The organism is Citrobacter sp. Ce119, from assembly GCF_030334525.1.
GTDB classification, from domain to species: domain Bacteria; phylum Pseudomonadota; class Gammaproteobacteria; order Enterobacterales; family Enterobacteriaceae; genus Citrobacter; species Citrobacter europaeus.
On sequence record NZ_JAOWDR010000057.1, the window covers coordinates 57,672 to 152,674 of the forward strand.

At 52.5% G+C, this 95,003-nt stretch carries 93 protein-coding genes, 2 tRNA genes and 1 other RNA gene (1 of these 96 only partly in view); 46 read left to right on the forward strand and 50 right to left on the reverse strand.

Translation table 11 applies throughout. The annotated features are described in order from the left end of the window. The 3 genes from codB to gltB all read right to left on the reverse strand — a co-directional run. Positions 1-570, reverse strand: the start of a protein-coding gene (gene codB / locus OGV80_RS15920; protein WP_043017806.1) for a cytosine permease. It extends 681 nt beyond the left edge of the window; 570 of the gene's 1,251 nt are visible here — the first part of the coding sequence; the start codon lies at positions 568-570; the stop codon falls past the left edge of the window. 271 nt (positions 571-841) lie between these two features. Next, a complete protein-coding gene (locus tag OGV80_RS15925; RefSeq protein ID WP_003828781.1) occupies positions 842-2,260 on the reverse strand; it encodes a glutamate synthase small subunit in 1,419 nt (472 codons plus the stop codon). A gap of 12 nt (positions 2,261-2,272) precedes the next feature. After that, complete coding sequence (gltB, locus tag OGV80_RS15930) at positions 2,273-6,733, reverse strand: glutamate synthase large subunit (RefSeq protein ID WP_123915741.1); 4,461 nt, start codon at positions 6,731-6,733, stop codon at positions 2,273-2,275. Between the two features lie 684 nt (positions 6,734-7,417). Between gltB and mnmL the strand changes: the two genes are divergently transcribed. The 4 genes from mnmL to mtgA all read left to right on the forward strand — a co-directional run bounded on the left by mnmL (position 7,418) and on the right by mtgA (position 12,487). Continuing rightward, a complete protein-coding gene (gene mnmL, locus OGV80_RS15935) occupies positions 7,418-8,347 on the forward strand; it encodes a tRNA modification radical SAM protein MnmL/YtqA (RefSeq protein WP_100194892.1) in 930 nt (309 codons plus the stop codon). A 203-nt stretch (positions 8,348-8,550) separates the two neighbouring features. Beyond that, entirely contained in the window at positions 8,551-10,887 is a 2,337-nt protein-coding gene (arcB, locus tag OGV80_RS15940) for an aerobic respiration two-component sensor histidine kinase ArcB (RefSeq protein WP_043017804.1), read from the forward strand. Positions 10,888-11,117: 230 nt separating this feature from the next. Next, positions 11,118-11,771: an isoprenoid biosynthesis glyoxalase ElbB gene (gene elbB, locus OGV80_RS15945; protein WP_200001384.1), complete on the forward strand. Its 654-nt coding sequence runs from the start codon at positions 11,118-11,120 to the stop codon at positions 11,769-11,771. Beyond that, positions 11,768-12,487 (forward strand): monofunctional biosynthetic peptidoglycan transglycosylase, encoded by a 720-nt coding sequence (gene mtgA, locus OGV80_RS15950; protein ID WP_047408325.1) that lies wholly within the window; start codon positions 11,768-11,770, stop codon positions 12,485-12,487. Before elbB ends, mtgA begins: the two co-directional genes overlap by 4 nt. Before the next feature lie 66 nt (positions 12,488-12,553). On the opposite strand, the gene npr is transcribed toward mtgA, so the two are convergent. From npr to OGV80_RS16005, 11 genes are all read right to left on the reverse strand, one after another. Beyond that, positions 12,554-12,826 carry a PTS phosphocarrier protein NPr gene (gene npr / locus OGV80_RS15955; protein ID WP_003828770.1) on the reverse strand — a complete coding sequence of 91 codons (273 nt, stop codon included), beginning with the start codon at positions 12,824-12,826 and terminating at the stop codon, positions 12,554-12,556. Further along, positions 12,823-13,677, reverse strand: coding sequence for an RNase adapter RapZ (gene rapZ, locus OGV80_RS15960; RefSeq protein ID WP_286515296.1), 855 nt, complete (start codon positions 13,675-13,677; stop codon positions 12,823-12,825). Before rapZ ends, npr begins: the two co-directional genes overlap by 4 nt. Positions 13,678-13,722: 45 nt before the next feature. Beyond that, the gene (ptsN, locus tag OGV80_RS15965) at positions 13,723-14,214 is read right to left on the reverse strand and encodes a PTS IIA-like nitrogen regulatory protein PtsN (protein ID WP_006687857.1); all 492 of its coding nucleotides are present in this window, start codon (positions 14,212-14,214) and stop codon (positions 13,723-13,725) included. Positions 14,215-14,297: 83 nt separating this feature from the next. After that, the gene (gene hpf, locus OGV80_RS15970; protein WP_003025078.1) at positions 14,298-14,585 is read right to left on the reverse strand and encodes a ribosome hibernation promoting factor; all 288 of its coding nucleotides are present in this window, start codon (positions 14,583-14,585) and stop codon (positions 14,298-14,300) included. Positions 14,586-14,607: 22 nt separating this feature from the next. Beyond that, the gene (rpoN, locus tag OGV80_RS15975) at positions 14,608-16,041 is read right to left on the reverse strand and encodes an RNA polymerase factor sigma-54 (RefSeq protein ID WP_043017801.1); all 1,434 of its coding nucleotides are present in this window, start codon (positions 16,039-16,041) and stop codon (positions 14,608-14,610) included. Positions 16,042-16,087: 46 nt separating this feature from the next. Continuing rightward, positions 16,088-16,813, reverse strand: a complete 726-nt coding sequence (lptB, locus tag OGV80_RS15980; protein WP_003828761.1) for an LPS export ABC transporter ATP-binding protein — start codon at positions 16,811-16,813, stop codon at positions 16,088-16,090. Between the two features lie 6 nt (positions 16,814-16,819). Then, the gene (gene lptA / locus OGV80_RS15985) at positions 16,820-17,368 is read right to left on the reverse strand and encodes a lipopolysaccharide ABC transporter substrate-binding protein LptA (RefSeq protein ID WP_032945118.1); all 549 of its coding nucleotides are present in this window, start codon (positions 17,366-17,368) and stop codon (positions 16,820-16,822) included. After that, positions 17,337-17,912: an LPS export ABC transporter periplasmic protein LptC gene (lptC, locus tag OGV80_RS15990; RefSeq protein WP_043017800.1), complete on the reverse strand. Its 576-nt coding sequence runs from the start codon at positions 17,910-17,912 to the stop codon at positions 17,337-17,339. The genes lptA and lptC overlap by 32 nt, the downstream gene beginning before the upstream one ends. Next, a complete protein-coding gene (gene kdsC / locus OGV80_RS15995; protein ID WP_087052965.1) occupies positions 17,909-18,475 on the reverse strand; it encodes a 3-deoxy-manno-octulosonate-8-phosphatase KdsC in 567 nt (188 codons plus the stop codon). Before kdsC ends, lptC begins: the two co-directional genes overlap by 4 nt. Positions 18,476-18,495: 20 nt before the next feature. Beyond that, positions 18,496-19,482 (reverse strand): arabinose-5-phosphate isomerase KdsD, encoded by a 987-nt coding sequence (gene kdsD, locus OGV80_RS16000; RefSeq protein ID WP_043017798.1) that lies wholly within the window; start codon positions 19,480-19,482, stop codon positions 18,496-18,498. 13 nt (positions 19,483-19,495) lie between these two features. Then, a complete protein-coding gene (locus OGV80_RS16005; protein WP_043017797.1) occupies positions 19,496-20,473 on the reverse strand; it encodes a calcium/sodium antiporter in 978 nt (325 codons plus the stop codon). A 214-nt stretch (positions 20,474-20,687) separates the two neighbouring features. On the opposite strand from OGV80_RS16005, the gene mlaF reads away from it, so the two are divergent. The 7 genes from mlaF (at position 20,688) to murA (ending at position 25,536) form a co-directional block, all read left to right on the forward strand. Further along, on the forward strand, positions 20,688-21,500 hold the full coding sequence (gene mlaF, locus OGV80_RS16010; protein ID WP_006687865.1) for a phospholipid ABC transporter ATP-binding protein MlaF: 813 nt from the start codon (positions 20,688-20,690) through the stop codon (positions 21,498-21,500). 7 nt (positions 21,501-21,507) lie between these two features. Next, the gene (gene mlaE / locus OGV80_RS16015; protein WP_003025053.1) at positions 21,508-22,290 is read left to right on the forward strand and encodes a lipid asymmetry maintenance ABC transporter permease subunit MlaE; all 783 of its coding nucleotides are present in this window, start codon (positions 21,508-21,510) and stop codon (positions 22,288-22,290) included. 4 nt (positions 22,291-22,294) lie between these two features. Beyond that, positions 22,295-22,852, forward strand: a complete 558-nt coding sequence (gene mlaD, locus OGV80_RS16020) for an outer membrane lipid asymmetry maintenance protein MlaD (RefSeq protein WP_003025050.1) — start codon at positions 22,295-22,297, stop codon at positions 22,850-22,852. 18 nt (positions 22,853-22,870) lie between these two features. Continuing rightward, on the forward strand, positions 22,871-23,506 hold the full coding sequence (gene mlaC / locus OGV80_RS16025) for a phospholipid-binding protein MlaC (RefSeq protein ID WP_043017796.1): 636 nt from the start codon (positions 22,871-22,873) through the stop codon (positions 23,504-23,506). Further along, positions 23,506-23,799 (forward strand): lipid asymmetry maintenance protein MlaB, encoded by a 294-nt coding sequence (mlaB, locus tag OGV80_RS16030; protein WP_005121315.1) that lies wholly within the window; start codon positions 23,506-23,508, stop codon positions 23,797-23,799. The genes mlaC and mlaB overlap by 1 nt, the downstream gene beginning before the upstream one ends. Positions 23,800-23,968: 169 nt before the next feature. After that, positions 23,969-24,223 carry a BolA family iron metabolism protein IbaG gene (ibaG, locus tag OGV80_RS16035; protein WP_003025040.1) on the forward strand — a complete coding sequence of 85 codons (255 nt, stop codon included), beginning with the start codon at positions 23,969-23,971 and terminating at the stop codon, positions 24,221-24,223. Between the two features lie 53 nt (positions 24,224-24,276). After that, positions 24,277-25,536: a UDP-N-acetylglucosamine 1-carboxyvinyltransferase gene (gene murA, locus OGV80_RS16040; RefSeq protein WP_003839949.1), complete on the forward strand. Its 1,260-nt coding sequence runs from the start codon at positions 24,277-24,279 to the stop codon at positions 25,534-25,536. A gap of 59 nt (positions 25,537-25,595) precedes the next feature. On the opposite strand, the gene sfsB is transcribed toward murA, so the two are convergent. Next, entirely contained in the window at positions 25,596-25,880 is a 285-nt protein-coding gene (gene sfsB, locus OGV80_RS16045) for a DNA-binding transcriptional regulator SfsB (RefSeq protein WP_043017795.1), read from the reverse strand. Positions 25,881-26,101: 221 nt separating this feature from the next. Continuing rightward, entirely contained in the window at positions 26,102-27,073 is a 972-nt protein-coding gene (gene ispB / locus OGV80_RS16050) for an octaprenyl diphosphate synthase (protein WP_043017794.1), read from the reverse strand. A gap of 258 nt (positions 27,074-27,331) precedes the next feature. Between ispB and rplU the strand changes: the two genes are divergently transcribed. From rplU to cgtA, 4 genes are all read left to right on the forward strand, one after another. Further along, positions 27,332-27,643: a 50S ribosomal protein L21 gene (gene rplU / locus OGV80_RS16055; RefSeq protein ID WP_042325074.1), complete on the forward strand. Its 312-nt coding sequence runs from the start codon at positions 27,332-27,334 to the stop codon at positions 27,641-27,643. Positions 27,644-27,662: 19 nt separating this feature from the next. Next, positions 27,663-27,920 (forward strand): 50S ribosomal protein L27, encoded by a 258-nt coding sequence (gene rpmA, locus OGV80_RS16060; RefSeq protein ID WP_003025030.1) that lies wholly within the window; start codon positions 27,663-27,665, stop codon positions 27,918-27,920. A gap of 127 nt (positions 27,921-28,047) precedes the next feature. Further along, positions 28,048-29,013 (forward strand): DMT family transporter, encoded by a 966-nt coding sequence (locus OGV80_RS16065; RefSeq protein ID WP_043017793.1) that lies wholly within the window; start codon positions 28,048-28,050, stop codon positions 29,011-29,013. 15 nt (positions 29,014-29,028) lie between these two features. Further along, complete coding sequence (cgtA, locus tag OGV80_RS16070; protein WP_043017792.1) at positions 29,029-30,201, forward strand: Obg family GTPase CgtA; 1,173 nt, start codon at positions 29,029-29,031, stop codon at positions 30,199-30,201. 105 nt (positions 30,202-30,306) lie between these two features. Here cgtA and dacB read toward each other — a convergent pair whose 3' ends face one another. Next, entirely contained in the window at positions 30,307-31,740 is a 1,434-nt protein-coding gene (dacB, locus tag OGV80_RS16075) for a serine-type D-Ala-D-Ala carboxypeptidase (protein ID WP_047408339.1), read from the reverse strand. Between the two features lie 248 nt (positions 31,741-31,988). Here dacB and greA point away from each other — a divergent pair, with 248 nt between their 5' ends. Beyond that, positions 31,989-32,465 carry a transcription elongation factor GreA gene (greA, locus tag OGV80_RS16080; protein ID WP_016154674.1) on the forward strand — a complete coding sequence of 159 codons (477 nt, stop codon included), beginning with the start codon at positions 31,989-31,991 and terminating at the stop codon, positions 32,463-32,465. Between the two features lie 153 nt (positions 32,466-32,618). Here greA and yhbY read toward each other — a convergent pair whose 3' ends face one another. Next, positions 32,619-32,912, reverse strand: a complete 294-nt coding sequence (gene yhbY / locus OGV80_RS16085) for a ribosome assembly RNA-binding protein YhbY (protein WP_003025016.1) — start codon at positions 32,910-32,912, stop codon at positions 32,619-32,621. Between the two features lie 125 nt (positions 32,913-33,037). Between yhbY and rlmE the strand changes: the two genes are divergently transcribed. The 4 genes from rlmE to glmM all read left to right on the forward strand — a co-directional run bounded on the left by rlmE (position 33,038) and on the right by glmM (position 37,978). Next, positions 33,038-33,667: a 23S rRNA (uridine(2552)-2'-O)-methyltransferase RlmE gene (gene rlmE / locus OGV80_RS16090; protein WP_003025015.1), complete on the forward strand. Its 630-nt coding sequence runs from the start codon at positions 33,038-33,040 to the stop codon at positions 33,665-33,667. A gap of 99 nt (positions 33,668-33,766) precedes the next feature. Then, positions 33,767-35,701: an ATP-dependent zinc metalloprotease FtsH gene (ftsH, locus tag OGV80_RS16095; protein ID WP_043017790.1), complete on the forward strand. Its 1,935-nt coding sequence runs from the start codon at positions 33,767-33,769 to the stop codon at positions 35,699-35,701. A gap of 98 nt (positions 35,702-35,799) precedes the next feature. Then, positions 35,800-36,648, forward strand: coding sequence for a dihydropteroate synthase (folP, locus tag OGV80_RS16100; RefSeq protein WP_087052962.1), 849 nt, complete (start codon positions 35,800-35,802; stop codon positions 36,646-36,648). Continuing rightward, complete coding sequence (gene glmM, locus OGV80_RS16105) at positions 36,641-37,978, forward strand: phosphoglucosamine mutase (RefSeq protein ID WP_043017789.1); 1,338 nt, start codon at positions 36,641-36,643, stop codon at positions 37,976-37,978. Before folP ends, glmM begins: the two co-directional genes overlap by 8 nt. A gap of 45 nt (positions 37,979-38,023) precedes the next feature. Here the strand turns inward: glmM and dcuC are convergent, their stop codons facing one another. Beyond that, positions 38,024-39,490 (reverse strand): C4-dicarboxylate transporter DcuC, encoded by a 1,467-nt coding sequence (dcuC, locus tag OGV80_RS16110; RefSeq protein ID WP_043017788.1) that lies wholly within the window; start codon positions 39,488-39,490, stop codon positions 38,024-38,026. 10 nt (positions 39,491-39,500) lie between these two features. Further along, the gene (iadA, locus tag OGV80_RS16115) at positions 39,501-40,634 is read right to left on the reverse strand and encodes a beta-aspartyl-peptidase (RefSeq protein WP_087052961.1); all 1,134 of its coding nucleotides are present in this window, start codon (positions 40,632-40,634) and stop codon (positions 39,501-39,503) included. A gap of 148 nt (positions 40,635-40,782) precedes the next feature. On the opposite strand from iadA, the gene OGV80_RS16120 reads away from it, so the two are divergent. The 3 genes from OGV80_RS16120 (at position 40,783) to OGV80_RS16130 (ending at position 42,272) form a co-directional block, all read left to right on the forward strand. Beyond that, positions 40,783-41,676, forward strand: a complete 894-nt coding sequence (locus OGV80_RS16120; RefSeq protein WP_043017786.1) for a LysR family transcriptional regulator — start codon at positions 40,783-40,785, stop codon at positions 41,674-41,676. 167 nt (positions 41,677-41,843) lie between these two features. Beyond that, the gene (secG, locus tag OGV80_RS16125; protein WP_003025000.1) at positions 41,844-42,176 is read left to right on the forward strand and encodes a preprotein translocase subunit SecG; all 333 of its coding nucleotides are present in this window, start codon (positions 41,844-41,846) and stop codon (positions 42,174-42,176) included. A 9-nt stretch (positions 42,177-42,185) separates the two neighbouring features. Then, positions 42,186-42,272 (forward strand) — tRNA-Leu (locus OGV80_RS16130). A gap of 197 nt (positions 42,273-42,469) precedes the next feature. Here the strand turns inward: OGV80_RS16130 and argG are convergent. Then, complete coding sequence (gene argG / locus OGV80_RS16135; protein WP_286515298.1) at positions 42,470-43,813, reverse strand: argininosuccinate synthase; 1,344 nt, start codon at positions 43,811-43,813, stop codon at positions 42,470-42,472. Positions 43,814-44,147: 334 nt separating this feature from the next. Here argG and OGV80_RS16140 point away from each other — a divergent pair. The 12 genes from OGV80_RS16140 to mtr all read left to right on the forward strand — a co-directional run bounded on the left by OGV80_RS16140 (position 44,148) and on the right by mtr (position 58,148). Beyond that, positions 44,148-44,224 (forward strand) — tRNA-Met (locus tag OGV80_RS16140). A 207-nt stretch (positions 44,225-44,431) separates the two neighbouring features. Continuing rightward, positions 44,432-44,884 carry a ribosome maturation factor RimP gene (rimP, locus tag OGV80_RS16145; protein ID WP_003024996.1) on the forward strand — a complete coding sequence of 151 codons (453 nt, stop codon included), beginning with the start codon at positions 44,432-44,434 and terminating at the stop codon, positions 44,882-44,884. A 28-nt stretch (positions 44,885-44,912) separates the two neighbouring features. Then, entirely contained in the window at positions 44,913-46,400 is a 1,488-nt protein-coding gene (gene nusA, locus OGV80_RS16150) for a transcription termination factor NusA (RefSeq protein WP_043017784.1), read from the forward strand. 24 nt (positions 46,401-46,424) lie between these two features. Further along, positions 46,425-49,115, forward strand: a complete 2,691-nt coding sequence (gene infB, locus OGV80_RS16155) for a translation initiation factor IF-2 (RefSeq protein ID WP_047408348.1) — start codon at positions 46,425-46,427, stop codon at positions 49,113-49,115. A 146-nt stretch (positions 49,116-49,261) separates the two neighbouring features. Then, positions 49,262-49,666, forward strand: a complete 405-nt coding sequence (rbfA, locus tag OGV80_RS16160) for a 30S ribosome-binding factor RbfA (RefSeq protein ID WP_003024988.1) — start codon at positions 49,262-49,264, stop codon at positions 49,664-49,666. Next, a complete protein-coding gene (gene truB / locus OGV80_RS16165) occupies positions 49,666-50,610 on the forward strand; it encodes a tRNA pseudouridine(55) synthase TruB (RefSeq protein ID WP_087051126.1) in 945 nt (314 codons plus the stop codon). The genes rbfA and truB overlap by 1 nt, the downstream gene beginning before the upstream one ends. A 273-nt stretch (positions 50,611-50,883) precedes the next feature. Next, complete coding sequence (rpsO, locus tag OGV80_RS16170; RefSeq protein ID WP_000059465.1) at positions 50,884-51,153, forward strand: 30S ribosomal protein S15; 270 nt, start codon at positions 50,884-50,886, stop codon at positions 51,151-51,153. 246 nt (positions 51,154-51,399) lie between these two features. Continuing rightward, positions 51,400-53,532, forward strand: a complete 2,133-nt coding sequence (gene pnp / locus OGV80_RS16175; RefSeq protein ID WP_200001382.1) for a polyribonucleotide nucleotidyltransferase — start codon at positions 51,400-51,402, stop codon at positions 53,530-53,532. 109 nt (positions 53,533-53,641) lie between these two features. Next, a complete protein-coding gene (gene nlpI / locus OGV80_RS16180) occupies positions 53,642-54,526 on the forward strand; it encodes a lipoprotein NlpI (protein ID WP_003024982.1) in 885 nt (294 codons plus the stop codon). 106 nt (positions 54,527-54,632) lie between these two features. Continuing rightward, a complete protein-coding gene (yrbN, locus tag OGV80_RS16185) occupies positions 54,633-54,713 on the forward strand; it encodes a protein YrbN (RefSeq protein WP_010723222.1) in 81 nt (26 codons plus the stop codon). Next, entirely contained in the window at positions 54,706-56,634 is a 1,929-nt protein-coding gene (locus OGV80_RS16190; RefSeq protein WP_003828643.1) for a DEAD/DEAH family ATP-dependent RNA helicase, read from the forward strand. The genes yrbN and OGV80_RS16190 overlap by 8 nt, the downstream gene beginning before the upstream one ends. 269 nt (positions 56,635-56,903) lie before the next feature. Beyond that, positions 56,904-58,148, forward strand: a complete 1,245-nt coding sequence (gene mtr / locus OGV80_RS16195; protein WP_043017782.1) for a tryptophan permease — start codon at positions 56,904-56,906, stop codon at positions 58,146-58,148. A gap of 88 nt (positions 58,149-58,236) precedes the next feature. Here mtr and OGV80_RS16200 read toward each other — a convergent pair whose 3' ends face one another. The 10 genes from OGV80_RS16200 to ubiU form a co-directional block, all read right to left on the reverse strand. Next, the gene (locus OGV80_RS16200) at positions 58,237-59,244 is read right to left on the reverse strand and encodes a luciferase-like monooxygenase (RefSeq protein ID WP_286515301.1); all 1,008 of its coding nucleotides are present in this window, start codon (positions 59,242-59,244) and stop codon (positions 58,237-58,239) included. Between the two features lie 94 nt (positions 59,245-59,338). Then, a complete protein-coding gene (locus OGV80_RS16205) occupies positions 59,339-60,043 on the reverse strand; it encodes a fimbria/pilus periplasmic chaperone (protein ID WP_181231470.1) in 705 nt (234 codons plus the stop codon). Continuing rightward, positions 60,036-60,569 carry a fimbrial protein gene (locus OGV80_RS16210; RefSeq protein WP_052128040.1) on the reverse strand — a complete coding sequence of 178 codons (534 nt, stop codon included), beginning with the start codon at positions 60,567-60,569 and terminating at the stop codon, positions 60,036-60,038. The genes OGV80_RS16205 and OGV80_RS16210 overlap by 8 nt, the downstream gene beginning before the upstream one ends. 9 nt (positions 60,570-60,578) lie before the next feature. Next, positions 60,579-61,100, reverse strand: a complete 522-nt coding sequence (locus tag OGV80_RS16215) for a fimbrial protein (protein WP_080626044.1) — start codon at positions 61,098-61,100, stop codon at positions 60,579-60,581. 20 nt (positions 61,101-61,120) lie between these two features. Beyond that, on the reverse strand, positions 61,121-61,669 hold the full coding sequence (locus OGV80_RS16220) for a fimbrial protein (RefSeq protein ID WP_286515306.1): 549 nt from the start codon (positions 61,667-61,669) through the stop codon (positions 61,121-61,123). 506 nt (positions 61,670-62,175) lie between these two features. Further along, positions 62,176-64,761, reverse strand: a complete 2,586-nt coding sequence (locus OGV80_RS16225) for a fimbrial biogenesis usher protein (RefSeq protein ID WP_286515307.1) — start codon at positions 64,759-64,761, stop codon at positions 62,176-62,178. A gap of 38 nt (positions 64,762-64,799) precedes the next feature. After that, positions 64,800-65,510 (reverse strand): fimbria/pilus periplasmic chaperone, encoded by a 711-nt coding sequence (locus tag OGV80_RS16230; RefSeq protein WP_081375185.1) that lies wholly within the window; start codon positions 65,508-65,510, stop codon positions 64,800-64,802. Between the two features lie 180 nt (positions 65,511-65,690). After that, the gene (locus OGV80_RS16235; protein ID WP_043017776.1) at positions 65,691-66,248 is read right to left on the reverse strand and encodes a fimbrial protein; all 558 of its coding nucleotides are present in this window, start codon (positions 66,246-66,248) and stop codon (positions 65,691-65,693) included. A 512-nt stretch (positions 66,249-66,760) separates the two neighbouring features. Beyond that, positions 66,761-67,639, reverse strand: a complete 879-nt coding sequence (locus OGV80_RS16240) for a U32 family peptidase (RefSeq protein WP_100194891.1) — start codon at positions 67,637-67,639, stop codon at positions 66,761-66,763. Positions 67,640-67,647: 8 nt separating this feature from the next. Further along, on the reverse strand, positions 67,648-68,643 hold the full coding sequence (gene ubiU / locus OGV80_RS16245) for a ubiquinone anaerobic biosynthesis protein UbiU (protein WP_016154661.1): 996 nt from the start codon (positions 68,641-68,643) through the stop codon (positions 67,648-67,650). Between the two features lie 220 nt (positions 68,644-68,863). Here ubiU and ubiT point away from each other — a divergent pair, with 220 nt between their 5' ends. Beyond that, positions 68,864-69,388: a ubiquinone anaerobic biosynthesis accessory factor UbiT gene (gene ubiT / locus OGV80_RS16250; RefSeq protein WP_043017774.1), complete on the forward strand. Its 525-nt coding sequence runs from the start codon at positions 68,864-68,866 to the stop codon at positions 69,386-69,388. Next, positions 69,382-69,885, forward strand: coding sequence for a GNAT family N-acetyltransferase (locus OGV80_RS16255; RefSeq protein WP_003024966.1), 504 nt, complete (start codon positions 69,382-69,384; stop codon positions 69,883-69,885). The genes ubiT and OGV80_RS16255 overlap by 7 nt, the downstream gene beginning before the upstream one ends. Here the strand turns inward: OGV80_RS16255 and OGV80_RS16260 are convergent. Further along, positions 69,872-70,171: a GIY-YIG nuclease family protein gene (locus tag OGV80_RS16260; RefSeq protein ID WP_043017773.1), complete on the reverse strand. Its 300-nt coding sequence runs from the start codon at positions 70,169-70,171 to the stop codon at positions 69,872-69,874. The genes OGV80_RS16255 and OGV80_RS16260 overlap by 14 nt on opposite strands. Before the next feature lie 52 nt (positions 70,172-70,223). Here OGV80_RS16260 and OGV80_RS16265 point away from each other — a divergent pair, with 52 nt between their 5' ends. After that, complete coding sequence (locus OGV80_RS16265; RefSeq protein WP_047408370.1) at positions 70,224-70,667, forward strand: YhbP family protein; 444 nt, start codon at positions 70,224-70,226, stop codon at positions 70,665-70,667. On the opposite strand, the gene OGV80_RS16270 is transcribed toward OGV80_RS16265, so the two are convergent. Further along, positions 70,647-71,165, reverse strand: a complete 519-nt coding sequence (locus OGV80_RS16270; protein WP_047408372.1) for a type 1 glutamine amidotransferase domain-containing protein — start codon at positions 71,163-71,165, stop codon at positions 70,647-70,649. The two genes, OGV80_RS16265 and OGV80_RS16270, sit on opposite strands and share 21 nt — an antisense overlap. A gap of 128 nt (positions 71,166-71,293) precedes the next feature. On the opposite strand from OGV80_RS16270, the gene OGV80_RS16275 reads away from it, so the two are divergent. Next, positions 71,294-71,929, forward strand: coding sequence for an NAD(P)H-binding protein (locus OGV80_RS16275; protein ID WP_047408375.1), 636 nt, complete (start codon positions 71,294-71,296; stop codon positions 71,927-71,929). 92 nt (positions 71,930-72,021) lie between these two features. Here the strand turns inward: OGV80_RS16275 and dolP are convergent, their stop codons facing one another. From dolP to OGV80_RS16295, 4 genes are read right to left on the reverse strand one after another with little or no spacing between them, the layout of a single operon-like run. Continuing rightward, on the reverse strand, positions 72,022-72,597 hold the full coding sequence (dolP, locus tag OGV80_RS16280; protein WP_043017769.1) for a division/outer membrane stress-associated lipid-binding lipoprotein: 576 nt from the start codon (positions 72,595-72,597) through the stop codon (positions 72,022-72,024). A 9-nt stretch (positions 72,598-72,606) separates the two neighbouring features. Beyond that, entirely contained in the window at positions 72,607-73,197 is a 591-nt protein-coding gene (diaA, locus tag OGV80_RS16285) for a DnaA initiator-associating protein DiaA (protein WP_003024948.1), read from the reverse strand. Between the two features lie 34 nt (positions 73,198-73,231). After that, entirely contained in the window at positions 73,232-73,627 is a 396-nt protein-coding gene (locus OGV80_RS16290; RefSeq protein WP_043017768.1) for a YraN family protein, read from the reverse strand. Next, entirely contained in the window at positions 73,585-75,633 is a 2,049-nt protein-coding gene (locus OGV80_RS16295) for a penicillin-binding protein activator (protein WP_181231030.1), read from the reverse strand. The genes OGV80_RS16290 and OGV80_RS16295 overlap by 43 nt, the downstream gene beginning before the upstream one ends. Positions 75,634-75,696: 63 nt before the next feature. Between OGV80_RS16295 and rsmI the strand changes: the two genes are divergently transcribed. After that, positions 75,697-76,560, forward strand: a complete 864-nt coding sequence (rsmI, locus tag OGV80_RS16300) for a 16S rRNA (cytidine(1402)-2'-O)-methyltransferase (protein WP_003024942.1) — start codon at positions 75,697-75,699, stop codon at positions 76,558-76,560. Positions 76,561-76,701: 141 nt separating this feature from the next. Here rsmI and OGV80_RS16305 read toward each other — a convergent pair whose 3' ends face one another. The 12 genes from OGV80_RS16305 to kbaZ form a co-directional block, all read right to left on the reverse strand. After that, the gene (locus OGV80_RS16305) at positions 76,702-77,421 is read right to left on the reverse strand and encodes a galactosamine-6-phosphate isomerase (RefSeq protein ID WP_043017765.1); all 720 of its coding nucleotides are present in this window, start codon (positions 77,419-77,421) and stop codon (positions 76,702-76,704) included. A gap of 53 nt (positions 77,422-77,474) precedes the next feature. Further along, complete coding sequence (gene agaD, locus OGV80_RS16310) at positions 77,475-78,266, reverse strand: PTS galactosamine transporter subunit IID (RefSeq protein ID WP_286515313.1); 792 nt, start codon at positions 78,264-78,266, stop codon at positions 77,475-77,477. Beyond that, entirely contained in the window at positions 78,256-79,062 is an 807-nt protein-coding gene (agaC, locus tag OGV80_RS16315) for a PTS galactosamine transporter subunit IIC (RefSeq protein ID WP_043017763.1), read from the reverse strand. Before agaC ends, agaD begins: the two co-directional genes overlap by 11 nt. A 54-nt stretch (positions 79,063-79,116) precedes the next feature. Further along, on the reverse strand, positions 79,117-79,593 hold the full coding sequence (gene agaB, locus OGV80_RS16320) for a PTS galactosamine transporter subunit IIB (RefSeq protein ID WP_043017762.1): 477 nt from the start codon (positions 79,591-79,593) through the stop codon (positions 79,117-79,119). A 180-nt stretch (positions 79,594-79,773) separates the two neighbouring features. Further along, positions 79,774-80,649: a tagatose-bisphosphate aldolase subunit KbaY gene (gene kbaY / locus OGV80_RS16325; RefSeq protein ID WP_043017761.1), complete on the reverse strand. Its 876-nt coding sequence runs from the start codon at positions 80,647-80,649 to the stop codon at positions 79,774-79,776. Between the two features lie 12 nt (positions 80,650-80,661). Continuing rightward, a complete protein-coding gene (locus OGV80_RS16330) occupies positions 80,662-81,816 on the reverse strand; it encodes an AgaS family sugar isomerase (protein ID WP_286515318.1) in 1,155 nt (384 codons plus the stop codon). A 300-nt stretch (positions 81,817-82,116) separates the two neighbouring features. Continuing rightward, complete coding sequence (gene nagA, locus OGV80_RS16335) at positions 82,117-83,250, reverse strand: N-acetylglucosamine-6-phosphate deacetylase (protein ID WP_286515319.1); 1,134 nt, start codon at positions 83,248-83,250, stop codon at positions 82,117-82,119. After that, entirely contained in the window at positions 83,247-83,681 is a 435-nt protein-coding gene (gene agaF / locus OGV80_RS16340) for a PTS galactosamine/N-acetylgalactosamine transporter subunit IIA (RefSeq protein ID WP_181231034.1), read from the reverse strand. Before agaF ends, nagA begins: the two co-directional genes overlap by 4 nt. Positions 83,682-83,697: 16 nt before the next feature. Further along, on the reverse strand, positions 83,698-84,576 hold the full coding sequence (agaE, locus tag OGV80_RS16345) for a PTS N-acetylgalactosamine transporter subunit IID (RefSeq protein ID WP_043017758.1): 879 nt from the start codon (positions 84,574-84,576) through the stop codon (positions 83,698-83,700). After that, the gene (gene agaW / locus OGV80_RS16350; protein ID WP_003839998.1) at positions 84,566-85,345 is read right to left on the reverse strand and encodes a PTS N-acetylgalactosamine transporter subunit IIC; all 780 of its coding nucleotides are present in this window, start codon (positions 85,343-85,345) and stop codon (positions 84,566-84,568) included. Before agaW ends, agaE begins: the two co-directional genes overlap by 11 nt. Positions 85,346-85,355: 10 nt before the next feature. Then, entirely contained in the window at positions 85,356-85,829 is a 474-nt protein-coding gene (gene agaV / locus OGV80_RS16355; protein WP_003024925.1) for a PTS N-acetylgalactosamine transporter subunit IIB, read from the reverse strand. 19 nt (positions 85,830-85,848) lie between these two features. Continuing rightward, the gene (kbaZ, locus tag OGV80_RS16360) at positions 85,849-87,174 is read right to left on the reverse strand and encodes a tagatose-bisphosphate aldolase subunit KbaZ (protein ID WP_072033374.1); all 1,326 of its coding nucleotides are present in this window, start codon (positions 87,172-87,174) and stop codon (positions 85,849-85,851) included. 219 nt (positions 87,175-87,393) lie between these two features. Between kbaZ and OGV80_RS16365 the strand changes: the two genes are divergently transcribed. Further along, a complete protein-coding gene (locus OGV80_RS16365; RefSeq protein WP_043017756.1) occupies positions 87,394-88,203 on the forward strand; it encodes a DeoR family transcriptional regulator in 810 nt (269 codons plus the stop codon). A 61-nt stretch (positions 88,204-88,264) separates the two neighbouring features. On the opposite strand, the gene garD is transcribed toward OGV80_RS16365, so the two are convergent. Next, on the reverse strand, positions 88,265-89,836 hold the full coding sequence (garD, locus tag OGV80_RS16370) for a galactarate dehydratase (protein WP_047408409.1): 1,572 nt from the start codon (positions 89,834-89,836) through the stop codon (positions 88,265-88,267). A gap of 403 nt (positions 89,837-90,239) precedes the next feature. Here garD and garP point away from each other — a divergent pair, with 403 nt between their 5' ends. The 5 genes from garP to rnpB all read left to right on the forward strand — a co-directional run bounded on the left by garP (position 90,240) and on the right by rnpB (position 94,901). Then, positions 90,240-91,574 carry a galactarate/glucarate/glycerate transporter GarP gene (gene garP / locus OGV80_RS16375; protein WP_003024898.1) on the forward strand — a complete coding sequence of 445 codons (1,335 nt, stop codon included), beginning with the start codon at positions 90,240-90,242 and terminating at the stop codon, positions 91,572-91,574. A gap of 15 nt (positions 91,575-91,589) precedes the next feature. After that, on the forward strand, positions 91,590-92,360 hold the full coding sequence (garL, locus tag OGV80_RS16380; protein ID WP_005131731.1) for a 2-dehydro-3-deoxyglucarate aldolase: 771 nt from the start codon (positions 91,590-91,592) through the stop codon (positions 92,358-92,360). Positions 92,361-92,390: 30 nt separating this feature from the next. Next, positions 92,391-93,281, forward strand: coding sequence for a 2-hydroxy-3-oxopropionate reductase (gene garR / locus OGV80_RS16385; RefSeq protein ID WP_043017754.1), 891 nt, complete (start codon positions 92,391-92,393; stop codon positions 93,279-93,281). 65 nt (positions 93,282-93,346) lie between these two features. Beyond that, positions 93,347-94,492, forward strand: coding sequence for a glycerate 2-kinase (gene garK / locus OGV80_RS16390; RefSeq protein WP_043018011.1), 1,146 nt, complete (start codon positions 93,347-93,349; stop codon positions 94,490-94,492). 32 nt (positions 94,493-94,524) lie between these two features. Then, positions 94,525-94,901: RNase P RNA component class A (rnpB, locus tag OGV80_RS16395), an RNA gene on the forward strand. The last annotated feature ends 102 nt before the right edge of the window (positions 94,902-95,003 follow it).

A 95,003-nucleotide genomic window follows, 5' to 3' on the forward strand; every position in this document is an offset into this window, starting at 1 on the left:
CGGCGTCTGCGGCACTATCGCTTTTAAATGATCTAAACCGCCTACATCGCTCACCGCCAGCCAGACGGAGTAGCTGCCAAGAATGACGATGGCAGGTACGGCGATGATAGATAAAACGGTCAGGGCCGAAATACCAAAAAAGATGGTCAGGGTCATCAACAGACCGGAAACCGCAATCAGGATATTGACGTCAAGCCCCGTCGCTTTGCCGACCGGGATAGCAAACATGGCTACACCCACGCCAAACCAGCCCACCTGTGTGCCGCCTAACAGCAGTGAAGGAAGCCATGAACCTTTCAAACCAAATGAGTAACGCGCCAGAAGGTGGGTTGAGAGACCTGTTTTTGCGCCGATAAAGCCGAGAAATGCAGTGTAAATACCGAGGAGAAGATTACCGAAGAGAACTGCCAGGAAGAAATCATTATAAGAAAGACCGGTACCGAGTGTGCCACCGGTCCACATACTGGCGGAAAAAAATGTGAGCCCCAACATGACAAACGTTAGTGGAATCACGCCTTTCCGCGCCGCCAGAGGGACGGGGCCCTGGCTATAATTGTTGTCCTGCGACACAACGCCTCCATGAATTTTGCCCAAAAAATCCGCCGCATAATATACAGTTCTCAGAATAAAGCAAACGTTTACGTGTGGTATTTTCTTGATAATTATTCGTGGGGTTAATGGTTCGCTGGTTTTTCTCCGTCGTCAGTGAACCACCGCGTGCGAGTTGAGTTTCCAGTATGGTTTGCGAGCGGTTTTCGAAGAATGATTCCGCATGTATTTTGCGGAGAAATATTGGCTCCCCATCCATCAGCGTCAGGCTGTGGCAGGGGAGCCAGAAGTATTACACTTCCAGGTAGTTCAGGATACCGTCCGCCGCTTTTCGACCTTCGGCAATTGCGGTAACTACCAGATCCGAACCACGCACGATGTCGCCACCGGCGAAGATTTTCGGGTTGCTGGTCTGGAAGGCGTTATCGCTGCGTTCCGGCGCAATAATACGACCCTGAGAATCCAGTTCGACGCTGTGCTCTTTCAGCCACTCCATACTGTGCGGGCGGAAGCCGAACGCCAGTAGCACCGCATCAGCCGGAACAACGTGCTCGGAACCGGCGACGATCTCCGCGCGGCGACGGCCCTTCGCATCCGGTTCGCCCATTTCGGTACGCGCCATTTTCACGCCGCATACTTTACCGTTGGCATTCACTTCCACGCCTAACGGCTGGACGTTGAACTGGAACTCTACACCTTCTTCGCGCGCGTTTTTCACTTCGCGCTTAGAACCCGGCATGTTTTCTTCGTCACGACGATAGGCGCAGATGACGTGTGCTGCGTTCTGGCGAACCGAGGTCCGCACGCAGTCCATCGCGGTATCGCCACCGCCGAGAACGACGACGCGTTTGCCTTCCATGCTGATGTACGGCTCATCGCTGCTTTCGCCAAAGCCCATCAACTGTTTAGTATTGGCGATCAGGAACGGCAGGGCATCAAATACGCCGGAAGCGTCTTCGTTTTCCAGCCCACCACGCATCGACTGATAGGTACCTACGCCAAGGAACACGGCGTCGTAATCCTTCAGCAGGGAGTCGAGCTGCACATCGCGGCCCACTTCCACATTCAGTTTGAACTCGATGCCCATGTCGGTGAAGATTTCACGACGACGGGTCATGACCTCTTTTTCCAGCTTGAAGGCCGGGATACCGAAGGTCAGCAGGCCGCCGATTTCCGGGTGACGGTCAAATACCACCGCCTTCACGCCGTTGCGGGTCAGCACGTCGGCACAGGCCAGACCCGCCGGACCCGCACCGATGATCGCGACGCGCTTGTCAGTCTGGCGCACGCCGGTCATATCCGGACGCCAGCCCATTTCGAACGCTTTATCGTTGATATAGCGCTCGATGTTGCCGATGGTCACTGCGCCGAACTCATCGTTCAGCGTACAGGATCCTTCGCACAGTCGGTCCTGCGGGCACACACGACCACAGACTTCCGGCAGGGTGTTGGTCTGGTGCGACAGTTCTGCCGCTTCAAAGATACGTCCCTCATTTGCCAGCTTCAGCCAGTTCGGGATGTAGTTATGCACCGGGCATTTCCACTCGCAGTACGGGTTGCCGCAAGACAGGCAACGGTCTGCCTGTGCTTTGGCCTGACCTTCAGAAAACGGCTCGTAGATCTCGATAAATTCGATCTTACGGATCTTCAGCGGCTTCTTCGGCGGATCAACACGCTGCAGGTCGATAAATTGGTATACGTTCTGACTCATTGCTGCTACCCCTTACTGCGCCTGCACACGCAGCTCTGCTGCGCTACGACTACGGTGACCCAACAGTGCTTTCACATCACTGGATTTTGGTTTTACCAGCGCGAATTTCGCAGAGAATGCTGGCCAGTTAGCCAGGATCTCTTCGCCGTGTGAAGAGCCGGTATGCTGGACGTGCTCGGTAATCAGACCGCGCAGGTGTTCCTCGTGAATAGCCAGCGAGTCCACGCTCAGCACTTCTACCAGTTCCGGGTTCACGCGTTTGCGGAATTCACCGTCTTCGTCGAGCACGTAGGCGAATCCGCCCGTCATACCCGCCCCGAAGTTGACGCCCGTTTTGCCGAGAATACAGACGATGCCGCCGGTCATATATTCGCAGCCGTTGTCGCCAATACCTTCAACCACGGTGATAGCCCCGGAGTTACGTACTGCAAAGCGCTCACCCGCACGACCCGCGGCAAACAGGCGGCCACCGGTGGCGCCGTACAGACAGGTGTTACCAATGATACTCGCCTCATGGCTACGGAAAGCGGAGCCAACCGGAGGACGCACTGCCAGCAGGCCGCCCGCCATGCCTTTACCGACATAGTCGTTGGCATCGCCGGTCAGATACAGCTCCACGCCGCCTGCGTTCCACACGCCGAAGCTCTGGCCTGCGGTACCGCTGAAGTGCGCTTTGATCGGGTCAGATGCCAGCCCCTGATCGCCATGCGTTTGAGCGATATAGCCCGACAGTGACGCGCCGACTGAACGGTCGGTGTTGCGGATATCGAACCAGAAGGTTTTGCTCTGGCGCTCGTCGACATACGGTTTCGCCTGCTGTAACAGTTGGGCGTTCAGTACGCCGTTATCAAACGGCGGGTTGTTCTCGGTGCAATGCAGCGCTTTACCCGGATGTGGTTCAGCGGTTTCCAGCAGACGATACAGCTCCAGCTTCTGCTGTTTGGCGGTAAATCCTTCCAGCTCTTTGAGCAGGTCGGTACGACCAATAAGATCCACCAGACGTTTCACGCCCAGCTCGGCCATCAGCTCGCGCACTTCGCGGGCGATAAATTCAAAGTAGTTGGTCACTTTGAACGGCAGGCCGTGATAGTGGTTCTTACGCAGTTTGTCGTCCTGAGTCGCCACGCCGGTTGCACAGTTGTTCAGGTGGCAAATACGCAGGTATTTACAGCCCAACGCCACCATCGGACCGGTGCCGAAACCAAAGCTTTCCGCACCCAGAATCGCCGCTTTAATGATATCGACGCCGGTTTTCAGACCGCCATCGACCTGCAGACGAATCTTGTGACGCAGGCCGTTAGCCACCAGCGCCTGCTGGGTTTCCACCAGACCCAGTTCCCACGGGCAGCCCGCATATTTCACGGAGGAGAGCGGGCTTGCGCCGGTGCCGCCGTCGTAGCCAGCAATGGTGATAAGGTCCGCATAGGCTTTCGCCACGCCAGTGGCGATGGTGCCAACGCCCGGTTCGGAAACCAGCTTGACCGAGATCATCGCTTTCGGGTTGACCTGTTTGAGGTCGAAAATCAGCTGCGCTAAGTCCTCGATAGAGTAGATATCGTGGTGCGGCGGCGGGGAGATCAGCGTCACCCCCGGCACCGAATAGCGCAGTTTGGCGATGTACGGGGTGACTTTATCACCTGGTAACTGACCGCCTTCGCCAGGCTTCGCGCCCTGAGCGACTTTAATCTGAATAACATCGGCGTTGACCAGATACGCCGGGGTTACGCCAAAGCGACCAGAAGCAACCTGCTTAATCCGCGACACCTTGTTAGTGCCGTAGCGCGCCGGGTCTTCGCCGCCTTCACCGGAGTTCGAGTTACCGCCGATGCTGTTCATAGCTTCGGCCAGCGCTTCGTGTGCTTCCGGGCTTAATGCGCCGATGGACATGGCTGCGGTATCAAAGCGTTTAAACAGTTCGGTTGCAGGTTCGACTTCGTTAATGCTTACGGCTTCATCGCCAGGCGTAATCGCCAGCAGGTCGCGCAGCGTGGCCGCTGGACGCTCATTGACCAGCCGGGCATATTCCTGATAGTCACTGTATTCACCGCTTTGTACCGCCTGTTGCAGCGTGCGTACCACGTCCGGGTTGTAGGCGTGGTATTCGCCCCCGTGGACGTATTTCAGCAAACCGCCCTGGCTGATGGGTTTACGCGCCAGCCATGCATGTTTGGAAAGATTCAGCAGATCCTGCTGGAAGTCGGTAAACCCTGCGCCGCTGATGCGGCTGACCACGCCCTGGAAACACAGCGCAACGACATCATCATGCAGACCAACGGCTTCAAACAGCTTCGAGCAGCGGTAAGAGGCGATGGTCGAGATGCCCATCTTGGACATGATTTTGTACAGACCTTTGTTGATGCCGTTACGGTAGTTCAGCATCACAGTCCGGTAATCTTTGGCAATCGCCTGAGTGTCGATCAACCGTCCCAGCGTTTCATACGCGAGATACGGATAAATGGCCGTCGCGCCAAAGCCGAGCAGGACAGCAAAATGGTGCGGGTCACGGGCACTGGCGGTTTCAACGATGATGTTGGCATCGCAACGCAGGCTTTGTTCAACCAGACGCGTTTGCACTGCGCCTACGGCCATCGGCGCCGGAACCGGCAGGCGGTTTTTGGCGATGTTACGGTCAGAGAGCACCAGCAGTACGGTGCCGTTACGCACCATCTGTTCGGCTTTATCACACAGGGCTTTGACGGTCTCTTCGAGCGTGGTTTCGGTCACGTCGAAGGTAATATCCAGTCGATCGGCGCGATAATGCTCCTCTTTCATGGTCGTCAGTTGGGTGAAATCGGAGTACAGCAGGATCGGCGATTTAAAGCTCAGGCGGTGTGCCTGGCCTTCGGCTTCGCAGAAGACATTCATCTCACGACCGATGCTGGTGGCCAGCGACATAACGTGCGCTTCACGCAGCGGGTCGATCGGCGGGTTAGTCACCTGCGCGAACTGCTGGCGGAAGTAGTCATAAATGATGCGCGGCTGGCTGGAGAGCACGGCAAACGGGGTATCATCACCCATTGAACCGACCGCTTCCTGACCATTTTCGCCGAGCACGCGGATTACGGAATCCAGCTCTTCGGCGCTGTAGTTAAACTGTTTTTGGTAGCTGGCGAGGGTGTCATCGTCCAGTTCACGGCTGCCGACCTGATCGTCAGCCAGATCTTCGAACGGCACCAGACGACGGACGTTCTTCTCCATCCACTCTTTGTACGGATGACGACTTTTCAAATCGTCATCGGTTTCGGCAGAGTGCAGAATGCGCCCGCTGCGGGTATCGATAACCATCAGCTCGCCAGGCCCGACACGGCCTTTCTCAACCACTTCATCCGGTTGATAATCCCAGATCCCAACTTCAGAAGCGCAGGTAATCAGCTTGTCTTTGGTGATGACGTAGCGCGCCGGACGCAGGCCGTTTCGGTCGAGGTTACAGGCGGCAAAGCGACCGTCGGACATGACGATGCCAGCCGGGCCGTCCCACGGCTCCATGTGCATGGAGTTAAAGTCAAAGAATGCGCGCAGCTCCGGATCCATATCCGGGTTGTTCTGCCAGGCCGGCGGCACCAGTAAGCGCATGGCACGGATGATGTCCATCCCGCCTGCCAGCAGCAGTTCCAGCATGTTATCCATTGAACTTGAGTCGGAGCCGGTTTCGTTAACGAACGGCGCAGCGTCGTGCAGATCCGGGATCAAAGGCGTCTGGAATTTATAGGTACGTGCGCGTGCCCACTGGCGGTTGCCGGTGATGGTGTTGATTTCACCGTTGTGCGCCAGGTAGCGGAACGGCTGCGCCAGCGGCCAACGTGGTACGGTGTTAGTGGAGAAACGCTGGTGGAACAGGCAGATGGCCGATTCCAGACGCAGGTCCGCGAGGTCCAGGTAAAAGCGCGGCAGATCCGCCGGCATACACAGACCTTTATAGATATTGACCAGGTTCGACAAGCTACAGACGTAAAAGTCTTTATCTTCCTGGAGACGTTTTTCAATACGACGGCGCGCGATGAACAGGCGGCGTTCCATATCACGCGGGCGCCAGCCCGCAGGGGCGTTGACAAAAATTTGCTCGATACGAGGCAGGGAGGAGAGCGCAATTTCACCGAGAACACCTTCGTTGGTCGGCACGTCGCGCCAGCCGACAATCGACAGGGTCTCCTGCTGTAATTCTTCTTCAACAATGCGACGAGAAGCCGCGGCCAGCTCAGCGTCTTTATTTAAAAAGATCATGCCGACGGCGTAGTTTTTGGCTAAACGCCAGCCGCGCTCTTGCGCCACGATGCGGAAAAAGCGGTCCGGTTTTTGTAACAGCAGGCCGCAACCATCGCCGGTTTTTCCATCGGCAAGAATTGCGCCACGGTGCTGCATACGGGCCAGTGCGTGTATGGCGGTACGCACTACCTTGTGGCTAGGTTCGCCTTCTATGTGGGCGATCAGGCCGAAACCACAGTTATCCCTCTCAAGGGATTTATCGTACAACATATCAGTGAACCTCCCCAGGCTCTGCGGGATTCCCATCTGGACCGTTGCGCACGGGCACACCAAGAGCATGGCGACGGGGTTTGCGTGTCATACGCTTACCTCGCATTCGCCCTCTTTATCCTTTTCGCACAGGTCAAACAAGTTTGAGGACTTGCTTCAGAGGGAATCTCAATTACTGCATAAATATGATGAGCAGACTGCTCATCCAGAAAGCTTCCAGCGGATTTCCAAGTTATCGGGAATCCACACACAGGTCAAATGGCAATCTTATTTATGCAAAAATGTGCTATGGGGTAATTAAATTTATGAATTTATTGAAATAAAAGGGTTTTTTACATTGATTTAACCTGAGGGGAATGCCCTGGGAAGTGTGATCTGTCTCACTGTCAGAAAGGCCGGATATCTCTCGTCCTGCCTTTGTTTATCGAGATGCTTGGCATTTTATGCTGGTTTTTAAAGTTTTGGCGTCTTAAAGATACTGTTTTTACGCTGAGAGTATAAGAAGATAAAAAAAACTGCCGGATATAAGGAAAAGTAATTATATTTCGAGTGAATGAAATTCCGATTATTTTGATTTGTTATGCAATAAATAAAGGCTCGCCAGGGCGATTGATCCAGGTCATCGCCGACTGGGGTAAAAAATGGCAGGCTTTGGCCTCTTTTCAAGGCGCGGTCTACCAGATTATGCAGTTACAGAAATTAGTCAATATGTTTGGTGGGGATCTTTCTCGCCGTTATGGGCAAAAGGTTCATAAACTCACGCTACACGGCGGTTTTAGCTGTCCAAATCGTGATGGCACCATCGGTCGCGGCGGATGCACTTTCTGTAATGTGGCCTCATTTGCTGATGAAGCGCAGCAGCACCATTCCATTGCTGAGCAGCTTGAGCATCAGGCACATCTGGTCAATCGCGCGAAACGCTATTTGGCCTATTTCCAGGCCTATACCAGCACCTTTGCTGAAGTGCAGGTGCTGCGTTCGATGTATCAACAGGCGATCAGCCAGGCCAACATTGTCGGGTTATGCGTTGGCACACGTCCCGACTGCGTGCCGGATGCGGTACTCGACCTGCTTTGCGAGTATAAAGACCTCGGCTATGAGGTTTGGCTGGAGCTCGGTCTGCAAACTGCGCATGACAAAACCCTGCACCGCATTAACCGCGGCCATGATTTCGCTTGCTACCAGAACACCACGCGGCTGGCGCGCGAGCGCGGGCTGAAGGTCTGCTCACACTTGATTGTTGGTCTGCCGGGAGAGGGGCAGGCGGAATGTCTGCAAACCATGGAGCGTGTGGTGGAGACGGGCGTTGACGGTATTAAGCTGCATCCGCTGCATATTGTGAAAGGCAGTACGATGGCGAAAGCCTGGGAGGCCGGGCGACTGAACGGAATTGAGCTGGACGACTATACGGTTACCGCCGGGGAGATGATCCGCCATACGCCGCCAGAGGTGATTTATCATCGCATTTCTGCCAGCGCGCGCCGCCCAACGCTGTTGGCGCCGCTCTGGTGCGAAAACCGTTGGACCGGGATGGTCGAACTGGACAAATACCTTAACGAGCATGGCGTGCAAGGCTCGGCGCTGGGTACGCCGTGGGTACAGCCGGAGAGCTAATCTTCTGTAGGTCGGACGCCGGATAAGGCAAATCCGGCATCAGGCAATCTGCGTCTGCTTGCCTGATGGCGCTTCGCTTATCAGGCCTACGATGAACCACTCCCCGGTCATTTCACCGATAACCTCCGCATTTCTTGCACAATCTTCAACGTCACGCCGAGAATTGAGTATTATTGTGCCAAGTTGTCGTGAAGGAACTCTCTATGAAGCAAATCCGTATGCTGGCGCAATATTACGTCGACCTGATGATGAAGTTGGGTCTGGTGCGCTTTTCGCTGCTATTGGCGCTGGCTCTGGTCGTGTTGGCAATTGTGGTGCAGATGGCTGTCACCATGGTGCTGCACGGCCAGGTAGAAAGCATTGATGTTATCCGTTCTATCTTTTTTGGTCTGTTAATTACTCCCTGGGCCGTCTATTTCCTGTCAGTGGTGGTGGAGCAACTGGAAGAGTCCCGGCAGCGCCTGTCACGACTGGTACAAAAGCTGGAAGAGATGCGCGAGCGCGATCTCAAGCTCAATGTGCAGTTGAAAGACAATATTGCCCAGCTCAATCAGGAAATTGTTGAGCGCGAAAAAGCCGAAGCGGAGCGCCAGGAAACGTTCGAGCAGCTGAAGGTCGAAATTAAAGAGCGTGAGGAAGCGCAGATCCAGCTTGAGCAACAGTCTTCCTTCTTACGCTCTTTCCTCGATGCCTCGCCGGATCTGGTTTTTTATCGTAATGAAGATAAAGAATTTTCCGGCTGTAACCGCGCCATGGAACTGCTGACCGGCAAAAGCGAAAAGCAATTGGTGAATTTAAAACCTGCTGATGTTTACTCCCCTGAGGCGGCTGAAAAGGTTATTGAAACCGACGAGAAGGTATTCCGTCATAACGTTTCGCTCACCTACGAACAGTGGCTGGACTACCCGGACGGACGCAAAGCCTGCTTTGAAATTCGCAAGGTGCCTTACTATGACCGCGTAGGTAAGCGACATGGCCTGATGGGCTTTGGGCGTGATATTACCGAGCGTAAGCGTTATCAGGACGCGCTTGAGCGCGCCAGCCGCGATAAGACCACCTTCATTTCAACTATCAGTCACGAGCTGCGCACCCCGCTTAACGGTATTGTCGGCTTAAGCCGGATCTTGTTGGATACGGACCTGACCGCTGAGCAGGAAAAATACCTGAAAACTATCCACGTCTCTGCCGTGACGCTGGGGAATATTTTCAACGATATTATCGATATGGATAAGATGGAGCGACGTAAAGTCCAGCTCGATAACCAGCCTGTTGATTTCACCAGTTTTATGGCGGATCTGGAAAACCTCTCTGGCCTGCAGGCGCAGCAAAAGGGGCTGCGTTTTGTGCTTGAACCAACGCTGCCGCTGCCGCATAAGGTCATTACCGACGGCACGCGTTTGCGACAGATTCTGTGGAATCTGATCAGCAATGCCGTGAAGTTTACCCAGCAGGGGCAGGTGACCGTGCGCGCGCGCTATGACCAGGGGAACATGCTGCATTTCGAGGTTGAAGATTCCGGGATCGGCATTCCGCAGGATGAGCAGGATAAAATCTTCGCCATGTATTATCAGGTTAAGGACAGCAACGGCGGCAAACCGGCAACGGGAACCGGGATTGGACTGGCCGTATCGAAGCGTCTGGCGAAAAACATGGGCGGTGATATTACGGTCTCAAGCCAGGCTGGCAAAGGTTCCATCTTTACGCTGACCGTGCATGCGCCTGCGGTAGCGGAAGAGATTGAAGACGCTTTTGAAGACGATGACATGCCGCTGCCCGCCCTGAATGTGCTGCTGGTGGAAGACATTGAACTGAACGTTATTGTCGCACGTTCAGTGCTGGAAAAACTGGGCAACAGCGTGGATGTCGCCATGACCGGGAAAGCCGCGCTGGAAATGTTCACGCCGGGCGAATATGACCTGGTGCTGCTGGATATTCAGCTACCGGATATGACCGGCCTGGATATCTCGCGCGAGCTGACGCAAAAATATGCCCGTGAGGACCTGCCGCCGCTGGTTGCGCTTACCGCCAACGTCCTGAAAGATAAAAAAGAGTATCTGGACGCGGGAATGGACGACGTGCTGAGTAAGCCGCTGTCGGTTCCAGCGTTAACCGCCATGATTAAAAAATACTGGGATACCCGAAACAAAGAGGAGAGCACTGTGACATCTGAAGAGAGCAGTAAATCGCAAGCGCTGTTAGATATTCCTATGTTGGAACAATACCTCGAGCTGGTGGGACCGAAGTTAATTACCGACGGGCTGGCGGTGTTTGAGAAGATGATGCCGGGATATTTGAGCGTGCTGGAGTCAAATCTGACCGCTCGGGACAAAAAAGGCGTTGTTGAGGAAGGCCATAAAATTAAAGGCGCGGCAGGTTCTGTTGGGCTGCGCCACCTGCAACAGTTAGGCCAGCAGATCCAGTCGCCGGATCTTCCTGCCTGGGAAGATAATGTTGCTGAATGGATTGAAGAGATGAAGCAGGAGTGGCAGCACGATGTGGCGGTATTGAAGGCCTGGGTGGCGAGCGTGGAAAAAAAATGACCCCGGCTTAACCGGGGTGCGCGAATACTGCGCCAACACCAGGGAAATCGTGGCTGCGCCGTAAATTATTATCATTATTTACAAGGGCGCAGCCCTAATTTTCAGGCCGCACGCAGTTAAGATAGCAAATCTTAAATAATTTGTTACATGAATCAGTTAAATGTGTGAAGCGTAGCATTTAAATCATAATAACTAATATGTTTCAGCCAGCTTAGAAAAGGAGTATCGCGATGAAAAAAGTGGGTGTAGTGCTCAGCGGATGCGGCGTGTATGACGGCGCAGAGATCCATGAAACGGTTCTCACACTTCTGGCCATTGCCCGCAACGGCGCTCAGGCTGTCTGTTTCGCACCGGATAAACAACAAGCGGATGTGATTAATCATCTGACCGGCGAGCCGATGCCGGAAACGCGTAATGTGCTGATTGAAGCCGCACGTATTACACGCGGCGAGATTCGCCCGCTGGCTCAGGCAGTCTCAACGGAACTGGACGCGTTGATAGTGCCTGGCGGGTTTGGCGCGGCTAAAAATCTGAGCAATTTTGCCAGTCAGGGCAGTGAATGCCGGGTTGACAGTGATTTAGCTGCGCTGGCGCTGGCTATGCATCAGGCGGGTAAGCCACTGGGATTTATGTGCATTGCGCCCGCCATGTTACCTAAAATTTTTGACTTTCCGCTGCGTCTGACCATCGGTACTGATATCGATACGGCAGAGGTGCTGGAAGAGATGGGCGCTGAGCATGTGCCTTGTCCGGTTGATGACATTGTCGTCGATGAAGACAACAAAATTGTCACTACGCCTGCCTATATGCTGGCGCAGGATATCGCTCAGGCTGCGAGTGGTATCGATAAACTGGTATCGCGTGTACTGGTGCTGGCTGAATGAGAAAAGGCGTTACCGCTTTTCTGCGGCGTATCTTTCTGCGGACGGTCGTTGTCCTCGCTGTATTCTGGGGCGGGGGCATCGCACTTTTCAGCGTGATGCCGGTGCCGTTCTCGGCGGTAATGGTCGAGCGGCAACTGGGTGCATGGCTGTCTGGTGATTTCGGTTATGTGGCGCACTCGGACTGGGTGAGCATGGATGAGATCTCTGTGTGGATGGGGCTGGCGGTGATTGCCGCAGAGGACCAGAAGTTTCCCGAGCACTGGGGATTTGATGTCTCCGCCATAGAGAAAGCGCTGGCGCACAACGAACGTAATGAGAACCGTATTCGCGGGGCGTCGACGTTATCGCAACAGACGGCGAAAAACCTCTTTCTGTGGGATGGACGTAGCTGGGTGCGTAAGGGCCTTGAAGCCGGGCTAACGCTGGGTATGGAAACTGTCTGGAGCAAGAAACGTATTCTGACCGTCTATCTGAACGTTGCGGAGTTTGGCGATGGAATTTTTGGCGTGGAGGCCGCTGCGCAGCACTATTTCCATAAGCCAGCCAGCCGGCTGAGTTTGTCTGAAGCGGCCTTGCTGGCGGCGGTGTTACCCAATCCTATGCGTTTTAAGGCGAATGCGCCTTCTGGTTATGTACGTAGCCGTCAGGCGTGGATTATGCGACAAATGCGCCAGTTAGGCGGTGAGTCGTTTATGCGGGAACATAAGCTGTATTAGCTGAGTTATTGCCGGATGCGGCGTAAACGCCTTATCCGGCCTACTGGCTACGTTCTGTGTACTCGATTAATCTTCGTCAAAGCCTGAGTTAAACAGGGCAATTACCGCTGCCAGGGCTTCAACTTCCTGTGGACCCGTGGCTTCAACTTCTATCTGACGCCCTTTGGCGGAGTCCAGCATCAGCAGAGCGATAACGCTGTTGGCCTCGGCTTCCGTTCCTTCATCATTACGCAGCAACACTTCTGCTTCGAAGCCCTGCATCAATTCAAACAGTTTCATGGCTGGGCGGGCATGCATACCCAGCTTATTCGTGATTTCAACGGTTTGCTTCACGGTCATGATTTACGTTTTTCCAGCGTGCGATGGCGTGACTGCACGTTTTTACCGCGTGAGCGGAAGTAGTCAGCCAGCTGCTCTGCAATATACACCGAACGGTGCTTCCCGCCGGTACAGCCGATGGCTACGGTGAGGTAGCTGCGGTTGTTGGTCTCCAGCATGGGTAACCATAGCTCAAGATAGCTGCGAGTCTGGTAGATAAAATTGTGTACTTCTGTGTGCCTGTCGAGGAAGGCTGCGACGGGGCGGTCAAGACCGGTCATCGGGCGCAGCTTCGGATCCCAGTGCGGGTTAGGCAGGAAGCGCACGTCAAAGACGTAATCCGCGTCAATCGGGATACCGTGTTTGAAACCAAAGGATTCGAATACCATCGTCAATTCGCGTTCACGCTTGCCCAGCAGTCGGGTACGTAACATTTCCGCCAGTTCGTGCACGGACATTTCGGAGGTATCAACGATCAGGTCAGCGCGAGAGCGCAGGGGCTCCAGCAAATCGCTTTCCTTATCGATAGCACTTTCCAGAGATAAGTTCTTGCTGGAAAGCGGATGCAGGCGACGGGTGTCGCTGTAGCGGCGAATCAGGGTGTTGCGATCGGCGTCAAGGAACAGCAACTGCGGTGAGAAGCCTTCAGGCAGGTTGTTCATCGCCTGCTCGAAAATTTCCGGGGACTCAGGCATGTTGCGCACATCAATGCTGACGGCCGCAGAAATCTGGCGATCGGCCAGAGTACGAGCCAGATCGGGCAACAGCACTACGGGAAGGTTATCCACGCAGTAAAAACCCATATCTTCCAGCGCACGCAGGGCGACAGATTTACATGACCCCGAACGACCGCTGACGATCATCAGTACCATGTACTGTTTCTCCTCACAACGACAAAAAAGGATGCCATTGGGTTGTTATGCCTCATCCTGTCCACCTTCGGTGTCCGTGATGATTTGATACAACTCCTGGTCACTCTGTGCGGCGCGCAGGCGGCGGCAGATGGTTTTATCTGCCAGACGTTTGGCGACCAGTGACAACGTATGCAAATGCGTCTTGGTTTGGTCTGCCGGAACCAGTAGAGCAAAAAGCAGATCGACGGGTTGATTATCAATGGCGTCGAAAGCAATAGGCGTTTCAAGTTGCACAAACACGCCAACCGCGCGCATCGTGTCTTCTTCCAGCTTTCCGTGCGGAATAGCAATACCATTACCGATGCCGGTACTGCCCATTTTTTCACGCGTCAGAATGGCTTCAAATACCACCTGAGAGGGCAAGCTGAGCTGTTTTGCCGCCAGTTCACTGATGATTTCCAGTGCGCGTTTTTTGCTTTGGCAGTGAACGGCCGCGCGTGTACATTCCTGGTTAAGAACATTGCTCAGTTGTAGAGTCGTATCGTTATTTGTCATAATTTCACCTAAGCGCTAACTGTACAAATGGCCTGTTGTGCTACACAACAGGCCGTCCTGCACCCGCTAACTGCCCGGACAAGTTAGTGCTGTTTCAGTTTATCTTTATGTTTTGTTAACTGCCGAGCCAGTTTATCAATTAAACCGTCAATGGCGGCGTACATATCCTGACCTTCCGCGCTGGCATGAATTTCGCCACCGTTCACATGCAGTGTTGCGTCCGAGATATGTGTAACCTTCTCCACTTTCAACACAATATAGACCTGATTAATCCGGTCGAAATATTGTTCAAGCTTGGCGAATTTTGTATTCACAAAATCGCGCAGGGCTTCCGTGATTTCGACGTTGTTTCCAGTGATGTTGAGCTGCATAGTGTCTTCCTTATCGGTTGGGTCAGACCAGCTGTTTGCGCTGGTTAGACGGCGGAATGGATAAAGACTCTCGGTACTTCGCAACGGTGCGGCGTGCCACCATGATACCCTGTTCTGACAGCATAGAGGTTAACTTGCTGTCACTCAGCGGTTTCGCGGGGTTTTCCGCAGCAATTAATTTCTTCACCAACGCACGGATAGCTGTGGACGAGGCTTCGCCTCCGCCTTCAGTGTTAACGTGACTGGAAAAGAAATACTTCAATTCAAAAATGCCGCGCGGACTGTGCAGATACTTTTGCGTGGTCACTCGGGAAATGGTCGATTCGTGCATCTCGACGGCCTGGGCGATATCCGCCAGCACCATCGGTTTCATAAACTCTTCGCCTTGCTCAAAGAAGGCTTGCTGCTGTTCAACGATGCAGCGACTGACGCGCAGCAGCGTATCATTGCGACTTTCCAGGCTTTTAATCAGCCACTTCGCATCCTGCAGATTGCTACGAATAAACTGGCTGTCAGCATCGTTGCGCGCGCTGTTGCACATGGCGGCGTAATGCTGGTTAATCTGCAGCCGTGGAATACTGTCGCCGTTGAGTTCGACCACCCAGCGATCGTTATGCTTACGCACCAGCACATCCGGGATGACGTATTCCGGTTCGCCGGTTTGGATCGACTGTCCTGGGCGGGGATCGAGCGACTGGATGAGGTTGACGGCTTCTTTCAGCACATCTTCTTTCAGCCGGGTCACGCGCATCAGCGTGCGGAAGTCATGATTGGCTAACAGATCGAGATGATCGCTGATGATCAGGCGCGCTTCTTCCAGCCACGGCGTGGCTTTATCAAACTGTGAAAGTTGAATCAGTAAGCAGTCGCGGAGATCTTTGGCCGCTACGCCCACGGGATCAAAACGCTGAACGCGTTTAAGCACGGCTTCGATTTCGTCCATACCGACGTCGTCATCGCCCATGCTTTCGAGAATATCGTCCAGGGTTACGGTGAGATAACCGGTTTCGTCTACCGCATCAACGATGGATGTCGCAATGGCGCGATCGGTATCCGAGAACGGGGTCAGCTCCACTTGCCACATCAGGTAATCCTGCAGCGATTGCGTGGTCTCACCCTGGTACACAGGCAGTTCGTCGTCGATGTAATCTCCGCTGGTGCCAGAAGGCGTACCGGCGGTGTAAATTTCATCCCAACTGGCGTCAAGCGGTAGTTCCTCTGGCATCTCTTTTTGTTCGAGAGCATCTGCGGTGTCGAGGGATTCGCTGTCCTGTTTTTCCTGGGTATCAATTTCGTCGTGAAGATCGGTTTGCTCGAGCAGTGGGTTACTTTCCAGCGCTTGCTGAAGTTCTTGCTGAAGTTCCAGCGTGGACAGCTGCAACAGACGGATAGCCTGTTGTAGCTGAGGCGTCATCGCCAGTTGTTGGCTAAGCCTGAGTTGCAAACCTTGCTTCATGTTCAGAGTTGTTCTCTCCTGCGGTGACGTGAAGTCTTCTACCCTATCAGAGTCTGAAGTCTTCCCCAAGGTATACGCGCTTAACGTGCTCATCCTGCAGTATTTCTGTTGGCGTGCCGTGCGCGATCAGGTGGCCCTGACTCACGATATAGGCGCGCTCACACACTGCCAGCGTTTCGCGAACGTTATGGTCGGTAATCAGCACCCCAAGCCCGCTGTCGCGCAGGTGTTCGATGATTCGTTTGATATCAATAACGGAAATCGGGTCAACACCGGCAAACGGTTCATCCAGCAGGATAAATTTCGGATTAGCCGCCAGTGCCCGGGCGATCTCCACGCGGCGTCGTTCACCACCGGAGAGCGACTGACCTAAGCTGTCGCGCAGGTGTTCGATGTGGAATTCTTCCATCAGCTCGTTAGCGCGATCTTCGCGCTGCTCGCTGGTCAGATCGTCGCGAATTTGCAGCACCGCCATCAGGTTATCAAACACGCTCAGGCGACGGAAAATAGACGCTTCCTGCGGCAAATAGCCGATGCCGCGACGCGCGCGCGCATGCAGAGGCAGCAGGCTGATGTCTTCGTCATCAATGATAATGTTGCCCGCATCGCGCGGGACAATGCCGACTACCATGTAAAAGGTCGTTGTCTTACCCGCACCGTTAGGACCGAGCAAACCGACAATCTCCCCGGAGTTGACGGTCAGACTGACATCTTCCACTACACGGCGGCCCTTATAGGCTTTTGCAAGGTTCTTTGCAGTTAATGTTGCCATAACGAATCAGTTACCTTTTTTCTCTGCCGGAGCCTTGTTTTTGTCCTGCAACTGCGACGGAACCAGAACGGTGGTGACGCGTTTGCCTTTATCGCTGAAGGCCTGCATTTTCTGCTCTTTTACCAGATAGGTGATCTTATCGCCCGTGATGTTGCTATCGAGCTGTTCCAGGTAAGCCTTACCGGTAAGAACGACGAAGTCTTTTGCCAGTTCATAGTGCATGTGTGAGGCGCGGCCTTTCACCGGCTTACCGTTGTCCTGCATCTGGTAAAAGGTGGCGGGATCACCGTAACCATCAATCACTTCTTTACCGTCTTCACCGCCAGGGCGGGTTACGACGACTTTATCGGCGTTAATTTTAATGGTGCCCTGAGTCACAATCACGTTACCAGTAAACGTCACCACGTTGCCCTGCATATCCAGGGACTGCTGGTCCGACTCAATGTGAATCGGCTGCTCGGTATCGCCGGTAACGGCCAATGCCGGGATGCTGGCGGCCAGAAGTGAGCTGGCAAGCACAAGATTAAGGCTGAGTTTGTTTGTTTTGGATTTCATATGAGGTTCTAACCTTTTCAATCAGCTCGGCGTTCTTGCTGCGTAAGTTGCCGCGCATCTTCAGTCCGCTGGAGTTAAATGTTGTGCCATATAACGTGACGAGATCATCGGAAGTGACATCTTGTGTCACCAGGTTAATCTGCGCGTTATCGGTGGTAATTCTGCGTAGTTGAGAGTCGGGCACCAGGGCGTTGACCTCAACATGGCCGTACAAATACAGCATCCGATCGTTGGTCAATTTGGCTTTATCAGCCTTGATCGTCCAGGTCGGTACTTTATCTTTATCAAACGTGGTTAATACTGGTTGAGTAAACCACGAAACCGCTTGTTCCGAATAATATTCAACGTTTTGCGCGATCAAGTGATAGCTCAGTGCGCCTTCCGGACTATACACAACGGTATCAGTATGTTCGCTCTTATAGGTTGGCTCGTTGTTATTGACGACGACCTGAGCGGCGTCGTCTTTGTCAGCCAGATTAATACCAATCATCACAAGGACAGCCAGCGACAGTAGAATGATAACCCAACGTCTGGTTTTGCTCATATCGATTGCCCTTTGGCCTCGTCCAGTTTGCCCTGCGCCAGGAGTAATAAATCGCAGACTTCACGCACCGCGCCACGTCCCCCATCGATGCGGGTAACGTAATCGGCGCGCGGGATCAGCAGAGGATGCGCATCCGCCACCGCCACGCTTAATCCCACTTGCGCCATCACCGGCCAGTCGATCAGGTCATCACCAACGTACGCGACATTTTCAGGCGTGACTGCCAGTTTGCTAAGGAGATCGTTAAAGGCGACCAGTTTGTCTGACTGCCCCTGATACAAATGCGTGATCCCCAATGTGGCACAGCGATCTTCTACAAGTTTAGCCTTTCGTCCGGTAATAATGGCAACCTCGATACCGGAAGTGAGCGCACAGCGAATTCCGTAACCATCGCGGACGTTAAAAGCCTTCAGCTCTTCACCGTTGTTGCCCATATAAATCAGACCATCAGACAGTACGCCATCCACATCCAGGATCAGCAAACGGATGTTCTCTGCCCGGGTGATAACGTCTGTGCTGACGGGTCCATAACAGGTCGCAAGCGACGCACCTGCTTTACTCATTTTCGTTATCCTTGAGTTTCTTACACTACACCTGCACGCAGCAGATCATGCATATGTAACACACCGAGTAACTGGTCGCCATCAGCAACCATTACCGAGGTGATATGGCGGGACTGCATTAAGTTCAGGGCATCGACGGCAAGAATACCCGGACGCACGCGAATGCCTCCAGGGGTCATCACATCGGCAATGCCTAACTGGCGTACATCAACGCCCATATCGAAGACGCGACGTAAATCGCCATCGGTGAAAATACCGTCAATCTTCATGGCATCATCGCAAATGACGGTCATGCCGAGATTTTTACGCGTGATCTCAAGTAAGGCGTCACGCAGGCTGGCGCTTTTAGTCACATGCGGGATCTCATCTCCCGTATGCATAATATCGTTAACGCGCAGCAAAAGCTTACGGCCCAGTGCGCCGCCGGGATGAGATAATGCAAAATCTTCCGCGGTAAAACCACGCGCTTTTAATAATGCCACGGCAAGCGCATCGCCCATTACCAGCGTGGCGGTTGTGCTGCTGGTCGGCGCCAGGCCTAACGGACAAGCTTCCTTGGGCACTTTAACACACAGATGCACATCTGCCGCACGCGCCATGCTGCTTTCCGGACGACCGGTCATGCAGATAAGCGGTACATGAAGACGTTTTAATACCGGGATCAACGCTGCTATCTCATTGGATTCACCGGAGTTAGAGATGGCGATAACCACATCCTGCGGCGAGACCATACCCAGATCGCCATGTGCGGCTTCGCCAGGATGTACGAAAAATGAGGGGGTACCGGTGCTGGCAAATGTGGCCGCCATCTTCCGTCCTATATGTCCTGATTTCCCCATCCCCATCACCACGACTTTGCCCGGGCAGCTGAATATTTTTTCGCATGCGAGAGTAAAATTTTGGTTGATGTACTGATCAAGCTCCGCCAGGCCTTCACGTTCAATTGCCAGGACTTCCTTGCCTGCTTGCTGAAAGTCAAAACCCGGTTGCAACTCTAAGTGCGACATAATGCGTTTCCAGTTATCCAACGAGAAGTGGCGATAACCAATACAACATCGCCAGCCATATGATAAAACCGCCGGTCAGTAGCGCACCCGCGCCGCGACCAATCTGGCGCGGGCGTCGCCAGCAGAGTAGTGCAAAAATTACGCTCACCAGCAGCATGACGCTATAGTCACGGGTGAAGGCCATCGGGTTGACTTCACCCGGCGTAATTAGCGCCGGTAGCCCGAGGACGATAACAATATTAAAAATGTTCGCGCCGATGATGTTACCGACGGCAATATCGTTCTCACCTTTACGCAGACCCGCAATCGCCGTTGCCAGCTCCGGCAGGCTGGTACCAATGGCGACCACCGTTAGCCCGATGGTGAGTTCGCTCATGGCGAAGTAGTTCGCCAGTACGGTTGCGTTATCTACCACCATACGTGTTGCCATTGGCATAATAATCAGCGCAATGCCCAACCACAAAAATGCGACCGGTAACCCGCCTTCGCGCGGTAACTCCGCAATCTGCTCGCGGGTCAGGCTGTCGTTGCCTTGTCGCTCGGCCAGGCGGGCGATTTTAACAATGAATAGCAGCCATAGCACGGCCAGAAGCAGAAGAAAGAATCCATCGCTGCGGCTCAACTGCCCGTCATACAGGACAGATGCGGCTAAAATACTTACCAGCAACATTAGCGGTAATTCACGACGCAGAACATCAGAATGCACGGTAAAAGGATGAATCAGCGCCGACAGGCCTAAAATAAGCAGGATGTTGGTAATGTTAGAGCCGATGGCGGTACCGACGGCTAAATCGAGTTGTCCATTTATTGATGCGGCAACCGAGACAATTATCTCGGGTAACGATGTCCCCATGCTGACCACGGTCATCCCGATGATAATGGGGGGAATACCGAAGTTTCGACATAAAATGGATGCGGCGAACACCAGACGGTCGGCACCGTAGACCACCAGAAGTAAACCAATTATTAACAGCGCCGTCGCTAAAAGCATCTAAAGTCCTTTCTTCAGGTATACTCGCCGGTCCACTTGAAGGATTTCTGGAAGCCGTAACGAATTCTTAATTTTGACTTTATGCGGCTAAAAAGTAAAACAAATGCCAGCTTTCGCTAACCAGGACAGGCAATAATCTGTAAATATGTTGGGTTCAGGGCTAAATTGAGCGCCAAACTCTTCGATTAACGAGGCAATAGTAAAGGATGAATCAATGGGTCAGTCTGTGGCGAATCTAGTCGATATGCGCGATGTCAGCTTTTCCCGAGGCGACCGCTGCATCTTTGATAATATTTCCCTGACGGTGCCGCGCGGTAAGGTAACGGCGATCATGGGGCCATCAGGCATTGGCAAGACAACGCTGTTGCGTCTGATTGGCGGACAAATCTCCCCGGATAAGGGCGAGATCCTGTTTGACGGCGAAAACGTCCCCGCCATGTCCCGTTCGCGTTTATTTACCGTGCGTAAGCGCATGAGCATGCTGTTTCAGTCCGGTGCGCTGTTTACCGACATGAACGTGTTTGACAACGTCGCATACCCGTTGCGTGAGCATACAACGCTGCCTGCGCCGCTACTGAAAAGCACGGTAATGATGAAGCTTGAGGCCGTGGGCCTGCGGGGCGCGGCTAAATTAATGCCTTCTGAATTATCCGGTGGGATGGCGCGTCGCGCCGCGTTAGCTCGTGCTATCGCGCTGGAGCCAGACCTCATCATGTTTGATGAACCGTTCGTCGGCCAGGATCCCATCACCATGGGCGTGCTGGTAAAGCTGATTTCGGAACTGAACAGTGCGCTGGGCGTCACCTGCGTGGTCGTTTCCCATGACGTGCCAGAGGTGCTGAGTATTGCGGATTACGCCTATATTATGGCGGATAAAAAAATAGTGGCCTACGGTAGTGCTCAGGCGCTGCAAGAAAATGCCGATCCGCGAGTGCGTCAGTTCCTCGATGGTATTGCCGATGGGCCGGTTCCGTTCCGTTATCCGGCGGGCGACTACCACATCGATTTACTCAAAACAGGGAGTTAAGCCACCCATGTTGTTAAATGCGCTGGCATCACTCGGGCATCGGGGAATAAAAACCCTCAGGACGTTCGGGCGAGCCGGATTAATGTTGTTCAATGCGGTTGTCGGCAAGCCGGAGTTTCGCAAACATGCGCCGCTGCTGATACGCCAGCTCTATAATGTCGGTGTCTTATCGATGCTGATCATTATAGTTTCTGGCGTGTTCATCGGTATGGTGCTGGGGTTGCAGGGATACCTGGTGCTGACGACCTACAGCGCGGAAACCAGCCTCGGTATGCTGGTGGCACTGTCATTGTTACGTGAGCTAGGACCGGTTGTTGCGGCGCTGCTGTTTGCCGGGCGGGCGGGGTCGGCCTTAACCGCAGAGATTGGCTTGATGCGGGCGACCGAACAGCTTTCCAGCCTGGAAATGATGGCCGTCGATCCTCTGCGCCGGGTTATCTCCCCGCGTTTTTGGGCCGGTGTCATTTCTTTGCCGCTGCTGACGATTATATTCGTCGCGGTGGGGATCTGGGGTGGTTCGCTGGTTGGCGTAAGCTGGAAAGGTATTGATGCCGGCTTTTTCTGGTCGGCGATGCAAAATGCCGTCGACTGGCGTCTGGATCTGGTCAACTGTCTGATTAAGAGCGTGGTGTTCGCCATTACGGTCACCTGGATTGCATTGTTCAATGGTTATGATGCGATCCCGACCTCTGCCGGGATTAGCCGGGCAACGACACGCACCGTAGTGCACGCCTCTCTTGCCGTTCTGGGGCTGGATTTTGTGCTGACCGCACTGATGTTTGGGAATTGAGTTCATGCAAACGAAAAAAAATGAAATTTGGGTCGGGTTATTCCTGCTGGTTGCGCTGCTGGCTGCGCTGTTTGTCTGCCTGAAGGCGGCGAACGTTACCTCAATGCGTACTGAGCCGACTTATACGATTTATGCGACCTTTGATAATATCGGTGGCCTGAGAGAGCGTTCTCCGGTGCGGATTGGCGGGGTGGTAGTTGGACGCGTATCGGACATCTCGTTAGATCCGAAAACGTACCTGCCGCGCGTGACGCTGGAAATCGAATCGCGTTTTAACCATATTCCTGACACCAGTTCTCTGAGCATCCGTACGTCCGGTCTGCTGGGCGAACAGTATCTGGCGCTGAATGTGGGTTTTGAAGATCCTGAGCTGGGAACGTCTATCCTCAAAGATGGCGGTACGATTCAGGACACGAAATCCGCGATGGTGCTGGAAGACATGATTGGTCAGTTCCTTTACAACAGCAACAGTAAAGGTGATGACAATAAGAATTCTGGCGATGCGCCAGCCGCAACGGAAGGCAATAATGAAGCCACTACGCCTGCGGGCGCAACGAAATAATCTCAGGAGAATCGACGTATGTTTAAACGATTGATGATGGTGGCTATGCTGGTGATTGCCCCACTTAGCGCGGCAACCGCAGCCGACCAGACGAACCCGTACAAACTGATGAATGAGGCGGCGCAGAAGACCTTTGACCGTCTGAAGAACGAGCAACCCAAAATCCGTTCCAATCCGGATTATCTGCGTCAGGTGGTCGATCAGGAACTGCTGCCTTATGTGCAGGTTAAGTATGCCGGTGCGCTGGTGCTCGGCCGTTACTACAAAGATGCGACACCGGCTCAGCGTGACGCCTATTTCGCTGCCTTCCGTGAATATCTGAAGCAGGCTTACGGTCAGGCGCTGGCGATGTACCACGGGCAGACCTATCAGATTGCCCCTGAGCAGCCGCTGGGTGATGCGACCATCGTGCCTATCCGCGTAACCATCATCGATCCAAACGGTCGTCCTCCGGTACGTCTGGATTTCCAGTGGCGTAAAAACTCCCAGACCGGTAACTGGCAGGCGTATGACATGATTGCCGAAGGCGTAAGTATGATCACCACTAAACAGAATGAGTGGAGCGACCTGCTGCGTACGAAAGGTATTGATGGCCTGACGGCACAGCTGAAATCTATTTCTCAGCAGAAAATCACCCTGGAAGAGAAAAAATAATGACGCAGTCACTCACCTGGACGCGTGAAGGCGACAAGCTGGTGCTGGTGGGAGAACTGGATCAGGACGTGTTAAACCCATTATGGGATGCGCGAGTTGAGGCGATGAAAGGGGTATCCTGCATCGACCTGAACCAGGTATCCCGGGTGGACACCGGTGGTCTGGCATTACTGCTGCACCTGATTAACCAGGGCAAGCAGCAGGGGAACAGCGTTTCGCTCGCTGGCGTTAACGATAAAGTGTATACGCTGGCGCAGCTTTACAATTTGCCTGACGACGTTCTTCCGCGTTAATTTTTGTAAGCCGGATAAGGTCTTGTAATGCTATCCGGCAACCCCTTTGCGGGGTATCTGCCACTAAAGCCTTGTCTGATTTATCAGCGGGGCTTTTTGCTTATTTATGACAGCGCCACTTTGCTCTAAGATGTTGGGCTGTTTTCACTATCTGACGAATGAAGATCCCATGGAAAATAATGAAATTCAGAGCGTGCTGATGAATGCACTCTCCCTCCAGGAAGTCCACGTTTCTGGCGACGGCAGTCACTTTCAGGTTATTGCCGTGGGTGAGATGTTTGAAGGCATGAGCCGGGTCAAGAAGCAGCAATCGGTCTATGGCCCGTTGATGGAGTACATTGCGGACAACCGCATTCATGCCGTGTCGATTAAGGCGTTTACCCCAGCGGAATGGGCACGCGATCGCAAACTTAACGGTTTTTGAGCTACGGGTGACGTGCCGGTAGCGAAGATAAATTCTTAACAGAGAACAGAATAATGGATAAATTTCGTGTTCAGGGGCCAACCAAGCTCCAGGGCGAAGTCACAATTTCAGGCGCTAAAAACGCCGCACTGCCGATCCTTTTCGCGGCGCTGCTGGCTGAAGAACCTGTGGAGATCCAAAACGTCCCGAAACTGAAGGACGTTGACACCTCAATGAAGCTGCTGAGCCAGCTGGGTGCGAAAGTTGAGCGTAATGGTTCCGTGCACATTGATGCGCGTGACGTGAACGTTTTCTGTGCGCCGTACGATCTGGTGAAAACCATGCGTGCGTCCATCTGGGCGCTCGGGCCGCTGGTTGCCCGCTTTGGTCAGGGCCAGGTTTCACTGCCGGGTGGCTGTACCATTGGCGCGCGTCCGGTTGACCTGCACATTACCGGTCTGGAGCAGTTAGGCGCGACAATTAAGCTGGAAGAAGGCTATGTGAAGGCGTCCGTTGATGGCCGTCTGAAAGGTGCGCATATCGTCATGGACAAAGTGAGCGTCGGCGCGACGGTCACTATCATGTGCGCAGCAACGCTTGCCGAAGGCACTACCATCATCGAAAACGCCGCGCGCGAGCCGGAGATCGTGGATACCGCGAACTTCCTGATTGCGCTGGGCGCAAAAATCACGGGGCAGGGTACCGATCGTATTACCATCGAAGGCGTTGAGCGCCTCGGCGGCGGTGTCTATCGCGTTTTGCCAGACCGTATCGAAACCGGTACTTTCCTGGTCGCAGCGGCAATTTCTCGCGGTAAAATTATCTGCCGTAATGCACAGCCAGATACGCTGGATGCCGTTCTGGCGAAGCTGCGTGATGCGGGTGCGGATATCGAAGTCGGCGACGACTGGATTAGCCTCGACATGCACGGCAAACGTCCGAAAGCGGTCAATGTGCGCACTGCGCCGCACCCGGCGTTCCCGACCGATATGCAGGCCCAGTTCACGCTGCTGAACCTGGTGGCAGAAGGGACGGGCTTCATCACGGAAACCGTGTTTGAGAACCGCTTTATGCATGTGCCTGAGCTGAGCCGTATGGGCGCTCATGCAGAAATCGAAAGCAATACCGTGATTTGCCACGGTGTGGAAACGCTCTCTGGCGCACAGGTTATGGCGACCGATCTGCGCGCATCCGCAAGCCTGGTGCTGGCAGGGTGTATTGCTGAAGGTACGACGGTAGTCGATCGTATTTATCACATCGATCGCGGCTATGAGCGCATCGAAGATAAACTGCGCGCGCTGGGCGCAAACATTGAGCGCGTGAAAGGCGAGTAACCGTCAACATCGCTTGTAACCCCCAGTTCTGTGGGCTGGGGGTTACTCCTCATCGGTGTTCATTCAGAACTCTGTTTCTCTCTGCGTCCTCGCATCATTCGTGTTCTGTCGATGAATTCATGCGTTTTTGCGTCATGGTAACGTGACGGCCAAATCACCCAGGGATCGGTTCCCAGCGCCCGGGCGATAATCAATTCCCCTTTTGGCCATGGTCGGGTTAACGCATTGGCCAGCGTTGATGAACTTAATCCATTTTTGCGTGATTCAGCGGCCATTGAGGTCCCTTTCTTGCGCAGTCCGGCGATGATATCGGCCGGATGCCAGTCAATCAGCTTGCTTTCCATACACTCATCTCTCCTTTGGTTAACGACGTACGGTTCCACGATAGGTTGTGGCGACACTATAACGCCCGGAGAACGAATGTTCTAAAATGTTCACGTAAAGTGTGAGTATATTCAGAATATGCCAAGGTTATGGCTTGTTTGTGGGAAATTTGAAAGTTATTATTGGAGCTTATAAGAGCATCCCGCGCAGAGCACGGGATGAGGGAGGACGCTGAAAGGAATTAACGGTCGCGCTGTACGGCGATATGCGCCAGACCAATCAGCGCTTCTCGCCATGGCGTATCAGGTAGCACCTGCAGCGCAGCGATGGCCTTATCAGCCTCTTCTTCTGCACGTTGGCGAGTCCACTCCAGGGAACCACAGGCGTTCATTGCATCCAGAACTGGCTCCAGAAGGTGACGCCCATTACCTTGCTCAATGGCCTGGCGGATCATTTGCGCTTGCTCCGGCGAGCCGTGGCGCATGGCATGCAGCAGCGGCAGCGTTGGTTTACCTTCGTTGAGGTCATCGCCGACGTTTTTACCCAGTTGCTCGCCATCTGCGCTGTAATCCAGCAAATCGTCAATTAACTGGAAAGCGGTACCGAGATAACGGCCATAATCCTGCAACCCTTTCTCTTGTTCTTCGCTGCAACCTGCCAGAATGCCAGAACATTGGGCCGCCGCTTCAAACAAACGCGCGGTCTTACTGTAGATAACGCGCATATAGTTTTCTTCGGTGATGTCCGGATCGTTGACGTTCATCAACTGCAAGACTTCACCTTCGGCGATGACGTTGACCGCTTTCGACATGACTTCCAGTACTTTCAGCGAACCGAGGCTGGTCATCATTTGAAAAGCGCGGGTATAGATAAAATCGCCGACCAGCACGCTGGCCGCATTGCCAAAGGCTGCATTCGCCGTGGCTTTCCCGCGGCGCATGTCGGACTCATCCACAACATCGTCGTGCAACAGGGTCGCGGTGTGGATAAACTCGATGAGAGCCGCAATCGTAACGTGCGCATTATCCTGGTAACCAACGGCACGCGCTGCGAGTACGGCGATCATTGGGCGAATGCGTTTGCCGCCGCCGCTAACGATGTAGTACCCCAGTTGATTGATCAACTGAACGTCGGAATTGAGCTGTTCAAGGATTGTCGCATTGACCCCCGCCATATCTTGCGCGGTTAACTCATTGATTTTTTCTAAATTCATCGCAAAAGCCGGGCTTCTCGCCCCGATTACCTTACTGTATGAGAAGGTAACGTCGGGTTTAGGGTTATAAATATATGCTGATTGTACTGAAAAAACGCCGTAGATAAACGTTACCGTACATGTTGTGTTTTTTTTCTTCATGTATTGACGGTAGCACTTGTCAAAGGCTCGCGTTTTGCGTAATATTCGCGCCCTATTGTGAATATTTATAGCGCACTCTGAATCATCAAAAAGGTGTGCGCGGAAGCGGAGTTTTTTATGTACGCGGTTTTCCAAAGTGGTGGTAAACAACACCGAGTAAGCGAAGGTCAGACCGTTCGCCTGGAAAAGCTGGACATCGCAACTGGCGAATCTATTGAATTCGCTGAAGTTCTGATGATCGCAAACGGTGAAGAAGTCAAAATCGGCGTTCCTTTCGTTGATGGCGGCGTTATCAAAGCTGAAGTTGTTGCTCACGGTCGTGGCGAGAAAGTTAAAATTGTTAAGTTTCGTCGTCGTAAACACTACCGTAAGCAGCAGGGCCATCGTCAGTGGTTCACTGATGTGAAAATCACTGGCATCAGCGCTTAAGTTAAGGGGAGCAGATTAAATGGCACATAAAAAGGCTGGCGGCTCGACTCGTAACGGTCGCGATTCAGAAGCTAAACGTCTGGGCGTAAAACGCTTCGGCGGTGAAACAGTTCTGGCTGGTAGCATCATCGTTCGTCAACGTGGTACTAAATTCCACGCTGGCTCCAACGTTGGTTGCGGCAAAGACCACACTCTGTTTGCTAAAGCAGACGGTAAAGTGAAATTTGAAGTGAAAGGCCCGAAAAACCGTAAGTTCATCAGCATCGTTGCTGAATAAGTTTTTCGCGTCCCGGTAACGGATAAAAGCCCCGCAACACGTTGCGGGGCTTTTTACATTCGACGGCCGGTAAATACGCTCGTCGCGCCGTGACAACCCGGAAACGAGCCCTTGCAGGGAATACGGCATGAAGCAGCAGGCAGGCATTGGTATTCTGTTAGCACTCACAACGGCAGTATGTTGGGGCGCTTTGCCAATAGCAATGAAGCAAGTGCTGGAGGTGATGGAGCCTCCTACCGTGGTGTTCTACCGTTTTTTAATGGCAAGTATTGGCCTTGGCGCTATTCTTGCGGTTAAAAAAAAGCTCCCTCCGTTGCGTATTTTTCGCAAAGCGCGTTGGTTGATACTGTTGGCTATCGCTACCGGTGGGCTGTTCGGTAACTTCATTCTGTTTAGTTCATCCTTGCAATACTTGAGCCCAACGGCTTCGCAGGTTATCGGTCAGCTGTCACCGGTTGGTATGATGGTAGCCAGCGTCTTTATCCTGAAAGAAAAGATGCGCGGCACGCAGGTTATTGGCGCCGTTATGCTTCTGAGCGGTCTGGTTCTGTTTTTTAATACCAGTCTGATCGAAATTTTTACCCGACTCACCGATTACACCTGGGGCGTTATCTTTGGTGTTGGTGCGGCGATGGTCTGGGTGAGCTATGGGGTCGCGCAAAAGGTGTTATTGCGCCGACTGGCATCACCGCAGATCCTGTTTTTACTGTACACTTTATGTACGATTGCGTTGTTGCCGCTGGCAAAACCCGGTGTCATCACGCAGCTCAGCGACTGGCAGTTGGCATGCCTGGTATTCTGCGGCCTGAATACGCTGGTAGGATATGGCGCTCTCGCGGAAGCGATGGCGCGTTGGCAGGCGGCGCAGGTGAGCGCCATTATCACGCTCACACCGCTGTTTACGTTGTTATTTTCAGATTTATTATCACTGGCCTGGCCCGATTTCTTCGCCAGACCGATGCTAAACCTATTAGGTTATCTCGGTGCGTTTATCGTGGTTGCGGGCGCGATGTATTCCGCCATTGGTCATCGAATTTGGGGCGGTTTACGTAAGCATGAAACGGTGGTTTCGCAACCCCGCTCAGGCGAATGATTTACGGAGAGTAAAATGAAGTTTGTTGATGAAGCATCGATTCTGGTCGTTGCAGGTGATGGCGGTAATGGTTGCGTCAGCTTCCGCCGCGAAAAGTACATCCCAAAAGGCGGTCCGGACGGTGGTGACGGTGGTGATGGTGGTGACGTTTGGCTGGAAGCCGACGAAAACCTGAACACGCTGATCGATTACCGTTTTGAAAAATCATTCCGTGCGGAACGTGGTCAGAATGGCGCAAGCCGTGATTGCACCGGCAAGCGTGGTAAAGACGTCACGATTAAAGTGCCTGTCGGTACGCGTGTTATCGATCAGGGCACGGGCGAAACCATGGGCGACATGACCAAGCACGGTCAGCGTCTGATGGTCGCTAAAGGCGGCTGGCACGGTCTGGGTAACACCCGTTTCAAATCCTCGGTCAACCGTACTCCGCGTCAGAAAACGATGGGTACGCCGGGCGATAAGCGCGATCTGATGCTGGAGCTGATGCTGCTGGCGGACGTGGGTATGCTGGGCATGCCAAACGCCGGTAAATCGACCTTTATTCGTGCAGTGTCCGCGGCGAAGCCGAAAGTCGCTGATTATCCGTTTACCACTCTGGTACCGAGCCTGGGTGTGGTGCGTATGGACAACGAAAAGAGCTTCGTTGTTGCCGACATTCCGGGACTGATTGAAGGCGCAGCTGAAGGCGCAGGCCTGGGTATCCGCTTCCTGAAACACCTGGAACGTTGCCGCGTGCTGCTGCACCTCATTGATATCGATCCGATTGACGGTTCCGATCCGGTAGAAAACGCCCGTATCATTATTGGCGAACTGGAAAAATACAGTCAGGATCTGGCATCTAAACCGCGCTGGTTAGTGTTCAACAAAATTGATTTGCTGGACAAGGCTGAAGCGGAAGAGAAAGCGAAAGCGATCGCCGAAGCGTTGGGTTGGGAAGGTAAATATTACCTGATTTCCGCCGCCAGCCAGTTGGGCGTGAAAGATCTCTGCTGGGATGTGATGACCTTTATCATCGAGAACCCGATTGTTCAGGCTGAAGAAGCGAAGCAGCCAGAGAAAGTTGAGTTTATGTGGGATGATTATCACCGCCAGCAGCTCGCTGAAGTCGAAGACGAAGCGGAAGATGACTGGGATGACGATTGGGATGAAGAAGACGACGAAGGCGTTGAGTTCATCTACAAGCGTTAATCGCATTAAAAACCCCGGCCATGTTGCCGGGGTTGTTGTTTCCAGGTCTCTCTGTAGGCCGGATAAAGCACGTTAGTGCCGCCATCCGGCAATCAAACACCCCATCTAATTGTTCTGATAAATATCCTTGTACAACCGGCTCTCGAAGCGTACCAGAGGAATACGGCGATTACGCTGGTCAGCCGGCTCTACCGCATAACCAGACAAATACTGCACAAATGCCATGCGTTGGCCGCTTGCCGTGGTGATGAAGCCAGCAAGGTTATAGACCCCCTGCAGCGAGCCTGTCTTCGCCGATACTTTGCCATCCACACCAGCCTGATGCAGACCCGCACGGTATTGCAGGGAGCCGTCGTGGCCCGCCAGCGGCAGCATAGTGATAAAGTTCAGCTCGTTATCGTGCTGAGCGATGTATTGCAGCACCTGCATCATGGTCGCCGGGGCAATCAGGTTATGGCGGGAGAGACCAGAACCGTCGGCAATAATGGTGTTGCCGATATCAACGCCTGCCTGCTGACGCAAAATCTGGCGCACAGCATCAGAACCTGCTCGCCATGTGCCTGGCACGTTAAATCGCGCATGGCCAATCATACGGAAAACGGTATCGGCAATCATATTGTCCGATTTTTTCAGCATAATCTTAAGCAGATCATGCAGCGGTGCCGACTGCTTACTGGCGACTATGGTTCCCGGCTCGTTCACCAGCGTCTGGCGCAGCAGAGTACCGCTGTAAGTTATACCTGCTTGTTTTAGCTCATCTTTAATAATCGCTCCGGCATAGCTGGCGCCATCCTGAATGGCGAACGCCAGCGGCAGGGGATCGGCACGTTGGGGCAGGCATCCGGTCAGCGTATAGCGGTTGAGATCGCCGGGAACCACATCCAGTTCACAATATTGCGCTTCGGCAGAGCCACGCGCGAGAGTACGCACCTGGCTGAACATGGTGACCGGGTAGTAAGAGGCCACGCGGATAAAAGCGAGATCGTTGGGTTTTTGCGCGCTGTAAAGTGACACTGAGAAACAGTTACGATCGACAATGGCCGCTGCGGGCGGTGCGCTAAAACACTGCGTCATGTCGTTCCAGGGCCAACCTGGCGCTTTATCATGACTGGCAAAAATAGAGGTGTCGATCAGAACATTTCCGGCAATTTGTGTCACGCCTGATTTTTTCAGGGTCGCCACCATATTGCGAATATCCTGGCGTTTTAGCGTCGGATCGGCACCAAATCGCGCCACTAAGTCACCTTTCAATACTCCGCCTTCCACGTTGCCTTTAGTCTCAAGCGTGGTGGTAAAACGAAAGTCAGGCCCGAGCTGAATCAATGCCGCCAGCGCGGTGATCACTTTCTGGGTACTGGCCGGCAGCGCCATCTGCTGGCTATGAAAATCAATAGCGGGTGCAGGTGCGCCAACCTTCTGTACCATAAGGGCGAGGTTGGCCCCGGCAGGGAGCTGATTGATATACTCGTCGACGTTCGCAGCCTGAACGCTGAACGCTATACTGGCAGTCAATCCGATGGTAAATCTGGAAAATCGCATAATCTCGCGCTAACAACCTGGAAACAGGCCGTCATACTACGGCGCAACGCCCCAAAAAGTAAACGATGACCCATAGGGAACTCCAGGGTAAAATGATCATCAAATAGAGAATTGTAGCTGACCTGGGACCCTGAGCCCCGGGTCGGTATTTTTTTGCTTCTGACTCTGGCATGGCGTATGCCAGAGTGGGCTTAGCAGCCGGGGTGAGAGCAACCACCCCCTACAGGAATGTTCAAGAGGTATAACAAATGCAAGCTATCCCGATGACCTTACGTGGTGCTGAAAAACTGCGCGAAGAGCTGGATTTTCTGAAATCTGTGCGCCGTCCTGAAATTATTGCCGCTATCGCAGATGCGCGCGAGCATGGTGACCTGAAAGAAAATGCGGAGTACCACGCGGCGCGCGAACAGCAGGGTTTCTGCGAAGGACGCATTAAAGATATTGAAGCTAAACTGTCCAACGCACAGGTTATCGACGTCACTAAAATGCCAAACAATGGTCGTGTAGTTTTCGGCGCGACGGTGACCGTGCTGAATCTCGATAACGACGAAGAGCAGACCTGGCGTATTGTCGGTGATGATGAAGCCGATTTTAAACAGAACCTGATTTCGGTGAATTCGCCTATCGCTCGTGGCCTGATCGGTAAAGAGCAGGATGATGTGGTGGTTATTAAAACGCCGGGCGGCGAAGTGGAATATGAAGTAACGAAGGTAGAATACCTGTAATTCGCATCTTGGTTAAGATGTTGATACATTGTAAAGAAAGGAAAAAGGCCGCATAGCGGCCTTTTATCAACGAAGAGAGCGTGGCATTTTGCTCTCCTGCTAGCGGAAAATCCCGCGTTTTACACAAACTTCGTGTGCAACTTTGGGATATTCTTAGCGCGGCAGCGAGATTTTACGTTCTTTAGTCGGGCGATACAGTACCAGCGTTTTGCCGATGACCTGTACATTACAGGCGCCGGTTTCGCGTACGATAGCTTCCACGATCAAGGTTTTAGTATCGCGATCTTCCGAGGCGATTTTCACCTTGATAAGTTCATGGTGCTCTAACGCTTGTTCAATCTCGGCCAGTACCCCTTCGGTCAAACCATTATTGCCAAGCATAACTACAGGCTTGAGCGGATGTGCCAGACCTTTCAGGTGCTGTTTTTGTTTAGTACTCAGATTCATCGTATATTTTTGCTTACGTTGGGATTGAAAACGGGTCATTCTACCGCCATCTCCCATATATCACCAAATAGCTGTGTAGAAATTTACACCATTGGTTACGATGAACTGCCCTTTGGGAATGTGAAATGACAGGTAAAAAGCGTTCTGCCAGCTCGAGTCGCTGGCTTCAGGAACACTTTAGCGATAAATATGTTCAACAGGCGCAGAAAAAGGGGTTGCGTTCCCGTGCCTGGTTTAAACTTGATGAAATACAGCAAAGTGACAAAATTTTTAAACCGGGGATGACGATTGTTGATCTCGGTGCTGCACCCGGTGGTTGGTCGCAATATGCGGTTACGCAGATCGGCAACACTGGCCGCATTATCGCTTGCGATCTTTTACCTATGGATCCAATCGTTGGTGTGGACTTCCTTCAGGGCGACTTTCGTGATGAATTAGTCCTGAAAGCGTTACTTGAGCGCGTAGGTGACAGTAAAGTACAAGTTGTCATGTCTGATATGGCGCCAAATATGTGTGGAACACCGGCGGTGGATATTCCCCGGGCCATGTATCTGGTAGAGCTGGCGCTTGGAATGGCTCGTGATGTATTAGCGCCAGGTGGTAGTTTTGTAGTGAAGGTGTTCCAGGGCGAAGGCTTCGATGAGTATCTAAGAGAGATTCGCTCCCTGTTTACGAAGGTCAAAGTTCGTAAGCCGGACTCTTCTCGCGCCCGTTCGCGTGAAGTGTATATTGTAGCGACCGGGCGTAAACCATAACCGGTAGATTTCAAACGAAAGTTTGAAAGAAACTGGATATAGAGTATCCTGACGCTGTTTTTAACACAGTTGTAATATGAGGTTAATCCCTTGAGTGACATGGCGAAAAACCTAATTCTCTGGCTGGTCATTGCCGTTGTGCTGATGTCAGTATTCCAGAGCTTTGGGCCCAGCGAGTCTAATGGCCGTAAGGTTGATTACTCTACCTTCCTGCAAGAGGTCAATCAGGACCAGGTTCGTGAAGCGAAGATCAACGGACGTGAGATTAACGTTACCAAGAAAGATAGTAACCGTTACACGACCTACATTCCGGTTAACGATCCGAAGCTGCTTGATAACCTGCTGACCAAAAACGTCAAGGTTGTTGGCGAGCCGCCTGAAGAGCCGAGCCTGCTGGCTTCTATCTTCATTTCCTGGTTCCCAATGCTGCTGCTGATTGGTGTCTGGATCTTCTTCATGCGTCAAATGCAGGGCGGTGGTGGCAAAGGTGCCATGTCGTTCGGTAAGAGCAAAGCGCGCATGCTGACGGAAGATCAGATCAAAACCACTTTTGCTGACGTCGCCGGTTGCGACGAAGCAAAAGAAGAAGTTGCTGAACTGGTTGAGTATCTGCGCGAACCGAGCCGTTTCCAGAAGCTGGGCGGTAAAATCCCGAAAGGCGTCCTGATGGTCGGTCCTCCGGGTACGGGTAAAACCCTGCTGGCGAAAGCTATTGCAGGTGAAGCGAAGGTTCCTTTCTTCACAATTTCCGGTTCTGATTTCGTGGAAATGTTCGTAGGTGTTGGTGCATCTCGTGTGCGTGACATGTTCGAACAAGCCAAGAAAGCGGCACCGTGCATCATCTTCATCGATGAAATCGACGCCGTAGGCCGCCAGCGTGGCGCTGGTCTGGGTGGTGGTCACGATGAACGTGAGCAAACGCTGAACCAGATGCTGGTTGAGATGGACGGCTTTGAAGGTAACGAAGGTATTATCGTTATCGCAGCAACTAACCGTCCGGACGTTCTTGACCCTGCGCTGTTGCGTCCAGGTCGTTTCGACCGCCAGGTTGTGGTTGGCCTGCCGGACGTTCGCGGTCGTGAACAGATCCTGAAAGTGCATATGCGTCGCGTACCGCTGTCTCCGGATATCGATGCGGCAATCATTGCACGTGGTACGCCTGGCTTCTCCGGTGCGGATCTCGCGAACCTGGTGAACGAAGCGGCGCTGTTTGCTGCTCGCGGCAACAAGCGCGTGGTATCGATGGTTGAGTTCGAGAAGGCGAAAGACAAAATCATGATGGGTGCGGAACGTCGCTCCATGGTGATGACGGAAGCGCAGAAAGAATCTACCGCGTACCACGAAGCAGGCCATGCGATTATCGGTCGCCTGGTGCCGGAACACGATCCGGTGCATAAAGTGACGATTATCCCACGCGGTCGTGCGCTGGGTGTGACCTTCTTCCTGCCTGAAGGCGACGCAATCAGCGCCAGCCGTCAGAAACTGGAAAGTCAGATCTCCACGCTGTACGGCGGTCGTCTGGCTGAAGAGATCATCTACGGTGTTGAACATGTTTCTACCGGTGCGTCGAATGACATTAAAGTCGCGACTAACCTGGCGCGCAACATGGTTACTCAGTGGGGCTTCTCCGAGAAACTCGGTCCGTTGCTGTACGCTGAAGAAGAAGGCGAAGTGTTCCTGGGACGTTCTGTGGCGAAAGCTAAACATATGTCCGACGAAACGGCTCGCATTATTGATCAGGAAGTTAAACTGCTGATTGAGCGTAACTATGACCGTGCACGTCGTCTGCTGAACGAAAACATGGACATTCTGCACTCGATGAAAGATGCGCTCATGAAATATGAGACCATCGATGCGCCGCAGATTGACGATCTGATGGCTCGCCGCGACGTGCGTCCACCAGCGGGTTGGGAAGAACCGGGTTCTTCTAACAACAACTCTGGCAGCACCGGCAAGCCGAGCGCGCCGCGTCCGGTTGATGAACCGCGTGCGCCGGACTCTGGCACCATGTCAGAGCAACTGGGCGACAAATAAGTTATCGTTGATGATGACCGTGTTCTAATTGAAAACCCTGGGGCTTGCTCCGGGGTTTTTCTTATCTGCATATTCAAGATTTTACCAGGGATAAAACTATGAAACTCTTTGCTCAGGGTTCTTCACTGGATCTCAGCCATCCACACGTCATGGGGATTTTGAACGTCACGCCAGACTCTTTTTCCGATGGCGGGGCGCACAACTCTCTGGTTGAGGCGGTAAAACACGCAAACCTGATGATTAACGCCGGGGCGACTATCATTGATGTGGGTGGTGAATCCACGCGCCCAGGCGCGGCCGATGTGAGCGTGGAAGAAGAGTTGCAGCGAGTGATGCCGGTGGTGGAGGCGATTGCTCAGCGCTTTGAAGTGTGGATTTCGGTCGATACCTCAAAACCAGAAGTGATTCGCGAATGCGCGAGAGCCGGCGCACATATCATTAATGACATTCGCTCACTCTCGGAGCCTGGGGCGCTGGAGGCTGCAGCAGAAACTGGATTGCCGGTTTGTCTGATGCATATGCAGGGGCAGCCGAAAACCATGCAGGAAGCGCCAAAGTACGAGGATGTGTTCGCTGAGGTAAATCGTTACTTTGTTGAGCAAATAGCACGCTGCGAGCGGGCAGGAATCACAAAAGATAAATTGTTGCTCGACCCCGGATTCGGATTCGGTAAAAATCTCACTCACAACTATACATTACTGGCACGCCTGGCTGAGTTTCATCATTTTAATCTGCCACTGTTGGTTGGGATGTCACGAAAATCAATGGTTGGTCAGTTGCTGAATGTGGGGCCATCCGAACGCCTGAGCGGTAGCCTTGCGTGTGCGGTCATTGCCGCAATGCAGGGGGCGCAGATCGTTCGTGTCCATGACGTCAAAGAAACCGTAGAAGCGATGCGTGTGGTGGAAGCCACATTGTCTGCAAAGGAAAATAAACGCTATGAGTAATCGTAAATATTTTGGCACCGATGGGATCCGTGGTCGCGTAGGCGACGCCCCAATTACCCCTGATTTTGTGCTCAAGCTGGGTTGGGCGGCAGGTAAAGTGCTGGCACGTCATGGTTCACGTAAAATTATTATTGGTAAAGATACGCGTATTTCCGGCTATATGCTGGAGTCCGCGCTGGAAGCGGGTCTGGCTGCCGCCGGACTGTCGGCTTCTTTTACGGGCCCAATGCCAACACCCGCCGTTGCGTATCTGACGCGCGCCTTCCGCGCTGAAGCTGGGATTGTTATCTCCGCCTCGCACAACCCGTACTATGACAATGGGATTAAATTCTTCTCCATCGACGGGACCAAACTGCCGGATGCGGTTGAAGAAGCTATCGAAGCCGAAATGGAAAAAGCGATTACCTGCGTGGACTCGGCGGAACTGGGTAAGGCTACCCGTATCGTTGATGCTGCCGGTCGCTATATCGAGTTTTGCAAAGGCACTTTCCCGAATGAGTTAAGCCTGAGCGAGCTTAAAATCGTAGTGGATTGTGCTAACGGCGCGACCTACCACATTGCGCCAAATGTACTGCGTGAGCTGGGCGCAAACGTGATTGCCATTGGCTGTGAGCCAAACGGCGTGAACATCAATGAAGAAGTCGGCGCCACAGACGTCCGTGCCCTGCAGGCCCGCGTAATCGCAGAAAAAGCCGATCTGGGTATTGCGCTGGACGGCGACGGCGATCGCGTCATTATGGTTGACCACGAAGGCAATAAGGTCGATGGCGATCAGATCATGTACATCATCGCCCGTGAAGCCCTGCGTCAGGGGCAGCTGCGCGGTGGCGCGGTAGGCACGTTGATGAGCAACATGGGCCTCGAACTGGCGTTGAAACAGCTGGGTATTCCGTTTGCCCGTGCGAAAGTCGGCGACCGCTACGTACTGGAAAAAATGCAGGAAAAAGGCTGGCGTATCGGTGCTGAAAACTCAGGCCATGTGATCCTGCTGGACAAAACCACCACCGGTGACGGCATCGTGGCAGGTCTGCAGGTACTGGCGGCGATGGTGCGCAATCATATGAGTTTGCACGACCTGTGCAGCGGCATGAAAATGTTCCCACAGCTGTTGGTTAACGTACGTTATACCGCAGGTAGCGGCGATCCGCTGGAACATGAAAACGTGAAAGCGGTGATGGCTGAGGTTGAAGCGGCGCTGGGTAACCGTGGACGCGTTCTGCTGCGTAAGTCTGGTACCGAACCGTTAATTCGCGTGATGGTTGAAGGTGAAGATGAAGCGCAGGTGACTGAATTCGCTCACCGTATTGCCGATGCTGTGAAAGCGGTGTAATCACCTCAGACAGTGAAAGCCGGAGTCTGAGACTCCGGCTTTTTTTTACTGTACGGCAAGCGGCTGTTTACGTCGGCGCTGCCAGACGTAACCGCCGACCATCAGTAGTACAAGGACTGCCAGCCACGGCAGAACCGCCAGCAGATGCCCAGACCGGGCAAAGGTCAGCGCAATCATCAGTAACCAACCGCCCAGCATCGGAATCGCGGTACGCTTAACAATATCCACAGGCGAGACGCCTGCAATTCCCGCGATAGCAATGATGACGCCGGCAATGGGCGATAACGTACGACCAATACCCGCCGAGATCTGGATAGGCAGCATCATGACTGCGATATCGCTTCCGATATGACGACTGATGTCCGGCACCATTGGGGCGAAGGAGAAAAAGGCCGCGTTCCCGGAGCCCATTAGCGCTGAAATTGCAAAGGTGATAAGCGTCATCAGCAAGATAATCGAGGCGGCGCTGAGGCCAAATTCACCGGAAAGCGACAGCAGCGCGTCAACGGCGCCAATGGCTTTCAGTCCGGCTGAAAAGACTTCACCGGCGATAATCAACGTCACGACGGTGGCAAAAACGCTACCCATGCTGTCGAAGACTTTTTGTACGCCAGCCATCACCTCGCGCGCCTTACGATGACGGCAGTATTCACATACAAGGGTAATGGCAAGGCTTATCAGTACGGCGGTATCCAGCGTAATCTTGAGTGAACTGAATACTAAATCACTGCACACCAGCATCAACACCAGCGGCAGCATGGGTAAAAACAGCCAGGCGATAGGTGCGTCGGCTTCATCGGTAGACGTTAATGTCTGCATCTGCTGAGCCACATTGTCACCACTTTCCCGACGGTCGAAAAAGCGTTGCACAACAATATGCAGCAGGGCGATGAACAGAATGACGGGCACGACGATCGGCAATTGATCCTGCACGAAATAGTTCACCACCTCGATACCTGCGGTTTTAGCGGCGAGAACCGAGTTACCAGAACCCGGGCCGAATTCAACCGCACAGGTGCTGGCGATAACGGCGGCAACGGCGGCACGGCTACAGCCAAGGCGGGTTAGCAGCGGGTACAGCGTCGCCATCAACAGCAGACCTAACCCGGTGGCGCTGCTGATAAACAGCGACAGGAATTGCCCCAGCAACAGCGCCAGCCCCAGCAGTAGATACGGTGAGTTCAGGCGTTGCAAAGGGCGAGACGTCACCCGAACCAGCACCTGGCTTGCGCCAATGGCCGACATATACGTGGCGAAACCACCAATCAGCATAATTTGCAGTCCGAGGCCGCCGAGACGCACGCTCAGGGTATCGCGAATAAACTCAAAGACGTCAAAAGGGCCAAATCCGGTGCTCTTTTTCACCAGGCCACTGAGTGAGGTCATCCCGCTAAAATGTGCGATAAGCAACAGCACAATCCCGGTCAATAACAGTACCGATTGGGGGTGATATTTTTTGAGGATCAGACGTCCGGCAAAAATGATGGCGAGTAGCGCCAGTAATAATGACATTTTGGCCCCCTTACTCGAAGTTGCCGGTAACCAGGCATTCGCCATCTCGCAGCAACGGCTTACCCGCAGCAAACAGATGGGACAGCGAGAGGTCATCATTGAGTACACAGATATCGGCACGTTCCCCGGCGCAGAGCACGCCGCCGGAAATACCCAACGAGCGCGCCACGTTTGCCGTCAACATCGCAATTGCCTGTGGCACCGGAATACCAACATCAATCAGGCGAGGAAGCAGATTAAGGTTACCTGCGACCGGTGCCGCGCTTAGGCCTTCCACAATCCCCTGAGCGTTAAAGCGCGGAACGCTGCCATTACCATCAGAGCTTATCGTGATGCGATCGGCCGGCACCTGGGCTTCCAGGGCGTGGAGGATCGCCTGTTCCTGAGGCATAAAGCGACTACCACCGGACGTAACGTCGATATGGCCCCCACGATGAGCGAAAGCAATTGCCTGTTCGAACAAGGACTCTGTTCTCGCAACGTGGGTCGGTGAAATGTGGTGGATCGGAATGCCTGCATCACACAGCTCAAAAAGCGGCGACATCCCTTCCGGTAGATTCCCCAGGTGGACATGCAGCAACCCTTTTTTCCCTGCCAGCAGGGAAGACACGCGGATATCGCTGACTATTCGCAGCAATTCCTGGAAAGAGGGGTAAGAACCACGGTGATCGGCGAGGGCTATTTTTACGCCAAGGATCGCCGGAATGAAGGCCATATCATCGCGGATGGATCGCGTAATGGTTGGGCTGGGAACGGCGTAGGCTCCCGTATGCATAAACGCGCGCAATCCCTCAAGATTGAGAGACTGCATTTTGGCGTAGAGATCTTTGGGCGAACGAGAGATGGCATCGGTGCCTAATACGCCGACAACTGTAGTAATGCCTGCCTGAATCAGATCGCGCAGCTTGACGGCTGGCGTTCGGCTGGCAAACCCGGCTTCGCCACCGCCACCGGTAAGATGCACATGCTGATCGATGATGCCTGGGATAACCCATTTGCCACGACAATCGATAACCTCGTCGACGCCATCAAACAGAGAAATATCTTTTTCTACCGCCACAATTCGGTCGGCATGAATGAGCAGGGAGCAGAGGCCTAAATCCTCAGGAGAAAAAACACGGGCATTGGTCAATAAAGTAAACATATCGGTCCTGTCAAACGTCGAGGGTGAGAGTCGGCAGGTGAAACGGAATATTGTTGTTATGATGGTCACCATAAAGCCATTACTATAATTATGACTATTACCGATTTGTTATTGGAGGATGCGGTTATGGCATGGTGGAGAATTCAACGTGGATTGTAAGTGGCTGGAGGACTTTCTGGCATTGAGCCAGCATGGAAACTACTCCCTGGCGGCGGCGCAGCGGCATATTACTCAACCAGCACTCAGTCGGCGTATAAAGGCGCTGGAAGAGGTGCTGGGGGTGCCGTTGTTTGACAGGACCACGACTCCCGTTACGCTGACGCGCTATGGTGAACGCTTTGAACCCTATGCCCGACACGTCCTCAGTACGTTAACAGAGGCGCGCCACGAATTATCGGCGATGACGCCAGCAACGGATAACACGCTGGTGATGGTCAGCCTGCATACGCTGTCGGTGAATATCCTGCCGGATATGATCAGCTATCTGCGACAAAGTGAACCGCAGCTAAATTTTACGGTAAATGCCAGTATTCAGGGGATAGACAACCACTTTAACGCCCTGATAGACCGGCAAATCGATCTACTGGTGACCTACGATTTACCCTCTGCGCAGCCGGGGTTGGAGATAGCCGGAGGGTTGAAACGTTCACTATGGCGGTATGAGCGATTTATACCGGTTATTTCTGCCCAACTGGCTGATGCGCTTACCGATCCGCATGCGCCGATTCCGTGGCTATGCTACAGCGACTACACCTTTGTCAGACGCATTATTGAGACGGCAGAACAACGCGTCCGCCCGCGTCTGAAAAAAGTGTTTGAGAGTGGTTTAAGCGAAACGATACGAGAAATGGTGCTGCGCCATATGGGAATGGCGTGGTTACCCGAATCGATGGTGGCGGAAGAGCTGGTGAACCAGCAAATTATTCATTGCTGGCCAGAAAACACAGACCTGATTTGTGAAATCCCCGTTGTGGTATGGGCGAATCTTGAAGATCAACGCGCCGTTATGCAGAGATGCTGGGAGAAGTTGCTGCGTTTTTGATTGATATGGCGATTTTTTCCGCAGTTGATACAATGCTAACAAATTGCCCTTGCGAAGGTTATTCGCTTTGGTTAGTATTCACACCCGCTTCAGTGGGAAACAGTAAATATTCCCGCTTTAATGGTCGAAGCATTGTACGCGGCAACTCCGCAAGGAACAGGTTGATTATGCACGAAGCTCTTTTAGTAGTTTTCCTTATTGTGGCAATTGGCCTGGTAGGCTTGATCATGCTGCAGCAAGGCAAAGGCGCTGATATGGGAGCCTCTTTTGGCGCAGGCGCTTCTGGTACTCTGTTTGGTTCAAGTGGTTCTGGTAACTTCATGACCCGTATGACAGCTGTATTGGGAACCTTGTTCTTCATCATCAGTCTGGTGCTGGGTAACATGAACAGCAACAAGACCAATAAAGGAAGTGAGTGGGAAAATCTGAGCGCACCGGCAAAAACCGAGCAAACTCAGCCAGCTGCTCCGGCTCAGCCGACCAGCGATATCCCACGCTAAGTATTCTGTACCGAGGTGGTGGAATTGGTAGACACGCTACCTTGAGGTGGTAGTGCCCTAACGGGCTTGTGGGTTCGAGTCCCATCCTCGGTACCAAATTCCAAAAAAAAGACGCTGAAAAGCGTCTTTTTTTTCGTCTGTAATTTGTGGCTATCCTGTAGGTCGGATAAGGCGTTAGCGCCGCCATCCGACATTATTACAACGCCTGATGGCACTACGCTTATCAGGCCTACAGACACCTTATATTCCGCGCATAAAAAAGGCCGCTTTCGCGGCCTTAAGATGGCGAATCTTTACTTCGACTTATTTTCCAGATTCTCAACCTGCGGCAGGCCGGTTGTGGAAGAGGCGGTCAGCAGGCCAGACTGCGCATAGCCGAATAACTTCTCGCGGGTATCGGTAATGTCCAGATTACGCATGGTCAACTGACCGATACGGTCGTCAGGTGAGAATACGGAATCGCCTTTTTCCATCGTCAGACGTTCTGGTTTATAAGTCAGATTGTCAGACACGGTGTTGAGGATTGAGTAGTCATTACCGCGACGCAGTTCCAGCGTCACTTCACCGGTGATCTGGCTGGCAACCCAGCGCTGCAAACCGTCACGCAGCATCAGTGCCTGAGAGTCGAACCAACGGCCCTGATACAGCAGACGACCCAGCTGGCGACCGTGCGCGTGATACTGCTCGATGGTGTCTTCGTTATGAATACCGGTCAGCAGACGCTCATAGGCGATATGCAGCAATGCCATCCCCGGGGCTTCGTAGATGCCACGGCTCTTCGCTTCAATGATACGGTTTTCAATCTGATCGCTCATACCCAAACCGTGACGGCCGCCGATACGGTTGGCTTCCAGCATCATCTCAACGTCGTCGCTGAAGGTTTTACCGTTCAGCGCAACCGGATGACCCTGCTCAAAACGCACGGTAACTTCTTCTGCCGGGATCTTCACGCTCTCATCCCAGAATTTCACGCCCATAATCGGGTTGACGATTTTGACGCTGGAGTTCAGGAACTCGAGGTCTTTAGCTTCGTGGGTCGCGCCGAGCATATTGGAGTCTGTGGAGTACGCTTTCTCAACGGACATTTTGTAGTCGAAACCACAGGCAATCATAAATTCGGACATCTCATGGCGACCGCCGAGTTCATCGATAAAATCGGTATCCAGCCATGGTTTGTAAATCTGCAATTCGGCGTTGGTCAGCAGACCGTAACGATAAAAACGTTCAATATCGTTACCTTTGTAGGTGCTACCGTCACCCCAGATGTTCACGCCATCTTCTTTCATGGCGGCAACCAGCATGGTGCCGGTGACTGCACGGCCCAACGGGGTGGTATTGAAATAGGTTAGCCCGCCGGTGGTATTGTGGAATGCACCGCACTGAATGGCAGCGATCCCTTCGGCAACCAGCTGCTTACGGCAATCTACCAGGCGAGCATCCTCAGCACCATATTCCATTGCACGGCGAGGAATGGCGTCATAGTCATCCTCATCCGGCTGGCCCAAATTCGCAGTATATGCATATGGGACAGCCCCTTTTTGTCGCATCCACAGCAGTGCTGCACTGGTGTCCAGGCCGCCGGAAAAAGCGATACCAATACGTTGACCTACCGGGAGATGCTTGAGAATCGTCGTCATAAAATAAAACCCTGCTTGATAGACTGGTGAAGAGGTCGGCTTATTATGCTAATTGCATTTTTATGCAAAATAAATGAGTTTTCATTTAATCATCTTTTCTGGATGACAGGAAGAGTTTAGTGATAATTTCGTTAAATAACGGCGTGGGTGGCACATTTATCTTGCTGAACAAGCGCTGGTCAGCATTCATTGATTTGCATAGTCGTAACAAGGTTGACATAACGCATAGTGAATCAATATACTGTGCGCAGATTTTACGTCCCGTCCTCGGTACCAAATCCCAGCAGTATTTGCATTTTTTACCCAAAACGAGTAAAATTTGCCACGTTTCAGGCGCGGGGTGGAGCAGCCTGGTAGCTCGTCGGGCTCATAACCCGAAGGTCGTCGGTTCAAATCCGGCCCCCGCAACCACTTTCCCTTAGAGTTCTTTTTCAAATATACTGTGAAGACTTAGGCCTTCGTAGCTGGATTTGAAAAAAATTCTTTCGGAAGGTTCTCCGAACCGCAGGTGCGGTTATAGGGTTCAGTTATCTAAAGCCCCGATTTATCGGGGTTTTTTGTTATCTGACTACAGAATAACTGGGCTTTAGGCCCTTTTTTTATGTCTTGGGGGTGGGCTTGTCCACATTAGAGCAAAAATTAACAGAGATGATTACAGCGCCAGTTGAAGCCCTGGGCTACGAATTGGTCGGCATCGAATTTATTCGTGGTCGCACATCCACACTGCGCATCTATATTGATAGTGAAGATGGCATCAATGTTGATGATTGTGCTGATGTGAGCCATCAGGTAAGCGCCGTGATGGATGTCGAAGACCCAATCACCGTTGCCTATAACCTGGAAGTTTCCTCTCCGGGTCTCGACCGTCCTCTGTTCACAGCTGAACACTACGTGCGTTTCCTGGGTGAAGAAGTCACGCTGGTTCTTCGTATGGCGGTACAAAACCGTCGTAAATGGCAGGGCGTTATCAAAGCGGTGGACGGTGAGATGATCACGGTCACAGTCGAAGGCAAAGATGAAGTGTTCGCGCTGAGTAATATCCAGAAGGCGAACCTGGTTCCCCACTTTTAACAGTCTGGATTGAGGTGAAAAGCCCGCGATGAACAAAGAAATTTTGGCTGTTGTTGAAGCCGTATCCAACGAAAAAGCGCTGCCACGCGAGAAAATTTTTGAAGCGCTGGAAAGTGCGCTGGCTACAGCAACAAAGAAAAAATATGAGCAAGAGATCGACGTTCGCGTAGAAATCGATCGTAAAAGCGGTGATTTCGATACCTTCCGTCGTTGGGTAATCGTAGAAGAAGTTACTCAGCCGACCAAAGAAATTACCCTGGAAGCGGCACGCTTCGAAGACGAAAGCCTGAACGTGGGCGAATATGTTGAAGATCAGATTGAATCTGTCACCTTCGACCGTATCACCACCCAGACCGCGAAGCAGGTTATCGTACAGAAAGTACGTGAAGCTGAACGCGCAATGGTTGTTGATCAGTTCCGCGAACACGAAGGTGAAATCGTCACCGGTGTGGTGAAGAAAGTAAACCGCGACAATATCTCTCTGGATCTGGGCAGCAATGCTGAAGCCGTGATCCTGCGTGAAGACATGCTGCCGCGTGAAAACTTCCGTCCAGGCGACCGTATTCGTGGCGTTCTGTATTCTGTTCGCCCGGAAGCGCGCGGTGCGCAGCTGTTCGTAACCCGTTCCAAACCGGAAATGCTGGTTGAGCTGTTCCGCATCGAAGTGCCGGAAATTGGCGAAGAAGTGATCGAAATTAAAGCGGCTGCTCGCGATCCGGGATCGCGTGCGAAAATCGCCGTTAAGACCAACGACAAGCGTATTGATCCGGTCGGCGCGTGTGTGGGTATGCGCGGTGCGCGCGTTCAGGCGGTTTCTACCGAACTGGGCGGCGAGCGTATCGATATCGTCCTGTGGGATGATAACCCGGCGCAGTTCGTGATTAACGCAATGGCGCCAGCAGACGTCGCTTCTATCGTGGTGGATGAAGACAAACACACCATGGATATCGCGGTTGAAGCCGGTAACCTGGCTCAGGCGATTGGACGTAATGGTCAGAACGTCCGTCTGGCTTCACAACTGAGCGGTTGGGAACTCAACGTAATGACCGTTGATGACCTGCAGGCGAAGCATCAGGCTGAAGCACATGCAGCCATTGATACCTTCACCAAATATCTCGATATCGATGAAGATTTCGCGACAGTTCTGGTTGAAGAAGGTTTTGCGACGCTGGAAGAACTGGCCTACGTGCCAATGAAAGAGCTGCTGGAAATTGACGGCCTGGATGAACAGACCGTTGAAGCGCTGCGCGAGCGTGCTAAAAACGCACTGACCACTCTGGCACTGGCCCAGGAAGAAAGCCTCGGTGATAACAAACCGGCTGACGATCTGCTGAATCTGGAAGGATTGGATCGTGAGATGGCCTTCAAACTGGCTGCCCGTGGTGTTTGTACGCTGGAAGATCTCGCTGAACAGGGCATTGATGATCTGGCTGATATCGAAGGGTTGACCGACGAAAAAGCCGGTGAGCTGATTATGGCTGCCCGTAATATTTGCTGGTTCGGCGACGAAGCGTAATAAACTGTAGCAGGAAGGAACAGTATGACAGATGTAACCGTAAAAACGCTGGCTGCAGAGATACAGACCTCCGTGGATCGCCTGGTACAGCAATTTGCTGATGCAGGTATCCGGAAGTCTGCTGACGACTCTGTGTCCGCACAAGAGAAACAAACCTTACTGGCGCATCTGAACCGTGAGAACGGCTCAGCGCCGGATAAGTTGACATTGCAGCGTAAAACGCGCAGTACTCTCAATATTCCAGGTACCGGTGGAAAAAGTAAATCGGTACAAATCGAAGTCCGCAAGACACGCACCTTTGTGAAACGCGATCCGCAAGAGGCTGAACGCCTTGCCGCGGAAGAGCAGGCGCAGCGTGAAGCGGAAGAGCAAGCCCGTCGTGAGGCAGAAGAAGCTGCCAAACGCGAGGCGCAACAAAAAGCCGAACGTGAGGCCGCAGAACAAGCTAAGCGTGAAGCCGCTGATAAAGCGAAACGTGAAGCTGCGGAAAAAGACAAAGTGAGCAATCAACAGACCGACGATATGACTAAAACCGCCCAGGCCGAAAAAGCCCGCCGTGAAAATGAAGCCGCAGAACTGAAGCGTAAAGCGGAAGAAGAAGCACGTCGCAAGCTTGAAGAAGAAGCGCGCCGCGTAGCGGAAGAAGCTCGCCGTATGGCGGAAGAAAACGAGAAAAATGGTGTGAATAACGCTGAACCTGTTGAAGATACCAGCGATTATCACGTCACCACTTCCCAGCATGCTCGCCAGGCTGAAGACGAGAACGATCGTGAAGTTGAAGGCGGTCGTGGTCGTACTCGCAGCACTAAAGCAGCGCGTCCGGCGAAGAAAGGCAACAAACACGCTGAATCTAAAGCTGACCGTGAAGAAGCACGTGCAGCGGTTCGCGGCGGTAAAGGCGGTAAGCAGCGTAAAGGTTCCGCTCTGCAGCAGGGCTTCCAGAAGCCAGCTCAGGCCGTTAACCGTGACGTTGTGATCGGCGAAACCATCACCGTTGGCGATCTGGCGAACAAGATGGCGGTCAAAGGCTCTCAGGTCATCAAAGCGATGATGAAACTGGGCGCAATGGCGACTATCAACCAGGTCATCGACCAGGAAACCGCGCAGCTGGTTGCCGAAGAGATGGGCCACAAAGTTATCCTGCGTCGTGAAAACGAGCTGGAAGAAGCAGTAATGAGCGATCGTGACACCGGCGCTGCGGCTGAACCGCGCGCACCGGTAGTGACCATCATGGGTCACGTTGACCACGGTAAAACGTCTCTGCTGGACTACATTCGTTCAACGAAAGTGGCCTCTGGTGAAGCGGGCGGCATTACTCAGCACATCGGTGCGTACCACGTTGAAACTGACAACGGTATGATCACCTTCCTGGACACCCCGGGTCACGCCGCGTTTACCTCCATGCGTGCTCGTGGTGCTCAGGCAACGGATATCGTTGTTCTGGTTGTTGCAGCAGACGACGGCGTGATGCCGCAGACTATCGAAGCTATCCAGCACGCGAAAGCGGCAGGTGTGCCGGTCGTTGTTGCAGTCAACAAAATCGATAAACCGGAAGCGGATCCAGATCGCGTTAAAAACGAACTGTCCCAGTACGGCATCATGCCGGAAGAGTGGGGCGGCGAGAGCCAGTTCGTTCACGTTTCTGCGAAAGCGGGTACCGGTATCGACGAACTGCTGGATGCTATCCTGCTGCAGGCCGAAGTACTGGAACTGAAAGCTATCCGTAAAGGTATGGCGAGCGGCGCGGTTATCGAATCCTTCCTGGATAAAGGTCGTGGCCCGGTTGCTACCGTCCTGGTTCGCGAAGGTACCCTGAACAAGGGCGATATCGTTCTGTGTGGTTTCGAATACGGCCGCGTTCGTGCGATGCGTAACGAACTGGGTCAGGAAGTACTGGAAGCGGGTCCGTCCATTCCGGTGGAAATCCTCGGTCTGTCCGGTGTTCCGGCTGCGGGTGACGAAGTTACCGTTGTTCGTGACGAGAAGAAAGCCCGTGAAGTTGCACTGTACCGTCAGGGCAAATTCCGTGAAGTTAAACTGGCTCGTCAGCAGAAATCTAAACTCGAGAACATGTTCGCTAACATGACCGAAGGCGAAGTTCACGAAGTGAACATCGTCCTGAAGGCCGATGTTCAGGGTTCTGTAGAAGCGATTTCCGACTCTTTACTGAAACTGTCTACCGACGAAGTAAAAGTGAAGATCATCGGTTCTGGCGTAGGTGGTATCACCGAAACCGACGCGACCCTGGCTGCGGCATCCAACGCGATTCTGGTTGGCTTTAACGTACGTGCTGATGCCTCTGCACGTAAAGTTATCGAATCAGAAAGCCTGGATCTGCGTTACTACTCCGTCATCTATCATCTGATCGACGAAGTGAAAGCAGCGATGAGCGGCATGCTGTCTCCGGAACTGAAACAGCAGATCATTGGTCTGGCTGAAGTTCGTGATGTGTTCAAATCACCGAAATTCGGCGCTATCGCAGGCTGTATGGTTACCGAAGGCACGATTAAACGTCACAACCCAATCCGCGTACTGCGCGACAACGTGGTTATCTATGAAGGCGAGCTGGAATCCCTGCGCCGCTTCAAAGATGACGTCAACGAAGTCCGTAACGGTATGGAATGTGGTATCGGCGTGAAGAACTACAACGACGTTCGCGTTGGCGATATGATCGAAGTGTTCGAGATCATCGAGATCAAACGTACCATCGCTTAATCTTCGTCGTCTTTTGGGCCGCAATTTGCAGCCCAAAATCCTTAGAAGATGATTAGGTGTTGGCCGGGTAAGCGAAGCGCCACCCGGCAAGAAATTTAAAAAGGGGCTTATGGCCCCTTTTTTGTCTTTATTCTGGAGAATTTATTATGGCGAAAGAATTTGGTCGCCCGCAGCGTGTCGCGCAAGAGATGCAGAAAGAGATCGCACTCATCCTGCAACGCGAAATCAAAGACCCGCGTGTTGGTATGATGACCACCGTATCGGGCGTTGAGATGTCCCGTGACCTGGCTTATGCCAAAGTATTCGTGACTTTCCTGAACGATCAGGACGAAGCTGCCGTGAAAAACGGCATTAAGGCACTGCAGGAAGCCTCTGGCTTTATCCGCTCTCTGCTGGGTAAAGCAATGCGCCTGCGCATCGTGCCTGAGCTGACCTTCTTCTACGACAACTCGTTGGTTGAAGGGATGCGCATGTCCAATCTGGTGACCAGCGTGGTGAAACATGACGATGAGCGTCGTGTGAACCCAGCGGACGACAGCAAGGAGGACTGATGAGTCGTCCTCGTCGTCGTGGTCGCGATATTCACGGAGTTCTGCTGCTGGATAAACCGCAGGGCATGTCCAGCAATGATGTACTGCAAAAAGTAAAGCGCATCTACAATGCCAACCGCGCGGGACATACCGGCGCGTTGGATCCGCTGGCGACAGGCATGCTGCCTATCTGCCTCGGTGAAGCGACTAAGTTTTCACAGTATTTACTGGATTCCGACAAACGCTATCGTGTGGTTGCCCGTCTGGGCCAGCGTACTGATACCTCCGATGCCGATGGGCAAATCGTGCAGGAGCGCCCGGTAACCTTCACTGCAGAGCAGCTTGCAAACGCGCTGGAGACTTTCCGCGGCGATATCGAGCAGATTCCGTCGATGTATTCGGCGCTGAAGTATCAGGGTAAGAAGCTGTACGAATATGCGCGTCAGGGCATTGAAGTGCCGCGTGAAGCGCGCCCGATTACCGTCTATGAGCTGCTGTTTATTCGCCATGAAGGTAACGAACTGGAACTGGAAGTTCACTGTTCCAAAGGCACCTATATTCGTACCATCATTGACGATCTCGGTGAGAAGTTGGGCTGCGGCGCGCACGTCACGTATCTGCGTCGTTTGACGGTCAGCAAGTATCCGGTGGATCGAATGGTGACGCTGGAACATCTGCGTGACCTGGTTGAACAGGCCGAGCAGCAGAACATTCCGGCGGCACAGCTGCTTGATCCTTTGCTGATGCCAATGGACAGTCCAGCATCGGACTATCCTGTTGTTAATTTGCCTTTAACATCCTCGGTTTACTTTAAAAATGGTAACCCGGTACGGACGTCAGGCGCGCCGCTGGAAGGACTGGTGCGCGTGACGGAAGGCGATGACGGCAAGTTTATCGGCATGGGGGAGATGGACGATGAAGGTCGTGTCGCCCCCCGTCGCCTGGTGGTTGAGTATCCTGCATAGCGCTCTCTGTCTTGCGATAAAAGGGCGCTGCGAGTAGAATACTGCCGCTTAACGTCGCGTAAATTGTTTAACAATCTACGCGACGTATACACAAAATCATTCGAGCTGCATCAAGGCGGCAAGTCTGAGAATCCTCAGGAGCTTACTTAGGTAAGTGACTGAGGTGAGCGGACGCAGCCAACGCAGAGTCAGTTTGAAGGATAAAGTGTATACACTGGGATAGCTGAATTAGAGATCGGCATCCTTTCATTCTTAACACTTTGGAGTTTTAAAATGTCTCTAAGTACTGAAGCTACCGCTAAAATCGTTTCTGAGTTTGGTCGTGATGCAAACGACACCGGTTCTACCGATGTTCAGGTTGCACTGTTGACTGCACAGATTAACCACCTGCAGGGCCACTTTGCAGAGCACAAAAAAGATCACCACAGCCGTCGTGGTCTGCTGCGCATGGTTTCTCAGCGTCGTAAACTGCTCGACTACCTGAAACGTAAAGATGTTGCACGTTACACCGCGCTGATCGAGCGTCTGGGTCTGCGTCGCTAATTCTTTCGAGTTTCAGAAAGAGGGGGCCTTCATGGCCCCTTTTTTCCAGCAGATGGCAGCAATTCGCTGGAAACTAATGTATTGTTGCTATGAATGATCTTCCGTTGCAGAGGTTCGCGCGGCTAATGAGAGGCTTTACTCATGCTTATGGGTTAGGGTTGTCATTAGTCGCGAGGATGCGCAGAAGATCGGGTATTAACGATGGCGCAAAATGTGCCGTCAAAAAAATAGAGAAAGGATATTATTTTGCTTAATCCGATCGTTCGTAAATTCCAGTATGGTCAGCATACCGTTACGCTGGAAACCGGCATGATGGCGCGTCAGGCGACTGCCGCTGTTATGGTTAGCATGGATGACACCGCGGTATTCGTTACCGTTGTTGGCCAGAAAAAAGCGAAACCAGGCCAGGACTTTTTCCCGCTGACCGTTAACTATCAGGAGCGTACCTACGCTGCTGGCCGTATCCCGGGTAGCTTCTTCCGTCGTGAAGGCCGTCCGAGCGAAGGCGAAACCCTGATCGCGCGTCTGATTGACCGCCCGGTTCGCCCGCTGTTCCCTGAAGGTTTCGTTAACGAAGTTCAGGTTATCGCGACCGTTGTTTCCGTTAACCCGCAGGTTAACCCGGACATCGTAGCAATGATTGGCGCATCTGCTGCGCTGACTCTGTCTGGTATCCCATTCAACGGCCCGATCGGTGCTGCACGTGTTGGTTACATCAATGACCAGTACGTACTGAACCCGACTCAGGACGAACTGAAAGAAAGCAAGCTGGACCTGGTTGTTGCGGGTACTGAAGCTGCCGTACTGATGGTTGAATCCGAAGCTGAACTGCTGAGCGAAGACCAGATGCTGGGCGCTGTAGTATTCGGTCACGAACAGCAGCAGGTTGTTATTCAGGCTATCAACGAGCTGGCGAAAGAAGCCGGCAAACCGCGTTGGGACTGGCAGCCAGAAGCCGTCAACGAAGCGCTGAATGCTCGCGTTGCCGCACTGGCAGAAGCTCGCCTGAGCGATGCTTACCGTATCACCGACAAACAAGAGCGTTATGCTCAGGTTGACGTGATCAAATCTGAAACCATCGCGACTCTGGTGGCTGAAGACGAAACCCTGGACGCTAACGAACTGGGTGAAATCCTGCACGCTATCGAGAAAAATGTTGTTCGTAGCCGCGTACTGGCAGGCGAGCCGCGCATCGATGGCCGTGAAAAAGACATGATCCGTGGCCTGGACGTGCGTACTGGCGTTCTGCCGCGTACCCACGGTTCCGCGCTGTTCACCCGTGGCGAAACTCAGGCGCTGGTTACTGCGACCCTGGGCACCACGCGTGATGCACAGAACCTCGACGAACTGATGGGCGAGCGTACTGACAACTTCCTGTTCCACTACAACTTCCCTCCGTACTGCGTAGGCGAAACCGGTATGGTCGGTTCTCCGAAGCGTCGTGAGATTGGTCACGGTCGTCTGGCGAAGCGTGGCGTGCTGGCAGTGATGCCGGAACTGGATAAATTCCCGTACACCGTGCGTGTGGTTTCTGAAATCACCGAATCTAACGGTTCTTCTTCCATGGCTTCCGTATGCGGCGCTTCCCTGGCGCTGATGGACGCAGGCGTGCCGATCAAAGCGGCCGTTGCGGGCATCGCGATGGGTCTGGTGAAAGAAGGCGACAACTATGTTGTTCTGTCTGACATCCTGGGTGACGAAGACCACCTGGGCGATATGGACTTCAAAGTGGCGGGTTCCCGCGACGGTATCTCTGCACTGCAGATGGATATCAAAATTGAAGGTATCACCAAAGAGATCATGCAGGTTGCTCTGAACCAGGCTAAAGGTGCGCGTCTGCACATCCTGGGTGTGATGGAGCAAGCGATCAACGCACCGCGTGGCGACATTTCTCAGTTCGCTCCGCGTATCCACACTATCAAGATCAGCCCGGACAAGATCAAAGACGTTATCGGTAAAGGCGGTTCTGTTATCCGTGCTCTGACCGAAGAAACCGGCACCACCATTGAAATCGAAGATGATGGTACTGTGAAGATTGCTGCGACCGACGGCGAGAAAGCGAAATATGCTATCCGTCGTATCGAAGAAATCACCGCAGAGATCGAAGTAGGCCGTATCTACAATGGTAAAGTGACCCGTATCGTTGACTTTGGCGCATTCGTTGCCATCGGTGGCGGTAAAGAAGGTCTGGTACACATCTCTCAGATCGCTGACAAGCGCGTAGAGAAAGTGACTGACTACCTGCAGATGGGTCAGGAAGTACCGGTCAAAGTTCTGGAAGTTGATCGCCAGGGCCGTGTACGTCTGAGCATTAAAGAAGCAACTGAGCAGTCTCAGCCTGCAGGCGAACCGGAAGCTCCGGCAAGCCAGGGCGAGTAAGGTTGCCATTGCCCTCCGTGAAAGCGGAGGGCTTTTAACCCGGCAGGATGCCTTGTTAGCAACCGGGGAACCTGGACGTTCATTCAATCGTTGTCTTCGGGAGTGGGAAATGAAGCCTTTTTTGCGCTGGTGTTTCGTTGCGACAGCACTCACGCTGGCTGGATGCAGTAATTCCGCCTGGCGTAAGAGTGAAGTCCTCGCAGTACCATTGCAACCGACTTTGCAGCAGGAAGTGATTCTGGCACGTATGGAACAAATTCTTGCCAGTCGGGCTTTAACCGATGATGAACGCGCACAGCTTTTATATGAGCGCGGAGTGTTGTATGATAGTCTCGGTCTGAGGGCACTGGCGCGAAATGATTTTTCACAAGCGCTGGCAATCCGGCCAGATATGCCTGAAGTATTCAATTACTTAGGTATATATTTAACGCAGGCAGGCAATTTTGATGCTGCCTATGAAGCGTTTGATTCTGTACTTGAGCTTGATCCAACTTACAACTACGCGCACTTAAATCGCGGTATCGCATTGTATTACGGCGGTCGCGACAAGTTAGCGCAAGATGATCTGCTAGCGTTTTATCAAGACGATCCCAATGATCCTTTCCGTAGTCTGTGGCTTTATCTTGCCGAGCAGAAGCTCGATGAGAAGCAGGCTAAAGAAGCGTTGAAGCAACGCTTTGAGAAATCGGATAAAGAGCAATGGGGATGGAACATTGTCGAGTTCTACCTGGGCAACATTAGCGAAGCAACGCTGATGGAACGCCTGAAGGCGGACGCAACGGATAACACCTCGCTCGCTGAGCATCTCAGTGAAACCAACTTCTATTTAGGTAAGTACTACCTAAGTCTGGGGGATTTGGACAACGCTACGGCATTGTTCAAACTGGCGGTGGCTAACAACGTTCATAACTTTGTTGAGCACCGATACGCATTGTTGGAATTATCGCTCCTGGGCCAGGACCAAGATGACCTGGCAGAATCGGACCAGCAATAGCTGACGTACACATCAGCCCGTAATCTTTTTTGATTGCCATCACCTTCACGGGTGAGGGCGTTGTTGTTCGTTAATACACCTACTTTGAGCCGGTTCACACTTTTCAATGAAAATTGCAGATCAATTTCATGATGAGTTATGTAGACTGGCCGCCATTAATTTTGAGGCACACGTACTACATGGCTGAATTCGAAACCACTTTTGCAGATCTGGGCCTGAAGGCTCCTATCCTTGAAGCCCTTAACGATCTGGGTTACGAAAAACCATCTCCAATCCAGGCAGAGTGCATTCCGCATCTGCTGGGCGGCCGCGATGTTCTGGGTATGGCCCAGACGGGTAGCGGCAAAACTGCAGCGTTCTCTTTACCGCTGCTCAACAATCTTGATCCTGAGCTGAAGGCACCTCAGATTCTGGTGCTGGCACCGACCCGCGAACTGGCGGTTCAGGTTGCAGAAGCCATGACGGATTTCTCTAAACACATGCGCGGCGTGAACGTGGTTGCCCTGTACGGCGGCCAGCGTTATGACGTGCAATTACGTGCCCTGCGTCAGGGACCACAGATCGTCGTCGGTACGCCGGGTCGTCTGCTGGATCACCTGAAGCGCGGTACTCTGGACCTCTCCAAACTGAGCGGTCTGGTGCTGGACGAAGCTGACGAAATGCTGCGTATGGGCTTCATCGAAGACGTTGAAACCATTATGGCGCAGATCCCGGAAGGTCATCAGACCGCTCTGTTCTCCGCGACTATGCCGGAAGCGATTCGTCGTATTACCCGCCGCTTTATGAAAGAGCCGCAGGAAGTACGCATCCAGTCCAGCGTTACTACCCGTCCTGACATCAGCCAGAGCTACTGGACTGTATGGGGCATGCGTAAAAATGAAGCGCTGGTGCGTTTCCTGGAAGCAGAAGATTTTGATGCGGCGATTATCTTCGTTCGTACCAAAAATGCGACCCTGGAAGTGGCAGAAGCGCTGGAGCGTAGCGGTTATAGCAGCGCTGCACTGAACGGCGACATGAACCAGTCTCTGCGTGAGCAGACTCTGGAGCGTCTGAAAGATGGCCGTCTGGATATTCTGATTGCAACCGACGTTGCGGCCCGTGGCCTGGACGTTGAGCGTATCAGCCTGGTTGTTAACTACGACATCCCGATGGATTCCGAGTCTTACGTTCACCGTATCGGCCGTACCGGTCGTGCGGGTCGTGCGGGTCGTGCGCTGCTGTTCGTTGAGAACCGCGAGCGTCGTCTGCTGCGTAACATCGAACGCACCATGAAGCTGACTATTCCGGAAGTAGAACTGCCGAACGCAGACCTGCTGGGCAAACGCCGTCTGGAAAAATTCGCTGCTAAAGTACAGCAGCAGCTGGAAAGCAGCGATCTGGATCAGTACCGTGCTCTGCTGGCGAAAATGCAGCCGGAAGAAGAGCTGGATATCGAAACCCTGGCAGCAGCACTGCTGAAGATGGCTCAGGGCGAACGTCCGCTGATCCTGCCGCCAGATGCGCCGATGCGTCCGAAACGCGAATTCCGCGACCGTGATGACCGTGGCCCGCGTGACCGCAACGATCGTGGCCCGCGTGACCGTAATGACCGTGGTGGTGAAGACCGTCCGCGTCGTGAACGTCGTGACGTTGGCGATATGCAGCTGTACCGCATTGAAGTGGGTCGTGATGACGGTGTTGAAGTTCGTCATATCGTTGGTGCGATTGCTAACGAAGGCGATATCAGCAGCCGTTACATCGGTAACATCAAGCTGTTTGCTTCCCACTCCACCATCGAACTGCCGAAAGGTATGCCGGGCGACGTGCTGCAGCACTTTACCCGTACTCGCATCCTGAACAAGCCGATGAATATGCAGCTGGTTGGCGATGCAGTTCCGCACACCGGTGGCGAGCGTCGTGGCGGTGGCCGTTTCAGCGGTGAGCGTCGTGAAGGCGGTCGCGGTGAAGGTCGTAACTTTAGCGGCGAACGTCGTGAAGGCGGTCGTGGCGATGGTCGTCGTTTCAGCGGCGAACGTCGTGAAGGCAACCGTGGCCCGCGTCGTGACGATTCTTCTGCTCCGCGTCGTGATGACTCTGCTGGTCGTCGTCGTTTCGGCGGTGACGCATAAACCTCACGGTTTAACAGCGTAAAGTAATATATACAGCCCCGATCGAAATGATTGGGGCTTTTTTTATTTCATTTGTACTCGTGTACTGGTACAGTGCAGCACATTAAACTGTATTAGCTAATTGTTACCCTAAATAATTCGAGTTGTAGGAAGGCGGCAAACGAGGACATTCCGGGAGCTTACTTAAGTAAGTGACTGGGATGGCGGAGTGCAGCCAACGCATCTACAGCTTGAAATATGACGGGGAAATACACTGGAGAGATGGCTAAATGGCAACACTAACCACCACCCAAACGTCACCTTCGCTGCTCGGCGGCGTGGTGATCATCGGCGGCACCATTATTGGCGCGGGGATGTTTTCTCTGCCTGTGGTCATGTCCGGGGCGTGGTTCTTCTGGTCAATGGCGGCACTGATCTTCACCTGGTTCTGCATGCTGCACTCCGGGCTGATGATCCTCGAAGCTAACCTCAATTACCGCATTGGTTCGAGCTTCGATACCATCACGAAAGATCTGCTGGGCAAAGGCTGGAACGTTGTGAACGGCATCTCGATCGCCTTCGTTCTCTATATCCTGACCTACGCGTATATCTCGGCGAGCGGATCGATTCTGCACCACACCTTCTCGGAGCTGTCGTTGAACGTTCCGGCGCGTGCGGCAGGTCTTGGCTTCGCGCTGCTGGTGGCGTTTGTGGTGTGGTTAAGTACCAAAGCGGTTAGCCGCATGACGGCAATTGTGCTGGGCGCGAAGGTGATTACCTTTTTCCTGACCTTCGGCAGTCTGCTGGGGCACGTACAGCCAGCAACATTGTTTAATGTGGCGCAGAGCAACGCTTCGTATACGCCGTACCTGCTGATGACGCTGCCGTTCTGTCTGGCCTCATTTGGCTATCACGGCAATGTCCCGAGCCTGATGAAGTACTACGGCAAAGATCCGAAGACCATCGTTAAGTGTCTGGTGTACGGCACGCTGCTGGCGCTGGTGCTGTATACCGTATGGTTGCTGGGGACGATGGGTAATATTCCGCGTCCGGAATTTATTGGTATTGCACAGCAAGGCGGTAACATTGATGTGCTGGTCCAGGCGCTGAGCGGCGTACTAAACAGCCGCAGTCTGGATCTGCTGCTGGTGGTGTTCTCCAACTTTGCGGTGGCGAGTTCATTCCTCGGCGTTACGCTCGGTCTGTTTGACTATCTGGCGGATCTGTTTGGCTTTGATGACTCGGCAATGGGACGTTTTAAAACGGCATTGCTGACGTTTGTTCCGCCAATTATCGGTGGCCTGCTGTGGCCGAACGGTTTCCTGTACGCCATTGGCTATGCAGGACTCGCGGCAACCATCTGGGCCGCTATTGTTCCGGCGCTGCTGGCACGTAAATCACGCGAGCGTTTCGGTAGCCCGAAATTCCGCGTCTGGGGCGGCAAGCCGATGATTGCGCTGATCCTGGTGTTCGGTATCGGTAACGCGGTTATCCATATTCTGTCGAGCGTTAACCTGCTGCCGGTGTACCAGTAGAACAATTGCCCGGTGGCGCTATGCTTACCGGGCCTACAGAGATTGAGTCGGCCGGATAAGGCGCAGCCGCCATCCGGCACAAACCGCGCTACACCAGCAACTCTTCTTTCACGCCCATCGCCAAATCAAACGAATGTAGACGTGCCTGATGATCAAAAATCTGGCCGTTAACCATAATCTCATTAGCCTGGGTTTCACGCAAAATCGCCTCGAGACCATGCCGCACTTTTGCCTTATCACCGACCAGCGACATACTCAGCGCCTGTTGTACGCCGTACTGCTCAGAAGCGGACCACAGCTGATGCATATTCTCTACCGGCGGCGGTAGCTGGCCGGTTTCGCCACGACGCAGTTTCACAAATGCCTGCTGCATGGAGGTGAAAAGAAACTCGGCGTCGCGATTGCTGTCGGCGGCTATGATGTTGATGCACACCATCGCATACGGCTTTGCCAGCCGCGCTGAGGGCTTGAATTGGCTGCGATACAGATGCAGTGCCTGGTGCAGCATATCCGGAGCAAAGTGCGAGGCGAAGGCAAACGGCAAACCCAGCTGAGCCGCCAGCTGTGCGCTGTACAGGCTGGAACCTAATAACCAGACCGGGATCTGCTCGCCATAGCCTGGAACCGGGCGTACATGGGGATTCGGATCGCGGGCGTCGAACCAGTCCACCAGTTCAGCTACGTCGCGTGGGAAGTTATCAATATCACCACTCATATGGCGGCGCAGTGCGCGCATCGTCGGCTGATCGCTCCCTGGCGCACGGCCAAGCCCGAGATCGATGCGTCCCGGATACAGCGTGTTCAGGGTGCCAAACTGCTCGGCGATAACCAGCGGCGAATGGTTGGGCAGCATAACGCCGCCAGACCCGAGATGCAGCGTGGTGGTATTAGCAGCCAGATAGCCAATCAGCACTGAGGTAGCGGCGCTGGCGATGCCGGTCATGTTGTGATGCTCTGCCAGCCAATAACGTTGGTAACCGCGTTTTTCGGCCAGTTGAGCGAGATCAAGCGAGTGCGTGAAGGCCTCTTTTGCTGAAGATCCTTCAGGGATCGGCGCCAGATCCAGCACCGAGAACGGAATAGTTTTGTCAGTCATAACGGCTCACTTTGTTACCGGTTAATCTTTTAATACTGCATTAAAGATTAGCGAATGTTGTTAACAAAGTGAGCTGTTTATCATTGGGGATTAATCATGGCGCTTGTGTCAATGTGATATTCATTGCGGTGAGTTCTTTACCCACATCATCCAGCGTTCGCCACTGTACTTTGCATAGGGTTGTATTTTGGCACCAGGAAACAGAACGCTGACTAAATGGGGCGACAACCCCGGCATTCTCTTCAATATTCCCATTCACTCGCACCGATGTCAGCGTCACATAATAAGGGGTCGGATTGCCGATCTCCAACGACCCGTCCTGTCGCCACTGCCAGTGAATCTGCTGGTATGCTTGCTCTGGGATCCCAGATAGCCCAGGAGGACGATAAATGAGTTTATAACGTGAGCGCAGGGCGACCTGTACCGAGTTCTTTTCCATTTTTCCAGAAGGAATGGCGGTGATCAGCAATTCATACAGGCTTTCACGGTCGACGGGTAAATCCTCTGCGGTTTTAACTATCCGAATCTTATTTTCTTTTTCTCCCGCAAGCGCAAAAAGGGGCGGCGTTACAGTAAAAGGCGTCATCCCGTGGATCGGTTCGGCCCCGGGCCATTGTAGCGTGTTATTAATGCTGCTTTTGACCAGCCAGGTTGCGCTGTCGGTATTTTTTAAGGTGATGGACAGACTGCCGGCATCGGCATCAAAAATAAACCGTGTGCCACCAGCAACGACGCCAGCATGGCCACCGCAGCTACTCCCGAACAGTAGCAAAGCAATAACGACGTAATAATTATTCATAGTGCAGTTGGAAGGTGGCGGTGGCACCGGCATCGCCCGGCGTTACAATCGTGCGGGTGGAGATATACTGGGCATAAAATTGCAGGTCAAAGATTTGTACCGAATTAGAACTTAACGTATAAGCGGGGCTCTCGGTTTTTAATGGGATAATCGCTCTGTTGCTGTCTAAAATTGCCACAGCAAGCCCGGTAGCGCTTTCGGCTGAAGCATCCACTTTTAGCAGCTCCGGACGGTCGGTGTCGGATTCACCATTGAATGTGACCGTCGCCGTCGTGACTTCATATGCACATTTTTCCAGGGTGATGATAAATCCCTGCATGGAGGTTACGGCACCCGTCTGAAGAAAATCTTGCGGATGAAACTGCCCAAGGGCAACGGTAAAATCTTTCGATGCGGCAGCGACTTCACAGGTATGAGCGTTAATCGAACCCGTGATATTGATGGTTCCGCTGTGATCGTCGGCGAAAGCAATTGAAATGTGGCCCAGCGATAAAGCAGAAAACAGGATAAAAAGATATTTTGTCATTCCTCTGCCTCACTGATAGAGCATATCGAAATACATCACCGCATTGGCACTACCCGGCGTTACCACATTCTGAGTGGCCTTATAGCGCAACTGGTAGCGGAGAGTGTTATCACCGGACTTCAATGTATATAAACTGCTGGCTTGCCCAAGAGGCAGGGGTTGCGGTGCACCTGAATTTAAATCCAATATTTCAATTGCCACACCTGAAGCCCTGTCGCCTTCACCAGTTGCGTTGGTGAGTGCGAGGAGCGCGCCGTTATCCGTATTGGACTCACCTGAAAAAGTAATACTGCCTTTACCAACGCAGTTTTCCAGATTAATCTCAAAATTCTTCGCTGAACTTACGCTGCCTGTACCGGAAAATACGGCAACTGAGAAGTCGCCGATATGTACCGTCTGATTTTCGCTGGCTACCGCTACATCGCAGCCTTCGGCAATAATCGAGCCGTTAAACGTTAAGTTTGGCACTTCGTTTTCCGCCTGCGCGGTACTGGCCAAACCGGCGACCAGAAAGATCATCCATTTTTTCATTTCTGCTTATCCGTAGCGGGTTACTGAAAATCAATACGCATGGTGGTCACCGCGTTATAGCTGCCCGCTTCAGGGGTGCCCTCAATGGTTTTCACCGGCCAGGCCTGCACGTTAATGGTCGTCGCGTAGGTATCATTCAGCGTCAGCAGGATCTTGCCGGTTTCCGGTGGGATTGTTGTTCCCTGCATATCCGCCACAACCACGCCAATCCCGTTGTTGCTGGACTGGATGGCATCCGGGTATTCTGCCGAAGGGGTGGCGACCATACGCCATTCCAGATTCGCCGTAGAGGCCATATCATTACACTGCACCGGGATGGAAAGGGTTTTCGGTGTATAACCCTTGGGCTTTTGTCCCGGCGTTTTAAAGCTACCGGCCCACGTTTGACCCAACTCGACGGTAAGTATTTGTCCGGCGTTAATTTCGCAGCTTTCAGGTACGGTCACCGTACCATTTATTGACAGGCTTGCTGTTGCCTCACCGGGAATAAAGGTATCCGTCACGGTATACCAGAGCTGGGCCATAATGGTTGAGGGAATATTGACCTGGCCGACAAAGGATCGCTTCATATAAAACGTTACCCGGACATGGTTCCCGGTATGATATTCATCGCCTGCCGTGTTACAGGGATATGTCCCGTCATCTTTGGGAATATAATGGTTGTTCCATGGAACAGGGTAGTAAGTACCATTACCTTCATCCTTTATCTCTATCGCGGCCGCAATGTATTCATTGATATTGTAAAAAGTTAATCCATTTGCTGTGGTAAAGATGTCCAACGGGCTGGTTGTCCATTGATGCGTGACTACCCCATTGGGATACAGCGTTGGGTCACATTGGCAATATAGTGAGAATTGACCGCTGCTGGATTCAGTGACAGGTGGCAAGGCACCCGCTCTGTTGTCCTCTGGATTGGTGATGGTTGAATTGACATTAAAGACGTAACTTGTTGTCGTACTACCGTTTGCCGGGCCGCAGGCATTGTTTGGATATGCGGCGTAGCATTCGGAGATGGTGCCGAGAAATAACAGCGTTGCGGTTATTTTTAGAAAGAGATGAAGAGGATATTTTTTCATTATATACACCGAGCGGTAATTTTATTAACGGGGCGAATAGCGTTAGCATCAAGCGCATAGGTTGCATGGCACCGGGCATCGCTACCGGTTCCCCATTGCACATTTAACCCCCCTTGCGGCGGCAGCCCGGCAAGATACACGACGCCGTCATCGCCAACGATACTGCTGCTTTCAGTGTCGTCGTGGGTCACGGTCGCGCCAAATGGAACGGGTTTATTGTGGTATTTCAGCGTAACCAAGACCCGATGTCCGATCCGCGCTTTAAAATCAGCTCTGACTAAGGCGCCATGGGTTGGAATAACCTGTACGACGGCATCATCGATATCCATATCATCGCCAAGAGCGTTAATATCCAGGGCGATTCGGTTCTGACGATAGACGTTGGCATACGGAATAACCGTATAGCCGCGCCAGTCGGTTTTTATGCCCTCGTTGTTTTCTACCGGAACATTTTCTGCGCCCGGAATAGCGACCAGAATATTGGTGTTGCCCAACGGCTGGCTGAGCGTAATGCCTGCGGCATGCGCCACAATGCCCCCTGAAAGCCCATAGTTAACCTGTTGGTAGTTTCCGTTATCACTATAGTTATATCCCACGTTAACGTCGCTATACGCGCCTTTGTAATTCAGGCTGGCCATTCCACTGGCGCCGGTTCCCTGGTTGCCATACCCTTGCTGCAGGTTATAGTTCAGATTGTTGGCCTCAAGCAGCGACCCACTGACCCCCGCGTTTTGCGTGGTATGTCCGTCTTTATCGGTACTGGTGCTAAGTGTGGCGAACATGGAGTTAGTGCGCTGGGTTGGTGAAACGCCGCCGGGGCTCAACCACCAGCCAAGCGGCAGGGAAATATTCAGCGCAACAATTTGATCGGCATTTGGCTGGCCTGGCGATTGGGTATAATTATAACTCAGGCCGATGTTCATATTATGCCATTGGGTATTGTAGCCAATCTGGAATAATGAGTTGGTTTCATCGGTATGCCAGTAGCTCTGTTTGCTACCGGACAAATAAAGGGAGCCATAGCCGTTTAGCTGCTGAGAGATATTAACCTGTACCTTTCCTCGCTTTGAATAATAGAGGTTATAGTAATTTACCCATACAGGCTGATCGTCATCTTCGTCATCAGGGTCGGATGTGTATCCATCCATCTTTTTATAAGTGGTATCGCTAAAGGTATAAAACCCAGAGGTGGAGTAGCGATAGCCTAACAGCTGGAAGTTAGTGCCGATGTTGTTGAGTGATTTTGCGTAGAGAAAACGCAGCGATTGCCCGGTATGGCGACTGTTATCAGCCAGTTCGCTTTGCGCATGCGTCAGATCCAGCGAGACGGCGCCAAAATCGCCCATATTGACACCGAAACCCAGTGCCGACGCGGTGTAAGTGGAGGACAGCTGACCGCCGCCGTATAACGTCCAACCGTGCGGCAATCCCCAACTGAGAGAGAACTGGCCGAAATCCGTTTCTTCCTGTTGCGAACTGTTTGTTCTTGAGCGTCCGACAATCGCCGAATATTTGATCCTGCCTTCGCGCTGTAAAAGCGGCACCGCTGAATACGGTACGCTGTAGCTGGATATTCTGCCATCCGATTCTTTCACTTCTACGACCAAATCACCGCCCGATGAAGTAGGGTAGAGATCGGTAATTTCAAAAGCCCCTGGCGCGACGTAAGTTTGATAAATAATGTAATTATTTTGCCTGACGGTAACCTGGGCGTTACTTTGCGCGATCCCGCGTATTGTTGGCGCAAAGCCTTTCAGGCTGTCGGGTAACATATTCTCATCGGAAGAGAGTTGTGCGCCACGAAAGTTCAGACTGTCGAAGAGCTCTGATGAGGTGTAACCATCCCCAATAGTGAGTTCGCTTTTTAAGGGAATCACGGTGCGTTGAAGATAGGTATTAATATGTTGCCATTTGCTGCTGGTGGTCGATTTACTCCACGTTGAGTTATCGCGTAAGCGCCACGGACCAATGTTGGCCCCGCTGTTTAGCGCCAGAAAATAGTTACTGTTGGCGCCGCTGCTTTCTCCGCTGCCGTCGCGACTGTTTGAGCCTGAAAAATTGTAGTTGACCAGCAGGGCGTTAATCCCTTCGTCCCATTGCTCCGGCGGGATGTATCCTCTGGCATTATTACTCAGTGCAATTTGCGGAATAGAAAGATTGAGGCGGAGTTTTTCAAACTCAAATTCGCTTGCGGCATCGGGGATAGCGATACTGAGGTCAACGCACGACTCGTCTTTTATCGACGCAAACCCGGGGGATTTATTATTAATGCCAATTTTTTGCAAGTAGTCGACCGACAGACAAGGCTGCAGCTGATGGCTTTGAGGATCTCTGGATTCTCTAAACTCGACGTCGCGGGTGCCGGTGAACGTTTCATTAAGATAGATATCTACCCGATAGGTACCAGGCGTTTGTGCGCCGTTGTTTGTAAAACGCGAGAGATCGGCTACCGCGTCCGGATCGTCTGAAAAAAATGCCGGGTTGAAATAATTCTCTGCCTCCGTAAAGAATGACGTGAAGACAGCGATGAGTGCTGTTGTCAGAGGTGCGATTTTAAATTTATTAATATAAAAGTTTGTTTGCATTTATATCAGCCACATCATTATAAATAGTTATATTATTTTTAACTGTTGCATGTTTGTTCTGGCGTCAGTGCGCCAAAATCATTTACCGTCTGAAATTTTATGCTGCCACCCTTGCCGGAAAAGTCGACGCTGCTGGTGGACATCGGCGCCAACATCGTATTTTTGATTTTGTTTTCGCCGATACGGAAATTAACCAGCGTAACGTAATAGGGGGAAGGGTTGTTCATGCTGGCCTTTCCGCCTGCAATACTACAACGCAGAGTGCGCGGGGCATCTACCGACGCGCTGGCTAAATTTTCCGGGCGCATAAACAGTTTGATTGTGCTTTGAGTGGCAATCTGTAAGGTATTTTGCTTAATCTTTTCTTTGGCAACCGGTGGTATGGCTTTACTGTTAAAATAGAATACTGTTTCGCGATCGGTCGGTAGTGGTTTACCGATATACATGATACGTACGATATTTTCATGTTTTGCCGAAATGGAAAAAAGCGGTGGCGTTACGACAAATTCATCAGATTTAGTGTCATCCGGATTGGACACCCATGACTTAATTAAAAACGTATTTTGGCTATCAGAGTTTCTGACGGGCAGTGAAACCTGTTGCGCAGTCAAGGGGTAGACAATGCGCGTTGCGCCAAGTGAAACGCCCCCGGCGCTGGCGGCAAAAGAAATTATTGATAACGCGCCCACGGTCATGTGGACTAAACCTATTTTAACGGTCTGCTTTCTATTAGCAAATGAGATAACCATGACATATTCCTTTATATCAAAAATAACATTCAGAAGTGCAATATAAATGGACGCGAAGCCTGTATAAGCTAATGGATTAAATAAATCCGGGGGCGCTATAACAGAAAACGCTTCGGTCCATGGGGAGAGTCAGTGCCACTCTGCGCCATCATTGCGCAAAGCGGCAAAGGCTGAACTACATTACGCGTAGTTCATGTGGAATGTTGCGGTGGCTTCTACGCTACCCGCTTCGCCTGCGGCGTCGGTGGCAATGTAGTCAACGCTCATCGGAATGGTGTTTTCACCATCCAGTACGGCGATAGAGCTTGATTTTACGCCCATATCAACGGCTTTGCTGTCCGGTCCGTACAGTTGCAGTGCAACGTGTTTAGCCGCGCCTGCGCCTGCGGTATTCGCCAGTGCAGCCGGTACATCAGCGTCAGTCTGGCCGGTGAAGGTGACGGCCGCAGTTTTAACAATGCTGGCGTCGCAATCTACCAGGTGAATTTCAAAGCTTTTTGGCTGACCGGCAGCTGTGCCTGCTGTGGCTAAATGCGTTGCACGAACCTGGTCAAGGTAAACGGTAAAATCGAGAGAATCAGAGGCTACAGAGCAGCCCGCATTCACTACCTGCCCAACAAAATGTACAGTGCCACCCGGTGCAGTGACATCTGTCGCTGTTTCTTCTGCTTGCGCAGAGGTCATTCCAAAAAGACTCAAAGAGGTAGCAAATACGGTCGCAATTAACTTCTTGTTCATAGATATTTCCTGACTACGAATTAAATACATCCAGGATTGAATATTATATGTATTTCCATTTAAATATTCTTTTCCATTCCTGTTCGAGAATCTTAAATAATCTAATTTAAGTTTAAGATTACATCTCAAGCTGGGTGATTTTATTTGCATGGTAATATTTATAAACGTATTTAAACTTAATATCGATTGTCAAAATAATGGTTGTACATTTCATTTTTTTTGTGTTAATTGGATGTCTTATGTTGTTGTTATATATTGTCTTTTTCTCGCAATAAAGGTAGTGCATAGCTTCGGTTGTATTTGTTGAGTGGATGGCTGTGGGGGGCTATATGTTTTATTAGAATGTATTTACGTGGTGATGGCTAATAAAAATAATGTCAGAATGTTATTAATAGAGGAGCTAATTAATTAAAATAATATGCAGGAAAGTATTTATAACGCTTACTAAAATAGTGCCAAATATTGAGATGTTAAATATCCGGCACGATTAAATTATCAGCAACTTGTTGAATTTAAGTTAGTAACTCCAGCCCTGCCAGTCGTTTCCAGTAGCCGTTGCAGTCACTGTGGGCGGCAAGCGGTAATGGGGCCGTACCATTTTCATTGGCGCGGAAGGCATCAAGCATGGCGAATGTTTCCGTGCCAGAAGGGGACAGACGCACAATATCAACCAGCCCCTGCATCGACGTCAGCTCGTTGCCAAGGTTGTAAACATAGCCGCTCATGGTCTGGATCCCGTTGAGGACAAAGACCTGCTGATTCTCCTGCGACAGTACATCGCGCCCGTTCGGGTACTTGATGCAGCAGGTTTCACACTCGTCCTTCGGACGGTCCTCAGAGCGTGCGGTAAAGCAGCGTGCAGAGTACGCCAGCGGCAGATGCCCGTAGCTCAGCACCTCTACTTCAAACTGATTGCGAATACCCAGCTCATCACACTGGTCGAGCAGATTTACCAGCCAGTCGCGGGACAGTTCTACCGGCATACACCAGCGCACCATACCTTGTTTGAGCAGCAAACGCAGGGTTACCGCGTTGTAGCAGTTGAGCGCATGTCCGGCGACAAACGGCAGCTTACGCTCGGCGCACATGTTTACCACGCCAAGATCGCTGGCTTCCACCAGAAAATCGCCGTTTTCAACATAGCGTTTGAGTTCGCCCAGCTCCGACGATGCCTGCACCAGCGCGAGGGTCGAAAGCACCACCTGCTTGCCGCTACCGGCCAATGATTTCGCCATATCCAGCCAGTCGCCCACTTTGGTGGCACGGCGTTTACTGCATACCGCTTCGCCAAGATAGATAACGTCGGCCTGGCTTACGGCGGCCTGCTGATAAAAATCTTCCAGCGTTTCTTTTGGCCAGTACCACAGCACCGGCCCTAAGGAATATTTCATTGCTTCTCTCACTGCCATTTACGGTGATACGCGCCAAGCGTGGTCTGCGTGCCTTCGGACATTGAACCGAGCGTTTCCATCCACGCGGCCTGTGGGGCGTAGTTTTGCGGGTCGGCCATACAGCGGTCGATCGCCTGACGCCACACTTTCGCCACCTGGCTAACGTAAGCCGGACTACGCTGACGCCCCTCGATTTTCACCGAGGCAATATTGGCCGCCAGCAGCTCCGGCAGCAGCTCCAGCGTATTCAGGCTGGTGGGTTCTTCCAGCGCATGATAGCGCTCGCCGTCAACCAGATAACGGCCTTTACACAGCGTGGGATAACCCGCGTTTTCTCCGTCCTGATAGCGGTCGATCAGCACTTCATTAAGGCGGGATTCCAGCCCTTGCTGGGTTTGCTGCCAGCGTACAAAACGGGCTGGAGAACAGGCGCCAACCGTGTTAGGCGACTCGCCCGTCAGATAGGACGAAAGATAGCAACGGCCTTCCGCCATAATGCACAGGCTGCCAAAGGCGAACACTTCCAGGGGAACTGGCGTGACGCGAGCGAGCTGCTTCACCTGATGAATAGACAGCACGCGCGGCAACACCACGCGGGCGACGTCAAAGTTGCGATGATAGAAATTAATCGCCTCTTCATTGGTTGCAGATGCCTGAACAGAGACATGGCGCTCAATATGCGGGTAGCGCTCTGCGGCATACTCAAGCATGGCGAGGTCGGCGAGGATTAGCGCATCTGCACCCAGTTGCGCCGCCATATCCACGGCACGTTGCCAGCGCGCGTAACCATCCGGATGCGCAAAGGTGTTAATCGCGATGTGCAGCTTACGGCGGTGCTGATGAACAAAACTCACCGCTTCCTGCAATTTTTTCTCGGTAAAATTAAGGCCGGCGAAATGACGGGCGTTGGTATCATCTTTCAGCCCGATGTAGACAGCATCAGCGCCGTTCTCGATGGCCGCCTTAAGCGCCGGGAGGTTTCCGGCAGGGCAGAGCAGCTCCATAATTTATCCTGAACGTTGCGCCGTGAAGGGCGCAGAAATGTTAACGAAGAGGGATTTTAGTTAACCTTGCTGAGACAATTTTTGATTTGAGGCAGTTAAAGTCGTATTGGTGACACCAATAAAGAGGTAACAATTTCGTAGCGAATTGTTGATTTATGCCGCTATGTCGTTTATTTGATATGGCAAAATAGCAGGACTATTGAAACAGGGAGTAAAGCTCGTGTTGGATAAACTGCGTTCACGCTTAGTACATTTTGGTCCTTCTCTGATGAGTGTACCGGTTAAACTGACGCCCTTTGCGCTAAAGCGCCAGGTTCTGGAACAGGTCCTGAGCTGGCAGTTTAGTCAGGCGCTGGCCGATGGGGAGCTGGAGTTTCTCGACGGCCGCTGGCTGAGCATTCATGTGCGTGACATTGGCCTCAAATGGTATACCTCTGTTGAGAACGATAAACTTATTGTCAGCCAGAATGCAGATGCGGATGTAAGTTTTAGCGCCGATGCCAGCGATCTGCTGATGATCGCGGCGCGCAAGCAGGATCCGGATACGCTTTTCTTCCAGCGTCGCCTGGTGATTGAAGGTGATACAGAATTAGGGCTGTATGTAAAAAATCTGATGGACGCCATCGAACTGGATCAGATGCCTAAAGCGTTGCGCGTCATGCTGATGCAGTTGGCGGATTTTGTTGAGGCGGGGATGAAAACGCCGCCAGAAACCAAACAGACTTCGGTAGGTGAGCCATGCTGATTCGAGTTGAAATTCCCATTGATGCCCCTGGTATTGATGCGCTGCTGCGCCGTTCATTTGAGAGCGATGCGGAAGCGAAATTAGTGCACGACCTGCGTGAAGATGGCTTCTTAACGCTGGGTCTGGTTGCGACTGATGACGAAGGTCAGGTAGTGGGTTACGTCGCGTTTAGTCCTGTCGATGTTCAGGGCGAAGATCTGCAATGGGTCGGCATGGCGCCGCTCGCGGTGGATGAAAACTACCGGGGGCAGGGGCTGGCGCGTCAGCTGGTCTATGAAGGACTCGATTCACTGAACGAGTTTGGCTACGCCGCGGTGGTCACACTGGGGGATCCAGCACTGTACAGCCGCTTTGGCTTTGAGCTGGCAGCACATCATGACCTGCGCTGCCGCTGGCCGGGCACCGAAAGCGCGTTCCAGGTTCATCGCCTGGCGGACGATGCGCTGGAAGGCGTGACGGGCCTTGTGGAATACCACGACCACTTCAATCGTTTTTAAGCTCCGGGGTTTGCAGGCTGCTCAGTAGCGCCTCAAACCCTTCGCCTTCGACAAGGCGCTCTTTCTGCCGCTTGGTGAGCTGTTTGACGCGATACTCTATGCGCAGGGCCAGCGAACGGTCGCCAACCTGCGCCGCAAATGCCAACGTGAGTTCCCCCTTTCCGCGTAGCGCCTTCGCGCCTTTCCCACTTTGATGCTGCTTATAGCGGCGTTGCACATCGGTGGTTATTCCGGTGTATAAGGCGTTGTCCGCGGTACGGATCAGGTACAGATACCAGGGTGTCATTGTCACCATCGACGTGATAATTTTCAGGCCTACAGTATAAAAGAGAACAGAAATGGAAACACTGACTGCGGTGACCCGCTGGCTGGCAAAGCAGCACGTCGTGACCTGGTGCGTACATCATGAAGGTGAATTATGGTGCGCCAATGCGTTTTACCTGTTTGATGCGCAGAAGATGGTGTTTTATGTGCTGACTGAAGAGAAAACGCGCCATGCGCAGATGTCCGGACCCCGCGCACCGATTGCCGGCACGGTAAATGGTCAGCCCAAAACGGTCGCCCTGATTCGTGGCGTACAGTTCAAAGGGGAAATCCGGCGTCTTGAAGGGCAAGAGAGCGAAGTTGCGCGTAAGGCCTACAACCGCCGTTTCCCCGTCGCCAGAATGCTGCCTGCGCCCGTGTGGGAGATTCGACTGGATGAAGTCAAATTCACGGACAACACGCTGGGCTTCGGTAAAAAGATGCTCTGGCTACGTGACTCACGCGCCGAGAATACGTAATGCCTCACGGTTAAACGCCGGGAGATCGTCTGGGGTACGGCTGGTTACCAACTGATCGTTATCATTCACCATTTCCTGATCGTAAAATTCGGCGCCGGCGTTTTTCACATCGATGATGATAGGCTTCACAGCGGTAAGCTTACGTCCGCGAATGACATCCGCGCTGATAAGCAGCTGTGGACCGTGGCAGATAGCAAACACCGGTTTGCCGCTGTTAACAAAATCCCGGGTAAAGGTCACGAAACGCTCGTCACCGCGCAGGTAATCCGGTGAGTGACCGCCAGGCAACAGCAGGGCGTCAAAATCAGAAGGGCGTACATCTTCGATCGCTTTGTCGATGGTTACGCTGGCCTCTCCTTTTTTCCCCTTCACCGTTTTGCCCGCCTGTTTTTCAATGGTGATGACTTCATGCCCGGCCTGACGAAATTCTGCAGCTGGCGATGTAAATTCTGAATCTTCAAACTCATCAGTGATTAAAACGGCAATTTTCTTGCTCATGTTTCCTCCGTTGAATGGCATGCGGATGAGGCAGAATTTCCATGTTGATGGATAATTACCTCACGAACTATTAAGTCTGGTCGCTGAGGCTGAGAGCGCAAGACGGACAAATCTGTAAAGGAGCGAGGATGAGTCAGGTGTTAATAACGGGCGCAACGGGGCTGGTAGGCGGAAATTTGCTGCGTATGCTGCTCAATGAACCCCGGATCAATGCCATCACGGCACCAACGCGTCGACCGCTGGCTGATACGGTTGGCATCTATAACCCCCATGATCCGCAGCTAACCGATGCTCTGGCGCAGGTTACCGAACCGGTCGATATTGTCTTTTGTTGCCTGGGGACCACCCGACGTGAAGCGGGCAGCAAAGAGGCGTTTATCCATGCTGACTATACGCTGGTGGTGGATACGGCCCTGACGGGACGCCGGTTAGGCGCCCAGCATATGCTGGTGGTGAGTTCGATGGGCGCCAATGCGAATTCACCGTTTTTCTATAACCGGGTGAAAGGTGAAATGGAGCAGGCGCTGATCGCGCAGAATTGGCCACGGCTGACGATTGTCCGACCTTCAATGCTACTGGGGGATAGGGACAAACAGCGGACGAATGAGATGTTTTTAGCGCCGTTGTTCAGGCTGCTGCCGGGTAACTGGAAGTCGATTGAAGCACGCGATGTTGCGCGGGCAATGCTGGCGGAGGCACTGGCGCCTGGGCATGAAGGGGTTTCGATCCTGACCTCTTCCGAGCTACGCGAAAGGGCCAAATAAAATGCCGGATGGCGCTGGCGTTTATCTGACCTACAAACGATTATGCCTGTAGGCCGGATAAGACGCCCATGCGTCGCTATCCGGCATCTGTATTACTTAATAAACGTAAAGGCCGTAGTGACGCGTTTCACGCCGCTTACCCGGCTGGCGATGTCCGCCGCCGCCTTCGCTTCACGCTCAGTTACCAGACCCAACAGGAACACTTCCCCGTTTTCGGTGGTGACTTTCACATTAGAGGATTTCACCTGATCGCTGGTCAGCAACTGGGAACGTACTTTGGTGGTGATCCAGGTATCGTTGGACGCATCGCCCAAGCCAATTGGCTGGCCCTGACGGATCTCATTAAAGACCTCAGTCGTACCTTCTACGCCCATCGCAATCTGTTTTGCCCGCGCAGACAGTTCGCTATTCGGCGACTGACCAACCAGCAGCACTTTACCCTGATACGCGCTCACGTTGATTCGCGTTTCCTTCTTGATTTGGGCATCTTTCGACAACGCCGTATTGACACGTAATTCCAGGGTTCCATCATCTACCTGGGTGCCGACGCTGCGGGGATCCGTCGCGGCTTTGGTGCCGACAGCAGCAGTTCCGACAACGGCAGCAGCGACACAGCCTTGCAGCAGCAGTGCAGCGATAATCACAGCAAGCGGCGAAAATGCCTTCATGTGTACTCCTTAATCATCCTGGTGAGGGAAAAGCGTGTTATCGATGAGATCGCAAAGGCAGTTGACCGTCAGCATGTGCATTTCCTGAACGCGGGCACTGTGGTGTGAGGGAATACGGATTTCAACATCCTGCGGCCCCAGTAATCCGGCCAGCTCCCCTCCGTCATACCCGGTCAGCGCGACGATTGTCATGTCGCGTGTTACGGCGGCTTCAACGGCTTTTACGATATCGCGGCTATTACCACGCGTAGAGATTGCCAGCAGAACATCACCTGCATGTCCCAGCGCACGGACTTGTTTTGCATAAACTTCGTCGTGCAGGCGATCGTTGGCAATCGCAGTTAAGACCACATTATCAGTGTTTAGTGCAATCGCAGGTAAACTTGGCCGTTCTGTTTCAAAACGATTGATCATACTGGCAGCAAAATGCTGTGCATTGGCAGCGGACGTCCCATTACCACAACAGAGAATTTTGTTGCCATTGAGCAGGGACTGAACCAGCGTCATGGCTGCACGGGAGATCGCATCCGGAAGAGCTTCAGCCGCAGCTATCTGAGTTTGAATGCTTTCTGTAAAGCAGACTTTAATTCTATCTAACACGCTAATCCTTAAGAACCAGGCTCTGAATCTTCAACTATGAGCGGTCGTTGAACGCGTCCTTAAACCACTCAACATCATTTCCGGTGAAGGCTAACACATCGAACCGGCAATCCACAGTATCAAAACTCCCATTGTGGCGCGCAAGCCACAAGCGGGCGGTCTGTAATAATTTGTGTTGTTTGCTCCGGGTCACACTCGCCGCCGCACCGCCAAACAAGGCTGAGCGTCGGTAGCGAACCTCAACAAATACGGTGGTGTTGCCTTCACGCATTATCAGGTCAATTTCGCCGCCACGTTCACGCACGTTGGCGGCGATAAAATGCAGTCCTTTGCTCTGCAGCCAGTCACGCGCGGTGGATTCCCACGCGTCACCGGTCTGTTTACTCGTTAACTGGCGGGGACGACTTGTCCTTGCTGGTATTTGAGCCATGATAACTTCCTGTTAATCACACAATCCTGCGTTGCGGTTAAGGCCCCGGTGTTGCCGTTAATTTCGAAACCCTGCACCTGACGCATTTGCGAGAAGTGGTTGGCAAGCGACCAGGCATCGACGCCCATGGCGTACATACGCGCCAGCGAGTAGTCGTTACGCACCGCGCCAAGCGCTTGCTGCATAAGAGGCGCATTAGCGCCTGCCAGCATCGGAATTTCGCTGTACTGCAAGCCTTCCATCTCCAGACGGAAATCCGGGCCGGCAGTTCCCTGCGCGCTGCGGGAGCTGGCGTACAACGTGGCACCGCTCTGGCTGCCGTTACGCATAGCGATCATCGGCTTAATAAATGCAATTTCTTCCGGCGTCGCCAGAATATACACGGCATCAACACGACCACCGCCGGTGATTTGCGCATCGGTTGGCGCTGCCGGTATCGTCAGACCGCCAATGGTTACGCCAGGCTGCGTGGGTACAGAGGAGGCCACCGGGCTGCCCGTCAGGGAAATCCCCGAGCCGCCGTTGACGCCCATTTTCAGCTCAGCAGTGGAGCCGAACTTCTGCTGCAGCACTACGCCGCCACCAAGCTTTTGCCACTCCTGCGCAAAGGCGTTGGCAACGCGATCGCCTAACGCACTCCGCGGGGTCAAAAGCAGCGGCGTCTGTTTTCCTTGATCGCGGATGTGACGCGCGGCGTCGCGCGCTTCATCTTCTGGCGACAGGGCGAAGTAGCAGACGTTCGGCAGGTTTTTCACCGCCTCTGGCTGATTAAGCGCCAGGACGTTTAATGGCGTGTTGCTTTTCATCAGCTCTTCAACATTATTCTTCAACAGCGGGCCAACCACGATGCTGGCGCCATCCTGCTGAACCTGAGCCAGGATCTGATTCAGCGGCTGTGATGAGGTGTCGTAGATTTTCAGCTCAGCGGACGGATTCGCCGGCGCGCTGGCGGTCGTTGGCTGTGCAGGCACTGTTGGCTGCGGGGCTGCAGCTTCTGGTTGCGCTGACGTCTCGTTGGTTAGATCGCTTACTGACGCCTGAGAAGGGCTGGCAACACCGTCAGTCGTTTGCGGCTGTTCTGTGGTCGCCATGGCTGCTGTATCAGCAGCAGGCGCGGCAACAACTGGGGCTGCTACGGGTTGAGTGCCCATGTTTTTCGCAGCTTCAAAGCCTTGCTGGATAGTACGGCCAAATACAGCGGCCTGACCGTTTAGCGGCAGCAGCAGCGCAATTTTGCTGGTGGAGGCGGGCTTAAAGCTCTGCACGTTAACCAACTGCGTTGGCAACAGTTTTGCCCCCGGGTTCTGTGGATAACGTTTTTGCCAGTCAGCAATGCCGGCTTTCATCATGTCCGGATCGTTACGGTTATCGAACCAGACGCGCTGGAGATCCAGCCAGCCTTGCAGCACGTTTTCATCCGCATTGATGACCAGCGCCTGCGCTTGCTCCTGGGTCATGGATGACAGCGCCTGCCAGGTGGCGTCCATGTTTTTCTGCTTAGCATTTGCGGCCAGCAACGGCTCCTGGGCGATCAGGGCGCGCAGTAGTGTCAACGACGGGCGACCCTGGTTGACGTCGATTTGCGCCTGCCAGTACCGTGCCTGCTGGTTTTGATCGAAATCGGCAGGGGTGAGTTTGTCCAGCAGAGCCTGTGCGCCAGCGACATCTTTCTGCGCAAGCTTAATCTCGACGGCCAGCAGTGACTGCTCACGACGCTGGGTATCGCTTAGTTTCTGCGGTAGCTGGTTGAACAGCTCGATGGCCTGCTGGCTCTTGCCTTCTTTCAGCAGTGCACGAATGGCGAGTAATTGCCAGTTGGTCTTGCTATCATCTGAGCTTTGCTGCATTTGTTGCAGATAAAAGCCGGAATCAGCCTGCGCAGTGCCCTGCATATGGGCTGCACTCTGGTCTGGCGCCTGGGTGCCACAGCCTGCGAAAATCAGTGCTGCCAGAATGACTGGCAGCGCGCGTGCGGCTTTCAAACGAGAAAATGTTGAGGGTACCATACTGTATCCAGTGATATTTTTTTACTCAATGCTCAATATTAAATCGGCAATACGGACGACACAATGAAACAACACGAATCGGCGGATAATTCTCAAGGCCAACTCTTTATTGTACCTACTCCTATAGGAAATTTGGCTGATATTACCCAACGAGCGCTCGAAGTTTTACAAGCCGTTGATTTGATTGCCGCTGAAGATACTCGTCATACAGGACTATTGTTACAACACTTCGCGATTAACGCGCGATTGTTCGCCCTGCATGACCACAACGAGCAGCAAAAGGCCGAAACGCTGGTGGCAAAGCTCAAAGAAGGGCAAAACATTGCTCTGGTTTCCGATGCCGGAACGCCGCTGATTAACGATCCTGGCTACCATCTGGTGCGTACCTGTCGCGAAGCGGGGATCCGCGTTGTTCCCCTACCAGGCCCTTGCGCGGCGATTGCTGCCCTGAGCGCTGCTGGTCTGCCTTCAGACCGCTTTTGCTATGAAGGTTTTCTGCCTGCCAAGTCGAAAGGGCGTCGTGATGCGATGAAAGCCATTGAGGCCGAACCACGTACGCTCATTTTTTATGAATCCACCCACCGTTTGCTGGATAGCCTGGAGGACATGGTTGCCGTCTGGGGCGAATCCCGCTACGTGGTGTTGGCGCGTGAGTTGACCAAAACCTGGGAAACTATTCACGGCGCACCGGTTGGCGAACTGCTGGCGTGGGTCAAGGAAGATGAAAACCGTCGTAAAGGCGAAATGGTGCTGATCGTCGAAGGGCATAAAGCGCAAGAAGACGACCTTCCTGCCGATGCGCTCCGTACATTGGCCTTATTGCAGGCAGAACTGCCGCTTAAAAAGGCCGCCGCGCTGGCCGCTGAAATCCATGGCGTGAAGAAGAATGCATTGTACAAGCACGCGCTGGAACAGCAGGGGGAGTAAGAGGGCCTGTATTAATTGTCGGCTTGTCGGAAGAAATGTCGGAAGAAATGTCGGAAGAAATCGCTGAAAGCGTTGCAGCTAAAAGGCAAACTGCAACGCGTTGGCGCGACAAAAGGGGGGATGTGGCAAGTGTTGTAAATTCTATTTATCAGGATATTGTGAGCCGTCAATGAGGCAACTCACATTGCGGTGTAACCATAAAAATGAAGCAGGAATAGTCGTAGTAACGGTGGCGGCCAGGTAATTTTCTACCGCGTCGTGCTTCCCTTCACCTGCTATCAGCAGCAAGATCTCTTTTGCATTCAGGATGTCCTTCAAACCCAGCGTAATACCGTGAGTTACGCGATTAGCCGCCGTTTTTAACATGTCGTGATGGCGCGTTTCTTCGTCAAGGACGCTGATATGGCAAAACGGTTCCAGGGACTCTGCCGGTTCATTCAACCCCAAATGACCATTTTTTCCGATTCCGAGCAGACATAAATCGAGGCCGCCCCGGCTGGCAATAATCTCTGTGACGCGTTCGCATTCCTGCTCGTTAACATTTTCAGATTGAAAACCGACCAACTGTTCTGCTCGTAAACCCAATGGTTGAACGATGTGTTGTTGCAGGAAAGATTCACACGTTGCAGGTGAGTTCAACGGAATACCGACCCACTCGTCCAGTTTCACGAAAACCACCTGCTCATGATCGATCTTACGTTGGTTAATTTTCTCGACAAAGTAGCGATAGGTGAGAAGCGGCGTGCCTCCTGTTGCCAGACAGATGGTTGCATCAGGTTTGTTCTGTATCAGCGTAATTAACAGTTCGCTGGCGCGATCGCTTAATACGTCATAATTGTCGCAGTACTGGGTATATTGCATTTTTCGAGTCCTTTTGAAGGAGGATGTTGCAGGCCGCTTCATCCTCTTTTCGTTTAAAGAATGCCAAGTGCTGACGAGATAATAGACAGTACAAACGTCACTGCGATTAACAGTACTGGATGTGCTTTTTTCACTCTTAACAGGTAGTACATCAGCAACGTGTAGCCCATCGGTAAAATATTCGGGAATACTTTATCGAAGAAATCCTGCTGTAATGCCACGCTGTGGGTGCTATCGATCGCAAAAGAAGTTACAACGCTAATGTGCACATAGGATGCGATTAGTCCGCCAATAACAGTGATCCCGAGGATCGTTGCTGAGCGGGCTATCATCTGCGAATTTTCACGTACTTTATCGATGGCCTTTATTCCTACTGAATAACCGACATGCGTCCAGCCGACGCGCAGGAAAAAGATCATCAAATAAACGGCGAAAAACAAAATGGGACCCAGTATGTTTCCCTGGCTGGCGAAAGAGGAACAGATCCCCGCCATAATAGGCAGTAAGGTGAACCAGAAAATGGCATCGCCGATCCCGGCGATAGGTCCAAAAAGCGCCACTTTCAAGCCTTTAATGGTATCTCGGTTTTCTCCCTTTTCTTCCATTGAGATTAACAATCCCATCAGAAAACCGACCAGGTTAGGGTGGGTATTGATAAATTCTAAATGATCTTTCATCGCCGCGCTGAGACCGGCTTTATCACCCTTATAGATTTTTTTCAGTACCGGGAGCATAGCCCAGGTAAAACCACCTGCCTGCATCCTTTCATAGTTAAAGCTGGCCTGAAGAAGTGACGAGCGAAAGCCAAGGCGAGTAATGTCTTTTTTACTGATTTCAGATCCCATTGCTATAGTCCTCTTCTTCATTGTTTTTATTAGTGACAGGCTGAGGTTGAGCCTGCTGTTTGGCTTTCGCATTGAAAAACTCATATACGGCGAAGCCTGCGCCCAATACCGCGACGGGCAGAAGGTTATTAACCTGGATGTAGCAAACGAAGAGGAAGCCAGCTATCAGATAAGGTATGTACTGTGCTTTGAACATCACACGGAGCAACAAACCAAAACCGACTGCGGGCAAAATGCCTCCGGCCACTTCAAATCCATGTGTTAACCAGGCGGGCATGGCTTTTACCAGAGACTGCATAGCGCCCTGGGCCAGATATGTACATAAGAAGGCGATGATGGCGTATGAAGAAGCAACAATCAGCGTTGTCAGCCAATTCAGACGCGAAAATGCGCTTGTGTTTGCTTCTTTTGCACAGTTATCAGCTTTTGCCATGAACAGAGAGAATGCTGAGTAAAAGAATAATATTACGTATTGCATTAGAAGGCTGAAGGGCAAACCAAGGCCGATGGCCGTTTTGGCATCCACGCCAGTAGACCATGCGATAACCGTGGTCATTAAACCGGCCATGATTGGATTGGGTGGCTGTACACCTCCTGCGGGGGTCAGGCCAGCAAAAGCCAATTCGGTCAAACCACCCGTTATCAGGCCAATATGAATATCACCCAGAATCGCGCCAGTTAAAGTACATACAATAATCGGCCTGAATAAAAATAAGGCTTCCAGCCAAAAATCAATTCCTAAAAAGAAGACTAATGCAGCCAGGGATATACCCTGAATAAGGGTTATTTCATGCATATAGATCACCTCAAGTAAATAAATCCTTTTATTATGAAAAAGTTGTATGGTCTTTTAATCAGGAATCTGTTCTTTTTGATCTCCAGGGACATCCTGAATAAAAATGTTAACGCCCTGTTTTTTTATAAACTGAAGGTCATCAAGATCTTGCCCGTTAACGTAAACTTTGCTGCTGATCTGTTTTTTTCCTTCAGAAAAATGCATATTGCCCACGTTGACGTCGTCAAGTTTTATGCCGCCTTCAAGCAATCGTCTTACCGTTTGCGGAGTCCGACAAATAAGAAAAATTTTCTGATGTGGCGCGGCTTTACCGATGACGTTTATGGTTTTTTCTATGGAAAAAAAACGGATGCCAAAATCGTAAGTTTCAGCAGTGATGCCCATTAATTTCTGCTGGATCTCATCTTGAGCAACGTCATCATCAACAACGACCAACAGGTTAGCGCCAATCGTAGATGTCCATGTGACGCCAACCTGTCCATGTACTAATCGATTATCAATGCGGGTTAATAGAATATTTGGACTAGTCATATTTAAATCCTCGCCATAAAAAGATTGAATAACATAGATTATTGAAATATATTATTATTGCAGTATCAAATATATGAATTCATTCAATGTGATATTAAAGTATAATTATCCTCTACTATTCTAACGATGAGCGCTACCTGACATCATGCAGATAGCACTCGCGAAGAAATATAATGATAATCACGATAATTCGCAGGTAGCCATCAATTTGTTTGCAGAACCACATACATTGATTTTGCTACGCACCACCTCTTTCATCGCATCCATACCGACCCGCATGTAATAACGAGGATCATTACCTTGTGGATTTTCCGCAAACCACGCTTTGACCGCATCGGCAAAGGCAATTTTCAGTTCGGTAGCAACGTTAACTTTGCACACGCCAAGCTCGATCGTGCGACGAACGTATTCGTCAGGGACATCGCTTGCACCATGTAGTACCAGCGGAATATCCACCACTTCACGAATTTCACCCAGTCGCTGGAAATCGATTTTGGGCGTTTTGGTATACAACCCGTGTGCAGTGCCGATGGCAACGGCAAGGCTGTCTACGCCGGTACGCTCAACAAACTGTTTGGCTTCTTGTGGATCGGTAAGGAAGGCGCTTTCCGCATCCACGCTCATATCATCTTCTACGCCACCGAGGCGGCCCAGCTCAGCTTCCACGCTGCAATCTTTGGCATGGCAAAAATCCACAACGGATTTCACCAGTTTCACGTTTTCTTCAAACGGAAAGTGGCTGCCGTCAATCATTGCGCTGCGTACACCAGCATTTACTTTACGGCGGATATCGTCCAGCGACTCATGGTGATCGAGGTGCAGCGCCAGCGGTATACCGTAGCTGATGGAATAAGCGCTGCACAGCGCATAGATCTCTTCCAGTGCGATATGTTTAAAGGTACCCGGTGTTCCGGCAAGGATAACCGGCGATTGCATTTCATAGCACACTTCAAGGATCGCCTGGATAGTCTCAGCGTTATGAATGTTGAAGGCGGGTACGGCGTAGCCTTTTTTTTGTGCATCCAGCAGGAGATATTTAGTAGAAATAATGCTCATAAAACGATCCTTTTAGGCGTTCCAGGGATGAATAACAACGCCCTGTACAACGCGGTTAACAGTGCCGCTGGCAGAAGGTGTGTCTGGTGTATTGCCGATATTGATGGATTGCGTCAAAGCAAAAACCTGGGCATAGATCAGGAAGCAGAACGCCAATTCCATATCGATGAAAGAGCGTGCTGGCGGCAGCAAAATATGTGGACCAGCTTCAATCACCTCATGGGTTTGTGCAGAAATCGCGACAACCCGCAGCGCCTGCCGATCGCGGCGTAACTCTGCTAACAGATCGAGATCATATTGGCGTGTATAGGGGTGGCTGGAAACAAAGACCACTACCAGCGTTTCGTTATCAACCAACGATTTTGGACCGTGACGAAAACCGGTCGGAGAGTCATAGAATGCAGTAAGTTTGCCCGCTGTCAGCTCCAGGACTTTCAGTGCAGATTCTCGTGCCGCCCCCTGTAATCCACCGCTACCGAGATAGACGATCCGTTTCCAGGGCTCATTGCCAAATACACCGTCGCTGAAATTGCCCAGGGAAGTCAGGATCGTTTGGCACCGATCGGCCACGTCGCGGAAGGTCTGACTGTTGAATTTCTCTGGGGCGAATACTGCCAGGCAACTGGCCATCATGGTGGTAATGCTGCTGGTCATGGCAAAACCGCGGTCATGCGTTTCTGCGGGCATTAACAGAGCAAAGGCGTTGTCGCTTGCGACTGCGTTTTGATACAGGCTACCTGCTTCGTTGCAGGTGATCGGCAGGTGATAACACTCAGGCACAAACTGATTAGCCAGTTCCACTGCCGCAACGCTTTCTGGGCTGTTACCTGAGCGAGCGAAAGAAACTAGTAACAGCGGATGTGCGGGACTCAGGTAATCCATCGGATTGGTGACCAGGTCTGTGGTCGGCACAGCACTGATATTTTTTCCGGTATAGCTTGCCAGCCACGGAGCGATGATGTCGCCAATGAACGCTGAGGTCCCGGCCCCGGTCAGTACGATCCGCAGATCGTTTTTGCGCAACAATGGCGCAAGAAAGCTATCAATGGTGGATCGAATATTGTCGATATTGGTGAGAGAACGGATCCAACTGGCAGGTTGTTGACGGATCTCTTCTTCGGTCCAGGTGCCTGTTACCGCAGTAACAGGGGTATAGGTTTCTGGCATAACTTAAGTCCTTAGTCTCGTAAACTCCACTTAAGACACTGGCGATTTATCGCCATCTTTCGTTTCGTTTCATTTGTTCATCATGTCGATTGATTAAAATCTATAGGAAAGAAATCGAAAGAGCAATGATTCGAAATGAAATAAAACGAAATTTGTGATCGTGAGAACGAAAGGTGCGATTATCTTATTGATCTATAAGGATGAGATTTGTTGAAAGGTGGCCAGGCATTTACTCAAGCGAAAGGAAAAGAAAGGCCTTGCGATCGAAGACCGCAGGCCAATAGAAGATATAATGAAAGGTCAAAGGGGGAGAGCCTGACCCTGAATCCAAATCTGTTGTAAATGCAGCCCGCTATTTAGCGCGATCGCGTCGGCACGTTTGCCCACCGCTAACGACCCCAGTAGGCGATCGATGCCCAATAGACGTGCGGGGTGGAGAGAGGCCATATGAATTGCTTCTTCTGCCGTTACCCCGGTCAACTCGACCATATTACGTACTGCTGTATCAACCGAGAGCGTGCTGCCAGCCAGTCCACCGGACGCGGTACGCACAATTCCGCTGCGCATTTCCACTTCCTCGCCGCAGAGCGTATAGCGCCCGCCTGGCATTCCTGCAGCCTGCATGGCATCGGTGATCAGCACCAGTCTGTCTTTCGCGCAGCAGCAGCACAGTTTCATGGCCGCCGGGTGGACGTGGTGTCCGTCAGCAATAAGCTCCAGCCAGGCACGAGGGTCGGTTAACCCTGCGCCAACCATTCCGGGCTCCCGGTGATGTAAGCCAGTCATGCCGTTATAGCAGTGAACCAATCCGTCAGCACCGGCGTCAAAGGCCGCGCGGGTTTGTTCCCAGGTGGCTGCGCTGTGGCCCAGCATTACCCGTACGTTGCGCCCCTTCAGATGTTCGATAGCCTGCAATGCACCGGTTTTTTCTGGCGCCAGCGCAACGACGCGCAATGTTTGCTGGGAAATCGTAATCAGTTCATCCAGTTCACTGAGTTCCAGTTCCCTGAAAAGCTCAGACGGATGCGCACCTTTGTTCTGTGGCGTAAAGTACGGGCCTTCAAGATAACTGCCCAGCACCTGTGCGCCAGGCCCACCAGAATGGTAGCGACGGGCGATACGTTCCAGCGCTTTGTGAATATCCGGTAGTGGAGCGGTGACGGTGGTGGGTAGCCAGTTGGCTACCCCTTCACGCGCTTTGTGCATCGCCAGTTTGTCGAGCGTATCTGGTGACTCATCCATCACATCGACGCCCGCACCACCGTGCACGTGGGTATCAATGTAAGCCGGACAAAGCAGTTCAGCGTCGCGTTCCATAACGCCGGAAGGAATTGGCTCTATGGCAGCAATGATACCGTCTTCAATGTGTAATTGATGATCGTCCAGCCAGCCCTGTTCGGTCAGTAGACGTCTGGCACGCAGTTGCTGTGTCATATCCCTTCCTCAACGGGTTTTTCCTCGCGACAGCGTCCCAGTTCATCCACCAGGCTGGTTAAACCCCGGTGTCCGCACTCCAGCGCCTGTAAACGAAACGCTTCGCTGCTCAGGCCGTCGCGCTCCAGCACCATCTCCAGTAGCAGTTGTAGATTGGTACCGGTGATAACTTCAGTGCCTTGCCTTTGCATGGCCAGCGTGGAAGCGACGCGAAATGGCGTCCCGCCCAACAGATCTGTCAGAAACACGATGTCTTGCTGAGCATCCAGTTCACTCACCGCCTGTTCAAGTTGCGAGGTGAGTAAGGTAGTGGTTGAGGTTTCAGGAAAGTCGATGGCGATGAACTGAGTTTGCTCACCCAAAATCTGTTTCATCGCTTTTTCCATTCCGCTGGCAAACCCGCCATGACCCGTCAAAATAATACCTAACATCTACAACCCCTTATGTTTACAGGAAGTGACAGAACTTACCTACGACGCCGAGCACCACGGTAATGGCGATAAGGCGCAGAGGACTCCAGCCACGACGGACCAGCCAGAACATAGTCAACGTGTAGACCAGCGGCAAAAATGCAGGCATCAGCTTGTCTATCACGTCTGTTTGCAGTTTCACAACCGCATCGCCAGCAGTAATTTCCAGCGTAGTGTTCAGACGAACATAGGTTGCTACCAGCGCGCCGATCACCGTCATCCCAACGATGGATGCTGCATGCCCAACCTTTTTGGTGTTAGCTTTAATTAGCGGAATGGCAGCAACGCCCATTCGATAAGCATAGTGTGCCAACCCAAAGCGCAGTCCAAGATGAACCACGTTAAACATAACAATAAAGACAACTGCGCCAAGGATAGAGCCTTGCAACGCCAGACTGGCCCCGATACCGCCGCAAATAGGCAATAAAGTTAACCAGAACATGGCATCACCGATACCGCCAAGTGGCGCACCTACAGCAATCTTGGTGCTTTGAATACTGTTCACATCCTGCTTGGAGCGTTCCATCGCCAGGATAATCCCGATAACAAACGTGACCAGGAACGGGTGCGTGTTGAAGAAGCCCATGTGGCCTTTCATCGAACGCGCCAGATCGCGTTTGTTGGTATGGATCTTTTTCAGTGCAGGTAACAGGCCATACAACCATCCTGATGCCTGCATACGTTCGTAGTTAAAAGAGGCTTGTAATAACATTGAACGCCAGGCAACACGGTTGATATCTTTTTTCGTCAGCTCGGCACCGATATTCTGGTCTTCGTAGACGTTTTCATTGGTGCCGGACAGCAGTGTTTCTTCGGTTTCGGAAACGTTCGGCAGAGCCGTTTGATTAGATGCCATCTTCGAATTCCTCTTTTTGTGCTGCAGGAGCTGTAGGTTCAGGTGATTTACGCAGAAAGTCGATCAGCGCCATTGCCAGTGCTGCTGCGGCAATCGCCAGCACGGGGAGTTTGAGCCAGGCTGCGGCAACAAAACCCAGGATGAAGTAGGGGATATAGACGTTTTTCATCATGATTTTCAGCAGTACGGCGAAGCCGATAGCTGGCATGATGCCGCCTGCCACCCCGAGGCCGTCAATCAGACGCGTCGGCAGAACATCTATAGCGGTTTTGGCATGTTCTGCACCAAAGTAAATCGGCAGGAACGCGCATAAAAAATAGAAGGTCCCCAGTGCCAGCAACGCCAGATAGTTGACCCGCTCAATCCCTGCAGTATCGGCATTCGCGGCCATGCGATCGCACCGAGCCATCACCCCTGACATCACTGAGAACAGGAAGGTAATTCCCATCTGTACCGCTACGGCGAACGGTACCGCCACACCCACGGCAACTTCGGGTTTCACTCCGGTTGTTATGGCAAACGTGGTTCCTACGATAGTACCGATAATCACGTTTGGCGGTTGAGCTCCAGCCAGCGGGGCCAGACCCATCCACACCAGTTCCAGCGTACCACCTGTTAAAATACCGGTATGCAGGTCGCCCAGAATCAGACCGACTAGCGGCCCGAGAACAACCGGGCGGTGCATGTGCGTTAACCCGTTGAACATATCCAGCCCTGCAATAAAGGCGAGAATACCCAACGCAAAAGCCTGCAACAGACTGATTTCCATTGTGAATCCCTCAGAGAAGTTTATAGAGGTCCTGGGCGGGTTCTGTTGGAACGCCCTGAACGAAGCATTCCACCCCAGCGGCTTTAAGTCCGTTGAACGCCGTAATATCGGCAGCGTCTACAGAAACCGTTTTGGCGATTTGTTGCTTGCCGTTGGCGTAGTGCATATTGCCAACGTTGATGCGGTTAACAGGAACACCGCCTTCGACCAGACGAAAGAAATCCGCTGGCGATTTGCAGACCAGCAGAATTTTCTGGCGATCGGCGGCACGGTGAATATTGTCGATCACTTTTTGTAGTGACCAGAAGCGTACCGCGATCCCTTCTGCCAGTACCATTTCCATCAGGTTTTGCTGCACTGGATCTTCTGCTACCTCATCATTAGCGACCAGCACCAGGTTTGCCCCCGCAAACCCAACCCATTGCACACCAACCTGACCGTGAATCAGACGTTCATCAATGCGACTTAATACAATGTTTGGCATGGTATTTTTCTCTTTTTTGTTATGCGTTACGATCTGGAGCACCCAGGCAGGCGCAGTGATATTGCTGCAGTATGTCCTGAATATGGTTAATGATGAGTTCTCGCGGCGTGGCGCTGAGATCTCCCTCGCGTACTTTTACGTATTGCAAAGGTAAATACTGGCTTATCAGCGGCAGTGGAATGGGATCATCCGCCAGGTTACGCACCAGGCGTTCGAATGCCTCATCAATCTGGCTGTCCGGCCAGTAGTAACGAACCCGATCGGAGTAGCTATATCCGCGGGCCAGACGGCGTGCGTTGCCATCGCCGTGATAGTGGCTCTGCCAGTACTCTGGTCGATCAAGCATCACGCTTTCCAGCACGTGTCGCAGGCCTGAGCAGGCTTTTGCAGGCAGCAATTCTTCTTCAATGGCAGCTAACGAAAACAGCGCTTCGCGCAGGGCGAAGGTCAGCGCAGGCCCCACTTTCAGAATAGCGAAGTGGTCTATCACCAGTTGGCGCAAGGACTGTGGCGTTTGGTAATCGGTAGAATGCGCTTCAAAAACCAGCGTGTCGTAGTCTTCCACCATTTTGCTGAGCGCCACGGCTTTCTGTGGTTGATAATCAATGATGTGTGTGTGGTCGAATTCAACGCCAGGTTGCACCACCAGGGCAATAATACGTGGCCAGATACCTTCCAACCCGCGCTTTTCAAAGGCGTGATAGTGGGCCTGTAATGTTGCGCGTGCAGCATCCGGCGTTGTTACCGCCAACTCGGTTAACGTTTCGTGGGCGCCGCCAGGAACCGGAACCTCTGTGCCAATCACATAGACCAGGTCAGACTCACCAAAATGTGCCATACAGGTTTCTTCGGCAATTTTTGCCAGGCGCGCAGCACGCTCGGCGACGATGTCATCCGTCAGTGGAACCGGGTCGTTAGCACAAGACATGCTGCAATCGAGGTGGATTTTTTTAAAGCCTGCGATGACATAGCTTTTAATCAAATCGTCAGCGTTGGCCATTGCCTCTTCTGCTGGCAAATTTTGCCAACGGTTTGGCCCAAGATGGTCTCCGCCGAGAATCAGCATATCCTGAGAAAAATTAAGCGAGTCGGCTAAATGGCAGACAAAACCGCGAAAATCGGCTGGTGTCATACCCGTATAGCCGCCAAACTGATCAACCTGGTTAGAGGTTGCTTCGATCAACAGCGGTGTATGATTGGCATGGGCGTAGCGTATTGCGGCTTCCAGTACGACTGGATGCGCAGAACAAACGGCATAAATTCCGTTTGCTTTCCCCCGTTTATGCTGCTCGACCATTTTAGTTAGATGTTTCACTTTCCTCTCCAGGTCAGATAACTTCGACATCAATCTTTCGTTTTGTTTCATTTAATACTGCATGATGGTGGTATAAAAATAAAACGAAAGATAATGGATTTCCGATCTGTTTCACAAAAGAAACACAATGAAAGGTTTCAGCATAAGTCCATCCGGCTCCTCCCTGCTTGCGGGGCTTGCATTCGTACAAAAGAAAGGCGTTAATAGACAAAACGAAATAAAACGAAAGATTCAACTAAAGGATTTCTTATGAGTAACACCGAGTCTTCTGCAGACAAGCGCGTTATCGGTACCAGCGAAAGACGTGAGCAGATCATCCAGCGGTTACGGCAGCAGGGAAGCGTTCAGGTTAACGATCTTTCCTTATTTTTTGGCGTCTCCACGGTCACTATTCGAAATGACCTCGCTTTTCTGGAAAAGCAGGGAATTGCGGTACGCGCCTATGGTGGAGCGCTGATTTGCGAAGGTAATGCGCCGGTTGCGGAGCCTTCTGTTGAAGATAAGAGTTCGCTCAATACGGCGGTCAAACGCAGTATTGCCAGAGCTGCCGCGGAGTTGATTCAACCGGGACACCGCGTGATCCTTGACTCCGGCACCACCACCTATGAAATTGCCCGCCTGATGCGCCAGCATTCCAATGTTATTGCTATGACCAACGGTATGAATGTCGCCAATGCGTTACTGGAAGCCGAAGGAGTTGAGCTGTTGATGACTGGTGGCCATTTGCGTCGTCAGTCGCAATCGTTTTATGGCGATCAGGCTGAGCAATCGCTACAAAATTATCACTTCGACATGCTGTTTCTTGGCGTTGATGCAATCGATTTAGAACGTGGTGTGAGCACTCATAATGAAGATGAAGCGCGCCTCAACCGCCGGATGTGTGAAGTGGCTGAGCGCATAATCGTTGTTACCGACTCGACGAAATTTAACCGCTCGAGCCTGCATAAGATCATTGATACTCAGCGGATTGATATGATTATTGTCGATGAAGGTATTCCAGAGGAGAGTCTGGAAGGATTACGTAAGCATGGGATTGAGGTGGTTCTGGTGAGTATCTGATAAAAAAGGCCGGGAAGTTTGCGAACTTCCCCGACCTGTAATCGAATTTAACTTTCAGGAATCAAGTCACTGGCGCTGGGTTAAACACCGCCAGTTGGTTGTGCAGCCCCCACTGATCTGAGAAGGTTTTCTTACGTCCGCTGGCGACGTCGAGAATAAACTCGAACAGTTTCAGACCCACGTCTTCAATGGTTTCTTCTCCGGTGGCGATGGTGCCTGCGTTGATGTCCATCAGGTCAAACCAACGGTTGGCCAGCTCAGTACGCGTCGCCATTTTTATCACCGGCACGGCCATCAGGCCGTACGGCGTACCGCGACCGGTGGTGAACACCTGTACGGTGATTCCGGAAGCGACCTGCTGCGTACCGCATACAAAATCACTGGCGGGGGTTGCGGCGTAAATCAGACCACGTTTGGTTGGACGCTGACCCGGCGACAATACTTCGACAATGGCGCTCTTGCCGGACTTGGCAATAGAGCCCAGCGCTTTTTCCACCACATTTGCCAGACCGCCTTTCTTATTGCCCGGAGAAGGGTTGGCGCTGCGATCCGTTTTGCCCATATCCAGGTAGTTATCGTACCAGGCCATCTCTTCGAGCAGGCGTTTACCTACTTCTTCGTTAATCGCCCTTGGGGTCAGAAGGTGGATGGCATCGCGCACTTCGGTAACTTCAGAGAACATCACAGTCGCGCCGCAGCGTACTAACAGGTCGGAGGCATAACCCACCGCCGGGTTGGCCGTCACGCCAGAAAACGCATCGCTGCCGCCGCACTGCATGCCGACCACCAGTTCTGATGCCGGGCAGGTTTCACGCTGTCGCTGATTGAGCTTTGTCAGATGGCGTTCGGCCACCTGCAAAATATCGGCAACCATTGATTGAAAGCCAATGTGCTTTTCATCCTGCAGGCTGACGACGCTGGCGCTGTCGACCGGAATACTTTTCACATCGTGCGTACCTTCGAGCAGGCGCTCTGGCTGTAGTTTTTCGCAACCGAGGCCGATGACCATCACTTCACCGCCAAAATTCGGGTTAAGCGCAATATTGTGAATGGTGCGAATCGGCACAATGGCGGCTGGGGCATTGATCGCCACGCCGCAGCCGTACAAGTGATTGAGCCCCACCACGCCGTCAACGTTCGGGTATTTGGGCAACAGATCGCGCTCAATGATTTTCACCACATAATCCACCACACCCGCCACGCAGTGCACACTGGTCGAGATGCCGAGCAGATTCTTGGTGCCTACGCTACCGTCCGCATTGCGGTAACCTTCGAAGGTATAGCCCTCCAGAGGCGGCAGCGGCTCTGGCACTTTAGTTGCCAGCGGCAGCGTCTCCAGCGGTGGAGCTTTGGGCAGTTCAACCATTGATTCATCAATCCAGCTGCCGCGTGGGATATCGCGAACGGCATAGCCTATCACTTCGCCATAACGCACGATTTCGCCGTGAACAGGAATATCCAGTAGCGCCACTTTATGGCCCTGGGGAATATGTTCAATGAGTTCCAGTCCGTCCGGAAAACGCGTCCCGGCTTTCAGACCATTGTCATTGACAATTATCGCCACATTATCTGTTTCGTGAACTTTAATATAAAACGCCGTTGGCGATTCTTGTCTGATTTCGATGTCGGCCATTGTCCAGTATTCTCCAACAAGGTGGTGATAATAGTGTGAATATTTATATTTTGAATCTAATTGTAAGTAATAAAGATTCGATATCGTGAAATAAGAATGTCAGGAGTTTAATGCCAAGAATGTGACGATGATCACTTAAACTCAGCAAGGCTGGGCTACCAGGGGCAGCAATACGTAAATGTGTGCATTAGCGCCCATGCATGTGGGCATATGCCCAAAACATTAATTCAATAACGCGTTATAAATGAGCGCTTGCACAATGATTAACGTTACGCTGCTGATTATACTGAATCACGGTTTTATAGCGTCTGATAAATTATTATGCGTTCTAATTATCAGTAATTTATCACCAGGAATATCTACTCAATAATAATAAAAATTTAATGTACCCGAGGTAATTAGAATGATTCTGGATACAGTTGTCGAGAAAAAGAAAGGTACGCACACCCGTTATTTAATATTGCTGATAATATTTATCGTTACCGCCGTTAACTATGCGGACCGTGCGACGCTATCTATTGCCGGCACGGAAGTAGCGAAAGAGTTGCAGCTCAGCGCCATCTCTATGGGTTACATTTTCTCCGCCTTCGGCTGGGCTTACCTGTTGATGCAAATCCCCGGTGGCTGGCTGTTGGATAAATTCGGCTCGAAGAAAGTCTACACATACAGTCTGTTCTTCTGGTCACTGTTCACCTTCCTGCAAGGCTTTGTGGACATGTTCCCGCTGGCCTGGGCGGGTATTTCAATGTTCATCATGCGCTTTATGCTGGGCTTCTCGGAAGCGCCGTCCTTTCCGGCGAATGCTCGTATCGTGGCGGCCTGGTTCCCGACGAAAGAGCGCGGTACGGCATCCGCAATTTTTAATTCCGCGCAGTATTTTTCCCTGGCGCTGTTTTCTCCGCTGCTCGGCTGGCTGACTTTCGCCTGGGGCTGGGAGCACGTGTTTACCGTAATGGGCGTGATTGGTTTTGTGCTCACCGGGCTGTGGGTAAAGTTTATTCATAACCCAACCGATCATCCGCGTATGTCGCAAGAAGAACTGAAGTTTATCTCGGAAAACGGCGCGGTCGTGGATATGGACCACAAAAAGCCGGGCGATGTGAAGTCAGGTGGTCCTAAACTGCATTATATCAAGCAGTTGCTCACTAACCGTATGATGCTTGGCGTGTTCTTCGGCCAGTATTTTATCAACACAATTACCTGGTTTTTCCTCACCTGGTTCCCTATTTACCTGGTACAGGAAAAAGGCATGTCGATCCTCAAAGTAGGCCTGGTAGCTTCGATTCCGGCGCTGTGCGGATTCGCCGGTGGTGTGCTTGGCGGCGTGTTCTCTGATTATCTGATTAAACGTGGCTTCAGTATCACACTGGCGCGTAAGCTGCCGATTGTGCTCGGCATGCTGCTCGCGTCGACCATTATTCTGTGTAACTACACCGATAACACCACCCTGGTGGTCGCACTGATGGCGCTGGCGTTCTTCGGCAAAGGCTTCGGGGCGCTGGGATGGCCGGTGATTTCCGATACCGCGCCGAAAGAGATTGTCGGTCTGTGCGGTGGGGTATTTAACGTATTTGGTAACGTGGCTTCCATCGTCACTCCGCTGGTGATTGGGTATCTGGTGAGCGAGCTGCACTCATTTAATGCTGCGCTGATGTTTGTAGGGTGTTCGGCGCTGATGGCAATGGTTTGCTACCTGTTTATTGTCGGTGACATTAAACGTATGGAATTGCAGAAATAAACAAAGGTATAGGCGATGAATAACACGATTTTCCCGAATAAGTTTAAAGCGGCCCTCGCGGCGCAACAGATTCAGATTGGCTGCTGGTCTGCATTAGCCAGCCCAATCAGCACTGAAGTTTTAGGCCTGGCGGGGTTTGACTGGCTGGTGCTGGACGGCGAACACGCGCCGAACGATATCTCGACGTTTATCCCGCAATTGATGGCGCTGAAAGGCAGCGCCAGCGCACCGGTAGTGCGCGTACCGACCAACGAGCCGGTAATCATCAAGCGCCTGCTGGATATCGGGTTTTACAACTTCCTGATCCCGTTCGTTGAGACGGAAGAAGAGGCGGTAAACGCCGTGGCATCGACCCGCTATCCGCCGGAAGGTATTCGCGGCGTGTCCGTATCCCATCGCGCCAATATGTTTGGCACCGTACCGGACTACTTTGCGCAATCGAATAAGAACATCACGATCATCGTGCAGATCGAAAGTCAGCAGGGCGTTGATAACGTTGACGCAATCGCGGCGACAGAAGGCGTCGACGGTGTCTTCGTCGGCCCAAGCGATCTGGCTGCGGCGCTAGGCCACCTTGGCAATGCGTCACATCCTGATGTGCAGAAAGCTATCCAGCACATTTTTGCCCGCGCGAAAGCACATGGCAAACCAAGCGGCATTCTGGCCCCGGTAGAGGCGGATGCACGTCGTTATCTGGAGTGGGGCGCGACGTTTGTTGCCGTTGGTAGTGACCTTGGCGTGTTCCGTTCAGCCACGCAGAAACTGGCTGATTCTTTTAAGAAATAACCACCATCGACAGTAGAGAGAGATAAAGACATGACAATGAAAGTTGGTTTTATTGGCCTCGGTATCATGGGTAAACCAATGAGTAAAAACCTCCTCAAGGCAGGTTACTCGCTGGTGGTTGCTGACCGTAACCCGGAATCCATTGCACAAGTGATTGCCGCAGGCGCTGAAACTGCCGCCACGGCGAAAGAAATTGCCGAGCAGTGCGACGTGATCATCACCATGCTGCCGAACTCTCCGCATGTGAAAGAAGTGGCGCTGGGTGAAGGCGGCATTATTGAAGGGGCGAAGCCGGGCACAGTGCTTATCGACATGAGCTCCATCGCGCCGTTAGCCAGCCGTGAAATTAGCGATGCGCTGAAAGCAAAAGGCGTGGATATGCTGGATGCGCCGGTCAGCGGCGGCGAGCCAAAAGCGATTGACGGCACGTTGTCGGTGATGGTTGGCGGTGATAAAGCGATCTTCGACAAGTACTACGATCTGCTGAAAGCGATGGCAGGCTCCGTGGTGCATACCGGTGAAATTGGCGCGGGTAACGTCACCAAGCTGGCGAATCAGGTCATTGTGGCGCTGAACATTGCCGCGATGTCTGAAGCGCTGACGCTGGCGACCAAAGCGGGTGTGAACCCGGATCTGGTGTATCAGGCGATCCGTGGCGGGCTGGCGGGAAGCACCGTGCTCGACGCGAAAGCACCGATGGTGATGGACCGCAACTTTAAACCAGGCTTCCGTATTGACCTGCATATCAAAGATCTGGCGAATGCGCTGGATACCTCTCATGGCGTTGGCGCCCAGTTGCCGCTGACTGCTGCAGTTATGGAGATGATGCAGGCGCTCCGCGCAGATGGATTGGGGACAGCCGATCACAGCGCGCTCGCATGCTACTACGAAAAACTGGCGAAAGTGGAAGTCACTCGCTAACAAGAAGGGCGCGGATGCGCGCCCTGTATTTCTTGCCTTGCGCGGCACAGTCAGGCTACATAACTATGAAAATCGTAATTGCCCCAGACTCTTATAAAGAAAGCCTTTCTGCCACCGAGGTAGCTCAGGCGATAGAAAAAGGATTTCGGGAAATTTTCCCCGATGCGCAATATGTTTCTGTTCCGGTTGCCGATGGCGGTGAAGGAACGGTCGAAGCCATGATTGCCGCGACGCAAGGGAGTGAACATTCAGCATGGGTGACGGGGCCGCTGGGCGAAAAAGTGAATGCCTGCTGGGGCATGTCCGGGGACGGTAAAACCGCGTTTATCGAAATGGCGGCAGCCAGTGGTCTGGCGTTGGTTCCTCCTGAAAAGCGCAACCCTTTAGTCACTACGTCGCGTGGCACCGGGGAGTTGATTTTGCAGGCGTTGGATAGCGGTGCGCAGAGCATCATTATAGGCATTGGCGGCAGTGCGACTAACGACGGTGGCGCGGGTATGGTGCAGGCGCTGGGGGCGAAACTTTGCGATGCCAACGGGACAGAGATTGGCTACGGTGGCGGAAGCCTGATGAGTCTGAATACCATCGATATCTCGGGTCTGGATCCGCGCTTAAAAACCTGTTCCATTCGCGTGGCCTGCGATGTGACTAATCCACTCATTGGCGATTCTGGCGCTTCGCGCATTTTTGGACCGCAGAAAGGGGCGACGGAAGAACGCATTCTCGAACTGGACCGTAATCTGTCTCACTATGCTGACATTATTAAAAAGTCTCTGCGAGTTGATGTGAAAGACGTGCCCGGCTCCGGTGCGGCTGGCGGAATGGGCGCAGCGTTAATGGCTTTTTTAGGCGCGGAGCTGCGCAGCGGTATCGAGATTGTGACCCAGGCGCTCAATCTGGAAGAGCATATTCACGACTGTACGCTGGTGGTGACCGGCGAAGGGCGGATTGACAGCCAGAGCATTCACGGCAAAGTACCGGTGGGCGTGGCGAACGTCGCGAAGAAGTACCACAAGCCAGTCATTGGTATTGGCGGCAGCCTGACGCGCGATGTAGAGGTGGTGCATCAATATGGTATCGATGCGGTGTTTAGCGTATTGACCAGCATCGGCACGCTGGAAGAGGCCTTCCGTGGGGCATTTGATAATATTTATCGCGCTTCAAGAAACATCGCCGCCACGTTGGCGATAGGAATACGCAGTGCGGGGTGACATTGCTCCGCAAACCCTCTATACTGCGCGCCGAAGCTGACCAGACAGTCGCCGCTTCGTCGTCGTCCTCTTCGGGGGAGACGGGCGGAGGGGAGGAAAGTCCGGGCTCCATAGGGCAGGGTGCCAGGTAACGCCTGGGGGGGAAACCCACGACCAGTGCAACAGAGAGCAAACCGCCGATGGCCTACGTAAGTGGGATCAGGTAAGGGTGAAAGGGTGCGGTAAGAGCGCACCGCGCGGCTGGTAACAGTCCGTGGCACGGTAAACTCCACCCGGAGCAAGGCCAAATAGGGGTTCACAAGGTACGGCCCGTACTGAACCCGGGTAGGCTGCTTGAGCCAGTGAGCGATTGCTGGCCTAGATGAATGACTGTCCACGACAGAACCCGGCTTATCGGTCAGCTTCACTCTTTATAAAACCCCGCTTCGGCGGGGTTTTTGCTTTCTGGGCAGGTTGGATGAATGACTGTCCACGACGCTATGCTCAAAAGAACGCGGCTTATCGATCAGCT

Excerpts from the sequence above, each read along its gene's own strand:
- kbaY (WP_043017761.1), bottom strand. The coding sequence starts at position 80,649 with ATGAGCATTATTTCTACTAAATATCTCCTGCTGGATGCACAAAAAAAA.
- OGV80_RS16005 (WP_043017797.1), bottom strand. The coding sequence starts at position 20,473 with ATGCTTTTAGCGACGGCGCTGTTAATAATTGGTTTACTTCTGGTGGTC.
- ubiU (WP_016154661.1), bottom strand. The coding sequence starts at position 68,643 with ATGGAGCTGCTCTGCCCTGCCGGAAACCTCCCGGCGCTTAAGGCGGCC.
- OGV80_RS16255 (WP_003024966.1), top strand. The coding sequence starts at position 69,382 with ATGCTGATTCGAGTTGAAATTCCCATTGATGCCCCTGGTATTGATGCG.
- glmM (WP_043017789.1), top strand. The coding sequence starts at position 36,641 with ATGAGTAATCGTAAATATTTTGGCACCGATGGGATCCGTGGTCGCGTA.
- OGV80_RS16210 (WP_052128040.1), bottom strand. The coding sequence starts at position 60,569 with ATGACAAAATATCTTTTTATCCTGTTTTCTGCTTTATCGCTGGGCCAC.
- OGV80_RS16240 (WP_100194891.1), bottom strand. The coding sequence starts at position 67,639 with ATGAAATATTCCTTAGGGCCGGTGCTGTGGTACTGGCCAAAAGAAACG.
- OGV80_RS16215 (WP_080626044.1), bottom strand. The coding sequence starts at position 61,100 with ATGAAAAAATGGATGATCTTTCTGGTCGCCGGTTTGGCCAGTACCGCG.
- rbfA (WP_003024988.1), top strand. The coding sequence starts at position 49,262 with ATGGCGAAAGAATTTGGTCGCCCGCAGCGTGTCGCGCAAGAGATGCAG.
- rlmE (WP_003025015.1), top strand. The coding sequence starts at position 33,038 with ATGACAGGTAAAAAGCGTTCTGCCAGCTCGAGTCGCTGGCTTCAGGAA.
- mlaB (WP_005121315.1), top strand. The coding sequence starts at position 23,506 with ATGACGCAGTCACTCACCTGGACGCGTGAAGGCGACAAGCTGGTGCTG.
- garP (WP_003024898.1), top strand. The coding sequence starts at position 90,240 with ATGATTCTGGATACAGTTGTCGAGAAAAAGAAAGGTACGCACACCCGT.
- mtr (WP_043017782.1), top strand. The coding sequence starts at position 56,904 with ATGGCAACACTAACCACCACCCAAACGTCACCTTCGCTGCTCGGCGGC.
- mtgA (WP_047408325.1), top strand. The coding sequence starts at position 11,768 with ATGAGAAAAGGCGTTACCGCTTTTCTGCGGCGTATCTTTCTGCGGACG.
- garD (WP_047408409.1), bottom strand. The coding sequence starts at position 89,836 with ATGGCCGACATCGAAATCAGACAAGAATCGCCAACGGCGTTTTATATT.
- OGV80_RS15925 (WP_003828781.1), bottom strand. The coding sequence starts at position 2,260 with ATGAGTCAGAACGTATACCAATTTATCGACCTGCAGCGTGTTGATCCG.
- agaE (WP_043017758.1), bottom strand. The coding sequence starts at position 84,576 with ATGGCATCTAATCAAACGGCTCTGCCGAACGTTTCCGAAACCGAAGAA.
- lptC (WP_043017800.1), bottom strand. The coding sequence starts at position 17,912 with ATGAGCAAAACCAGACGTTGGGTTATCATTCTACTGTCGCTGGCTGTC.
- truB (WP_087051126.1), top strand. The coding sequence starts at position 49,666 with ATGAGTCGTCCTCGTCGTCGTGGTCGCGATATTCACGGAGTTCTGCTG.
- yhbY (WP_003025016.1), bottom strand. The coding sequence starts at position 32,912 with ATGAATCTGAGTACTAAACAAAAACAGCACCTGAAAGGTCTGGCACAT.
- ispB (WP_043017794.1), bottom strand. The coding sequence starts at position 27,073 with ATGAATTTAGAAAAAATCAATGAGTTAACCGCGCAAGATATGGCGGGG.
- mnmL (WP_100194892.1), top strand. The coding sequence starts at position 7,418 with ATGCAGTTACAGAAATTAGTCAATATGTTTGGTGGGGATCTTTCTCGC.
- dacB (WP_047408339.1), bottom strand. The coding sequence starts at position 31,740 with ATGCGATTTTCCAGATTTACCATCGGATTGACTGCCAGTATAGCGTTC.
- rsmI (WP_003024942.1), top strand. The coding sequence starts at position 75,697 with ATGAAACAACACGAATCGGCGGATAATTCTCAAGGCCAACTCTTTATT.
- murA (WP_003839949.1), top strand. The coding sequence starts at position 24,277 with ATGGATAAATTTCGTGTTCAGGGGCCAACCAAGCTCCAGGGCGAAGTC.
- OGV80_RS16265 (WP_047408370.1), top strand. The coding sequence starts at position 70,224 with ATGGAAACACTGACTGCGGTGACCCGCTGGCTGGCAAAGCAGCACGTC.
- rpmA (WP_003025030.1), top strand. The coding sequence starts at position 27,663 with ATGGCACATAAAAAGGCTGGCGGCTCGACTCGTAACGGTCGCGATTCA.
- agaB (WP_043017762.1), bottom strand. The coding sequence starts at position 79,593 with ATGACTAGTCCAAATATTCTATTAACCCGCATTGATAATCGATTAGTA.
- OGV80_RS16275 (WP_047408375.1), top strand. The coding sequence starts at position 71,294 with ATGAGTCAGGTGTTAATAACGGGCGCAACGGGGCTGGTAGGCGGAAAT.
- secG (WP_003025000.1), top strand. The coding sequence starts at position 41,844 with ATGCACGAAGCTCTTTTAGTAGTTTTCCTTATTGTGGCAATTGGCCTG.
- arcB (WP_043017804.1), top strand. The coding sequence starts at position 8,551 with ATGAAGCAAATCCGTATGCTGGCGCAATATTACGTCGACCTGATGATG.
- mlaD (WP_003025050.1), top strand. The coding sequence starts at position 22,295 with ATGCAAACGAAAAAAAATGAAATTTGGGTCGGGTTATTCCTGCTGGTT.
- OGV80_RS16230 (WP_081375185.1), bottom strand. The coding sequence starts at position 65,510 with ATGGTTATCTCATTTGCTAATAGAAAGCAGACCGTTAAAATAGGTTTA.
- lptB (WP_003828761.1), bottom strand. The coding sequence starts at position 16,813 with ATGGCAACATTAACTGCAAAGAACCTTGCAAAAGCCTATAAGGGCCGC.
- ibaG (WP_003025040.1), top strand. The coding sequence starts at position 23,969 with ATGGAAAATAATGAAATTCAGAGCGTGCTGATGAATGCACTCTCCCTC.
- agaF (WP_181231034.1), bottom strand. The coding sequence starts at position 83,681 with ATGTTAGGTATTATTTTGACGGGTCATGGCGGGTTTGCCAGCGGAATG.
- OGV80_RS16205 (WP_181231470.1), bottom strand. The coding sequence starts at position 60,043 with ATGAATAATTATTACGTCGTTATTGCTTTGCTACTGTTCGGGAGTAGC.
- rapZ (WP_286515296.1), bottom strand. The coding sequence starts at position 13,677 with ATGGTACTGATGATCGTCAGCGGTCGTTCGGGGTCATGTAAATCTGTC.
- elbB (WP_200001384.1), top strand. The coding sequence starts at position 11,118 with ATGAAAAAAGTGGGTGTAGTGCTCAGCGGATGCGGCGTGTATGACGGC.
- nagA (WP_286515319.1), bottom strand. The coding sequence starts at position 83,250 with ATGACACAGCAACTGCGTGCCAGACGTCTACTGACCGAACAGGGCTGG.
- kdsD (WP_043017798.1), bottom strand. The coding sequence starts at position 19,482 with ATGTCGCACTTAGAGTTGCAACCGGGTTTTGACTTTCAGCAAGCAGGC.
- gltB (WP_123915741.1), bottom strand. The coding sequence starts at position 6,733 with ATGTTGTACGATAAATCCCTTGAGAGGGATAACTGTGGTTTCGGCCTG.
- agaV (WP_003024925.1), bottom strand. The coding sequence starts at position 85,829 with ATGCCAAACATTGTATTAAGTCGCATTGATGAACGTCTGATTCACGGT.
- folP (WP_087052962.1), top strand. The coding sequence starts at position 35,800 with ATGAAACTCTTTGCTCAGGGTTCTTCACTGGATCTCAGCCATCCACAC.
- kdsC (WP_087052965.1), bottom strand. The coding sequence starts at position 18,475 with ATGAGTAAAGCAGGTGCGTCGCTTGCGACCTGTTATGGACCCGTCAGC.
- OGV80_RS16235 (WP_043017776.1), bottom strand. The coding sequence starts at position 66,248 with ATGAACAAGAAGTTAATTGCGACCGTATTTGCTACCTCTTTGAGTCTT.
- OGV80_RS16305 (WP_043017765.1), bottom strand. The coding sequence starts at position 77,421 with ATGCAATATACCCAGTACTGCGACAATTATGACGTATTAAGCGATCGC.
- nlpI (WP_003024982.1), top strand. The coding sequence starts at position 53,642 with ATGAAGCCTTTTTTGCGCTGGTGTTTCGTTGCGACAGCACTCACGCTG.
- infB (WP_047408348.1), top strand. The coding sequence starts at position 46,425 with ATGACAGATGTAACCGTAAAAACGCTGGCTGCAGAGATACAGACCTCC.
- OGV80_RS16225 (WP_286515307.1), bottom strand. The coding sequence starts at position 64,761 with ATGCAAACAAACTTTTATATTAATAAATTTAAAATCGCACCTCTGACA.
- yrbN (WP_010723222.1), top strand. The coding sequence starts at position 54,633 with ATGAAAATTGCAGATCAATTTCATGATGAGTTATGTAGACTGGCCGCC.
- cgtA (WP_043017792.1), top strand. The coding sequence starts at position 29,029 with ATGAAGTTTGTTGATGAAGCATCGATTCTGGTCGTTGCAGGTGATGGC.
- mlaE (WP_003025053.1), top strand. The coding sequence starts at position 21,508 with ATGTTGTTAAATGCGCTGGCATCACTCGGGCATCGGGGAATAAAAACC.
- OGV80_RS16220 (WP_286515306.1), bottom strand. The coding sequence starts at position 61,669 with ATGAAGCGATCCTTTGTCGGCCAGGTCAATATTCCCTCAACCATTATG.
- kbaZ (WP_072033374.1), bottom strand. The coding sequence starts at position 87,174 with ATGTCGAAGTTATCTGACCTGGAGAGGAAAGTGAAACATCTAACTAAA.
- npr (WP_003828770.1), bottom strand. The coding sequence starts at position 12,826 with ATGACCGTGAAGCAAACCGTTGAAATCACGAATAAGCTGGGTATGCAT.
- hpf (WP_003025078.1), bottom strand. The coding sequence starts at position 14,585 with ATGCAGCTCAACATCACTGGAAACAACGTCGAAATCACGGAAGCCCTG.
- lptA (WP_032945118.1), bottom strand. The coding sequence starts at position 17,368 with ATGAAATCCAAAACAAACAAACTCAGCCTTAATCTTGTGCTTGCCAGC.
- OGV80_RS16200 (WP_286515301.1), bottom strand. The coding sequence starts at position 59,244 with ATGACTGACAAAACTATTCCGTTCTCGGTGCTGGATCTGGCGCCGATC.
- agaD (WP_286515313.1), bottom strand. The coding sequence starts at position 78,266 with ATGGGATCTGAAATCAGTAAAAAAGACATTACTCGCCTTGGCTTTCGC.
- agaW (WP_003839998.1), bottom strand. The coding sequence starts at position 85,345 with ATGGAAATCAGTCTGTTGCAGGCTTTTGCGTTGGGTATTCTCGCCTTT.
- garK (WP_043018011.1), top strand. The coding sequence starts at position 93,347 with ATGAAAATCGTAATTGCCCCAGACTCTTATAAAGAAAGCCTTTCTGCC.
- iadA (WP_087052961.1), bottom strand. The coding sequence starts at position 40,634 with ATGTTTACTTTATTGACCAATGCCCGTGTTTTTTCTCCTGAGGATTTA.
- OGV80_RS16065 (WP_043017793.1), top strand. The coding sequence starts at position 28,048 with ATGAAGCAGCAGGCAGGCATTGGTATTCTGTTAGCACTCACAACGGCA.
- argG (WP_286515298.1), bottom strand. The coding sequence starts at position 43,813 with ATGACGACGATTCTCAAGCATCTCCCGGTAGGTCAACGTATTGGTATC.
- nusA (WP_043017784.1), top strand. The coding sequence starts at position 44,913 with ATGAACAAAGAAATTTTGGCTGTTGTTGAAGCCGTATCCAACGAAAAA.
- mlaF (WP_006687865.1), top strand. The coding sequence starts at position 20,688 with ATGGGTCAGTCTGTGGCGAATCTAGTCGATATGCGCGATGTCAGCTTT.
- rplU (WP_042325074.1), top strand. The coding sequence starts at position 27,332 with ATGTACGCGGTTTTCCAAAGTGGTGGTAAACAACACCGAGTAAGCGAA.
- OGV80_RS16260 (WP_043017773.1), bottom strand. The coding sequence starts at position 70,171 with ATGACACCCTGGTATCTGTACCTGATCCGTACCGCGGACAACGCCTTA.
- OGV80_RS16270 (WP_047408372.1), bottom strand. The coding sequence starts at position 71,165 with ATGAGCAAGAAAATTGCCGTTTTAATCACTGATGAGTTTGAAGATTCA.
- greA (WP_016154674.1), top strand. The coding sequence starts at position 31,989 with ATGCAAGCTATCCCGATGACCTTACGTGGTGCTGAAAAACTGCGCGAA.
- sfsB (WP_043017795.1), bottom strand. The coding sequence starts at position 25,880 with ATGGAAAGCAAGCTGATTGACTGGCATCCGGCCGATATCATCGCCGGA.
- garL (WP_005131731.1), top strand. The coding sequence starts at position 91,590 with ATGAATAACACGATTTTCCCGAATAAGTTTAAAGCGGCCCTCGCGGCG.
- OGV80_RS16365 (WP_043017756.1), top strand. The coding sequence starts at position 87,394 with ATGAGTAACACCGAGTCTTCTGCAGACAAGCGCGTTATCGGTACCAGC.
- OGV80_RS16290 (WP_043017768.1), bottom strand. The coding sequence starts at position 73,627 with ATGGCTCAAATACCAGCAAGGACAAGTCGTCCCCGCCAGTTAACGAGT.
- agaC (WP_043017763.1), bottom strand. The coding sequence starts at position 79,062 with ATGCATGAAATAACCCTTATTCAGGGTATATCCCTGGCTGCATTAGTC.
- OGV80_RS16295 (WP_181231030.1), bottom strand. The coding sequence starts at position 75,633 with ATGGTACCCTCAACATTTTCTCGTTTGAAAGCCGCACGCGCGCTGCCA.
- dolP (WP_043017769.1), bottom strand. The coding sequence starts at position 72,597 with ATGAAGGCATTTTCGCCGCTTGCTGTGATTATCGCTGCACTGCTGCTG.
- ptsN (WP_006687857.1), bottom strand. The coding sequence starts at position 14,214 with ATGACAAATAACGATACGACTCTACAACTGAGCAATGTTCTTAACCAG.
- OGV80_RS16190 (WP_003828643.1), top strand. The coding sequence starts at position 54,706 with ATGGCTGAATTCGAAACCACTTTTGCAGATCTGGGCCTGAAGGCTCCT.
- ftsH (WP_043017790.1), top strand. The coding sequence starts at position 33,767 with ATGGCGAAAAACCTAATTCTCTGGCTGGTCATTGCCGTTGTGCTGATG.
- dcuC (WP_043017788.1), bottom strand. The coding sequence starts at position 39,490 with ATGTCATTATTACTGGCGCTACTCGCCATCATTTTTGCCGGACGTCTG.
- rpsO (WP_000059465.1), top strand. The coding sequence starts at position 50,884 with ATGTCTCTAAGTACTGAAGCTACCGCTAAAATCGTTTCTGAGTTTGGT.
- OGV80_RS16330 (WP_286515318.1), bottom strand. The coding sequence starts at position 81,816 with ATGCCAGAAACCTATACCCCTGTTACTGCGGTAACAGGCACCTGGACC.
- mlaC (WP_043017796.1), top strand. The coding sequence starts at position 22,871 with ATGTTTAAACGATTGATGATGGTGGCTATGCTGGTGATTGCCCCACTT.
- garR (WP_043017754.1), top strand. The coding sequence starts at position 92,391 with ATGACAATGAAAGTTGGTTTTATTGGCCTCGGTATCATGGGTAAACCA.
- rpoN (WP_043017801.1), bottom strand. The coding sequence starts at position 16,041 with ATGAAGCAAGGTTTGCAACTCAGGCTTAGCCAACAACTGGCGATGACG.